This window comes from Microbacterium sp. LjRoot205 (assembly GCF_056175745.1).
In genome coordinates, this window is sequence record NZ_JBGFFH010000002.1 from 172,221 (window position 1) to 286,282 (window position 114,062).

The following is a 114,062-nucleotide window of genomic DNA, read 5'->3' on the forward strand; positions in this document are numbered from 1 at the left end:
TGACTACCGCAACGACCGCCCCGGCCACCAAGCAGGTCGCGATCAATGACATCGGATCTGCTGAAGACTTCCTGGCCGCGGTCGAGAAGACCCTGAAGTTCTTCAACGACGGCGACATCATCGAGGGAACGATCGTCAAGATCGACCGCGATGAGGTCCTCCTCGACGTCGGATACAAGACCGAGGGTGTCATCCCCTCGCGCGAGCTCTCGATCAAGCACGACGTCGACCCCAACGAGGTCGTCAAGGTCGGCGACGAGGTCGAGGCCCTGGTTCTCCAGAAGGAGGACAAGGAAGGCCGTCTGATCCTCTCCAAGAAGCGTGCGCAGTACGAGCGCGCCTGGGGAGACGTCGAGAAGATCAAGGAGAACGACGGCGTCGTCACCGGAACGGTCATCGAGGTCGTCAAGGGTGGACTCATCGTCGACATCGGTCTCCGTGGCTTCCTGCCGGCCTCGCTCATCGAGCTGCGCCGCGTCCGCGACCTCACGCCGTACCTCGGCCAGGAGATCGAGGCCAAGATCCTCGAGCTCGACAAGAACCGCAACAACGTCGTGCTCAGCCGCCGTGCGCTGCTCGAGCAGACGCAGTCGGAGTCGCGCACCACGTTCCTGAACAACCTCCACAAGGGTCAGGTCCGCAAGGGTGTCGTGTCGTCGATCGTCAACTTCGGTGCGTTCGTCGACCTGGGCGGCGTGGACGGCCTCGTGCACGTCTCCGAGCTGTCCTGGAAGCACATCGAGCACGCCTCCGAGGTCGTCGAGGTCGGCCAGGAGGTCACCGTCGAGATCCTCGAGGTCGACCTCGACCGCGAGCGCGTCTCCCTGTCGCTGAAGGCGACGCAGGAGGACCCGTGGCAGGTCTTCGCCCGCACCCACGCGATCGGTCAGGTCACGCCGGGTAAGGTCACCAAGCTCGTTCCGTTCGGTGCGTTCGTTCGCGTCGCAGACGGCATCGAGGGACTCGTCCACATCTCCGAGCTCTCCAGCAAGCACGTCGAGCTGGCCGAGCAGGTCGTGTCGGTCGGCGAAGAGGTCTTCGTCAAGGTCATCGACATCGACCTCGAGCGTCGCCGCATCTCGCTCTCGCTGAAGCAGGCGAACGAGGCCGTCGACGTCAACGGCACCGAGTTCGACCCGGCGCTCTACGGCATGCTCGCCGAGTACGACGAGGCCGGCGAGTACAAGTACCCGGAGGGCTTCGACCCCGAGACCGGTGCGTGGAAGGAAGGCTTCGACACCCAGCGCGAGGCATGGGAGCAGGAGTACGCTGCAGCCCAGGCTCGCTGGGAGGCCCACAAGGCTCAGGTTGCCAAGGCAGCCGAGGCCGAGGCGGCCGCTGGCGACGACTTCGGCGGCCAGGTCTTCTCGAGCGAGGTCGCAGGCGCGGGCACGCTCGCTGACGACGAGGCTCTCGCCGCTCTGCGCGAGAAGCTCTCGGGCGGCAACGCATAAGCATCACGCTCTGAACGGGCCGTCATCCTTCGGGATGGCGGCCCGTTCTGCGTCGTCGTCGCCTGTGGCGGCTACGTGACCGAACATTACGGCGGCATTCGTAACATTGCGCGGGCCCCGCCAGCATGGGAATATGACATCCCTGCTCGCACACCCGCGCGTCGACGCGTCTGTCGACAACCGCACGGCGCAGCCCGTGCGGTTGCGAGAGGTCGGGCGGAGCTTTCCGATCGGGCGAGGACGCCGCGATGTTCTCCGCGGAGTCGACATCGAGGTGGCGGCCGGCGAGATCATCGCCGTCGTCGGACCCTCGGGATGCGGCAAGTCGACTCTCCTGCGCCTCATCGGCGGACTGGACGCGCCCTCCAGCGGCAGCATCCTGCTCGATGACTCGGGTGTCGCGGACGTCGATGAGCGCACCGCTGTCGCTTTCCAGGAGCCACGGCTTCTGCCCTGGCGGACGATCTCGCAGAACGTCGAGCTCGGCCTTCCGCGGGGCACGGCACGCCGAGACGGCCGCGAACGCGTGCGCGAGCTGCTCGAACTGGTCAGCCTCGAACAGGCAGCTGATCAGCGCCCGCGCGAAGTGTCAGGCGGTATGGCGCAGCGTGCCTCGCTCGCACGCGCCCTCGCTCGGAACCCCGGAGTGCTGCTGCTGGATGAGCCGTTCGGCGCACTCGACGCCCTCACCCGCCTGCGGATGCACGATCTGCTGCTGAAGATCCACGCGGCAGAACCCACCACCGTCCTCCTCGTCACGCAYGATGTCGAAGAGGCCCTCTACTTGGCTGACCGCGTGCTGCTGCTGCGCACACTCGACGCCGACGCCGGCACGGATGCGCGCTCGATCGTGCGCACGATCACCGTGCCGGGCATCCGCCCCCGCGACCGCGCCGATCGCGGTCTCGCGGACCTCCGCGCCGAGCTCCTCGAAGGACTCGGCGTCGACACCCACCACCGCACTGCCACCGAGGAGACCCGATGAGCACCATCACCCGCCGAATCATCCCTGCGATCGCTGTCGCCGGGACGATGATGCTCGTCGCCACCGGGTGCGTCGCCGGTGAGAACGCCACGGCCTCCGACGCGTCGAAGGATGACGCCGCCGCGGCCGGCGAATGGTCTTCCGACACCCTGTCGATCGACTTCGCCACCTACAACCCCCTGAGCCTGGTGATCCGCGACCAGGGCATCCTCGAGGAGATCCTGGGTGACGACGTCGACGTCGAGTGGGTGCAGTCCGCCGGCTCCAACAAGGCCAACGAGCTGCTGCGCTCCGGCTCGATCGATGTGGGATCGACCGCGGGTTCCGCCGCGCTCCTCGCCCGTGCGAACGGATCGCCCATTCAGGTCATCGACATCTTCTCGCAGCCGGAGTGGTCGGCGATCGTCGTCGGACCCGACAGCGACATCACCTCGGTCGAGGATCTCGCGGGCAAGTCGGTCGCTGCGACGAAGGGCACGGACCCCTACTTCTTCCTCCTGCAGTCCCTCGAGGAAGCAGGACTCTCGGTCGACGACGTCGAGGTGCAGAACCTCCAGCACGCCGACGGACGTGCAGCGCTCGACGGTGGATCGGTCRACGCCTGGGCCGGACTCGACCCGATCATGGCCGCAGCCGAGGTGGAGTCGGGCGACCAGCTCATCTATCGCAACGTCGACTTCAACACCTACGGATTCCTGAACGCCACCGAGGACTTCATCGAGAACCACGCCGACCTCGCCCAGGCCGTCGTCGACGCGTACGAGCAGGCGCGCGAGTGGGCGCTCGAGAACCCCGACGAGACCGCCGCGCTGCTGGCCGAGGTCGCGGGCATCGACATCGAGGTCGCGAAGCCCGTCATCACCGAGCGCTCGAACCTCGATGTGAGCGGCATCCCAGGAGACGACCAGGTCGCGGTGCTCGAGAAGATCGCTCCCGTGCTCGTCGACTCCGGTGATGTCCAGGGCGGCGAGGACTCGGTCGACAAGGCACTGGACTCGATCGTGAACGCCACCTTCGCAGAGAAGGCGGTCGGAGGCGAGTGACCGACCAGACGGTGGTGGTCCCCGCCGACGCGCGTGAGGCGCTCGACGCCGCTCGAGGTGTCCGTCGGCGGCCCGAGGTGGGCGCGCGGCATGCGTGGGTCCGTCCGGCGGTGCGGATCGCCGGCGGGTTCCTGCTGCCTGTCCTCATCCTCATCGCGTGGCAGGTCGTGACGACCACCGGAGTCGTCGCGCCCTACCTGCTGCCGTCTCCGGAATCCGTCTTCGCTGCCGGTGTCGAGCTGGCCGAGCGGGGGCTGCTGTGGACGCACATCGCGATCTCGGTGCAGCGCGTGCTGCTCGGCTTCGCGATCGGATCAGTGATCGGACTCGCGATCGCGGGGATCGTCGGGCTCTCGAGGATAGGCGACGTGCTGCTCAGCCCGACGCTTTCGGCAGTACGAGCGGTCCCGTCCCTGGCCTGGGTGCCGCTGCTCATCCTCTGGATGCAGATCGGTGAGGAGTCGAAGGTGACGCTGATCGCGATCGGCGCCTTCTTCCCCGTCTACACCACGGTCGCGTCGGCGCTCCGCCATGTCGATCCACTCCTGGTCGAGGCCGGGCGCTCGTTCAGTCTGCGCGGATGGTCGCTGTTCCGCACCGTGCAGTTGCCCGCTGTCGTGCCGTCAGTCGTCGCAGGTCTCCGACTCGCTCTCGCGCAGGCCTGGCTGTTCCTCGTCGCCGCGGAGCTCATCGCCTCGTCGATGGGGCTCGGGTTCCTGCTCACGGACTCGCAGAACAGCGGACGCGTCGACAGGATCATCCTGTCGATCGTCCTGCTCGCACTTCTCGGCACGATCACGAACGCTCTTCTCGTGCTGGTCGAGAAGTACCTGCTCAGACGGTGGGTGTGACCGTGACGGAAGCTCGTCTGCATGAGACCCGCACCTACTCGGCGCCTGCCGGGTTCGCTGCGACGGCGAACGTGACTGCTGAGGCGTACGCGCGGGCGGCGTCCGACCCGACACTGTTCTGGGAGCAGGCGGCCGAGCGGCTCGACTGGGCCGAGCCCTGGCACACGGCTCACGAATGGGATCCGCCCGTGGGGGATGCGGTTCCCGCCGCACGATGGTTCGTCGGCGGACAGCTCAACGTCGCGTACAACTGCGTCGACCGCCACGTCGAGGCCGGGCGCGGCGACAAGGTCGCGCTGCACTTCGAGGGCGAGCCGGGCGACCGCATCGCCGTGACGTACTCCGACCTCCAGGACAGGGTCTCGCGTGCGGCCAACGCGCTCATCGCACTCGGCATCCGACCGGGCGACCGCGTCGTCATCTACCTCCCGGTGCTGATCGAGACGGTCGTGATCACCCTCGCCTGCGCGCGCGTCGGAGCCGTGCACTCACTGGTGTTCGGCGGGTTCTCCGCCGAGGCGGTGCGGTTCCGGCTCGCGGACACCGGCGCAAAGCTGCTCGTGACGAGCGACGGCCAGTTCCGCCAGGGCACCGCCACCGAGGTCAAGTCGACGGCCGACACCGCTGCCGCGGATCTTCCCGACCTCGAGCACGTCCTCGTGCTCCGGCGTACCGGACAGGACGTCCCGTGGACGGAAGGGCGCGACGTGTGGTGGCACGACGTCGTCGACACCGCCTCCTCCCGGCATGAACCCGACGCATTCGATGCCGAGCATCCGCTCTTCATCATCTACACGTCAGGCACCACAGGGAAGCCGAAGGGGCTCGTCCACACCTCGGGCGGGTACCTCACTCACGCGAGTTGGGCGCACTGGGCGCACTTCGACGCGAAACCCGACGACGTGCACTGGTGCACGGCGGATCTCGCGTGGGTGACGGCCCACACATACGAGATCTACGGCCCGCTCTCGAACGGGCTGACGCAGGTCATCTACGAGGGGACGCCGGACGCGCCGAACCGCGAACGCCATCTCGAGATCATCGAGCGCTACGGCGTGACCGTCTACTACACCGCCCCCACGCTCATCCGCACCTTCATGACGTGGTTCGGCGCAGAGCTGCCGCAGGGGCACGACCTCTCGACGCTGCGTCTGCTCGGAACGGTCGGGGAAGCGATCAACCCCGAAGCCTGGATCTGGTTCCGCCGCAACTTCGGGCGCGACGAGCTCCCGGTGGTCGACACCTGGTGGCAGTCCGAGACCGGAGCAGCGATGATCGCGCCTCTTCCGGGAGTGACGACGCTCAAGCCCGGCTCTGCATCCGTGCCGCTGCCCGGGATCGACGCGACCGTCGTCGACGCGAACGGCGATGAGGTCGCGCCCGGAAGATCCGGAACGCTCGTGGTGCGGCGCCCGTGGCCGGGAATGGCGCGGACCGTGTGGGGCAACCCGCAGCGTTACCGCGATGCGTACTGGTCGGCGTATGCCGGACACGGCGAGCACGGCGGATACTATGTCGCCGGTGACGGGGCGACGCGCGATGCCGACGGCTACATCTGGATCCTCGGCCGCCTCGACGACGTCGTGAACGTGTCCGGCCACAGGCTCTCTACGATCGAGATCGAATCCGCGCTCGTGGCCCACGACACGGTGGGGGAGGCCGGTACCGCAGGCGTCTCCGATCCCGTCACCGGGCAGGCCGTGGTCGCGTTCGTCACCGCATCAGGACGCGCGGAGGTCTCGACCTCGCAGCTGCGCGGCCAGGTCGCCACGGCGATCGGCCCCGTCGCCAAGCCGAAGCACATCGTCGTGGTCCCCGACCTCCCCAAGACACGCTCCGGCAAGATCATGCGACGGCTGCTCGCACAGCTGTGGGAAGCCGAGCAGGATCGCCGCGCCGGACGAGCACCCGCCCCGCTCGGGGACACGACATCTCTCCAGAACCCGTGGGCCGTCGACGACATCGCCGCCGTGCTCGAGACCGCTGAACTGAGGACATGATGACGGAAGAACACCGCTTCGGCTTTCGCACGAGGGCTCTCCACGCCGGCGGCACTCCCGATGCTGCGACGGGTGCCCGCGCCGTGCCGATCTACCAGACGACCTCCTTCGTCTTCGAGGATGCGACGGATGCCGGCAACCTCTTCGCGCTGCAGAAGTACGGCAACATCTACTCGCGCATCGGCAACCCCACCGTCGCTGCGCTCGAAGAACGGCTGGCATCGCTCGAGGGCGGGATCGGCGCGGTCGCGACGGCATCCGGCATGAGCGCGGAGTTCATCACGTTCGCCGCGCTCGTCGGAGCCGGTGACCACGTGGTGGCCTCCGCCCAGCTGTACGGAGGCACGGTGACGCAGCTCGACGTGACGCTGCGCCGGTTCGGCGTGCAGACGACCTTCGTCGCATCCACCGACCCCGCCGACTACGCCGCCGCGATCCGCCCCGAGACCAAGGTCGTCTACGTGGAGATGATCGGCAACCCGTCGGGTGAGATCGCCGACATCGAAGGCCTCGCGGAGGTCGCGCATGCCGCCGGTGTGCCGCTCGTCGTCGACGCGACCCTCGCCACTCCGTACCTCGCACGGCCGCTCGAGCACGGCGCCGACATCGTCATCCACTCGGTGACGAAGTTCCTCGGGGGCCACGGCACCACACTCGGCGGCGTCGTGATCGAGAAGGGCACCTTCGACTGGGGCAACGGACGGTTCCCGCAGATGACAGAGCCCGTCGAGTCCTACGGCGGCATCAAATGGTGGGACAACTTCGGCGAGTACGGGTTCCTCACCAAGCTCCGCACCGAGCAGCTTCGCGACATCGGTCCGGCGCTCAGCCCGCAGTCGGCGTTCAACCTCCTGCAGGGAGTCGAGACGCTGCCGCAGCGCATCGACGCGCACCTCGCGAACGCGCGGGTCGTCGCCGAGTGGCTCGACTCGGACCCCCGGGTCGAGTACGTGACCTGGGCGGGCCTGGCTCATCACCCGCACCATGAGCGCGCTGCGAAGTACCTGCCGCTCGGCCCTGGGTCGGTGTTCGCCTTCGGTGTGAAGGCCGATGACGGCCGTGCCGCGGGGGAGACCCTCATCGAGAACCTCCAGCTCGCGTCCCATCTCGCGAACATCGGCGATGCGCGCACGCTCGTGATCCATCCGGCATCCACCACCCATCGTCAGCTCACGGAACAGCAGCTCGTCGCCGCGGGCGTGCGCCCCGACCTCATCCGCATCTCGGTGGGTCTCGAGGACGCCGAAGACATCATCTGGGATCTCGATCAGGCCCTCACGACAGCGACAGGAGCGACCCGATGAGCGGAATCGAGACCACGGACGCCGAGGCCTGCGCGCTTCCGACTGCGCAGGACATCGCATCCTGCGCGCTCCCCGGGTCCTCGCCGGCGCAGCCCGACCGCACCTGGATCGGACCCGGCCAGCAGGAGCGCTTCAGCATCCTCCGGCGCGCGAGATCCGTCGCCATCGTCGGTGCATCGAACAACCCTGCGCGGGCGTCGTACTTCGTGGCGACCTATCTGCTCTCCAGCACCGCGTATGACGTGTACCTCGTCAACCCGCGGGAGGCGGAGATCCTCGGACAGCCGGTCTACGCCTCACTTGCAGACCTGCCTGTGGTGCCCGACATCGTCGACGTGTTCCGCCGGCACGACGACCTGCCGGGGGTGGCCCAGGAGGCGATCGAGGCCGGCGCGCACACGCTCTGGCTGCAGCTGGGTTCATGGAACGAGGATGCCGCCGCGATCGCCGAGGGGGCGGGGCTCTCGGTGGTGATGGATCGGTGCATCAAAATCGAGCATGCCCGGTTCCATGGAGGGCTCCACCTCGCCGGATTCGACACCGGGGTCATCAGCTCGCGTCGGCAGCTGCTGGCGCGATGACCCGAGCTCGCGGTCGAGCCTAGACTGGCGAGATGCCTCTCATCGCTCTCACCGGCGGCATCGCCTCGGGCAAGTCGACCATCGCGCGACGACTCGCAGAACTCGGAGCAGTCGTCGTCGACGCCGATCAGATCGTGCGCGACGTGCAGGCGCCAGGCTCTGCGGTGCTGGCACGGATCGAGGACGTCTTCGGCGCCGATGTCATCGACGCGGACGGCGCACTCGACCGGGCTGCCCTGGGCGCCAAGGTGTTCGGCGATCCCGAGCAGCTGGCGCGGCTGAACGCGATCGTCCACCCCGCGGTGCGTGCCGAGTCGCAGCGTCGATTCGAGGAGGCCGCCTCCGCCGGTCCCGAGACCGTCGTCGTGTACGACGTCCCTCTTCTGGTCGAGGCGCGGGTCGATGACCCGTGGGATCTGATCGTCGTGGCCCATGCACCAGCGGACGAGCGCAGGCGGCGGCTCGTCGAGCTGCGCGGCATGGCGGAGCAGGCGGCCCAGGAACGGATCGACGCGCAGGTGTCCGACGAGCGTCGGCTCGCGATCGCCGACGAGGTCATCGAGACCGCAGGTTCACTGGAGGAGACGATCCGGCAGACCGACGCCCTGTGGGAGCGGATCCGCTCGTCGTGACCTTCACCGGTCACACACCCGGGTCTCCCGCCTATCGGCGTCTCATCGTCGGGCTGTTCTTCGCCGGCATCGCGACGTTCGCGCAGCTGTACTCGCCGCAGGCCGTGCTGCCGCAACTCTCGTCGAACCTGGGGATCACGCCTGCCACCGCGGCGCTCGCGGTGTCGGCTGCGACGCTCGGTCTGGCGGCGGCCGTCGTTCCGTGGTCGATGGTCGCAGACCGCATCGGGCGGGTTCCCGCCATGGGGATCGGCATCCTCACAGCGACGGCGCTGGGGGTTCTCGCGCCCTTCAGCACCGGCATGGAGATGCTGCTGGCACTGCGGCTGCTCGAGGGCGTGGCGCTGGGCGCCGTGCCCGCGGTGGCGCTCGCATATCTCAGCGAGGAGGTGAGCGCACGCGATGCCGCGGCTGCAGCGGGGAGCTACATAGCCGGGACGACCGTGGGCGGCCTGCTCGGTCGTGTCCTGTCGGGATTGGCCGGCGAGCCATGGGGATGGCGCGCGGGCATCTGGACCGTCGCCGGTGTGTGCGCGGTGGCAGCGGTCCTGTTCCTCTGGCTCACTCCGAAGGCTCAGGGGTTCGTGCCCGGTCGATTTCGACACGACGCGTCGCCGCGGATGCTTGCGCGCCTGGCGATGCCGCTGCGCTCCGCGACGCAGCTCGCGCTCTACATGCAGGGCTTTCTTCTCATGGGCGCCTTCGTCGCGGTGTACAACTACCTCGGGTTCCACCTGATCGACGCGCCGTTCGCCCTTCCGGGGTGGGTGGTCACACTGCTGTTCCTGGCCTATCTCGCAGGCACCGTCTCGTCGCCGACAGCAGGTGCGCTCGCATCCCGCTTCGGCCGGTATCCGGTGCTGCTCGCCTCGATCGCCGTGATGGCCGTCGGCGCCCTCGCCATGTTGAGCCAGGTGCTCTTCGCGGTGATCGTCGGGCTGCTGCTCTTCACCGCCGGCTTCTTCGGCGCGCATGCCGTCGCCTCGGGGTGGGCTCCCGCCGCAGCCGCCTCCGACAGCAGGGCGCAGGCATCGTCGCTCTACTATTTCGGCTACTACGCGGGGTCGAGCCTCTTCGGCTGGGCGCTGGGGATCGTGTTCGGCAGGGCTGACTGGGCGTGGTTCGTGGCGGTGATCGTGGCGATGTGCGCGGTGTCCGCGGCGCTGGCGGCACGCGCCCTGCGGCAGGCGTCGACCGGCCGCGTATGATCACGAAGCGGCACCTCATCGCCGTCGCTCACTGCCACTGTCGACCGGGAGGATCGCCTCATGCGCCTGACCTATCTCGCCGCCTACGATCGTGAGCTGCGCACGGACGCCGAGGTGACGCACGCGCTCAGTGTGGCGATGCACGGACCGCTGCGACTCGCCGTCTTCCCCGGCGGGCGCGGGTTCGTGTCGTACTCGGACCTCGATGGCCACGACTCCGGCGGAATCGAAGAGCTCATCGACGTCGCGCTCGCGCACTTCACGACCCTCAGCGGCATCGATTCGATCGAGTGGAAGACGCGAGGGCATGATCGTGCGCCTCGGCTCGGCCGGGCTCTGGAGAGCCGTGGGTTCGTGCCTGAGGACGAGGAGTCGGTGATGATCGGCGAGGCGGCGGCGCTCGCCCAGCCCGTCGACCTTCCCTCGGAGGTGGAGCTCCGGCGGGCGCGCACCGAGGCCGAGGTGTTCGCGATGGAGGAGATGCAGGGGAGGGTCTTCGGCGATCCGCAGTGGCGCGTGCGCGTCGAGACGACGCTGCAGCGCATCCGGGAAGATGACACCGTGGAGCTCTGGACGGCTGTGGCTGATGGAGCGGTGATCAGCGCTGGACGCCTGGAGCCCGTGGCCGGCACCCGCTTCGCCGGTCTGTGGGGCGGAGCGACGCTGCCCGAATGGCGGGGTCGAGGGATCTACAGAGCGCTGACGGCGGAGCGCGCGCGATCCGCCCTCGCGCTCGGCAAGCGGTACCTGCAGTCGGATTGCACCGAGTTCTCGCGGCCGATCCTCGAGCGTGCGGGACTCGTCAAGGTCTCGACCACCACGCCCTACGTGTGGACGCGGCCGGCTGACTGACCGGCACCGCCCTCTCGACGCCTGCGCGCCAGGCGGCGCGCGCCCACGACGACGACGATGACGAGGCCCACCAGCAGCAGGGCGGCCACGACGGGGATGACGATCGCCGTGATCGCGAGCATGAACGATGCCCCGTCCTCAGCCGTGCTCAGGACAGGAGCCGCAAGGCCGCCGGTCACGGTGTTGGCGGCGACACGCGCCGTGGCCTTCGCGATGTGCACGACCAGGGCGATCGCGATGCCGGAGACCACCGGCACCCAGGCGTTGTCGGTGAAGAACGCGGCAGGGTCGTCGACCGCGATCGTCTGAGCGCCCGAGCCGGCGCCGAAGGCGATGCCACCGGATGCCGGACGCAGAATGCTCTGGATCACGTCGTTCAGGGAATCGAGCGCAGGGATCTTGTCGGCCACGACCTCCAGCAGCAGCAGCCCGCCGAGGATCCAGAGCGCGAGATCGCTCGACAGCCACGACCACGAGGCCGGCAGCACCACGGAGGGGAGTAGCCGATCGGCGAGGCCCAGCAGGAACAGCGGCATCCAGGCATTGAGGCCCGCAGACGCGGCGAGACTGGTGCCGATGAGGAACTCGATCACGCCCCCACTCTAGGCGGAGGCCGCTCGTGGCCCCGATGTCGGTGGCCCGGCATACGCTGGAGGTATGCAACCCACGCGCAGTGTTCGTCCCTTCGAGGTCATCAGCGAATATGCGCCTGCCGGCGACCAGCCGAAGGCGATCGCCGAACTCGCATCGCGTATCAACGCCGGCGAGACCGACATCGTGCTGCTCGGCGCCACCGGTACCGGAAAGTCGGCGACGACCGCCTGGCTGGTCGAGCAGGTGCAGCGTCCGACGCTCGTCCTCGCGCACAACAAGACGCTCGCCGCGCAGCTGGCCAACGAGTTCCGCGAGCTGATGCCGAACAACGCCGTCGAGTACTTCGTCTCCTACTACGACTACTACCAGCCAGAGGCGTACGTGCCTCAGACCGACACCTTCATCGAGAAGGACTCCTCGATCAACTCCGAGGTCGAGCGTCTGCGTCACTCGACCACGAACTCGCTGCTCAGCCGCCGCGACGTGATCGTCGTCTCCACCGTCTCCTGCATCTACGGCCTCGGTGCGCCAGAAGAGTACCTCCGCGCCATGGTCGCCCTCCAGGTGGGAGAGCGGTACGACCGCGACGCGCTGATCAGGCAGTTCATCTCGATGCAGTACAACCGCAACGACGTCGACTTCTCCCGGGGCAACTTCCGGGTGCGAGGCGACACCATCGAGATCATCCCGGTGTACGAGGAGCATGCGATCCGCATCGAGCTGTTCGGTGACGAGATCGAAGCGCTCTATTCGTTGCATCCGCTCACCGGAGAGGTCATCGAGAAGCTCGACTCCGTGCCGATCTTCCCCGCCTCGCACTACGTGGCGGGAACCGACGTGATCCAGCGCTCGATCGGCACGATCGAGCACGAGCTCGAGGAGCGGCTCAAGGAGTTCGAGCGTCAGGGGAAGCTGCTCGAGGCCCAGCGGCTGCGGATGCGCACGACCTTCGACCTGGAGATGCTGCAGCAGCTCGGCTTCTGCTCGGGAATCGAGAACTACTCCCGGCACATGGACGGGCGTCAGCCCGGCGAGCCGCCGCACACGCTGCTCGACTTCTTCCCCGACGACTTCATGCTCGTGATCGACGAGTCGCACGTCACGGTGCCGCAGATCGGCGCGATGTACGAGGGAGACGCATCACGCAAGCGCACGCTCGTCGACCATGGCTTCCGGCTGCCGAGCGCGATGGACAACAGGCCGCTGCGGTGGGACGAGTTCAAGAACAGGATCGGGCAGACCGTGTATCTCTCGGCCACTCCCGGCAAGTACGAGATGGGCATCGCCGACGGCGTGGTGGAGCAGATCATCCGCCCGACGGGTCTGGTCGACCCGCACATCATCGTGAAGCCGTCGAAGGGCCAGATCGACGACCTTCTCGAGGAGATCAGGCAGCGTGTCGGGCGTGACGAGCGTGTGCTCGTGACGACGCTCACCAAGAAGATGTCCGAAGAGCTGACGGACTTCCTCGGCGAGCACGGCGTGCGCGTTCGCTACCTCCACTCCGACGTCGACACGCTGCGACGGGTCGAACTGCTCAGCGAGCTGCGGGCGGGCGTCTACGACGTCCTGGTGGGAATCAACCTGCTGCGTGAAGGACTCGATCTGCCCGAGGTGTCGCTGGTTGCGATCCTCGACGCCGACAAAGAGGGCTTCCTGCGATCGGGCACGTCGCTGATCCAGACGATCGGCCGCGCGGCGCGCAACGTCTCGGGCGAAGTGCACATGTACGCCGACAGGATCACCGACTCGATGGCCAAGGCGATCGAAGAGACGGATCGACGTCGCGAGAAGCAGGTCGCCTACAACCTGGAGCACGGGATCGACCCGCAGCCGCTGCGCAAGCGGATCGCCGACATCACCGAGGTGCTCGCCCGCGAAGGCGCCGACACCGCTGCGATGATGTCCGGCCGCGGGCGCGCGACCGGCAAGGGGAAGTCGCCGACGCCCAACCTCCGGCGCACCGGGATCGCCGCCGAAGGCGCTCAGCAGCTCGAAGCCGTGATCCAGGACCTCTCCGACCAGATGCTCGCGGCGGCCGCGGAGCTCAAGTTCGAGCTCGCCGGACGACTGCGTGACGAGGTGCAGGACATGAAGAAGGAGCTGCGTGCCATAGAGAAGGCCGGCCACGCCTGACGACACGGGAGCGACCAGGATGGACGCATCAGGAGAAGAGCTCGCCGATCGCGTGAGAGCGCTTCTCACCCTTGACGGGAACGTCGAGGAGAAGCGGATGTTCGGCACGCGCGCGTTCCTCCTCGACGGTCACATCCTCGTCGGTGCGCGCACCGGCGGGGTGCTGCTCGTGCGCGTCGACGAAGAGCACGGCGCGTCGCTGATCACCCGGCCAGGGGTCGCGTCCGCGGTCATGGGTCCGCGGACCATGGGCACCGGTTGGCTCGACGTATCGCCGAGCGCGCTCATCGACGACGACGACCTCGCGGCCTGGCTCGACATCGCGCGTGAAGACGCGAAGCGAGACGGCTGAGAGCGAGCCTCAGGGGCAGTGGACGAGCGTCTTGGGGCCCGACCGGTCGATCTCATGCTCGCTCATCGGGGAGCCGCACAGCGGACAGGCGCGTTCGGCACGTTCGGACGGGCTCGGCGGGGGCGTCTTCTCGTAGGGGCCGACCGAGGCCGGGCCGGCGAAGCGGATCAGATTCGAGTTGAACCAGGCATACAGGCCTCCGGCTTCGCGGATCCGAGTGCGGAGCGAAGGGCGATCATCAGAACTGGCCATGTTGCTTAGTGTACTAACTATTAGGGTCAATGTATATTCGAATCCGTGACCGCATCGGATGACCTGCTCAAGCTCGACAACCAGCTCTGCTTCGCTCTGGTGACCGCAGCACGCAACGTCGTGGCGATCTACCGGCCGATTCTGGAGCCCCTCGGGCTCACGCATCCGCAGTATCTTGTGATGCTGGCGCTCTGGGAACGTGCTCCGCGCCCACTGAACGATCTCGCGGCCGACCTCGCGCTCGAGCCTGCGACGGCGTCGCCGCTGGTGAAGCGGCTGGAGGCAGACGGTCTTGTGGCGAGGCAGCGCAGCGTCGAGGACGAGCGCCGTCTCGACATCACGCTCACGGACGCCGGTCGGGCTCTGCGTGGCCGAGCCCTCGATGTTCCGCGCCAGGTGATGACCGCTGTGGGAATGGACCTGCAGCAGATCGCGACACTGCGCGATGGTTTGTCGGCATTCGCGGGGCGCCGTTCAGCCCAGGAGTGACCGCGTCATAGGGTGTGGGCATGCCGATCGAACACCAGACGCGTCCTGCGCGCCGGAGTGTCGATCGGATGGTCCTTCCCGTCGTCGTCGTCGTTCTGTTCGGCGCGGCGATGATCGCGTCGGCGATCCAGGGTCAGCCGACGTTCCGCCCCACCGAGCCGATTCCCGAGGGGACGGCAGAGCCGCTGCCCACCGTGTCGCCGGGTGGAACCGGGCTCCCCGAGCCGGTGGAGGTCGAACCCACGAACGCCGCGCTCGCGCAGACTCTCACGGTGATCCTGATGCTCCTGGTCGCGGCCGGGATCGTCGCGCTCCTCGTGATCGCCGCCAGAGCCCTGCTTCGAGCATGGCGAGATCGCCCGCTCCGGCGTCGTGACGCAGCCGTCGTCGCATCCGAGGTCGATCAGCTCGCATCGACCCCGACAGCGGACGTCGCGGTCGGGGTGATGCAACGCGGGATCGCCGGCGCGCTGGCGACGATCGATGAGCGTGCCACGGCCTCGGATGCCATCGTCGCCGCGTGGATCGGTCTCGAAGAGAGCGCGGCGGACGCGGGGGTGAAGCGTGCGGCGAGCGAGACTCCGGGGGAGTTCGTGGTGCGGATCATCACTCTGCGGCCGGGCGCCGCCGACGACGCTGCGGCGTTGCTGCGCCTCTATGAGAGCGTCCGCTTCGGCACGCGGGTGGCCGACGAACATGATCGGGCCTCGGCGCGACAGGCCCTTCGGCGCATCGAGGGGGTGTGGCGATGAGCGCACGGAGAACACTTCTCGCGATCGGTGCGGCGGTCGTCGCTGCTCTCGCCCTCCTCGGCTTCGGCTTCACCTGGCCGTTCGTGATCGGCTGGAGTCTGCTGATCTGCGCGGTCGGTCTGCTCGGACAACTCGTGATGCCGCTCGAGCCCGGCTTCGACGCCCCGCGTATCGACACGGAACGCCATCGTCGGCCGACCGAGATCTCTCGGATGGCGTGGGCCCTGAACACGCACACCGGTATCGCCGGACAGCAGATCACCCGACGCGTCAGCGCGATCCTCCGCCATAGGCTGGTGCGCCAGGGAATCGACCCGGACAACCCGGAGGACAGGGCACGACTCACCGCGGTGATCGGACCCGGGCTCTGGGAACAGCTGACGGGTCCCGCCCCGACGATCGTCGACATCGAACGGGCCCTGGATGCCGTCGATCGACTGAACCCTTCCTCACCCGGCGAGCCGTCGCTCGCGTCGCACGCCCCAGCCACCGGCCAGGCGCGGCCCTCGCTGTTCCGTCGATCAAGGAGATGACATGACGAGCCCCGCAGAGATCGCCGACACCGGAGCCAGGATCCTCGCCGCGGTGAGGACGGTCGTGGTGGGCATGGACGACCCCGTCGAGATCGCGCTCGCGACGATTCTCGCGGGTGGTCACGTGCTGTTCGAGGACGTGCCAGGGCTGGGAAAGACCCTCGCCGCTCGCAGTCTCGCGGCGGCCCTGGGGCTGTCGTTCCGTCGGTTGCAGTGCACCCCCGACATGCTCCCGGGCGACGTGACCGGATCGTACGTGTACGCACCGGACTCGGGCGACTTCGTCTTCCGTCCCGGGCCGATCTTCACCGGTCTGCTGCTCGCCGACGAGGTCAACAGAACCACCCCGAAGACGCAGTCGGCGATGCTCGAGGCGATGGCGGAGCGACAGGTGACGGTCGAGGGCAACAGCTTCGCGCTGCCGGCGCCGTTCCATGTGATCGCGACGTCGAATCCGATCGAGTACGAGGGCACCTACGCGCTTCCCGAGGCGCAGCTCGACAGATTCATGGTGCGGCTGTCCGTGGGCTATCCGGACGCGGACAACGAGGCTCGGATCCTGGAGAACCGGGTGAGCAGGCGAGAGGAGGCGACCCACGTCGCCCCGGTGATCGATGCCGACCAGCTCGTCGCCCTGCAGAACGCGGTCGAAGCCATCCACGTCGATCAGGACATCACCCGCTACTGCGTCGAGATCACCCGCGCCACGCGGAATGCGCCGCACGTCGAGGTCGGGGCCTCGCCGCGAGGTTCGCTCGGTCTGCTGCTGCTCGGACGAGCGCTGGCGGCGCTGGACGGTCGCGACTACGTGCGCCCGGACGACATCAAGCGCATCGCCGTGCCTGTGCTGGCCCATCGACTCACCCTCACTCCACAGGCATGGGCTCAGGGTGCCTCGGCGTCCGATGTGGTTCGATCGGTCGTCGGTCAGGTGGCGGTGCCGCCGACTGTCGGGGCGCTCGGATGACGGATGATCCCGACGCAGGGCGTCGTGGGCCGGTGCTGTCGGTGGCGATCGGCGGCGCGGTGATCCTCGCCGTTGTCGGCCTTCTGTCGGCCCGACCGGACGTCGCGGCCATGGGCCTGCCTCTGGCCCTCTGGAGCGGGTTCGCGATCGCACGAGGCACCGCCGGGGGCGAGGCGAAGGTCAGGATCGATGCGCTGCCGGGACAGGATGGAGAACTGCTCACCGCGATCGCCGTCGAGAGCGACGCGGAAGCCGTCGAGATGGTGATCGTGCAGTCGGAGCGCCGCACCAGGCGAGTGATCGTGCCTGGGGGCGGATCATCCGTCACCGCCCGCAGCACCGTCCTGCATTCCGGGCCGGCGATTCCTGTGCAAGCCGCGGCGAGAGGGTTCTCTCTCGAGGGCGCGGCGCTCTCGAAGACAGCGGGGCCCGTCGCGGCCGGACGCCAGGTGGCACCGCCCCGCCGACCGATCGATGCGCTGCCGTTGCCGCGACGACTGATCGGGTCGCACGGTGCTCACGAGGGGCGCCGTCAGGGCCAGGGCGGTGACTTCAGGGACATCCACGCCTTCGCTCCGGGGGACGAGCTCCGCCGCGTGGACTGGCGGGCCACGGCGCGGATGGCACGCAGGCCGGGGGATCTGCTGGTTCGACGGACGAACACCCTGAGCGACTCCTCCGTCGTGATCGCGATGGACACGTCGGAAGACCTCGGCGAGGTCGTCTCGTCATGGGGGAGCGGCGATCTCGAACGCAGTGGCGTGACGTCGCTCGACCTCGCGCGGGAAGCCGCCCGCGCGATCGCCGACTCGGCCATCGGCGCGGGCGACCGCGTCGCGCTGCACGTGCTCGTGCACGGGGGCCGGTCGCTGCGCAGCGGCAGCGGATCGAGGCACCTCGCGCGCGTGGTGGCGGCCATCGCCGCGACCGGTCAGGCACGAGAGGATGCGTCCTTCCGCCGCACGCCTCCCGTGCCGCACGGCTCGGTCATCTTCGTACTGTCGACGTTCTTCGAGGGCGCGGCGGCACAGACGGCGCTGATGTGGAGGGCGAGCGGTCATCGAGTCGTCGCCGTCGACGTGCTTCCGCCGCTCGATCGCACGCGTCTCACCCGGGCACAGCTCATCGGCCTTCGCACCGTGCTCGCCGAGCGGGAGAACGTGTTCGCCGATCTGCACGGCGCCGGAGTCGATGTGGTCACCTGGGCCGATGATCCGTCATCGGCGCTGCTCGCGATCGCGAGGGCGCGCCGATGAGGGCGAACGACTCGCTGCAGACCGGGCCGGCCGTCTCCTGGCTCGTCGTTCGGGGCGCGCTCGTCGCCGTCGTCGCCGCCGGGGCCGTCGCCCTGTGCCCGCTGATCGGGTGGCAGGTGGCCGCTGTCGTGCTGGCGATCGTCGCCGCCGCCCTCCCGCAGACGTTCGCGGCGTGGGGATCGGTCGGCTGCCTCGTGATCGGGATGCTGATCTCGGAGCCCGATCTCGGGCGCGCGATGATCGCGGTGCTCGTCGTGCAGCTCATCCACGTGCTGATGTCGCTCTCGCTCGTGATCCCCGCGGGTTCCCGAGTGGTGATCGCCGCGCTCCGGCCCAGCGCACTGCGGCTGCTCGTCGTCCAGGCGATCGCCCAGCCGGTGACCGTCGCGGTGATGGTCGTCGGCGGAGCGGCCGCGCAGGGATCGGCGCAGACGGTGCCGTGGGCCGCCGTCGCGGGAGCCGGAGCCGTCGTGGCGCTCGCGGTGACCCTGGTCGTGAGGGCGAACCGCCGAGCACCGTGAGGCGATGCCTTCCCTGTGAGCCCTCACGGAGCCAATGTCTGTGGCCCCTCGTAGACTTGATCAGTGCCTATCGTCCCGGTTGCAACCCCAGGAAAACTCAGCGTTCGCGGTGCCCGCGTACACAATCTGAAGAACGTCGACATCGACATCCCACGCGACTCCCTCGTCGTGTTCACCGGCCTGTCCGGTTCGGGAAAGTCCAGTCTCGCGTTCGACACGATCTTCGCCGAAGGGCAGCGTCGCTACGTCGAGTCGCTGAGCGCGTACGCGCGCCAGTTCCTCGGCCAGGTCGACCGGCCAGACGTCGACTTCATCGAGGGGCTCAGCCCCGCGGTGTCGATCGATCAGAAGTCGACCAACCGCAACCCGCGGTCGACGGTCGGCACGATCACCGAGATCTACGACTACATGCGTCTGCTCTGGGCGCGCATCGGCATTCCGCACTGCCCCGAGTGCGGTGAGCGCATCCAGCGACAGACCGTGCAGCAGATCGCCGACCAGCTGATGGAGCTGCCCGAGCGGACGCGCTACCAGATCGTCGCGCCCATCGTCTCTCAGAAGAAGGGCGAGTTCGTCGATCTGTTCCGCGAGCTGGGCGCCAAGGGATACTCCCGCGCGATCGTCGACGGAGACCTGATCCAGCTCGCCGAGCCGCCCACGCTGAAGAAGAGCTACAAGCACGACATCGCCGTGGTCGTCGATCGTCTGGTCGCGGCCGACGACATCCTCGGTCGTGTCACCGACTCGGTCGAGACCGCACTCGGACTCGCCGGCGGCGTCGTGCAGGTGAACTTCGTCGACGAAGAGGGCGACGACGCCTGGCAGTCGTTCTCCGAGAAGCTCGCGTGCCCGAACGGGCACGCGCTGTCCCTCACCGAGATCGAGCCGCGCACCTTCTCCTTCAACGCGCCGTTCGGCGCATGCCCCGCCTGCTCGGGGCTCGGCACCCGCATGTCGGTGGACATCGACCTGATGCTCGGTGACGAGGAGCTCTCCATCCGCGAGGGCGCGATCATCCCCTGGACCACCCAGGGCAAGGGCCTCTTCCAGTACTACGAGCGCCTGCTCGAGGGCCTGGCCGACGACCTCAACTTCTCGCTCGACACCCCGTGGCAGGACCTCAGGGTCGACGTGCAGGACGCGATCCTCCGCGGAGACAACTACAAGGTCACGGTCAAGTTCAAGAACCGGTACGGGCGCGAGATGCGTTACGCGTCCGGCTTCGAGGGTGTCGTCCCCTACATCGAGCGGCAGTACGCGCAGGCCGAGTCCGACACGCAGCGCTCGCGCTGGGGCGAGTACCTCCGCGAGGTGCCGTGCCCCGTGTGCGACGGCAACCGTCTCAAGCCCGAGGTGCTCGCGGTGCAGGTGCACGGTCACTCGATCGCCGAGGTGTCGCACCTGAGCCTCGCCGATGCGCGCTCGTTCATGGAGACCCTCACTCTCACCGACCGCGAGGCGCAGATCGCGGCGCAGGTGCTGCGTGAGATCCGCTTGCGACTCGACTTCCTGCTGCAGGTCGGGCTCTCGTATCTCAACCTCAGCCGCTCGGCCGGATCGCTCTCGGGCGGCGAAGCACAGCGCATCCGCCTCGCGACACAGATCGGGTCGGGCCTCACCGGTGTGCTCTACGTGCTCGACGAGCCGTCGATCGGTCTGCACCAGCGCGACAACCGTCGACTGATCGACACCCTTCTGAAGCTCCGTGACCTCGGCAACACGCTCATCGTCGTCGAGCACGACGAAGAGACCATCGAGTCGGCTGACTGGGTCGTCGACATCGGGCCGGGCGCGGGAGTGAACGGCGGTGAGGTGGTGCATTCCGGTTCGTACGAGGCACTCCTGAACGAGCCGGACTCGATGACGGGACAGTATCTCTCCGGTCGTCGCGAGATCCCGACCCCTGCGAAGCGCCGCAAGCTCGACAAGAAGCGGATGCTCAGCGTCGTCGGTGCTCGCGAGAACAACCTGAAGAACGTCAGCGTGAACTTCCCGCTGGGTGTTCTGACGGCGGTCACCGGAGTGTCGGGATCGGGCAAGTCGTCGCTCGTCAACGACATCCTCTACCAGGTGCTCGCCTCGCGGCTCAACGGCGCCCGCACGGTTCCCGGAAAGCACACCCGAGTCTCGGGACTCGACAACCTCGACAAGGTCGTGCACGTCGACCAGGCGCCGATCGGCCGCACGCCGCGCTCGAACCCGGCCACCTACACCGGCGTCTTCGATCGCATCCGCTCGCTCTTCAGCGAGACGCCGGAGGCGAAGGTCCGCGGCTACCAGCCGGGGCGCTTCAGCTTCAACGTCAAGGGCGGCCGCTGCGAGGCGTGCTCGGGCGACGGCACGATCAAGATCGAGATGAACTTCCTGCCGGACGTCTACGTCGACTGCGAGGTCTGCCACGGCAAGCGCTACAACCGCGACACGCTGTCGGTGCACTACAAGGGCAAGAACATCGCCGAGGTCCTCGAGATGCCGATCGCCGAGGCGGCGGAGTTCTTCGAGCCCATCCAGGCGATCCACCGTTACATGAAGACCCTCGTCGACGTGGGCCTCGGCTACGTGCGTCTCGGTCAGTCGGCGACGACACTGTCGGGCGGCGAGGCGCAGCGCGTCAAGCTCGCCACCGAGCTCCAGCGTCGCAGCAACGGCCGCAGCATCTATGTGCTCGACGAGCCGACCACGGGGTTGCACTTCGAAGACGTGCGCAAGCTCCTCGAGGTGCTGAACGGGCTCGTCGACAAGGGCAACACGGTGATCGTCATCGAGCACAACCTCGATGTGATCAAGTCCGCCGACTGGGTGATCGACCTCGGACCGGAGGGCGGTTCCGGTGGTGGTGAGATCCTGGCGACGGGCACCCCCGAGCAGATCGCGCGAGTCGAGGACAGTCACACGGGCCAGTTCCTCGCCGAGATCCTGGGTGAGGGGCGTTCTGCGCGGAAGGCCAGCTGATGGCCGACGTCCTGCCGTACAAGCCGCGGGCTGGTGAGATCCCCACCAACCCCGGCGTGTACCGATTCCGCGACGCCGATGGACGCGTGCTCTATGTCGGCAAGGCGAAGAACCTGCGTCAACGTCTGTCGAACTACTTCGCGCCGTTGCGCACGCTCCACGAGCGCACCAGACGGATGGTCACCACGGCGTCCTCCGTCGAATGGACGGTCGTCTCGACCGACGTGGACTCGTTGCAGCTCGAGTACATGTGGATCAAGGAGTTCGATCCGCCCTTCAACGTCCGCTACAAGGACGACAAGTCCTACCCGTTCATGGCCGTGACGCTGGGCGATGAGGCGCCGCGAGTGATCGTCACCCGCAACCGCAAGATCCCCGGTGCGCGCTACTTCGGTCCCTATCCGAAGGTCTGGGCGGTTCACGAGACGATCGACCTGATGGTCAAGGCGTTCCCGATCCGCACCTGCAGCGACTCCAGCTACAAGCGCGCGATGCAGACAGGGCGTCCGTGCTTTCCGGGGCAGATCGGCAAGTGCGGCGGGCCGTGCTCGATGACGGTCACCATCGAGGAGCACCGTGCGATGGTCGACGACTTCGTCGCATTCATGGCCGGAGGCGACGAGCGCTTCACCCGAGAGCTGACGAAGAGGATGCTGGCCGCCTCCGCTGCGATGGACTACGAGGCCGCCGCCAGATTCCGCGACAAGCTCACGGCGATCGAGGCGGTGCTGGGCAAGAGCGCGCTGGTCCTCGCGACCGACGAGGATGCCGACCTGTTCGGAATCGCGGAGGACGAGCTCGCCGCAGCGGTGCAGCACTTCGTGATCCGCGGCGGACGCGTCCGAGGCGTCCGCGCGATGACGATCGAGAAGGAGATCGACATCTCGACGGCCGACCTGGTCGACCAGGTGCTGCAGCGCGCGTACGGGGATGCCCAGGACGTGCCGCGGCGAATCATCGTGCCGACGCTGCCGGACGACGCGGCGGAGCTCGAGGTGTGGCTGCGCGAGCGGCGAGGCAAGAAGGTCGAGATCGCCGTCGCCCAGCGCGGTCAGCGCGCCGACCTCATGCGCACCGCGACACTCAACGCGCAGCAGGCGTTGATCCGCTACAAGACCCGTCGCACGAGCGACTACATYGCGCGCACGCAGGCTCTCACAGATCTTCAGGAGGCGCTGGGGATGTCGGAGGCGCCGTTGCGCATCGAGTGCTTCGACATCTCGCACCTCGGCGGCACGAACGTGGTGGCGTCGATGGTGGTCTTCGAAGACGGGCTGCCGCGAAAAGATCAGTATCGTTCGTTCAACATCGCCGAGACCACGGACGACACCGACTCGATGTACCAGGTGCTGCGACGTCGTCTCGCCTACCTCGATCGTCCCGAGGAAGCCGAAGTGCCCGCCGCAGCCGTGGGGGTCCCTGGAGAGTCGGAGGACGACCTCGACGAGGTCGTCGTCGAGGTCAAGCGCAAGCCCCGCTTCGCCTATCCGCCGCAGCTGCTGCTCGTCGATGGCGGGCAGCCGCAGGTCGAGGCGGCCGCGCGGGCACTCCGAGACGCCGGTCACACCGAGATCGCCGTGTGCGGCATCGCCAAGAGGCTCGAGGAGATCTGGCTCCCCGGGGATGACTTCCCGGTGATCCTGCCTCGCACCAGTGAGTCGCTCTACCTGCTCCAGCGACTGAGGGACGAAGCACACCGATTCGCGATCACGCACCAGCGCAAACGACGCAGGAACGACATCACGTCGATCCTCGCCGAGGTTCCCGGCCTCGGTGCGGCGCGGATAAAGGTCCTACTCAAGCACTTCGGATCCGTCACCGCACTGCGGTCTGCACCGCCCGAGGCGATCCAGGAGGTGCAGGGGATCGGGCCTGTGCTCGCCGAGAACATCCATACGCATCTCTCTTCTCGCTAGGCTGGGGGAGCGGGGGAGAAGGAGTAACCATGACTGACGGGGACAAAGGCGAGTTCCTCATCGTCACGGGCATGTCGGGCGCTGGACGCACGACGGTCGCGAACGCACTCGAGGACCTCGGCTGGTATGTCGTGGACAACCTGCCGCCGCAGATTCTCCGTCCATTGCTGGACCTCACCGACATGGGTGGCAACGCCTTGCCCAAGGTCGCCGCCGTGGTGGATGTCCGAGGACGCAACCTCTTCGACGATTTTCCCGGCGTGGCGCGGGCGTTGCGATCGCGCGGTTCGGTGCGCGTGCTGTTCCTGGATGCGTCCGACGACGTCCTCGTGCGTCGATTCGAGGCCGTCCGCAGGCCGCATCCGCTCCAGGGCGACGGCACCCTGCTCGACGGCATTCGCATCGAGCGCCTCCGCCTCGCGCCGATCCGCGAGTCGGCCGACCTCGTGGTCGACACCTCAGCGCTCAACATCCATCAGCTCGCCACGCAGGTGTCCGACCTGTTCTCCGAAGAGGGTGCAGCGCGGCACCGTGTGACGCTCATGAGCTTCGGGTTCAAGTACGGTCTTCCGACCGATGTCGACATCGTCGCGGACATGCGCTTCCTGCCCAATCCCTTCTGGAACGAAGAGCTCCGCGGCCTGACGGGACAGGACGAAGCGGTGAAGAACTACGTGCTCTCCCGTGAAGGCGCCGCAGAGTTCCTCGATTCCTACACGTCGGCGCTCACCCCGGTGCTCGAGGGGTATCAGCGCGAGAACAAGAGCCACTCGACGATCGCTATCGGCTGCACAGGCGGCAAGCACCGCTCGGTCGCCATGGTGGAGGAGCTTGCTCGTCGGCTCGCGTCCGTGCCCGGAGTGGCCGTCAACGTGCGTCATCGGGACCTCGGCAGGGAATAGCAGGAGCCTCCGTCAGAGTAGGCTGGAGGTTTGCGCCGCGATCCGGCGCGTGAGCGTAGAGGAGTGTCGTGGCACTAACCACCGACGTCAAGGCTGAGCTTGTCAGCATCCGTAATGCACCCCCGACGGTGCGTGTCGCGGAGGTCACCTCTATCCTCCGGTTCGCCGGCGGACTGCACTCCATCGCCGGGCGGGTCGCCGTCGAGGCGGAGGTGGATGCCGAGATCCTCGCGCAGCGTGTCGCGCGCGACCTCGCGGAGATCTACGGTGTTCGGCCCGAGATCGCCCAGGTGCAGTCGAGCACGGCCAACGACGGAGCGCGGTGGGCAGTGAGGGTGATCGCGTCGGGGGAGACCCTCGCACGCCAGACCGGTCTGCTCGACCAGCGCCGTCGCCCGGTCCGCGGACTTCCCAACCGTCTCACCACGGGCTCCCGCGCAGAGGTCGCCGGTCTGTGGCGCGGAGCGTTCCTCGCCGCGGGAACCCTGAGTGAACCAGGCCGCTCTGCCATGCTCGAGGTCGCCTGCCCGTCGTCTGAGGCTGCCATGGCGCTCGTCGGCGCCGCGCACCGCCTCGGAGTGGCTGCGAAAGCTCGCGAGGTGCGCGGCATGCCCCGCGTCGTCGTCCGCGAGGGCGAGGCCATCCGCACGATCCTCAGCGAGATGGGTGCACAGAAGACCGCTGTCGCCTGGGAGGAGATGCGCCAGCGCCGCGAGGTGCGCGCGGGTGTGAACCGTCTCGTGAACTTCGATGACGCCAACCTGCGTCGTTCCGCGCAGGCCGCTGTCGCCGCCTGCGCCCGCGTGGAGCGCGCTCTCGAGATCCTCGCCGACGAGGTGCCCGACCACCTCAAGGTCGCCGGTGAGCTGCGCCTCGCGCACCGAGACGCGAGCCTCGACGAGCTGGGCCACCACGCCGACCCGCCGATGACGAAGGATGCCGTCGCCGGCCGCATCCGCCGTCTTCTGGCCATGGCCGACAAGCGTGCGCAGCAGGAGGGCATCCCGGGCACCGAGGCCGCCGTGYCCGCCGGACTCGACGTCTGAGCCTGTCCATCGACATCAGCGAGGCGATCCCTGTCAAGGGGTCGCCTCGCTTCGTCATATGGGGGAAGGATCAGGGTCGGCGACACGTTGTCGTCACTAGGATGAGTTAAGTCCGCTCTACGCCGCACCTCGGCGGCGCAGAGGATCGGCAAGCGCCGCGGCGCGGCGCGGATTGGATGAAAGCGACATGGCGACCTACACGCTCCCCGACCTTCCCTACGACTTCGCAGCCCTCGAGCCGCACATCAGCGGCAAGATCATGGAGCTGCACCATGACAAGCACCACGCGACCTACGTCGCCGGCGCGAACACCGCCCTCGAGCAGCTCGCCGAGGCCCGTGACAGCGGCAACCTCGCCAACGTGAACAAGCTCGAGAAGGACCTCGCGTTCAACCTCGGCGGTCACGTCAACCACTCGATCTTCTGGACCAACCTCTCGCCGACCGGCGGCGGACAGCCCGAGGGCGAGCTCAAGGCAGCCATCGACGAGTTCTTCGGCTCGTTCGAGAAGTTCCAGGCGCACTTCACCGCGAACGCCCTCGGAATCCAGGGCTCCGGCTGGTCGGTGCTCAGCTGGGACTCGATCGGCCAGCGTCTGATCATCCAGCAGCTGTTCGACCAGCAGTCGAACACGGCGCAGGGCACCGTGCCGCTGTTCCAGCTCGACATGTGGGAGCACGCCTTCTACCTCGACTACCTCAACGTCAAGGCCGACTACGTCAAGGCCGCGTGGAACATCGCCAACTGGGAGAACGTCGCTCAGCGCTTCGAGGTCGCCCGCGAGAAGACGAACGGCCTGCTGGTACTGTCGTAATCGGGTCGCGTCCCGACGGGCCCAGTCTCGTCGGGACGCCATCTCAGCCAAAAACCCCCGCGCATCGCGTAAGCACTTTTGCTGCGCACAGCGCACGAGAAACAGGGAGACCTGAGTGTCTGTCAAGATCGGTATCAACGGCTTCGGCCGCATCGGACGCAACTACTTCCGCGCGGCTCTCGCGCAGGGAGCGGACATCGAGATCGTCGCGGTCAACGACCTCACCGACAACAAGACCCTTGCCCACCTTCTGAAGTACGACTCTGTGGGCGGCGTCCTCGACGCTGACATCAGCTTCGACGACGAGAGCATCACGGTCAACGGCAAGGCGATCAAGGCGTTCGCAGAGCGCGATCCCGCCAACCTTCCGTGGGGTGAGCTGGGCGTCGACATCGTCATCGAGTCGACCGGCTTCTTCACCAAGGCCGAGGCTGCCAAGAAGCACATCGATGCGGGCGCCAAGAAGGTGCTCATCTCAGCTCCCGGCACCGGTGTCGACGGCACCTTCGTCATGGGCGTGAACGAGGACACGTACAACCCGGAGACCGATCACATCATCTCCAACGCCTCCTGCACGACCAACTGCCTCGCGCCGCTGGCCCAGGTCTTCAACGACGCGTTCGGCATCGACCGCGGCTTCATGATGACCGCTCACGCCTACACCGCAGATCAGAACCTGCAGGACGGCCCGCACAGCGACCTGCGTCGTGCACGCGCCGCTGCGATCAACATCACCCCGGCCTCCACCGGTGCAGCCAAGGCGATCGGCGAGGTTCTGCCCGAGCTCCAGGGCAAGCTGAGCGGCTCGTCGTACCGCGTTCCGGTTCCCACCGGCTCGATCGTCGACCTGACGCTGATCACCGACCGCGAGAACCTCACGGTCGAGGAGGTCAACGAGGCCTACAAGAAGGCTGCTGCCGACGGTCGCCTCGCCGGCTTCCTGCAGTACAACGAAGACCAGATCGTCTCGAGCGACATCGTGCACAACCCGCACTCGTCGATCTTCGACGCGACCCTGACCAACGTCAGCGGCAACCTGGTCAAGGTCTCCAGCTGGTACGACAACGAGTGGGGCTACTCCAACCGTCTCGTCGACCTGACCGAGTACGTGGCCGAGCGTCTCTGAGACACCTCCCATGACTCTGCGCACCCTGGATTCACTGGGTTCGCTCGAGGGCAAGCGCGTCATCGTCCGTTGTGATCTCAACGTCCCCCTCCGGGACGGGATCATCACGGACGATGGCCGTGTCCGCGCCTCGTTGCCTACCCTCAACGCACTGATCAACGCGGGCGCCCGCGTCATCGTGTGCTCGCACCTCGGACGCCCCGACGGTGCGCCCGACCCGCAGTACAGCCTCGCGCCGGTCGCCCAGCGACTGTCCGAGCTGCTCGGCAAGCCGGTCGCGTTCGCACGCGACACCGTCGGCGAGTCGGCCCAGGAGGCCGTGGCCTCGCTCGAGGACGGCGACATCGTCGTCATCGAGAACCTGCGGTTCAACCCGGGGGAGACCTCGAAGGACGATGCCGAGCGCGGCGCCTTCGCGGCTCAGCTCGCAGAGCTCGGTGACGTGCTCGTCTCCGATGGATTCGGCGTCGTGCATCGCAAGCAGGCGAGCGTCTACGACCTCGCCGAGCTGCTGCCCTCCGCTGCCGGTCTGCTGATCGCGACAGAGCTCGACGTGCTCGACCGTCTCACCGAGAACCCCGAGCGCCCGTACGCGGTCGTGCTCGGCGGGTCGAAGGTGAGCGACAAGCTCGGCGTCATCTCGCACCTGCTGCCTCGCGTGGATCGCATCCTCGTCGGCGGCGGCATGCTGTTCACCTTCCTGAAGGCGCAGGGCCACGCCGTGGCCTCCAGCCTCCTCGAAGAGGATCAGCTCGAGACGGTGCGCGGCTACATCGCCGAGGCCGAGAAGCGCGGCGTGGAGCTCGTGCTCCCGACCGACGTGGTCGTCGCCTCCTCGTTCTCGGCGGATGCCGACCACGAGGTGACGGCTGCGGACGCGATCGAGGACACGGCGTTCGGTGCTGCCGGAATCGGCCTGGACATCGGTCCCGAGACTGCGGCGCGATTCGCGGAGGTCATCCGCGAATCGAAGACGGTGTTCTGGAACGGTCCGATGGGCGTGTTCGAGTTCCCGGCGTTCGCCGGCGGCACCAAGACCGTCGCGCAGGCGCTCACCGAGGTAGACGGCCTCAGCGTCGTCGGCGGCGGTGACTCGGCCGCGGCCGTGCGTCAGCTCGGCTTCGCCGACGACCAGTTCGGTCACATCTCGACCGGCGGCGGCGCCAGCCTCGAGTTCCTCGAGGGCAAGAAACTACCCGGCCTGGAGGTGCTCGGATGGGCCTAGAAAACAATTCCCGATCGTCGGCTACGCCGAACAGGGCCCGTACCCCGCTGATCGCGGGAAACTGGAAGATGAACCTCGACCACCTGCAGGCGGTCGCGTTCGTGCAGAAGCTGCACTGGACTCTCAAGGATGCCAAGCACGAGGACGGATCGGTCGAGGTCGCGGTTTTCCCGCCCTTCACCGACATCCGCAGCGTGCAGACGCTGATCGACGCAGACAAGATCCCGTTCGCGCTGGGTGCGCAGGACCTCTCGGCACACGACTCCGGTGCGTACACCGGTGAGGTGTCGGGAGCGTTCCTGGCGAAGCTCGACGCGAAGTACGTCATCATCGGTCACTCCGAGCGCCGCGAATACCACGCGGAGTCGGACGACGTCGTGGCGGCCAAGACGAAGGCAGCGCTCAAGCACGGCCTCTCGCCGGTCATCTGCGTCGGCGAGACGGCCGAAGACCTGGAGAAGTTCGGCGCGAGCGCGGTTCCGGCCGGTCAGCTCGAGGTCGCTCTTCAGGGGCTCTCGAAGGATGCCGACATCGTTGTGGCGTACGAGCCCGTCTGGGCCATCGGCTCCGGACAGGCGGCCACGCCGCAGCAGGCACAGGATGTCTGCGCCGCGCTGCGCGCGGTGATCGCCAAGGTCCTCGGTGACGACGCTGCCGCGCGCACCCGGATCCTGTACGGCGGATCGGTCAAGGCGGCCAACATCGCCAGCTTCATGCGTGAGCCCGATGTCGACGGCGCACTGGTCGGAGGCGCGAGCCTCGTGGTCGACGAGTTCGCTGCGATCATCCGCTTCGAGAAGCACGTAGGCGTGTGAGTGTGGCGGGGCTCCGGCCCCGCCGCACCGTATACTTGACCGTTACCGGGGCAATCCTGCCCCAGCGAAAGGCTCTTCCTCGTGGAAATTCTCGAGTTCGTCCTGCAGGTGGTGCTGGGCATAACCAGCGTCCTGCTGACTCTCCTCATCCTCCTCCACAAGGGTCGCGGTGGCGGCCTCTCCGACATGTTCGGTGGCGGAATGACGTCGGCTGTCGGCTCGTCGGGTCTCGCTGAGCGCAATCTCAACCGCTTCACCGTGGTCCTCGCCCTGGCGTGGTTCGTGGCGATCGTGGCGCTCGGCCTCATCACGAAGTTCGAGGTGATCTGATGGCTACCGGCGGCAATGCGATCCGAGGAACCCGTGTCGGTTCCGGCCCCATGGGCGAGCAGGACCACGGCTACCACGCCGACCGCATCGCGGTCTCGTACTGGGACGGCCTCGGCAACGAGACGGTCCGCTACTTCGCCGCGGGACTCCCGGAAGAGGAGATCCCCGAGACGATCGACCACCCCCAGTCAGGTCTGCCGGCCGGACGAGACAAGGCGAACCCGCCCGCACTCGCGAAACCGGAGCCGTACAAGACCCACCTCGCGTATGTGAAGGAGCGTCGCACCGACGCAGAAGCCGTCCAGCTTCTCGAAGACGCGCTCACCCAGCTCCGTGAGCGTCGAGGTCAGTGACCTCGATCTGAACTCATGACAGAAGCCGCCGCGATCCGATCGCGGCGGCTTCTCTCGTATCGAGCGGGCGTGCTCACCGGCATCCATACGCGGCGTCGATGTAGGACTGGGGCGGGTACCCGTAGGCCCAGACGCCGTTGGCGTCGTCGGTGAAGCCCATGCTGATCGCCCAGGCGGTGGCCCACTTCTCGATGCTGTCCTGGGTCGACGAGTCGTACATGTCCTCGCACTTCACGCTGATCGCATGGCCGACCTCGTGGGCGACGAGCGCTTTGCTGCGGTCGGCAGGCCACTGCTCCGCGACCGAGTTCGACAGTTCGATGGCCGCGCGATCGGGGTCGTCCCACCACCAGGTGGTGAGGCCTCCCATGCTGCCGTTGTAGCCGGCGTTGTTGACGATCTGATTCCAGTCGAACTCGAGCAGCACCCCGGGCGCGAGTGAGCGAGCGAAAGCCTCGATCTCCGTCCGTGCGGTCTGCAGGGGCCCGGCCTTCTCGGCGAGCTCGGCCTGTTCGGTCGCAACGACCTGCGCCGCTGCATCCTGCAGTGACACGAGTGTCTCGACGGCTGACGCGTCGAGGCGTTCTGTGCCGGATGCTCGCGATGCCGCGTCGCGCAGTGCGATCACTGCATCGTTCTTCGCCGAGAGATGCGCGGACTCGAATGCCGGTGCGGAATCGGCCGCAGAATGGAGGACGGCCGCGCCGGCCTCGGTCACGGACGTGCCGGCGGTGGTCAGCGGGGGCATCATGCTGTCGAGGTCGGCTGCCAGATCGTCGAGATCGCGCGTCTGCGCGGCCAGTTCGCCGGACGCCGCGAAGAGCTGCCAGAAGATGCCGGGTTTCTCATCTGCGGTCGGCAGGTCGTGGTCGAGAAGATCCTCCGCGGGAGTCACGACCTCGCGGGCATCGGTCGCGGCGGTCGACAGTGTTTCGCGGGCCGCTGGAGCGACGAGCACGCCGGAGTCGGTCTGCACGAGCAGGTCGGCGACGCCGAGGGTCGACGCGAGCGCGTCGAGCTCCTGCTGAAGTGCCTCTCCTGTGCTCGCGGTCGTGGCCAGGCTGGCGTCGAACTCGGTGCGAGCCTCGTCGTAGCCGAGGCTGGCGGTGATCTGGAGAMGCCCCACCGTCACTGCGGCGACCGTCGCCGCGACCGCGCCCAGGATCAGCGTGGGGCGTCGCCTGCGCCTTCTCGGTGCCGCTTCCGGCACGCTGGCGAAGCGCGCAGGGAGCGCGTGGCCTCCGATCGCGGAGGAGGCCACATCGACGGGAGCAGGCATTCTGTGGAGACCTCCGTGGRGAACCGGCGTACCACGACTCTAATGAGTGCGCCGCCTGAGAGGAGAAATCCCGGGGAAGAACGAAGGCCCCCGCTGATCGCGGGGGCCTTCGTGGAATGAGGGGCTGACGAGAATCGAACTCGCATCATCTGTTTGGAAGACAGAGGCTTTACCACTAAGCTACAGCCCCGATGTCGGCGAGGTCCGGGAGGACTGTGCCGACTCATCGATCATAGCGGACTCATGCGGGTGCTCGTGTCCGTTAGACTCGGTGGGGCTGAATCTGCAAGCGGATTCCCCGGGGCGTAGCTCAGTTTGGTAGAGCGCCCGCTTTGGGAGCGGGAGGTCGCAGGTTCAACTCCTGTCGCCCCGACATGGCTTCAACGGCCTGACAGCCGCGATTCAGCGCGGAAATCACAAGGAGAGCACACCAGAATGGCGAACAGCACCGTCGAGAAGCTGACCCCGACCCGGGTCAAGCTCAGCATCACGGTCACCCCCGACGACCTCAAGCCCAGCATCGCGCACGCGTATGAGCACATCGCTCAGGACGTGCAGATCCCCGGCTTCCGCAAGGGCAAGGTCCCCGCTCCGATCATCGATCAGCGCATCGGACGCGGTGCGGTCATCGAGCACGCGGTCAACGAGGGCCTCGACAAGTTCTTCCGCGACGCGACCGTCGAGCACAAGCTCCGCGTCGTCGGGCGTCCGGCCGCCGACATCACGCAGTGGCCCAACGAGAAGGACTTCTCGGGCGACCTGCTCGTCGACATCGAGGTGGACGTCCGTCCCGAGATCGAGCTTCCGTCGTACGACGGCATCACGGTCACCGTCGACGCCGTCGAGGCTGACGACGCGGCGCTCGACGCCGAGCTCGAGAACTTGCGCGCCCGTTTCGGCACGCTCGTTCCCGTCGACCGCCCGGCAGCGAAGGGTGACTTCGTCGAGCTGGACCTCGTCGCGACGATCGACGGCGCCGAGATCGACCGCGCAGAGGGCGTGTCCTACGAGGTCGGCTCGGGCGAGCTGCTCGAGGGCATCGACGACGCGATCGAGTCGCTCACCGCGGGTGAGGACACCACGTTCCGCTCTGCGCTCGTCGGCGGCGACCACGCCGGCTCCGAGGCCGAGGTCGCCGTGACCGTGAAGGCTGTCAAGGAGCGCGAGCTTCCCGAGGCCGACGACGACTTCGCGCAGATCGCCAGCGAGTTCGACACGATCGCCGAGCTCCGTGCGAGCCTCGCCGAGCGGGTCTCGCAGCAGGGCATGTTCGCGCAGGGCTCCGCAGCGCGCGACAAGCTCGTCGAGACGCTCCTCGAGCAGATCGACATCCCGGTGCCGCCGAAGCTCATCGAGGACGAGGTGCACAACCACCTCGAGGGCGAGAACCGCCTCGAAGACGACGTGCACCGCGCCGAGGTGACCGAGGCCAGCGAGAAGCAGTTCCGCACGCAGGTGCTGCTCGACACGATCGCCGAGCAGGCCGACGTGCAGGTCTCGCAGGAGGAGCTCTCGCAGTACCTCATCCAGTCCGCATCGCAGTACGGCATGGCTCCGCAGGAGTTCGTCGAGGCTCTGCAGTCGTCCAACCAGCTTCCCGCGCTCGTCGGTGAGGTCGCCCGCAACAAGGCCCTCGCCATCGCGCTCGGCAAGGTCAAGGTCGTCGACACCAACGGCAAGCCTGTCGACCTGTCTGACTTCGTCGTGACCGACGACGAGGCCGAGGCTGAGGCCGACGCCGCTGCTGACGAGAAGCCGGCCAAGAAGGCTCCTGCGAAGAAGGCCGCTGCGAAGAAGGCAGACGACGCCGACGCCGCTGAGAAGCCGGCTGCGAAGAAGCCCGCTGCGAAGAAGGCTCCCGCGAAGAAGGCCGACGACGCAGAGGCCGCTGAGAAGCCGGCTGCGAAGAAGCCCGCCGCCAAGAAGGCTCCGGCCAAGAAGGCGGCCGACAAGGCTGAGTGATCGAACACGATCTCGATGAAAGGGGCGGATGCTGCGGCATCCGCCCCTTTCTCGTGGAAGACGACACCCCGAGAGCGAGGACATGATGAAGACCTGGGACGAACGCATCGATGAGGTGTGGGACGACGCATCGGGTGAAGAAGTCGGCGAGGAGACGATCGCGCGGATCGACGCGCTGGCCGCCGAACGCGGGCTCAACGACGCGCGAGCGCAGTTCGAACGTGCGGGCGCGAGGGACTCCGCTGGGCGTCCCGCCGAGGCCGTGGAGCTCTACAGGCATGCTCTCGCTCTCGGACTCGACGACGAGCATCGCCCGCAGTGCGTCATCCAGCTCGCGAGCTCGCTGCGCAACCTCTGCGCCTACGACGACGCTCTCGCCGTGATCCTCGCGGAGCAGGAGCGGTCTGCCGACGGGCCCTACCGGGATGCCGTGGCGACAGTGCATGCGCTGATCCTGGCGAGTTCGGGAAAGCCGGCGCAGGGACTTTCGGTGGCGCTGCTGGCACTCGTGCCGCACCTCCCGCGCTACCACCGCTCGATGACCGCGTACGCACACGAGATCGCGGAACTCGACGCCTGATATGCCGACGGCGAACACGGCCTGAGCGCTGCGTTGTCGCCGGTAGATTCGAATCACTGAAACACGGAATCAGGAGCTGACATGGCTGCAGAACCCCTCCTCGCTACGAGCGTCTTCGACCGACTGTTGAAGGACCGCATCATCTGGCTGGGATCGGAGGTGCGCGACGACAATGCGAACGAGATCTGCGCGAAGATCCTCCTTCTCGCCGCAGAGGACTCCGAGAAGGACATCTACCTGTACATCAACTCGCCCGGCGGATCGATCACCGCGGGCATGGCGATCTACGACACGATGCAGTTCGTCCCGAACGACATCGTCACCGTCGGAATCGGCATGGCCGCATCGATGGGTCAGCTGCTGCTGACGGCAGGAACGAAGGGCAAGCGGTACATCACGCCCAATGCCCGCGTGCTGCTGCACCAGCCGCACGGCGGCTTCGGCGGCACGTCGAGCGACATCCAGACGCAGGCGCAGCTCATCACCTCGATGAAGAACCGCCTCGCCGAGATCACGGCGGCACAGACCGGCAAGTCGGTCGAGCAGATCAACGAAGACGGTGACCGCGACCGCTGGTTCACCGCCGATGAGGCGCTCGAATACGGATTCGTCGACCACATCCGCGACTCGGCCACCGACGTCGTCGGCGGCGGCGGAACCGACCAGGACATCAAGTAACGGAAAGCGAAAGGACTCCCATGTACGCACCCACCTTCCGCTCTGCCGGCGACCTGCCCTCCAGCCGCTACGTGCTCCCTCAGTTCGAGGAGCGCACGGCTTACGGCTTCAAGCGCCAGGATCCCTACAACAAGCTGTTCGAAGATCGCGTGATCTTCCTCGGCGTGCAGGTCGACGACGCGTCGGCTGACGACGTGATGGCCCAGCTTCTCGTTCTCGAGAGCCAGGACTCCGAGCGTGACATCACGATGTACATCAACTCGCCCGGTGGTTCCTTCACCGCGATGACGGCCATCTACGACACGATGCAGTACGTCGCGCCGCAGATCCAGACAGTGGTGCTCGGTCAGGCCGCTTCGGCCGCCTCGGTTCTGCTCGCAGGCGGGCACCCGGGCAAGCGTCTCGCCCTGCCCAACGCCCGCGTGCTCATGCACCAGCCGGCGATGGGCGAGGCCGGACACGGCCAGGCATCCGACATCGAGATCCAGGCTGCGGAGATCCTCCGCATGCGTACCTGGCTCGAAGAGACGATGGCTCGCCACACCGGCAAGTCCGTCGAGCAGGTCAACCGCGACATCGATCGCGACAAGATCCTGTCCGCCGCCGAGGCGCTGGACTACGGCATCGTCGACCAGGTGCTCACTTCGCGCAAGCGCATGTAGGCATCCGGCATGGAGAAGGACGTCGACCCCTCGGGGTCGGCGTCCTTTCGTCGTCTCCGGCGAATGTGCGACGATTTCGTCGAAAGTGCTCATATGAGCAGATGGGTGCGCGAACGGTGATGCCGTCGTAAGCTGGGGGAGGAAGGAGGATGCCATGGAAGAGGAACTGATCATGGTCCGCGTCGCCGAGCTGTACTACGACGAGGACAAGACACAGGACGAGATCGGCGCCCTCCTCAAGCTCTCCCGCTGGAAGGTGGGACGGCTTCTCACTCAGGCCCGGGAGCGTGGCATCGTCCGGATCGAGATCGTGCACCCGCGTGCGCGCCGGCTCGGACTCGAACGCCAGCTCGTCGAACGTCACGGACTCGCGGCCGCGGTGGTCGTTCCCTCTCCGGACGGCGATGACGGAACACTCGAGCGCGTCGCTCAGGCCGCAGCCGACTACCTCACCGCGATGCGGCCTGTGCCGCGCACTCTCGGCGTCAGCTGGGGGCGCACTCTGCGTGCCGTGGCCGAATCGCTGCCGGACGGCTGGGCGACAGGCGTGACGGTCGTGCAGCTCAACGGGGGAGTGAGCCTCAACCGKCGCTCCGGTGGAGCCGCGGGCCTCGCCGTCACGATCGCCCAACGGGCATCCGGACACGTGTCCCTCCTGCCGAGCCCGGCGATCCTCGAGCGCGTCGAGACCAAGCAGGCGATCGAAGCGGACCGCACCGTCGCGGCCGTTCTCGTCGAGGCAGCCGAAGCGCAGGCGTTCCTGTTCACCGCGGGCCCGTGCGATGCGTCTTCCGCGCACGTCGAGAACGGCTACCTGTCGGCATCCGATGTCGAGGAGCTCGCGCGTCGAGGTGCCGTGGGCGATGTCCTGGGGCGCTACATCGACGCCGACGGCAACATCGTCGACCCGCAGCTCGACGCCCGTACGGTCGGAGTCGACCTAGGGCGCCTGCGCGCAGCGAAGCGCTCGATCTTCGTCACCGCCGGTGACGCGAAACATGACATCGCGCGCACAGTCGTCACCAGCGGCCTGTGCAGCGTTCTGGTGACAGATGAGACCACAGCACGAGCATTGTTGGAGGAACGATGACGACCCAAGAACTCAGCCGCAGGACGGCGGTGGACGTTCTCGGCGGTGAGCCGGATGACGCCACGCTCCGCCGATTCCTGCACGGACTGCCCGGTGTCGACGCCGTCGGCCTGGAGCAGCGCGCTGCCGGGCTCGGCACGCGGTCGATCAAGACCACCTCGAAGGCCTGGGCTCTCGACACGATCATCAAGCTGATCGACCTCACGACCCTCGAAGGCTCGGACACCCCGGGCAAGGTGCGGTCCCTCGTGGCCAAGGCCAAGAACCCGGATGCCGCAGATCCATCGACTCCGAAGGTCGCCGCCGTGTGCGTGTACGGCGACATGGTGGGCGACGCGGTCGAAGCGCTCGGTGCGCTGCACGGTGACCCCGATGACGGACTGATCTCGGTCGCAGCCGTCGCCACAGCCTTCCCGAGCGGTCGTTCGTCGCTCGCGATCAAGCTCGCCGACACCGCAGAGGCAGTCGCGGCAGGCGCGGACGAGATCGACATGGTGATCGACCGAGGCGCTTTCCTCTCGGGCCGATACGGGCTCGTCTACGACCAGATCGCCCAGGTGAAGGAAGCCTGCCGTCGCGCGGACGGCTCGTATGCCTCGCTCAAGGTGATCCTCGAGACCGGCGAGCTCAACACCTACGACAACATCAAGCGCGCCTCGTGGCTCGGCATCCTCGCCGGTGGCGACTTCATCAAGACGTCCACGGGCAAGGTGCAGCCGGCGGCGACGCTTCCGACCACGCTGCTCATGCTCGAGACGGTGCGCGACTGGCACCGCGGCACGGGCGAGCGCATCGGCGTGAAGCCCGCGGGCGGCATCCGCGCGTCCAAGGACGCGGTGAAGTATCTCGTCACGGTCGCCGAGACCGTGGGCGAGGAGTGGCTCCAGCCGCACCTCTTCCGCTTCGGCGCCTCGAGCCTTCTGAACGACGTGCTTCTGCAGCGTCAGAAGCTCACCACCGGCCACTACTCCGGCCCCGACTACGTCACGATCGACTAGGAGCCCACACATGTCATTCCTGGAATACGCTCCGGCCCCGGAGTCGAAGGCGGTCCTGAACCTCAAGGACAGCTACGGCCTGTTCATCGACGGCGAGTTCGTCGACGGATCAGGAGCGAGCTTCACGACCATCTCTCCCGCCGATGAGAGCCGCATCGCCGAGATCGCCACGGCGAACGATGCGGACATCGACCGTGCGGTCGCCGCCGCGCGTCGTGCCTACGACAAGACCTGGTCGAAGATGAGCGGCCGCGATCGGGGCAAGTACCTGTTCCGCATCGCACGCCTCGTGCAGGAGCGCGCCCGCGAGCTCGCCGTCGCCGAGAGCCTCGACAACGGCAAGCCGATCAAGGAGAGTCGCGACGTCGACGTTCCCCTGGTCGCATCCTGGTTCTTCTACTACGCGGGCTGGGCCGACAAGCTCGACCACGCGGGCCTCGGCGCGAACCCCCGTGCGCTCGGCGTCGCGGGGCAGATCATCCCCTGGAACTTCCCGCTGCTGATGCTCGCGTGGAAGCTCGCTCCCGCTCTGGCAGCCGGCAACACCATCGTGCTCAAGCCCGCCGAGACCACGCCGCTGACGGCGCTGATCTTCGCGGAGATCCTCCAGCAGGCCGACCTTCCCGCCGGCGTCGTCAACATCGTGACGGGCGCAGGTGCGACCGGTGCGACTCTCGTGCGCCACCCCGATGTCGACAAGGTCGCGTTCACCGGTTCGACCGGAGTCGGACGCGACATCGCCCGAGCGGTCGCAGGAACCGACAAGAGGGTCACGCTCGAGCTGGGCGGCAAGGCGGCGAACATCGTGTTCGACGACGCGCCGATCGATCAGGCCATCGAGGGCATCGTCAACGGCATCTTCTTCAACCAGGGCCACGTCTGCTGTGCCGGAAGCCGCCTGCTCGTGCAGGAGTCGATCCACGACGAGGTCATCGACCGACTGAAGAACCGTCTGTCGACGCTGCGACTCGGCGACCCTCTCGACAAGAACACCGACATCGGCGCGATCAACTCGGCGGCGCAGCTCGCGCGCATCCGTGAGCTCAGCGACATCGGCGAGGTCGAGGGAGCGGAGCGCTGGACCGCTGATTGCGCGATCCCCGACAAGGGGTTCTGGTTCGCCCCGACGATCTTCACCGGCGTCGAGGCGTCGCACAGGATCGCCCGTGACGAGGTGTTCGGACCCGTTCTCTCGGTGCTCACGTTCCGCACTCCGGCCGAGGCGATCGCGAAGGCGAACAACACCCCGTACGGTCTGTCCGCGGGCATCTGGTCGGACAAGGGATCCCGCATTCTGGCCGTGGCCGACCGCCTGCGGGCGGGCGTCATCTGGGCGAACACCTTCAACCGATTCGACCCGTCGAGCCCGTTCGGCGGATACAAGGAGTCCGGATACGGCCGCGAAGGCGGACGCCAGGGTCTCACCGCATACCTGAAGGGGGCATCCGCATGAGCAAGCGATTGACCGTTCCGAAGACCTACAAGCTCGCCATCGGCGGGGCTTTCCCCCGCAGCGAGTCCGGCCGCACCTACGAGGTGCTCTCCGCCAAGGGCGCGTTCCTCGCGAACGCGGCGAAGGGCTCTCGCAAGGATGCGCGGGATGCCGTCGTCGCGGCGCGGGCCGCGGTCAAGGGCTGGTCGGGTGCGACCGCGTATAACCGCGGTCAGGTGCTCTACCGGGTCGCCGAGGTGCTGGAAGGGCGCCGTGCGCAGTTCATCGACGAGATCGCCGCGCAGGAGGGCGTCTCGTCATCCGCTGCCGCTGCGCAGGTCGACGAGGCGATCGACCTCTGGGTCTGGTACGCCGGCTGGTGCGACAAGTACTCGCAGGTCGCGGGCAACGCCAACCCCGTATCAGGGCCGTACTTCAACATCTCGGTGCCGGAGCCGACCGGTGTGGTCGCGATCGTCGCGCCTCAGGACTCCGCACTCCTCGGTCTCGTGTCGGTCGTCGCACCCGCACTGGTGGCGGGAAACGCGGTCGTCGTGATCGCGAGCGAGCGGTTCCCGCTCTCCGCCATCAGCCTCGCCGAGGTGCTCGCCACGAGCGATGTGCCCGGAGGGGTCGTCAACGTGCTCACCGGGTCTCCGGCGGAGATGGCGCCGTGGCTCGCCTCGCATCAGGACGTCAACGCGCTCGATCTGGCAGGCGCTGGAGACCTCGAGTGGATCGACATGCAGATCGCCGCGGCCGAGACGCTCAAGCGAGTGCTGGCACCTGGCGCGGTCATCGCATCGCCCGAGCGCATCGGAGCCTTCACCGAGATCAAGACGGTCTGGCACACCAAGAGCATGGTCTGACGTACGTCGGAGTGTGTCTCTCCACGCCCCGGGAAGGCTGAACGCCAGCGCATTGGGCTTCGCGACTGGACGTGAACCTGCTGCATCCGGAAGGACAAGACCTCCGCTGCGAGAGCAGCGGTTTCATCCTCGGTAGCGTTCTTCCGGGGCGGCGGCGAGGTCGGCGATCGTCGAGCTCGCCGCCGTCGTCCGCCTGTCCCCGGGCCGCTGAGCGGAACCGTCGAACGCATGGCGCGCCGTTGCGGGAGTTCCCGCCGCTGTCAGCAGAGCGCCCCGCTCTTCTGACAGCGATCACGACCGCAGCGCGTCTGCGGGAACGATGCGGTTGGCGCGAACTGCTCCGGCGATTGCGCCTAGAGCGGCGATGGCGATTCCAGTTCCGAGAGCGGCAAGGGCGAGGACGGGGTCGAAGACCGGTGTCCATCTCTGGGCAATCGTCACGGCGAGTACAGCGGCCATCCCAGCGACGATGCCGACGAGACTGCCGATCAGGCCGATCAGCAGGGACTCGAGAAGCAGCATCGTCGCGATGTGGCTTTTGCGTGCCCCGATCGCACGCCGTAGTCCGATCTCGTTGCGTCGTTCAGCGACTGCCGACAGGGTGGCGATCGTCACTGAGGCCGCAGCAGCGAGGCCGGTCACGATCGTCAGCAGCGCAAGACTCAGCGCGACGCTCGCTTCCACGTTCGCGCGCAGCGAGTCCGCTGGCGGGGGAGATGCGACATCGACGCGTTCCGGCCGAATCGGGTCAAGCACCAGCGGCGCCTCCTCCGCGACGGTCGCGGCGGCTCCCAGTTCGGTGACGATATACGCCGTCACCGTGCCCATCGGAAGGTTCACGGTCTCAGGGCTCTCTCTGCCTCCGATCACGGCTTTGCCGAGCAGATCGGGTGCGCGAGGAGAATCAGTGATGATTCCTGCGACGACGAGTGTCCGGCCGGCGATCTCGATCGTCGGAGCCAGATCAACGGGCGCCATCCCGATGCCCTCGGCCAGATAGGCACCGACGAGCACCTGGTTCGTATCGAGCGACACTACTGGTGCGTTCGCCCAGTCGATGTCGAGGCGTAGCGCGGTTCTGACGTCTCCGTAGCTCGCGTATGTGGATGTGTCCACTGCATCGCGGGGGCTGCCGACGCGCACGCTCGCCGTGCCGAGATCTTCGAGGATGGCGACGGAAGCTGAGCCATTCAGGTCCGCTAAGGACCGGGCTGCATCCCGGAGCTCGGTGTCGATCGTCGCTGAGACGCCATCGCCGGAGACCGTCGCGGTGACGTCGCGGCTTTTGACGGCATCGAAGCTCTCGGAAACCTGCTGCTGCGCTGTGGCTGAGAGTCCCAAAGTCGCCACGAACAGGGCTGCAGCGACCGCGATCGCTGCGATGAGCGCGGCGGCGCGCCCGGGGCGGCTCAGCATGTTCGCCCCGGCGTCTTTGACTGCAGCCGCCGGCCGCACGGTGGACGCCTTCCCCGGAGTCTTCGGTTCTCTGCGGGGCGTGATGAGAGGAAGCCTCTCGGTGTCGCTGTCTTCGGTGAGCTCCTGAACCTTGCCGTCCACGACATGGATCTGTCTGTCAGCATGCTGGGCGACCTGATCCGAGTGGGTCACGAGGATCAGTGTCGCGCCATGATGACGGAGGTTCTCGAAGCTCCTCATGACGGCTTCAGTGGTGCTCGAGTCAAGGTTGCCTGTGGGCTCATCCGCCACGACGATGGGCGCCCCGGACGCGAGCGCTCTGGCGATCGCCACGCGTTGACGTTGTCCGCCGGACAGCTGGCGCGGCTTCGCATCGGCTAGGTCGGAGATTCCCACGTCATCGAGCGCCGCAAGGGCTCGTGTCCTCATCCTGCGGCGGTCTACACCGCGATAGTGCATCGACAGTTCCACGTTCTCGACGACTGATCGGCGGTCGAGGAGGTGGAAGGCCTGGAAGACGAACGCGAACGTCTCAGAGCGGTGGGCGCAGGCTGCGCGTTCTTTCAGCGCGGCGACGTCCTGTCGGTCGATCAGGTAGTCTCCCGTCGACGGAGCATCGAGCAGCCCCAGGATGTTGAGCAGGGTCGACTTCCCGCTGCCCGATTCACCCTGGATGGCGATGTAGCTGCCTTGCGGGATGTCCAGGTCGACGCCGCGCAGCGCATCTACTGAAGCCAAGCGCGTGCCATAGCGCTTGGTGATGTCCCTGAGGCTGAGTCCAGGCACTACTGGACTCTCACGAGATCGCCTGGCTTCAGCTGCTCTTCGTTCAGGATCTCAATGGCGCTGATGCCGTTCAGCTCGCCGACCTCCTTCACCGGGACCTCCTGGAAATCACTTTCCGCCTCTTGACGCAGAACGTACCGACTCGAGCCGCGGGAGGCGACAGCACGGCTCGGAACGAGGAGTGCATCCTGCGCGACCACGCTGCGGGTCACCACGAGAACGGGCTTCTCTCCGACGGACGAGTCCGCGATGGATACAGTGGCAGATTCGGCTGTCACGAACGTGATCGGGACCAGACCTTCCTCGTCGGCCACACCGATGTTCTGCAAGACGAGCGGGATCTCGGCCCCTGCGATCGTCGCTTTCGCCTCGAAGCCGACTTCGAGCTGGGCTGCGGTGGCTGCGATCACCATAGCCGAGGCGATGGGAGATCCCTTGGCGAAGACGACCGCTGCATCATCGGGCAGCGAACCGACGCCGGGTGCGGCAACGACAGTAGCTGGCAGAACCGAGGTCACCACGAACGAACTCGACGTGGCGACGGCTTGCATCTCCGGCACGGTCGGAGCTACGGGGACCGGCTGCGCCGGCTGGGCTGCGGGGTTTGAGGGGGAAGAGGGGTCTTGCGTGGGCGCCGGGGCATCTTCCGTCGCAGCCGACCTGTCCTCGGCCACGACTTCTTTCGGCACCTGATAGCCATGGTCGGCGTAGAGACTCGTGAGCGAGCGCTCGGTTTCCAGGCCGAAGATCCCATCTGCTGTCGTGGAGTAGCCGGCGGTGTTCAACGCGCGCTGCAGCTGCTCGACGTCGCGGCCGGTGTCGCCGGTGCGCAGATCGCGGAAGAACGGAAACGCACCAGGAAGCGCGAAGACCGGCTGCGCGTTGACCTCGAGGAGCACTTGGCCGGGCGAGACCTGGGAGCCAATCGCAACAGGCGCGTCGGTCACGACTGCAACACCGCCCTCTCCAGCGGCAGTCAGACTGGCCGATGTCTGATCGCCTGCGCGCACCTCGCCCTGCACCGTCAGGGTCTCGGCGAGGACTCCCTGCTCCACGGGTGCTGTGATCACGGAGGGCGGTGGGGCTGCGGCGTCACTGGCGATCTGGCCGGGGGAACGGAACACCGACGCGACTGCCCACCCTCCAGCGAGTAGAGCCACACTGGCAACCGCGCCAGCGATCACCAGCATCGCGCGTCGGCCGGGTGGGTAGCCACCTGGCCGACGAGGAGGGTCTGCTGGGCCCGCAGGGCTGTCGAGATACTGCGAGGATTGGCTCTGACCGACTCGTGTCATCCTGCTCGTGACTCCGCGATGATCTCGTCGATCTTCGTCGTTATCTTCTCGATCTCTGCGCCGGCGTCCACGAGCGCCGCTTCGTTGTCTTCGAGCATCGAGCTCTCCCGGGTCCACAGAGCGTCGTAGAACGATTCGGTGAAGCGCGAGGAGTCTCGGCACTTGGCGTCGGCGGTCGCCAGGTCGATCTCGTCGGCGGTGGGCTCAGTGATGGGGCCGTCGATGCTCCCACCCAGACCCAGGCGCTGACGAACGGACTCAGTGGGCATCTCGATCGGCGTCGGCGGGAGGTCTTCGATGCCCACATCGGCCATGCAGTCGTACCATGCGGCCGCGGACTCGAGAACAGCGGGGTCCTTGCTCGCTCCGGAGTACGCCGCTGCGGCCAGACCCGACGTGAAGTTCATCAGGGTGTTGCTGTATCCAGGGCTGTCGGTGGCAGGGTCGTCTCGACACGCCAGGAACGCCTCGTCCTCGGAGGGCGTCGACGCCTGATGCTGGAAGTCGTCCCACGCCTTGAGGCCGGCGGGGCGCTGCTGCGAAGGGTCGTGGTATCCGTACGTCTGAGCGATCTTCAGATCGAACCATTTACGCACCGTGACGTTGGAGCCGTACGCCGCGTCGATGTCCACGTACGGAACGGGATCATCGATGCCTGTTTCAGCGAGGCAGTCGTTGATCACGATCGCCTCGGCGTATGCCGCCTTCGTCAGCTGCAGATCTGAGAGCAGATAGGGATCCAGGGGGAGCGCCCATCGAGCGATGTCCTTGCCCTGCGTGTCCTGCGCCTCTGTGAGCTGATCCGCGCTTCCGGGCGCGCACGCGGCCGCCACCGCGACGGTGGCGGCCGCGACGATGCTGCCGACGGCCCGGCGAGCGAACATGACCTGCCTGGGTCGCCTCATGATGCTCAGATGAACTTCGCGGCGTTGGGGTCCCAGGCAAGTCCCTGGACGATTCCGGCGCTGTTCTCGATGTTGCCGTCGCCCTGGTTCGTGTTGAGGCAGACCGAGGACCCGCCGTAGCCGTTGGTGGCGGTGTCGTAGAAGCAAGCGACGGAGTACCGACCGTTGTTGAACCAGGAGTCTGCCGTGTTGCCAGCCGTCACCGAGGTGCCGGCGTAGTTGTAGTTCGACATCGGCGTGACGTAGTACTCGAACCACAGCACGCCCGCGTAGCTGCCGTTCGTGTTGAAGTCCGGATCGTCCCAGACGCAGGCCCTGCCGAGGCTGCAGTAGCTCGGAGCGGCGCTGGCAGGTGCCGCGAACCCGAACAGTGCGACCAGCGGAGCTGCCAGTGCGATGAACGTCATGGCGATTCTTCTGCGACCTCTTCTGACCTCAACTGATGTCTTCATTGTCATTCCTTCCGAACCAGAATGCGGAGTTCCCGCTGCATGGGTTGTTTCCGAAGTGATGGCGTTCGTTTCCACGAAACAGATATATTCCTCGCGCCTCAAGATTCGTAACAATGTGTGAAACACATCACTCGTGTGCGGAAATAGTTGGTTCAGGAGAGCTGCGGGAGGGGGCGCGCGGTTGGATCAGTTCCCGGATTTCTATCGGAAGCACTATCGGTTGATCTTGACCGTGGCTCAGCAGCGTCTCGGCACCGCGGCAGATGCCGAAGATGTCACGGCCGAGGTGTTCCGTGTCGCTTGGGCTCGGCATGACGACGGCGCACAGTTGACCCTGCCGTGGCTGTACACGACTCTTCGCAACCTCATCGGCAACGAGTACCGGCGTCAGGGACGACTCGGCTCTTTCGTTTCTGACGCGGGGCCGATCCTCACCTCTGACGACAGTTTCGGCCCTGCGACGGACGACGCGATCGAGGTGCGACGAGCTCTTCGCAGGGTGTCGACGGCCGACCGCGAACTCTTGTACATGGCCTACTGGGAGGAACTCTCGCGAGCCGAGATCGCATCGATTCTCGGCATCAGCGCGATCGCAGTGCGGGTTCGCCTGATGCGCGCTCGTGAGCGATTCAGACACCTGCTTCCACGAGAAGAGGACATTCATCACGAGGAGGTGATCAGCGATGGACGAGCTTGAACGAAGAATTCGTATGGCGCGCCCTGTGAGCGGGTATCGAACCCTGCCGCTCACTGATCGAGCCGAGAAGGAGCTGGCTGGGCTAGTCTCCACGAGACCGCTCACCGCCGCGGATCACCGCCGAGCCAGACGTACCGCACCGAGCAGGCTGATGCCGTTGGCGGTCGCCACTGCTGCTGCGGTGGTCGTCATCGCCCTCGGGCTGACGCTGTTCCTTCCGACTGCTCCGACGTATGCCGCGACTCCGCCTCTGCTCGAAGTATCCCCGGTCCCCCAGCCACGGGAGGAGCTGCTCATGGGCCTGAGCCAGAAAGTGAAGCTCGGTACCGAGACCCCCACGCCCGACCCCGAAGTAACGCAGATTTCGGCTGTGGCGTGGTCGCTCGTCGTGATGTCGGACGGCGAGAACCAGACTGCGAATGTGGTGAACCTGGATTACGACATCACCGTTAAGTCCGACGGCGCCGTGCATCAGATCGTCAAGGCAGGGTCGTCCGTCGACGCCGACGGCCGATCAGTGACCGAGGGGGTCCCTGCTGTCGGTGAGCTCATCTCCGAGGACGAGTGGGCAGTCGGCAGCCCAGAACTTCGGTTCTCCGAACCACTGCCGTCAGAGAGCCACCAGATCCCCGCATACTTTGCCAAGACGTACGAGACCACGGAGCTTCCTGATGCGGCTCTGGTGATCAACTCGGTCGCGGACCTCATGCGCCAGCGTCAGCTCTCATCGACAGAGGAAGCCACGGTGCTGGAGTACTTCGCGCATGAGGCGGGTCTCAAGGTCGTCGGGGCCGTGACTGACCGGCTGGGCCGTGATGCGATCGCGTTCTCGGCTGCACACGAGGATGACCCCTCTTACGAGGAATATCTGCTCGTCGCCCCCGACAGCGGACAGATCCTTGCAGTCGAGACGCATTACATCGCACAGGGGCGCGATGACATCCCCTCGCCGTCGGTGACCGGCTATTTCGCCTGGCGCAGGTGACGCGACCCCTCCGATGCTCTTCGCCGAGCAGGCGCGGACACATGCGGTCGGGCGATGCGGACTCGTGATGCGCGACCCCGCGCCAATGCGTCCCGGTGTCGGATGCAGCGGTTAGGCTCAGTAGACGATCTCAGGATCCCCCTAGGAGGACGCGCATGGCCCGTATCGGCGAAAGCGCTGACCTGTTCAAGTGCTCATTCTGCGGAAAGAGTCAGAAGCAGGTGCAGCAGCTCATCGCAGGACCCGGTGTGTACATCTGCGACGAGTGCGTCGAGCTGTGCAACGAGATCATCGAGGAGCGGATGGCGGAGTCCTCCGCCGACGGCACGGCGGACTTCGAACTGCCCAAGCCGCGTGAGATCTTCTCATTCCTCGAGGAGTACGTCGTCGGGCAGGAGCCCGCGAAGAAGGCTCTGGCCGTCGCGGTGTACAACCACTACAAGCGAATCCGTGCGCACGGCACCCTTCAGACAGCCGAGCAGAAGGCCGAGAGCGTCGAGATCGCGAAGAGCAACATCCTGCTCATCGGCCCGACGGGCTGCGGCAAGACCTACCTGGCGCAGACGCTCGCGAAGCGACTGAACGTGCCCTTCGCCGTCGCAGACGCCACAGCGCTCACCGAAGCCGGCTACGTCGGTGAAGACGTCGAGAACATCCTCCTCAAGCTCATCCAGGCCGCCGACTACGACGTCAAGCGCGCGGAGCAGGGCATCATCTACATCGACGAGGTCGACAAGATCGCCCGCAAGGCCGAGAACCCGTCGATCACCCGCGATGTCTCTGGCGAGGGCGTGCAGCAGGCTCTCCTGAAGATCATCGAGGGCACTGTGGCATCGGTGCCTCCTCAGGGCGGGCGCAAGCACCCCCACCAGGAGTTCCTCCAGATCGACACGTCGAACGTGCTGTTCATCGTCGCGGGCGCGTTCGCCGGCCTCGAGGACATCGTGTCGGCACGCGTCGGCAAGCATGGCATCGGCTTCGGCGCCCCGCTGCACGACAAGGGCAAGGATCTCGATCTCTTCAGCGAGGTACTGCCGGAAGACCTGCACAAGTTCGGTCTGATCCCCGAGTTCATCGGTCGTCTTCCCGTCGTGACCTCGGTCTCGCCGCTCGACCAGAGTGCGCTCATCGACATTCTCACGGGACCTCGCAACGCACTCGTCAAGCAGTACCAGCGCATGTTCGAGCTCGACGGCGTTCAGCTCGAGTTCGAAACAGAGGCGCTGCGCTCGATCGCCGACCTCGCCGTCGAACGCAAGACCGGCGCTCGTGGACTCCGTGCGATCCTCGAAGACGTGCTCGGGCCGATCATGTTCGAGATCCCCTCGGCCGAAGACGTGGCGAAGGTCATCGTCACCCAGGCGGCCGTCGACGAGGGCGCCGCGCCGACGATCGTGATGGAGCGCAAGCGTAAGAGCGCATGAGTTCGGCTCCCTCGCCCTGGCGAGTGGTCGGCAGCGAACTGGTGCATGCCGATCGCTGGATCAGCGTGCGCGCGGACGACTGCGTCGATGAGCGTCAGCGGACCATCGCGCCGTACTACGTGCTTGAATACGGGGACTGGATCTCGGTGCTGGCCCTCGACCGAGAGGGACACGCGATCGTCGTCGAAGAGTACCGACACGGAGCCGGGATCGTCGCGGTCGGCACGATCGGCGGCGGCGTGGAGGCTGGCGAATCGCCGGACGCAGCCGCGGTCAGAGAGCTGCGCGAGGAGACCGGGTACGAGGCCGAGGAGATGATCGGTCTCGGAGCCACCTGGGCCAACTTCGGCAACCACACCAACCGGGTGCATCACTTCCTCGCCCGAGGCTGCGTGCGCGTCGCCGAGCAGTCGCTCGATGACAGCGAGGCGATCGCCGTGCACACAGTCCCTCTCGACACCCTCGGCGAGCATCTCTCGCAGAGCTACCATCAGCTCACCTGGTACAAGGCGATGGAGCGTCTCGACCGCTCGGCGATGGAGCGTCTCGACCGCTCGGCGATGGAGCGTCTCGACCGCTGACGTCAGGAGGCGGCGCGCGACTCTCTCATGCTTCGAGGCCGCGACGCTTCAGCAGCGGCGCGATCTCGGCATCCCGGCCACGGAAGTCGCGGTATGCGTCGAGCGGATCCTTGGAGCCACCCACGCCGAGGAGACGGGCGCGGAACCGGTCGCCGTTCTCGCGCGTGAGTCCGCCGTTCTCGCGGAACCAGTCGACCGTGTCGGCGTCGAGCACCTCGCTCCAGATGTAGGAGTAGTAGCCGGCGCTGTATCCGCCCGAGAAGACATGCGCGAAGTAGGTCGACGAGTAGCGGGTCGGCACGACGGGATCGTCGAGTCCGATGTCGGCGAGCGCGGCCGCCTCGAACTCGGCGACGTCGTCGACGACGGCCCTCGTATCCATGCGATGCCACGCCTGATCGAGCCACGCTGCCGCGAGGTACTCGCTCGTCGCGTGACCCTGATCGAACGTCTCGGTGGCGCGAAGGCGTTCGACGATAGCGGGGTCGAGCGCTCCGCCGGTCTCGTAGTGACGTGCGTAGCTGTCGAGGACTTCGGGCCAGAGGATCCACATCTCGTTGACCTGACTCGGGAACTCGACGAAGTCGCGGAAGACGTTCGTGCCGGCGAAGTGCGGGTAGGTGACGACGGCGAACAGACCGTGCAGTGCGTGCCCGAACTCGTGGAACAGCGTCGTGACCTCGTCGAGCGTCAGCAGGGTCGGCTCACCGTCACCCGGAAGCGGGACATTGAGGTTGTTGACGACGACGGGCAGCGTCCCTCGGAGGCGCGACTGGCTGACGATGGGATTCATCCACGCGCCACCGCGCTTCGAGTCGCGCGTGTAGAGGTCGAGCACGTACAGGCCCACCGCGCTGCCGTCGGCATCGCTGACCTCGAACACGCGAGCACCCGRGTGGTAGGCCCGGAGGTCGTGCCGCTCTGCGAACGTCACCCCGTAGAGCTGTGTGGCCGCGAAGAACACCCCGTCCTGCAGCACCCGTTCGGCCTCGAACCACGGGCGCAGCGCGCTCGTGTCGATCGCATAGCGGGCAGTGCGCACCTTCTCGGTGTAGAACGCCCAGTCGTGCGCCTCGACCGTGAAGGGTGCGGTCTCCGTCTCGTCGACGATCGACTGCAGGGTTTCGCGCTCTGCGCGGGCGTTGCGCGCAGACGGCGCGGCGAGCTCGCGCAGCATCCGCTCTACAGCCGCAGGGCTGCCGGCCGTCTCGTCTGCGGTGACGTAGGCGGCATGCGAGTCGTAGCCCAGCAGCGCTGCGCGCTCGGCGCGCAGGCGGACGATCTCCGTGAGCACCGGCCGGTTGTCGTTCGCGTTGGGGCGGGTCGCCCGCGACCGTGAGGCCGCCATGATGCGGCGGCGGGACTCGCGGTCGCGGAGCTGAGCGAGATACGGATGCCCGGTGAACAACGGGAGAGTGATGACGAACCGTCCGTCGAGGCCTCGATCGCTCGCCGCACGAGCTGCGGCGGAGAGCTCCCCACTGCTGAGACCGTCGAGTTCGTCGGAGGAGTCGAACACCACGGCGAGATCGTTCGTGTCGTTGAGCAGGTTGCGCTCGAAGGTGTTGCTCAGCGTCGACAGCTGCTGATTCAGTGCGGTGAGCCGGCTCTTCGCGTCGTCGTCGAGGGCCGCACCTGCGTGGGTCATCTCGCGATGGTGCCGCTCGACGAGATACCGCTGCTCGTCGTCGAGCTCGAGGTCATCCAGGCGCGCATGCACCTGCTGGACGCGCCAGTACAGCGCCCCGTCGAGAGTGATGGCATCGTGATGCGCCGCCATGAGCGGAGCGAGCTGCTCGTCGATCTTCTGGATCTCGGGCGTCGCGTCGGCCGATGTGACGGTGTAGAAGGTGTGTGCGACGCGGTCGAGCAGTTCTCCGGAGCGCTCCAGCGCCTCGATCGTGTTCTCGAAGGTGGGCATCGATCGCACCATGGTGATCCGAGAGATCTCCTGGAGATGCTCGTCGAACGCCGCCTGGAACGCGGGCAGGTAGTGCTCGGGCGTGATCGCCGCGAAATCGGGCAGCCCGTAGGGGAGTGCAGACGGCTGAAGCAGAGGGTTCGAGGCGTCGGTCATCCTCTGAGCCTAGCCATCACCCGCTGCAGGGCGTCGACGACGACGCGCACGGATTGTCGTCTCAGGTTCTCCGGCCTGGCGAGCACGTCGATCATCCGGTGGGTGCTGACTCCCCGCAGCGGAAGCCGCACGATGTCACGGTCGTCGACGGTGCGGGACGTATAGCGCGGCAGCATCCCGAGGACCCCGCCCGCAGCGATGACCGCCGCGACCGCACCGTAGTCGTTGATCCGGTGGCGGATCTCGACGGGACGCCCGGCGACGGCTGAGACGGCGCGCAGCACATCGTCGGGCGAGTATCCGATGCGACTCGTGACCCAGGGGCTGTCGATGACGTCGAAGGATGTCACCTGCGCACGGGTGGCGAGAGGGTGGGAAGACGAGACGGCGACGTCCAGCGGTTCTCGAACGAGCGCCAGGCTGCGCACCCCGTCTGTCGGCCACGGCGGCGAATGCTCCATGCGGTGCGCGAGCACGAGGTCGTACCGGGCTGTGAGAGCGGGGAACTCGCTCTGCGCCACGTCCTCGTCGGTGAGCTGCACGGTCGGCGGCGCGGGGGAGTCGTCGAGTTCACGGATCAGCGACCCGAAGAGCGCCTGCCCGACGCTGTGGAATCCGCTGATCGTGACCACGCCGGTGCTGTCGTTCTCGAAGTCGTCCAGCGCGCTGCGCGCTGCGGCCATCGCGTCTATCGCCTGGGCGCCCGCTGCCGCAAGGGCCTGCCCGGCTGCGGTCAACGTGAGGCGACGGCCGTCTTTGCGCGTGAGCGGTGTGCGGAAGCTCCGTTGCAGGGCTGCCAGATGCTGTGACACGGCAGACGGGGTGACGTTGAGCGTCTCGGCGACGGCGGTGACGCTCCCCAGAGCGCCGAGCTCTCTCAGGATCTGCAGCTGATGGAGTTCCATCCAGTCAGATTAGTGTTTGCTACAGGGTCTATGCAGAACTTGCCGATTGTTCTACATGGTCGAATGCGATCAGATCGACATATGAAGGCATTGTTCAAAGCCGAACGCGCCGCCGGACTCGAGCTCGTGGATCGTCCCGAGCCCACTGCGGCGCCCGACGAAGTCGTGATCCGCGTGCTGCGCACGGGGATCTGCGGCACCGACCTGCATATCCGTCGCTGGGACGACTGGGCTGCATCCGCCATCGATGCCCCACTCATCCCCGGTCACGAGTTCTACGGCGAGGTCGTCGAGGTCGGTCCGCTCGTCCACGACATCGCTGTGGGCGATCGAGTGTCGGGCGAGGGGCACATCGTGTGCGGCACGTGCCGCAATTGCCGCGCAGGACGCCGCCAGATGTGCATCCGTACGATCGGCCTCGGACTGCAACGCGACGGCGCCTTCGCCGAGTTCCTGGCGTTGCCCGCCGTGAACGTCTGGGTGCATCACGCCGACGTGGCGCCGGAGCTCGGCGCGATCTTCGATCCTCTCGGCAACGCCGTGCACACGGCGCTCACGTTCCCGCTCGTGGGCGAGGATGTGCTCGTGACAGGGTGCGGTCCGATCGGCCTCATGGCGATCGCCGTCGCTCGGCACGCCGGAGCACGCTTCATCGCGGCGACGGATGTGAGCGCGCCTCGCCTCGAGATGGCCCGTCTCATGGGCGCGGACGAGGTCGTCGACGTCTCGGCCCGCGAGATCCGAGATGCCCAGCAGGCGCTCGGTCTGCGCGAGGGATTCGACATCGGCTTCGAGATGAGCGGCGCGGCGTCGGCGCTCCCGGCGATGATCGACAACATGAACCACGGCGGCCGGATCGCGATGCTCGGACTGCCCAGCACCGGATTCGAGATCGACTGGGGCAAACTCGTCACGCACATGCTCACGATCAAGGGGATCTACGGACGCGAGATGTTCGAGACGTGGAACGCGATGGGTGCCATGCTGCAGACGAGTGCGACGCTGCGCGACTCGATCGGACGGGTGATCGCGGATGTGATCCCCGCCAGGAACTGGGAACAGGGCTTTGCCGCGGCCGAGTCCGCCGGCACGGGAAAGATCATCCTCGATTGGACGGAGCTGTGATGTACGGGACATTCCAGAAGCATGTGGCTGACGAGCTCGCCGGGATCGAGGCTGCGGGCCTCACGAAGCGCGAACGAGGCATCCGCGGGCCGCAGAACGCCGAGATCACCGCCGACGGCGCAGAGGTGCTCAATTTCTGCGCGAACAACTACCTCGGTCTCGCCGACGACCCGCGGATCCTGGATGCCGCCACTGCGGCGCTGCAGGAGTGGGGCTACGGGCTCGCCAGCGTCCGCTTCATCTGCGGTACGCAGGAACAGCATCTGGAGCTCGAGCGACGACTCGCGGGGTTCCTCGGCACCGACGACTCGATCCTCTTCTCGTCATGCTTCGACGCGAACGGAGGAGTGTTCGAGACGCTCTTCAGTGCTGAGGACGCGATCATCTCGGACGAACTCAATCACGCGTCGATCATCGACGGGATCCGTCTCTCGAAGGCGCGTCGGCTTCGCTACCGCAATCGTGACATGGCGGATCTGGAAGCGCAGCTGCAGGCGGCATCCGATGCACGCTTCCGGGTGATCGTCACCGACGGCGTGTTCTCGATGGACGGCTACATCGCGCCGCTCGCCGAGATCTGCGACCTCGCGGATCGCCACGACGCCCTGGTGTTCGTCGACGACTCGCACGCGGTCGGCTTCGTAGGGGAGAACGGACGAGGAACGCCGGAACTCTGCGGTGTCGCCGATCGTGTCGACATCTATACGGGCACGTTCGGGAAGGCGCTGGGCGGAGCATCCGGTGGCTACGTCGCCTCGCACGCCGACGTCGTCGCCCTGCTGCGTCAGCGTTCGCGTCCGTATCTGTTCTCGAACACGCTCGCCCCCGCCATCGTCGCCGGAACCCTCACCGCGCTCGATCTCGTCGAGGGTTCGGCCGATCTCCGTGCGCGTCTGCGCGACAACGCGGCACTGTTCCGTGAGCGGATGACGGCGGAGGGTTTCGATCTGCTGCCGGGAGAGCATCCGATCGTCCCCGTGATGTTCGGCGACGCGGCTCTCACAGCGCGCATCGCGACGGAGATGCAGGCGCAGGGCATCTACGTGACCGCGTTCAGCTTCCCCGTCGTTCCTCGCGGGCTGGCGCGGATCCGCGTACAGCTCTCGGCGGCGCATACGCCCGAGCAGATCGAAAGATGCGTGGCTGCCTTCGTCGCCGCGCGAGCCGTCGTGAGCTGAGAGGCGAGCAGACAAAGATTGCTTTGCAAAAGAATGCTTGCAAAGAAGTCTTTGCATGAGTATCTTTGCATGCATGGCAGACGAAGAGCAGTTGCGACGACTCGATTCCGGGGCGCTCAAGGCCCTGGCTCACCCGCTGCGTGTGCGGATTTTCGATCTGCTCAGCGCACATGGGCCGCAGACGGCGAGTTCGCTCGCATCGATGCTGGGGGAGACCTCCGGGTCCACCAGCTACCATCTGCGCACTCTCTCGGCACATGACCTGATCCACGAGGTCGAGGGGCGAGGCACAGCGCGCGAGCGCTGGTGGGAGCTGCCTGAGGGGCGCATCGACATCCCCGGTCCGAGCCAGAGCATGTCGCCCGCCAACCGGGCAGCGGCGCAGATCGTGTCGTCGGAGTTCTTCCGCCTGCGGCACGAGACCCTGATGTCCTACGTCAACCGCCCGGACACAGAGGTGCCGGAAGGCTGGAAGGACGCGGGGCTGATCGCCACAACCCTCCTCGAGATGACCCCCTCGCAGATGGAGGACCTCAAGGACGAGCTCATGGGAGTCATCGAGGGTGCCGTCGGGCGATATCGCGGCCAGACCGGGCCGGACGTGCGCCGGGTGTCGATGCGCACCGAGCTCTTCGACCTTCCGGCGACCGGGCCGGTGCTCGCCGGTGCCGCTGACTCGAACGAGGAAGAATCATGACCAGCGCGACCATCCGCCTCGTCGCCCCGACACAGGCGGAGCGGAAGCTCCTCGGCCTTGCTGATCTCCTCACGGTCTTCGTCGAGCGACGCATCACTCGCCGCGCTCAGAAGCGGGCCCTCGCTCTCGATCTCCTGCGAGAGCAGCAGACCAGGCGACAGGATCCTCGCGCGGTCGAGCACATGCTCGCGCAGATCGGGCTCCCTCGGCGCTGAGGCGTTCTGATCACGGCGAAGCCCCCTGCCGCAGACGCGGACAGGGGGCTTCGTCAGCAGAGACCGCTCAGTCCTCGAAGGGTCGGGCGACCACATCGCCGGACCCGGTCTGGAAGACCTCCCAGCCCGCATCGAGCTCTGCGATCGCGCGGCCTTCGAGCCACGTGAGCGTCCAGTGCCCGGAGAGACCGCGCGATTCGACCTCGGCGATCGCCGGCCGGAGCGCGGCGGGAACGGATGCCGGTGGCTCGGAACCGGTGGCCCACCTCGTGCCCAGCTGCATCAGGCGCCCTCGACCGGCGCGAGCTCGATCGCGGTGACCGCGAACTCGCCGGCCTCGGTGAACTCGAGTTCGGCGATGCGTCCCACTGCCCGGAGGTCGTCGGCCGCGGCGCGGAGCGCCTCGAGCTTGGCGGCGGGAGCGGCGATCGCGGCGCGGGAGACCGGAGTCTTCTGCGATGCCTTGGCCTCGGTCTTGGCGCGGCGGATGCCGATCAGCGCCTCGCTCGCGGCCGACAGCACGGCCGTGTCGCCTTCGATGCCGAGTGTCTCAGGCCAGGCCGCGGTGTGCACCGAGCCTTCTTCGAACCACGACCACACCTCTTCGGTCGCGAACGAGATGATCGGGGCGAGCAGGCGCAGGAGCGTCGACAGTGCCAGACGCAGCGCGAGGGCGGCGGATGCCTGACCCACGTCGTTCTGGTTGTAGGCGCGCTCCTTGACGAGCTCGAGGTAGTCGTCGCAGAACGTCCAGAAGAACGCCTCGGTCACTTCGAGCGCCTTGGCCTGGTCGTAGTTCTCGAACGCCTTCGTCGCCTCCTCGATCACGGCGTCCAGGCCGGTGAGCATCGATGCATCGAGCGCGTGGGTGACCTGAGCGCCCTCCGGTACGGGGAACGACAGCACGAACTTCGCGGCGTTCAGCACCTTGATCGCCAGACGGCGGCCGATCTTGACCTGCGTCGGGTTCTGCGGGTCGAAGGCGGCATCCATGCCCAGGCGGCTCGAAGCGGCCCAATAGCGCACCGCATCCGATCCGTGGGTCTCGAGGATGTCCGCCGGAGTCACCACGTTGCCCTTGGACTTCGACATCTTCTTGCGGTCGGGGTCGACGATGAAGCCCGAGATCGCGGCGTTGCGCCACGGCGATCGGGAGTCCTCGAGAGTCGAGCGCAGCATGGTCGAGAAGAGCCAAGTGCGGATGATGTCCTGCCCCTGGGGGCGCAGGTCGAACGGAGCGGTGAGCTGCCACAGCTCCTCGTCGCGCTGCCATCCGCCGGCGAGCTGCGGAGTGAGCGACGACGTCGCCCAGGTGTCGAGGATGTCGGCTTCGGCCTCGAATCCGCCGGCCGCACCGCGCTGGTCCTCGGTGTAGCCCGCGGGGACGTCGGTCGTCGGGTCGATGGGAAGGCTCGCGTGGTCGGGAGCGATCACCCGGTCGTAGTCGCGCTCGCCGTTCTCATCGAGTCCGTACCAGAGCGGGATCGGCACGCCGAAGAAGCGCTGGCGTGACACGAGCCAGTCGCCGGTCAGGCCGCCGACCCAGTTCTCGTAGCGCACGCGCATGAAGTCCGGGTGCCACGTCAGCTGGGTGCCACGCTCGAGCAGCTCGTCGCGCAGCTTCGCGTCACGCGCGCCGTTGCGGATGTACCACTGGCGGGTCGAGACGATCTCGAGCGGGCGGTCGCCCTTCTCGAAGAACTTCACCGCGTGGTTGAACGGCTTGCCGACCGCCGTCATGTCGCCGGTCTCCTGCAGCTTCTCGACGATGGCCTTGCGGGCCGAGAACACCGTCTTGCCGGCGAGCTCGGCCTGGTACCAGTCGATGGCCTCAGCGTCGGCCACGATCGACGGGGCGGTCGGGAGGAACCGGCCGTCGAGACCGATCGTCGTCATGTTCGGGAGGTGGTCGCCCGCGGCTGTGCGCAGCTCACGCCACCAGATGATGTCGGTCACGTCGCCGAAGGTGCAGACCATCGCGGCTCCCGTGCCCTTGTCGGGCTGTGCGAGGTGGTGTCCGTGGATCTCGATCTCGGCGCCGAAGAACGGCGTGCGCACCTTCGTGCCGATCAGGTGCTTGTGCGGTCCCTCGGGGTGGGTCACGATCGCGATGCACGCCGGCAGCAGCTCGGGGCGGGTGGTCTCGATCGTGATCGAGCCGGATCCGTCAGCGAAGGGGAAATCGATGGTGTGATAGGCGGCCTGCTGGTCGCGATCCTCGAGTTCGGCCTGCGCGATCGCCGAGCGGAAGTCGATGTCCCACAGGGTCGGTGCGAGCGACTGGTAGGCCTCGCCGCGCTCGAGGTTGCGCAGGAACGCGAGCTGGCTCTGGCGGATGGTGTCGTCCGAGATCGTGCGGTACGTCTGGGTCCAGTCGACCGAGAGGCCGAGCTGGCGGAACAGCGCCTCGAACTGCTTCTCGTCTTCGATCGTCAGACGCTCGCAGAGCTCGATGAAGTTGCGTCGGCTGATCGGCACCTGGTCGGCGGCGCGGCTGGACTTGTTGTCGCCGCCCTCGAACGGCGGCATGAAGTCGTCCTGGTAGGGAAGCGAGGGGTCGCAGCGCACGCCGTAGTAGTTCTGCACCCGACGCTCGGTGGGAAGGCCGTTGTCGTCCCAGCCCATCGGGTAGAACACGTTCTTGCCGCGCATGCGCTCGAAGCGCGCCTTGACGTCGGTGTGCGTGTACGAGAACACGTGGCCGATGTGCAGGCTGCCGGATGCGGTCGGCGGGGGAGTGTCGATCGAGTACACACCCTCGCGGCCGGACTGTGCGGCGCGGAGTCGGTCGAACAGGTAGGTGCCCTGCTCGGACCACGACTCACCCCACTTCGCTTCGAGACCTTCGAGTACGGGCTTGTCGGGAATCACGGACATGGAGGTCTCCTCGAGCGATGTATGCGGCACTGTGTGAGCGTGCCTGAGTGTGGGTTGTGCCCCACAGTCTAATCGCCCCGAACCGGAGGGGAGCCCCTCACTCGCCCCAGACGGCCTCGACGATCGCGGCTGCCTGGTCGTTCGTCACCTGGATGTCGCCGTAGGTGCTCGACGCGATCTCCAGGTCGGGCGAGATGCTCCGCACCAACGCCTCGAGGTCGATCGATTCGCCATCACTTCCGTCGACGCCGAGGTCGATCTCGTCGCTGGGCACGTCGTTGTGCTCGAGGACGATCCTCAGGATGCCCGCCAGATCGTCGGCGGAGGCGTCTTCGTGGTCGAGATCGACGCCCACGCTCAGATAGAAGGTGAACCCGGAGATCGTCTTCGCAGCGTAGGCATCGGTGACGCCGATCTCTGAATCCATCAGCGCTGCGGGAATCGTCTCGGCGAAGTCCCCGTCGGAGGTCTCCTTCAGAAGCGGGCCGCACCCGCTCAGTGCGAGCATCATCGCCGCGAGCGCGAGTGCGACGGCTCCCCGAGTGGCTCGCGCACGGCCGGTGATGCTCATATCAGCGTTCCACTCCTTGGTATACCTGGTGATCGACCACTGTGCCGCCGAGACCGGCGAGGTCCCAAGGATCCGTTCCGCCGTTGGCATCGCGATAGGCGGCTTCCCACTCTGCCACGGACGTCGCATACTTCGGGTTGTTGTGTGCTCCGAACCCGTGCGCCCCATCCGGGTCCGGGAGCGTGATCTGGTGGATGTTCGGCGGGAGCACGGTCACCGGGGTATTCGGGATGTCGAACGGGGACTGGCCCGGCAGCCCGGGAACGCCGACGAGGCTCCCATCCAGCATCGGCACGACGTCTGTCGCGTGCTGGAACGCGTAGACCGGCACGTTCGGCGGCACGTGGAAGTTGTCGACGGGGGAGCCGTTGGTCACGACCCCGATCGGGTTGTACGGGAAGGACGAGTCCGCGGCGAGGTTCGCCGCCATGATGCCGCCCTGGCTGAAGCCGGTCAGCACGACGTCGGATCCCGCAGGGATCCCCGCCTGCTGCATCGCATCCAGCACCGCGCGCTCGTACTGAGTGCGGAAGAGCGGGTTGTCGAGCATCAGCGCGAGGTTGTTGTCCCGGTCGTTCATCGCGCCGCTCGAGGGGCCGAACTCCCAGGCCTGTGTCGACGGGAGCGACACGACCCAGTGCGTCGAGCCGTCGGGACCGACGACCTCTTTGATGTCGATCGCCGTGGAGCTCTCCCCGCCCATCGCGTCGGTCGTGCCGTTCACCGACACGAGATCCGACAGCGAGTCGAGCGAGGTGACCTCGTGAGCGTCGTTCCATGCGGCCAGTTGATCCTCGTTCAACGTCGACGGATCGATCTCGCGGACCCGCGCGTCACCGGTCAAGAAGTCGTGGAGGACGTTGCCGAACACCAGTCCGAGCGRCCCGCCGGTGAGTCCGCCGACCAGCGGCAGCATGTCGGCGAGGACATCGCGGAGGGTGGCCAGCGCGTCGCCCACGAGCGGCACGAGCTTGTAGAGAAGCTGTGCAAGAGACACGACGGCGCCGGTGAGACTCTTGACCAGCGCGCCGGCGGTGGTGACGAACTCGGCTGCGGACTCGGCGAACCGCTGGATGTCCTCGAGCTTCTGCAGGGGATTGAGGCTGAAGCGGAACAGATCGTCGGCGAAGCGGCTCAGGCGACCGAGGAAGTCGCAGATCAGCACTCGTGTCGACTCGATGATCTGGCTGACCAGGCGCACCGCGCTCGCCGTGGCTCCGGTCCACTGGGCGGCATCCTCGGCGACGGACAGCAGGTCGCCGTACCGGGCCCGCAGAGCGCGGACCGTGCGGCCGTCGAGCTCGGCCAGCCGGGGTTCGGCATCGCGGAGCGTCTCGACCACACGGCGGAGCGAGCTCTCTGCGCCCTCCCAGCGCGAGGCGAACCCGCCGACGGTGCCGGGGTCGCCGAGGAGATCGTCGAACCACTCCCGCAGCGGGGCGATGTACTGCATGAGCATGCCGGCGATGCCGGGGATGCTCGCACAGTCGGCCTGCGAGGCGCTGTACCCGGGTGCTCCCGCCGCCCACGAACCGGAGCGCACCTGGCTGCTGATGCTTGCGACGGCGCTCACAGCTCTCCCTCGATGGCGCGGAACGAGGTGACGGCGCCGTCTTCGATCGCGCCGAAGGCATCGACGATCCCCTTGAGGCCGGTCGCCGTCGCGTCGGCGAGAGTCGTCGCGGCAGCGAGCGTCGACTCGGAGGCATCCGCGAGCGCGTCGACCGCGGGCCCGAGCAATGGGCCGCACATCGCGCCGAACGCCGACTGCCCCACACCTCCGGCGGCTGTCGTGGCGGCGGAGCCGAGCAGCTCGGCCGCTGCGGTGAGCGCCCGCACGTGCGCGCGGAGCTCGTCCTCGTCGATCACGATCTGCTGATTGGATGCGGTCATGATGATCGGTTCCCCCCGATGATGTGATGTCTGTCCGACGTCAGCTGCCGCCGAGGACGCGCTGACCGGCGAGGTCGGCGTCCGAGTACTGGGTCGCGAGTTCGCCGAGCAGATCGGACACGGCCATGACGAGCCCGGTTCGCTCACGCATGTTGCCGTCGAATCGCTCCTGTGCGGCGTCGAACGCCGATTGCGCGTCTCCCGACCACGAGCGACGCAGAATCGTCGCGTGCGCGGCGAGCTCCTCCAGGGCGGCGTCGATGTTGCGTGACGCGACGCTGATGGCCTTGGCGGCCTTCGCCACCTGCGCCGGATTGACCTCGATGACGCCCATCAGCGGTACTCGATCGTGCTGCCGCCGACCTGCGGGAACGCGGTGTCGACATCCTGGCGCACCGCGGCCACGAGAGGGGAGTCGGCCCCGAGGGTCTGCTCCATCGAGACGAGCACCCTCTCCGCCGCGACCCGCTGCGCCCTCGCGATCGTCTCGGTGATCGTGACGCCGAGGGATGCCAGATCTGCGGCCGCGCCCGACTGCAGTCTCACCGACTCGATGGCCCCGGTCGGCCGCGCGGTGATGGTCACTCGGCCGTCCGCCGACGTGACCGTCGCCATGGTCTGCGACGCCTCCGTCTCGAGTCTGGCCGACTCCTGGGCCAGCTGTCGGGACTGCGCGATCTGGGCATCGATCTTCGCGTTCACTGCGGCGATCGTGTCAGCGAGTTCTTCGGACGACACTGTTCCCCCTCCTCCGGTGTCATCGCAGTATATGAGGGAGCGATGACGGTCTGAAGGTCCCACGACGCCCGCGTCACCGCGGAGGATCTAGAATTGGATCGAGTCCAAGAACTGATGCATCCGCGTCATCTCCCGCATTCCCTCCCGAGGAACAGCATGCCAATCTCCTTCCTGCGCCGTGCCATCCCGCTCGGCGCGACCGTCGCCGTGAGCGCACTCCTGCTCAGCTCCTGCGCTGCGCCCTCGTCCGAGTCCGACGGCGGTGAGCTCGTCTGGTCGATCGAGGGTGCGAACCTCTCAGCGGGGCACATGGACCCGCAGGTGAGTCAGCTCGACGTCTCGGGCATGGTGCAGCGCGCGGTGCTCGACTCCCTGGTCTTCCAGGAGGATGACGGCTCGTTCACCCCCTGGCTGGCCAAGGAGTGGACGGTGTCCGACGACAGCACCGAGTACACCTTCGTCCTGCGTGACGACGTCACCTTCACCGATGGCGAGCCGTTCGACGCCGAGGCCGTCAAGGCGAACTTCGATCGCATCGTCGATCCCGAGACGGAATCCGCGCAGGCGGCCAGCATGATGGGGGCCGACTTCTACGAGGGCACCGAGGTCGTCGACGAGCACACGGTGAAGGTGAGCTTCACCCAGCCGTATGCGCCGTTCCTTCAGGCGACGAGCACGCCGCAGCTCGGCTTCTACTCGCCGGCCGTGCTGGAGGAGTCCGCGGACCAGCTCAAGGCGGGCGGCCCGGGGATCACCGTCGGAACAGGACCGTTCGAACTGACCGAGTACACACCCGATCAGGAGATCGTCTACACGCGCAACGACGACTACGCCTGGGGGCCGCACGGCGAGAAGGCACCGAAGGTCGAGACGCTGCGGGTCGAGATCCAGCCCGAGGCATCCGTGCGCACGGGCGTCATCGAGAGCGGCGAGGCCGACCTCGCGAGCAACATCCCGCCGAACCTCGCGGGTGACCTCGGCGACGGCATCACGGTCGATTCGATCGAATACCCGGGCCTGCCCTACTCCCTGTACCTCAACGAGAAGTACGGCGTCTTCGCCGACGAGAAGGTGCGCCAGGCGTTCGCGTTGGGCATCGATGTCGACGCGGCCGTCGAGGAGATCTTCTTCGGACAGTTCCCCCGCGCCTGGAGCGTGCTGGGCTCCACGACTCCCGGTTACGATGCTTCGCTGGAGGGCGCCCGACCGTTCGACGCGGACGCGGCGAACACGCTTCTCGACGAGGCCGGATGGACGGAGCGCGACTCCGACGGCATCCGCATGAAGGACGGCGAGCGCCTCTCTGCGCGGTGGATCGCATGGACTCCGGTCCCCGACGACCGCGCCGCTCTCGCGAACGCCATCCAGTCGGATCTCAAGACCATCGGCTTCGAGGTCGTCCGCGAGACGCTCGAGCCCGGCGCCTACAACGAGCAGTACGAGCCGAAGACCTTCGACCTCACCGACTGGGGATTCTCGGGCGTGGACCCGGACTTCCTCCGCGCGCACCTGCACACCGAGGGGTTCCAGAACGCCTCGCAGGTCACCGATCCCGAGATCGATGCGCTGCTCGGGCAGGCCGTCGCGTCGAACGATCAGGATCAGCGCAACGAGATCTACACACAGCTGCAGGAGTGGAACGCCGACTACACCGCGATCTTCCCGCTCTACAGCCCGTCGGCGATCACGGCTGTCGGCGAGCGGGTGGACGGGCTCGCGTACGACCTCTACGGTCGTCCGCTGTTCTACGACGTGAGCGTCGGCTGACACCCGAATCATCGAGCGCCCCTCGCTCGCGCACTGCGATATCGTTCGTGAGCGCGCGCCGTGAGCCGAGGGGCGCTCAGGATCCGTCGAGAGGGCGTCAACGGTGAAGGCAGCGCTCACCCGGGTCGCCGGACTCGCGGCATCCGTCGTGATCGTCCTCTGGGGTGCGGCGACGCTGGTGTTCCTCGCGTTCCGGGTGATCCCGGGCGATCCGGTCTCCGTCATGCTCGGGCCCCAGGCGCAGGTGAGCGATGAGGTCAAAGACGGCATCCGCGCGGAACTGGGACTCGACCGCCCCCCACTCGAGCAGTACGTCACGTTCATCGGACAGCTCGCGCGAGGAGACCTCGGCGAGTCGTATCAACTGCGGATGCCGGTGGTCGAGGTCATCGGCCGCCAGCTGGGTTCCACGCTGCAGCTCTCCGCGCTGGCGCTGCTCATGGCGGTGGTGCTCGCCTTCGCCGTCGCGCTGCTCGTGCGAGGGCGTGCCGGGCGCACCGTCGCCGCGGCAGTCGAACTCGTCATCCTCTCTTCACCCGTCTTCTGGATCGGCCTGATCCTGCTCAGCGTCTTCGCGTTCGGACTCGGCTGGTTCCCCGTGTCCGGTGCACGCAACCCGGCGACGATCGTGCTGCCGGCTATCACGCTCGCCCTGCCGGTGGCCGCTCTGCTCAGCCAGGTGCTACGAGACGGCCTCGCACAGGCCGAGCGGATGCCGTTCGCCGAGACCGTGCGTGCGCGGGGTGCGAGCGCGTCCTGGTTCACTCTGCGGCACGGCCTCAGGCACGGCGCGGCGAATGCGGTGACGCTCGCCGCGTACCTGACCGGATCCGTGCTCGGAGGAGCGGTCCTCGTCGAGACGGTGTTCGCCAGAGCAGGTCTCGGTCGGGTGACTCTCGCCGCCATCACCAATCGTGATCTGCCGGTCATCACCGGCATCATCCTGCTCAGTGCCCTCGTCTTCGTGGTCGTGAATCTCGTGGTCGAGCTGCTGCATCCGCTCATCGATCCTCGTCTGCGCATCGACCGAGGAGGCGTGCGGTGAGGCGGGCGCAGGCCGTGCTGCTGTGGGGCGCCGCGGCGGTGCTTCTCGTGCTCGCCTTCGCCGCGGTGTTCCCCGGGGTGCTCGCGACGCACGATCCCCTGCAGACGGACGTGCGGGCTTCGCTGCTGCCGCCGAGCGCAGACCACCTCTTCGGCACCGACCAGAGCGGGCGCGATGTCTTCTCACGGGTGGTCTACGGAGCCGGGCGCTCGATCGGCATCGGACTGCTCGCTACGGGCGTCGCCCTCGCGGTCGGACTCATCGTCGGGTCTCTGGCCGGGCTCGCTCCCCGGGGCGTCGACGCCGCACTCATGCGGGTGAACGACGTGCTGATGGCGTTCCCCGAGTTCCTGGTCGCGCTCGTGGTGGTGGCGGTGCTGGGGCCGGGTCCCATGAACATCGCGATCGCCGTCACCCTCGCCGCCGTACCCGTCTACATCCGCCTCGCGCGCGTGCAGACGCGCACGCTGCGCGGCGCAGAGCATGTCGAGGCCGCCCGCATCCTCGGGGTGCGCCCTGTGCCCGCCTTCGTGAGGCACGTCGTGCCCGGCGTGCTCGGGTCGCTCAGCGTCCTGGCGACGATCGGCATCGGATCGAGCATCCTCGCCGCGGCCGGACTCAGCTTCCTCGGTCTCGGGCCATCGGAGCCGACGCCGGAATGGGGACTGATGCTCGCAGGCGGACGCAACGTGCTCGGTCAGGCCTGGTGGATCGCCGTCTTCCCCGGCATTGCGATCACGATCACCGTCATCTCGGCCACGATCGTCGGTCGTGTGCTGCGAGCCAGAGCAGAGGGGCTGACGCCATGACCGCCGCGCTCGAACTCGTCGGCCTGCGCGTCGACTTCGGAGGGACGCCCGTGGTGAGCGGTGTGTCGCTGTCGGTCGAGCGAGGTGAATGCGTGGCGATCGTCGGAGAGTCCGGGGCCGGCAAGACCCTGACGGCGAGGGCTCTGCTGGGACTCGCTCCGCAGGGTGCTCACGTGGCGTTCGATCGACTCGTCGTCGACGGGACGGACGCCGCCCGTCTCGGCGAGCGCGGGTGGCGGGCCCTCCGCGGCGCCCGCATCGGACTCGTCTCGCAGGATGCGCTGGTGTCTCTCGACCCGCTGCAGCGGGTGGGCTCGGAGATCGCCGAGCCGCTTCGTCTGCACGGACTCGCGACCGGGCGGGCCGCGCTGCGCGAAAAGGTGCAGGACCTGCTGCATCGGGTCTGGATGCCCGACGCTGCCCGGCGGGCACGCCAGTATCCGCATCAGCTCTCCGGAGGGCTCCGGCAGAGAGCGCTGATCGCCTCGGCCATCGCGGCCGAACCCGCAGTCCTCGTCGCCGACGAGCCGACCACCGCGCTCGATGCCACCGTGCAGGCGAGGATCCTCGGGCTGTTGCGAGACATCGCCGATGCGGGCACCGGCATCGTGTTCATCAGTCACGACTTCGCGGCCGTGCGCAGGATCGCGGATCGGGTGCTGGTGATGCGCAACGGCATCGTCGTCGAGTCAGGGCCCGTCGATGAGGTGCTCGAGAAGCCGCAGCACGAGTACACCCGTCAGCTCATCGCCGCCACGATCCACGAGCCACGTGCAGAGCGTGAAGGCGCGGCCGAGCCCGTGCTCGTCGCCGCCGGGGTCACGAAGGCGTTCGGCGATCTCGTCGCGGTGCAGAACGCGTCGTTCTCCGTGGCCGCCGGACGCACGCTCGGCATCGTCGGGGAATCGGGATCGGGCAAGACGACGCTGGCGCGCATGATCGTGGGCGTCGAGGATGCGGACGACGGAGGCCTGCGGTGGATCGGACAGCACCGGGTGCAGCTCGTGCACCAGAATCCTCTCGGTGCCTTCGACCCGCGGTGGACGATCGGGAGATCGCTGGGAGAGGCGCTCGCCGCCGGGGGTGTGCCTCGTCAGCAGCGAGCGGCTCGAGTGGTGGAGCTTCTCGCCGAGGTCGATCTCGACCCGGCGCTCGCGAGCCGCAGACCCATCGCCCTGTCGGGCGGGCAGCGTCAGCGCGCGGCGATCGCGCGGGYGCTCGCCGCAGAGCCCGAGGTGCTGGTTCTCGACGAGCCGGTATCGGCTCTCGACCCTTCGGTGCGTGAAAAGGTGCTGCAGCTCCTGCTGCGCCTCCAGCGCGAACGGGAGCTGACGATGATCTTCGTGTCGCACGACCTCGATGTCGTCGGCGCAGTGGCCGACGAGGTGCTCGTGATGCAGGACGGCGTGATCGTCGAGCAGGGAGCGGTCACCGACGTGTTCGCCGCGCCGCAGCATCCGTTCACCCGGGAGCTGCTCGAGGCGAACCGGCCCGTCAGTCCATGACCTGGATGCCGATCCCCGCCGCGAGCAGCGGCGCGAGCTGCTGCACCTGGAAACCGGTGAGCGTCGTGCCTCGCAGGCTGTTCGCATCGAGGAACGCAGAGGCGTCGAGTCCGCGGAGGTCGACGTGCCTGGCGCGCATCGCCCGGGTGTCGACCTCGTCAGACCGACTGCCGGTGAAGCCCACGCGCGTGAGTTCGGCCTGAGGCATGTCGAGGGTGCGGATGCCGCAGTCGCGGACCTCGATGTCGGTGGCCTTCGCCGCCCCGAGATTGAGATAGTCGATGCGCACGTCGCTGAGCAGCAGCTCGTCGATGCGAGCGCTGCTCAGATCGAGCGTGCCGATGCGGCCCCCACTGATGCGCACGCGGCGGATGCTCGCATCCCGCATCTTGAGCGATGCGATCCGCACGCCGGTGAGGTCGACGTCGATGAGCGTGGCACCTGTCAGGTCGACCGCGTCGGCATCGGCGGCGACCGTGCACTGCTCGAGCGAGGCATGGGCGAGGTCGACCGTGCCCTCGAGATCGAGACTCGCTGCGATCAGATCGGCGCTGCGATGTGCTGCGGCGGGCGTGAACTCCCGCGGAAGGTCGGGCGGCGAGACGCGGGGAGCCACGGGGGATTCGGGGGAGCGGGCCATGCTTCGAGGGTAGGGGGTGGGTGCGACAGCGCCCAGAGTGCTCAGGAGGCGCACCCCCGCCGCCGCGCGTACAATGGAGACACGAGCATCGATCCGGACATCACCGGGGAGCTCTCGGAAGAACGGTCGGGCTCGCACGGGTCGACTCAGTAGAACCGAGCGGGGCAGGCCCGTCACAGCCGCAGTGAGAGTGGCTCCGCCGTGAGGCGCGGCACGCGAGGTGGTACCGCGGTTCCCCGGGATGAGATTCCGGACGGATCGTCCTCGCAGCAGCATCCGCCACGACTCCTGCGAGACGACATGACCTACCCGCGTTCCTCCTTCGGCCCCGCCGCCGACCAGGCTGCCTCCGTCGCACCGAGCCCTCGGTTCCCCCAGATCGAGCGCGAAGTGCTCGACTTCTGGGAGACCGACCAGACCTTCCGCGCCTCGATCGAGCAGCGCGAGGGCAACGACGAGTGGGTCTTCTACGACGGCCCGCCGTTCGCCAACGGCCTGCCGCACTACGGGCACCTGCTCACCGGGTACGCCAAGGATGTGTTCCCCCGCTTCCAGACCATGATCGGCAAGAAGGTCGATCGCGTCTTCGGCTGGGACACGCACGGTCTGCCCGCTGAGCTCGAGGCCATGAAGCAGCTCGGCATCACCGAGAAGAGCCAGATCGAAGAGATGGGCATCGACGTCTTCAACGCGAAAGCGAAGGACTCGGTGCTGAAGTACACGCACGAGTGGCAGGACTACGTCACGCGTCAGGCTCGCTGGGTCGACTTCGAGCGCGGGTACAAGACGCTCGACCTCGGCTACATGGAGAGCGTGCTCTGGGCGTTCAAGACGCTGTTCGACAAGGGGCTCGCCTACGAGGGCTACCGGGTGCTGCCGTACTGCTGGCGCGATGAGACCCCGCTGTCGGCGCACGAGCTGCGCATGGACGACGACGTCTACCAGAACCGTCAGGACCCGTCGGTCACCGTCACGTTCCCGCTGACAGGCGCGAAGGCCGAGGCCCTCGGACTCACCGCCGTGCGCGCGCTCGCCTGGACGACCACGCCCTGGACCCTCCCCACCAACCTCGCGCTCGCCGTGGGACCCGACATCGAGTACGTCGTGCTCCCGGCAGGTCCCGGTGGAGCGGCGGACGTGCACCAGATCGCCGGAACGGCGGATGCCGCAGTCGAGGCGTCCTCTCATCGCTACCTCCTCGCACGCGAGCTGCTCGGCGGCTACGTCAAGGACCTCGGCTACGAGAGCCTCGACGACGCGCTCGCCGCTGTCGACGCGACGGTGCGAGGAGCCGACCTGGAGGACGTCACCTACGACCGACTCTTCGACTACTACGCCGACGCCGAGACCTACGGCACCGAGAACGCCTGGCGCATCCTGGTCGACGACTACGTCACCGTCAGCGACGGCACCGGCATCGTCCACCAGGCTCCGGCCTACGGTGAGGACGACCAGCGGGTCGCCGGTGCCGCCGGCATCCCGACGATCCTGTCGCTCGACGACGGCGGGCGCTTCCTGCCGAACGTCACAGACGTCGCCGGCCAGCTCTGGATGGATGCGAACACGCCGCTCATCCGTCTGCTCCGCGCCGAGGGACGACTGCTGCGCGAGCAGAGCTACGTGCACTCGTACCCGCACTGCTGGCGCTGCCGGAACCCCCTGATCTACAAGGCCGTGTCGAGCTGGTTCATCCGTGTCACCGACATCAAGGACGACCTGCTCGCGAACAACGAGCAGATCACCTGGGTGCCCGAGAACGTCAAGCACGGCCAGTTCGGCAAGTGGCTCGAGGGGGCGCGCGACTGGTCGATCAGCCGCAACCGCTACTGGGGCTCGCCGATCCCGATCTGGAAGAGCGACGACCCGGAGTACCCGCGCATCGACGCATACGGCTCTCTCGAAGAGATGGAGCGCGACTTCGGCACGCTGCCGCGCAACCCCGAGGGCGAGATCGACCTGCACCGCCCCTACATCGACGACCTCACGCGTCCGAACCCCGACGACCCCACCGGCAAGAGCACGATGCGCCGCATCGAGGACGTGTTCGACGTGTGGTTCGACTCGGGTTCGATGCCGTACGCGCAGGTGCACTATCCGTTCGAGAACCAGGAGTGGTTCGACACGCACGCACCCGCCGACTTCATCGTCGAGTACATCGGGCAGACGCGTGGCTGGTTCTACGTCATGCATGTGCTGTCGACCGCGCTCTTCGATCGTCCGGCCTTCACCGGTGTCAGCTGCCACGGCATCGTGCTGGGCAACGACGGCTACAAGATGTCGAAGTCGCTGCGCAACTATCCGGATGTCTCCGAGGTGCTCGACCGCGACGGCTCCGACGCGATGCGCTGGTTCCTCATGTCGAGCTCCGTGCTGCGCGGTGGCAACCTCGCGGTCACCGAAGAGGGCATCCGCTCGGGCGTCCGCGAGTTCCTGCTTCCGCTGTGGAACTCGTGGTACTTCTTCGCGACGTATGCGAACGCGGCCAAGCCGGGCGGCTACGAGGCGACCTGGCGCACGGACTCGACCGACGTGCTCGACAGGTACATCCTGGCTCGGCTCGGCGACCTCGTGCGCGACGTGCGGGCGGACCTCGAGGGACTCGACTCGACGACGGCGTCCGCTCGTCTGCGCGACTTCGCCGAGGTTCTCACCAACTGGTACATCCGCCGCTCGCGCGACCGGTTCTGGGAGGGCTCGAACACCGAGGCCTTCGACACGCTCTACACCGTGCTCGAGACCCTGACCCGCGTCGCGGCTCCGCTCGTGCCGCTCGTCAGCGAGCGCGTCTGGCAGGGGCTCACAGGCGGACGCAGCGTGCACCTGCAGGACTGGCCTGACGCCACCGCATTCCCCGCCGCCGACGAGATCCGGAATGCCATGGATGCCGTCCGCGAGCTCTCGAGCGTCGGCAACGCGTTGCGCAAGAAGGAGAAGCTGCGCGTGCGTCTGCCGCTCGCCCGCCTCACGGTCGTGTCACCGCTGGCAGGGACGCTCGGCCAGTTCGAGGACATCCTCCGCGAGGAGCTCAACGTCAAGTCGGTCGAGCTCGTCCCGCAGTCGGAGACGACTGCTGCGGACTACGGCATCAGCCACCGGCTCAGCGTCAACGCGCGTGCCGCTGGCCCGCGGCTCGGCAAGAACGTGCAGACCGTGATCAAAGCCGCGAAGGCAGGCGACTGGTCGGAGAGCGACGGCGTCGTCACCGCGGGCGGTATCGCTCTCGAGCCGTCGGAGTACGAGCTCGCACTCGAGACCGCCGGTCGTCCGGAGGGCGAGGCTCTCGCCCTCGTGCCGACGGGGGGCGTCGTGCTGCTCGATACGCAGACGACACCCGAGCTCGAGGCGGAGGGACTCGCCCGCGACGCGATCCGCGTCGTGCAGGAGGCCCGCAAGAACGCTGACCTCGACGTGAGCGATCGCATCGTGCTCGCGCTCAACGTGAGCCCGGACGACGCCGAGGCGCTGCAGGCGCATGCGGAGCTGATCGCAGGGGAGACCCTGGCCGTGGCGTTCGCTGTGCAGGCCACCGACGAGATGAACGCTCTCGTGCAGGACGTCACCAGCCCGGGAGGCGGCGTGTTCCGCAGCGGGGCGACCGCGCTGGGCGCCGACAAGCGTCCGATCATCGTCACGATCGACACGAACATCGAGGAGTCGAGCGCATGAGCGCACGTGACAGGGCGGATGCCGTCTACGAGACGCTGCTGAGCCGCGCGGGGGAGCGCTGGGTGCAGCCGCGCAAGGAGCGCACCGCGCGCATCCTCACATACCTCGACGACCCGCAGCGCACCTATCGCGTCGTGCACATCACGGGGACCAACGGCAAGACGTCGACGGCTCGGATGATCGAGACTCTGCTTCGGGCGCACGGGCTGCGCACCGGGCTGTTCACGAGTCCTCATCTCGAGCGCTTCACCGAGCGGATCATGATCGACGGCGAGCCGATCGAGGATGCCGCCGTCGCCGACGCGTGGGATGAGATCGAGCCCTTCGTCGGGATCGTCGACGCCGAGCTCGAGGCCGCAGGGGAGGAGCCGCTCACGTTCTTCGAGCTGCTCACCGTGCTCGCCTTCGTGGCCGTGGCCGATGCCCCTGTCGACGTGCTCGTGCTCGAGGTGGGCATGGGGGGCGAGTGGGACTCGACCAACACGGCGGACGGCGACGTGGCGGTCTTCGCGCCCATCGACATCGACCACGCGGATCGTCTCGGAGGCACGATCGCCGAGATCGCGACGGTCAAGGCGGGGATCATCAAGGAAGGCGCGGCCGTCGTCTCGGCGCAGCAGCCCGCAGAGGCCGCTGAAGTGCTGCGTCGCGTCGCCGCCGAGAAGAACGCCACGATCGCGTTCGAGGGTGAGGAGTTCGGGCTTGCCGACCAGAAGCTCGCCGTCGGTGGACAGCTGTTGACCATCCGCGGACTCGCCGGCGCCTATGTCGAGGAGTATCTGCCGCAGTACGGTGCTCACCAGGGGCACAACGCCGCCCTCGCGGTCGCCGCCGTGGAGTCGCTGATCGGAGGCGCCGAGCAGCCGATCGCCGCCGACATCATCTCCGAGGGGCTCCAGGGAGCGACCTCGCCCGGACGTCTTCAGCTGCTGGGGGTCGCTCCGACGGTGATCGTCGATGCCGCGCACAACCCGCACGGCGCCGCCGCGCTCGTTCTCGCGATGGACGACAGCTTCGACTTCGACGAGTGGGGCGTCGTGCTGGGTGTGCTCGCCGACAAGGACGCCGCCGGCATCGTCGCGAAGCTCGCACCTGCAGCAGCGCGCGTCTTCGCCACCGCGCCGGAGTCCGACCGCGCGAGCGACGCGGATCTCATCGCCGACCTCGTCGAGGCGACGGGACAGCGTGCGACCGTCCATCCGACCCTTGCTGAGGCTGCTGATGCCGCACGGGAATGGGCGGCATCGTCCGATCGCCGAGCCGTCGTGATCGCCGGGTCGGTCGTGCTCGCGGGCGAGGCGATCGCCCTCGCCGAGGCAGAGGACTGGAAGTCCGGGTGGCGCGCATGACCGCCGTCTGCCCGTCTGCGCGTCCTCCGCGTCCGCCCCGCACGCTCGTACAGAAGCTGGCGCCGATCGTGCTCGGGTTCGAGTCGATCGTCGTCTTCCTCGCGGGCCTCACGGTCTTCGGTCTGAAGTCGCTGCCTGCCGGCATCCCGCAGTGGTGGGGGATCGTCGGCGGCGCGGTCGTGGGACTCGCCTGCATCGCCGTCGCCGGGATGATCACGAAGCCCTGGGCGATCACCGCAGGGTGGATCCTGCAGGTCGTCATCGCGCTGGCGGCTATCCTGGTGCCCGCGATCCTGCTCGTCGTCGTGGTTTTCGGCGGCATGTGGGGGTATGCGACGATCATGGGGGCCCGATTGGACGCACGACGTCCTGACGGGCCCACGACCGAGACTCAGACAGAGAGTGAATGACATGGCCACCGAAGAAACCCTCGTCCTCGTAAAGCCCGATGGCGTCGCCCGCGGCCTCACCGGCACGATCCTGGCTCGCATCGAAGCGAAGGGATACTCCCTCGTCGACATCCGCCTGGTCGAGCCCGACCGCGACCTGCTGGCCGAGCACTATGCCGAGCACGAGGGCAAGCCGTTCTACGAGCCGCTCCTCGAGTTCATGCTCTCAGGGCCGTCCGTCGCGATCCGCCTCGCCGGCAACCGCGTGATCGAGGGCTTCCGGTCGCTCGCCGGCACGACCGACCCCACCACCGCCGCACCCGGTACGATCCGTGGCGACTTCGGTCGCGACTGGGGCCTCAAGGTGCAGCAGAACCTCGTGCACGGCTCGGACAGCCCCGAGTCGGCCGCACGCGAGCTCGGCATCTGGTTCGACTGACCGATCCGCTCACGACGAAGCCCGCCGCACGAGATCGTGCGGCGGGCTTCGTCGATTCAGGGGTGAGGAATCAGAAGATGATGCGCGCCATCTCGCCGAGGAAGTCGAGACCCTGCAGCTGAGCCATCACGATGATGATCGCGTACGCCAGGATGGTCGCCAGCGGAACCCAGACCATGAGCTTGTCCGCACGCGCCTGGGCCTTCTCGCCCTTGGTGAACGTGCCGTTCCGGGTGAGATGCAGCATCGTCGCGAAGAACGTCGGGATGGTCACGGCCCAGGTCACCATGCACCACGGGCACAGCACTCCGAGGTTCGATGCATACAGGCTCTGGCCGATCAGCCAGCAGACGAGTCCGAATGCGAACGTGATGCCGGCGCCGAACGCAGCCCAGAACCAGCGGGGAAAGCGGGATCCAGCGAGGATCGCGACCCCGACGACCAACGGCGCCATCCACCCGGTCAGTCCGAGCAGCGGGTTGGGGAAGCCGAAGATCTCGCCCTGCCACGAGCCCAGGTTCTTGCTGCACTGGATGAAGGGGCTGACGTCGCAGGCCAGGGCATCGGTTGGGTTCTCGAGAAGCACGAACTTCTCGACCGTGAGCTGGAAGGCGGCGAACCAGCCGATGACGCTCGCGATGATCAACCACACGGCATAGACGACGGGGCGGGTGCGCTGCTCGCTCATGTCTGGATTCTCTCAGCGATCGCTATGTATCGGGCGTGAGCGCGCCGGAGAAAACGACTCAGTGCCCCGACGATGCCGCGAACCGGCGCACTTGGTGCGATAATGGCCTGTGATGCATCGCTCGACCCTGTCGCGGCGGGCATCGACGCAGACTTCGGGGCCGTATGCCCCTCGTGATCAGAGCCATGAGCCGGTCGCACACCGAATGAGTTCGCGGCACCTGCGGGTGCCGCATGAGAGTTAGCGGAACACGAAGTGTCCGCGCGAGGAGCAAGCCAGAGATGGCCGATGACAACAATGACTACGACGCCCCTACCCTCGACTTCTCTGCGGATGCTGACGCACCCGCAGAGGTAGTCGCCGACGCTCCGGAGGCCGACGGCACGTCCGACGCTTCGGAGGACGGCGCGGGTTCGACCGCTGAGCCCTCTCCGGCGGAGGAGACTCCTGCGGAGCCCTCTCCTGCTGAGGATGCTCCTGCTGAGGATGCTCCTGCTGCGGATGCTCCTGCTGCGGAGGCTCCTGCCGCGGAGGCTCCTGCTGAGGATGCTCCTGCCGAGGCAGCTCCTGCCGCTGAGGCTCCTACTCCTGCCGCTGAGGCGCCTGCCGCTGAGGCTCCTACTCCTGCCGCTGACGCTCCTGCTGCTGACGCTCCTGCTGCTGACGCTCCTGCCGTCGACGCTCCCGCGGCCGAAGCCTCTTCTGAAGAGACCGCTGCTGAGCCTGCCCAGGAGAAGCCCGAGGCGCCCCAGCCCCTCACGGCTGTGTCGCTGGGGCTGCTGCCCGAGGTCTTCGTCTCTCAGGTATCGACGCAGCTGCACTTCTACGCTCCCGAGGTCCTTCCGCTCCCGGCCCGTCCGGGCCGCGAGCGCGTGTTCGACCGCATCGCCGAGCGGGAGCCGGAGGAGCCGGCCGGCCGCCGTGGCCGCCGCCGTCGCGGTGGTTCCGACGATGTCGAGCAGCGCGAGCCGCGTGAGCAGCGTGACGAACCTCGCCAGCCCCGCCAGCGCGTCGTCGAATACATCACCGAGCCCAAGGCGATCAAGGGTTCCACGCGCCTCGAGGCGAAGAAGCAGCGCCGTCGCGACGGACGGGATGCCGGTCGTCGGCGACCGGTCGTCACCGAGGCGGAGTTCCTCGCGCGTCGTGAGTCTGTCGACCGCAAGATGGTCGTCCGTTCCAAGAACGGCCGGACGCAGATCGGCGTCCTCGAAGACGGCGTGCTCGTCGAGCACTATGTCGCGCGCAACCAGGATGCCTCGCTGATCGGCAATGTCTACCTCGGCCGCGTGCAGAACGTGCTGCCGAGCATGGAGGCCGCGTTCGTCGACATCGGCCGTGGCCGCAACGCCGTGCTCTACTCCGGCGAGGTCGACTGGGATGGCGTCGAGACCGGCAACCAGCCGCGTCGTATCGAACTCGCGCTCAAGGCGGGCGACCGCGTCCTGGTGCAGGTCACCAAGGATCCGATCGGCCACAAGGGCGCCCGTCTGACCAGCCAGATCTCGCTTCCGGGTCGCTACCTCGTGTATGTGCCCGGCGGATCGATGAACGGCATCAGCCGCAAGCTGCCCGACAACGAGCGCACGCGCCTGAAGCGCATCCTCAAGGAGGTTCTCCCCGAGTCCTCCGGGGTGATCGTCCGCACGGCGGCCGAAGGTGCCACCGAAGACCAGCTCACTCGCGATGTTCAGCGGCTCACCAGCCAGTGGGAGCACATCCGCAAGCAGGTCGAGAGCCAGCAGGCGCCGGCGCTGCTGCACGCCGAGCCCGACCTTCTGGTCAAGATCGTCCGCGACGTCTTCAACGAGGACTTCACGAAGATGCTGATCCAGGGCGAGGACGCGCAGCGCACCATCCGCGCCTACCTCGAGAGCGTCGCACCCGATCTGCTCGAGCGCGTCGAGTCGTACGAGGACGAGAGCGATCCCTTCGATGTGTTCCGGATCACGGAGCAGATCGAGAAGGCGCTCGACCGCAAGGTCTGGCTGCCGTCCGGTGGCTCGCTGGTCATCGACCGCACCGAGGCCATGACGGTCGTCGACGTCAACACGGGAAAGTTCGTCGGCTCGGGCGGAAACCTCGAAGAGACGGTCACCAAGAACAACCTCGAGGCCGCGGAGGAGATCGTCCGCCAGCTGCGTCTGCGCGACATCGGCGGCATCATCGTCGTCGACTTCATCGACATGGTGCTCGAATCGAACCGCGACCTCGTGCTGCGCCGCCTGATCGAGTGCCTCAGCCGTGACCGGACGAAGCACCAGGTCGCCGAGGTCACTTCGCTCGGCCTCGTGCAGATGACCCGCAAGAAGCTCGGCCTCGGCCTGCTCGAGACGTTCAGCGAGGCGTGCGACGTGTGCGCCGGTCGCGGCGTCATCGTGCACCACGACCCGGTCGTGAAGCACCGCTCGAGCAGCAACGGCAATGGCAACGGCAACTCGCAGTCCAACCGTCGCCAGCGCGGCGGCAACGGCCAGTCGCAGAACTCGGCGCCCGCCGCGGTGACGACGCACAGCATCCCCGAGGGGGCGAAGTCCGCGCTCGCTCAGATCGCGGCCTCGACGCGCGTTCCGAACGCCGACGAGCCGACGGAGGTCGTCGCTCCCGCCGCGGAGACGACGACGGAAGCCCCCGCCACGCAGGAGCGAGCCAAGAAGCCCCGCAAGAAGCGCGGATCCGACCGCAAGTCGCCCAAGTCCCCGGCTGAGGCGCTGCTCGATTCCGTGCTCGATGCGCTTCCCGAGCCGAAGGCTCCGGGACAGGGACGCGGTCGTCGCCGTGTCTCCACCGCCGCGCTCACCGGCACGCCGATCTCCGTGAACTCGGAGCCGTCAGCGCCGGTCGCGGGCGGGGACTCGCAGTCCTGAGGCGATCAGTCGCCTGACCAGCTCCTTGCCGCCGACATGCTGTGCGCCGGCGGCGAGGAGCCGGGGGATGAGCTCTTCGGGGACGTCGTAGTGGTCGAGGTCGAAGGCGCGTGCAGGAACGTCGTGCGACCTCGCGAAGGCGTGCAGCTCCTGCAGGCTGTCGTCGCTCACGAGATGGGCCCACAGGCGCCCGTGTGCGGGCCAGATGGGGTCATCGACGAGAACGGTCATTGGTTCAGCCTATGACCGGACACACCAGGCGGCGCGTTTTGCCACAGTGTCCTGCATCCGGTAAAGTAGTCCCTTGGTGCGTATGCCGCGTCGTCCTGGACGGTCGAAGCGGAGAGTCTTGCGTTCGTGCCCGTCGCCCAGCGTCGCATGCAAGCAACAGTCTTCCCGTGAGATATCGGAGCCGCGAGCTCCCCAACGAAACAGGTATGAAGTGGTTTACGCAGTAGTGCGCGCCGGTGGGCGGCAGGAGAAGGTCGAGGTCGGCACGATCGTTCAGCTCGACCGTGTCAAGGCTGCCCAGGGCGAGAAGATCGAGCTGGCCGCAGTGCTGCTCGTCGACGGCGCCTCGGTGACCACCGACGCCGACTCGCTGGCGAAGGTCAAGGTCACGGCAGAGGTCATCGGCAACCTCCGCGGCCCGAAGATCATCATCCAGAAGTACAAGAACAAGACCGGCTACAAGAAGCGCCAGGGCCACCGTCAGGAGCTCACGCGCGTCAAGATCACCGGCATCAAGTAAGACCGAGGAGACCAGGACATGGCACATAAAAAGGGCGCAAGCTCCACCCGTAACGGTCGTGACTCCAACGCTCAGCGACTTGGCGTCAAGCGCTTCGGTGGACAGCAGGTTCTCGCCGGCGAGATCATCGTCCGTCAGCGCGGCACGCACTTCCACCCCGGCGTGAACGTCGGCCGCGGTGGCGACGACACCCTGTTCGCTCTGGCCGCCGGTGCGGTGCAGTTCGGCGCGAAGGGCGGCCGCAAGGTCGTCAACATCGTCGCCGCTGCTGAGTGATCACAGCACGACAGTAGTCATGCGATTCGGGGCGGGCTTCGGCCCGTCCCGAATTTGCGTTTTCGGCGGGACATGTGTTCCCAGCCGAATCGCCGGCCGAACTCTCGGTTCCGGCCGAGTTCTTTATTGAGGAGAGAGACATGGTCAGTTTCGTCGACACCGTGACGCTTCACCTGCGTGCGGGCAAGGGCGGCAACGGCTGTGTCTCGGTGCACCGCGAGAAGTTCAAGCCGCTCGGCGGCCCCGATGGAGGCAACGGCGGTGACGGCGGCGACATCGTTCTCATCGCCGACACGCAGACGGGCACGCTTCTCTCGTACCACCACTCGCCCCACCGCAGCTCCGGCAACGGCGGACCCGGCATGGGCGACCACCGTGCAGGGTTCATGGGTGAGGACCTCGAGCTTCCCGTTCCCGTCGGCACCGTGGTCAGGAACGCCGCCGGTGAGGTTCTGATCGACATGATCGAGCCCGGCGAGCGATTCGTCGTCGCGAAGGGCGGCCATGGAGGACTCGGCAACGCCGCACTGGCGACGCCGAAGCGCAAGGCGCCCGGATTCGCGCTTCTGGGCACCCCGGGAGACGAGGGCGATGTCGTCCTCGAGCTCAAGACCGTCGCAGACGTGGCTCTCGTCGGCTATCCCTCTGCAGGCAAGTCCAGCCTGATCGGTGCGATCTCGGCGGCCCGCCCCAAGATCGCCGACTACCCGTTCACCACGCTCCACCCGAACCTCGGTGTCGTGCAGGCGGGGGAGTCGCGCTACACCGTCGCCGATGTCCCCGGACTCATCGAGGGAGCGAGCGAGGGGCGTGGTCTCGGACTGGAGTTCCTCCGCCACGTCGAACGCTGCACCGCACTGCTGCACGTGCTCGACTGCGCGACGCTGGAGCCCGGTCGTGACCCGATCTCCGACCTCGACGTCATCCTCGGCGAACTGGCCGCGTACGAGGTCCCCGAGGGACAGACTCCGCTGCTCGAGCGACCCCAGCTCATCGCGCTGAACAAGATCGATGTGCCGGAGGCCCGCGACCTCGCCGATCTCGTGCGTCCGGACCTTGAGGCTCGCGGATTCCGCGTCTTCGACATCTCCACCATCTCGCACGAGGGCCTGCGCCAGTTGACCTATGCGCTCGGCGATATCGTCGACGCACACCGCGCAGAGCTCGCCGCGACCGAGGTCCCGCGTGAGCGCGTCGTCCTTCGCCCGCGCGGCCCCAAGAAGGGCTTCGAGATCCGGGTCGAGGGTGGCAGCTACGGCAACATCTATCGCATCCTGGGCGAGAAGCCCGTCCGATGGGTTCAGCAGACCGACTTCCAGAACGAGGAGGCCGTGGGTTATCTCGCGGATCGCCTCGAGAAGCTGGGCGTCGAAGACGAGCTCTTCCGCCTCGGTGCAGTGCAGGGATCCACGGTCGTCATCGGCGAAGGCGAGAGCATCGTCTTCGACTGGGAGCCCACCATGACGTCTGCGGCCGAACTCATGACGGCGCCCCGCGGAACCGATCCGCGCCTGGCGCCCAACGCCCGTCGCACCACCTCCGAGCGTCGTGAGAACTACTACGAGCGCATGGATGCCAAGGCCGAGGCTCGCGCCGAGGTCGAGGCTCAGCGGCTCGCGGCCTACCGCGAGGACGGGGAGTGACCGCTCGCACGAGGGCGGATCTCGCCACAGCCTCGAGGATCGTCGTCAAAGTCGGGTCCTCATCGATCAGCGGTGAGTCGTCATGGCGGATCCCCGTGCTGGTCGAGGCGCTGGCCGCAGCGCACGCGCGCGGAGCAGAGGTGATCCTCGTCTCCTCCGGAGCGATCGCCACAGGCATTCCGTTCCTGCGTCTCGACGCCCGCCCGACCGACCTGGCCACGCAGCAGGCCGCGGCCGCGGTCGGACAGAACATCCTGGTCTACCGCTATCAGGAGTCTCTGCGTCGCTTCGACATCGTCGCGGGGCAGGTGCTGCTCACGACGGGCGACCTCGAGAACCCGACCTCGCGCAGTAATGCTCGGCGGGCCATGGAGCGACTTCTCGGTCTGCGCATCCTGCCGATCGTGAACGAGAACGACACGGTCGCGACGCAGGAGATCCGCTTCGGCGACAACGACCGACTCGGAGCGCTCGTCGCGCAGCTGATCGAGGCCGACGCTCTGGTCCTGCTGAGCGACATCGAGTCGCTCTACACCAAGCCGCCGTCCGACCCGACAGCCGAGCCCATCGACATCGTCGCCCCCGATGCCGATCTGTCGGGACTCGAGTTCGGATCGACCGTCGTCAACAGCGTCGGCACCGGAGGAGCCGCGACCAAGGTCTCGGCCGCTCGCCTGGCTGCCGCGTCCGGGATCGGCGTGCTCGTGACGAGTGCCGACCTGGTCGACAGGGCCCTCTCCGGGGCCGACATAGGGACCTGGTTCGAACCCGCGCTCTCTTAGACTGGGCGGATGACCGACCAGACCCCCCAGACGCGCCTGGAGCTCGCCAAAGAGGCGTCCCGCGCTACGGCCAGGCTGACCAGCGATGATAAGGCCCGGGCTCTCGAGGCCATCGCGGTGGCTCTCGAGCAGAATGCTGCCGCGATCATCGCGGCCAACGGTCGAGACATCGAGCGAGGTCGGTCCGACGGCATCGGAGAATCGCTGATCGACCGGCTGCGCCTCGACGAGAAGCGCGTCGCCGCTCTCGCCGCGGCAGTCCGCCAGGTCGCGGCCCTGCCCGACCCCGTCGGTCGCGTCGTCGGAGGGCATCGGATGCCCAACGGCGTGGCACTGGAGCAGGTGCGGGTGCCCTTCGGAGTGGTCGGCGCGATCTACGAGGCGCGTCCGAACGTCACCGTCGACATCGCCGCGCTCGCGCTGCGCTCGGGCAACTCCGTGGTCCTGCGCGGTGGCAGCGCCGCACGAGAGTCGAACACCGTGCTCGTCGAGATCATGCGCGGCGCGCTGCAGGCTGCGGGCGTCACGCCGGAAGCGGTGCAGACGGTCGACGACTTCGGTCGCGACGGCGCCACGGCATTGATGCACGGACGCGGGTTCATCGACGTGCTCGTGCCCCGGGGCAGCGCGGGCCTGATCGAGACCGTCGTGACCGAGGCCACCGTCCCCGTGATCGAGACAGGCGCAGGCAACGTGCACATCGTGCTCGACGAGAGCGCTCCTGACGACTGGGCGCAGGACATCGTGGTGAACGCGAAAGTGCAGCGTCCCAGTGTCTGCAACGCCGTCGAGACGGTGCTCGTGCTCCGTCAAGCCGCACCGCGGCTCGTGCCGCTCGTCGCGAGCGCACTGCAGAGCGAGGGAGTCGCGATCCACGGTGACGACATGGTGGCGGGGCTCGTCTCGAACGTGATCCCGGCGACGGAAGACGACTGGGCGACGGAGTACCTCAGTCTCGACATCGCGATCAAGGTCGTCGACACCCTCGACGATGCGCTCGACCACATCCGTCGCTACAGCACCGGGCACACGGAGTCGATCATCACCACCGATTCGCGCAACGCGGAGCGATTCCTGGCCGAGGTCGACTCGGCAGTCGTGATGGTGAACACGTCCACTCGGTTCACTGACGGGGGAGAGTTCGGGTTCGGCGCCGAGGTCGGCATCTCGACGCAGAAGCTGCACGCGCGAGGACCGATGGGGCTTTCCGAGCTGACCAGCACGAAATGGCTGGCGCGTGGGGCAGGGCAGACGCGCGGCTGAGGGCTAGACTAGGGGGCGCTGTGGCTCTTCGTGAGTCATGCCCGCCAGCCACGAAACGGAGTCAGGATGAATCTCGTCGCACAGATCGCGATGGTCGCTGCCGAAACCGAGCACCACGGCAATGTGCAGCTCGAGACGCTGATCTTCGGCGTGATCGCCATCATCGTCTTCGCCTTCCTCGGCCTGGTCACGCTGTCGTACAAGAACGTCGCCAACCGCCACTCCGCCAAGGCCGACGCCTGGGCGGCGAAGCACGGCAAGGACGGCCACGAGGCAGGGCACGGCCACTAGGCCCGTATGAACGACACGACCTCGCGTCCTGCGCGCATCGGTGTGATGGGCGGCACCTTCGACCCCATCCACCATGGCCACCTGGTCGCCGCGAGCGAGGTCGCCCACTCCTTCGATCTCGACGAGGTCGTCTTCGTCCCCACCGGACACCCATGGCAGAAGTCGGATGTCACCCCCAGCGAGCACCGCTACCTGATGACGGTGATCGCCACTGCATCCAACCCGCAGTTCACGGTGAGCAGGGTGGACATCGACCGTGAGGGGCCGACCTATACGATCGACACCCTTCGCGACCTGAAGGAGAAGCGCCCCGACGCGGAGCTCTTCTTCATCACCGGTGCCGACGCCGTGGCGCAAATTCTCAGTTGGAGGGACCATGATGAACTGTGGGAGTTGGCCCACTTCGTCGCGGTCTCGCGTCCAGGACACGTTCTGAGCACTGACGGCCTCCCCAGCGACAACGTCAGCCAACTGGAGGTGCCGGCGCTGTCCATCTCGTCGACGGCCTGCCGCGTGCGGGTCCGCGACGACGAGCCGGTCTGGTACCTCGTCCCCGACGGAGTCGTTCAATACATCGCGAAGCATCATCTGTATCGGAGCAAGGCATGAGTACATCGGATCAGCAGGGTCACGGTCCGCTGACGCGAAAGCAGCTGCGTGAGATCCGGCTGACGGGTTCCACGCCGGTCATCTCGGTGGAGGAGGCTGCAGCTGCCGCTGCCGTCGCGGCTCCACCCGTGCCGCCGAAGCCAGAGGCGCCCGAGTCGACCACGGTCGAGCCCACCCTGCCGGCCCGGTCAGGCGCGAGCGACACCGAGGGGGAGACCTCCCACGGGCCTGTGGGGCTGACACGTCGACAGGTTCGCGAGCGCGAGCGCGCCGCGACGGGATCGGTTCCTGTCGACGAGTCCGATGCTCCTGAGGGATCGGCCCCCGAGAATGCGGCCGAAGAGACGCAGCCCGTCGAGCCCGCATCCGAGCCGAAGAGCGAGACTCCTGCGTCCTCTGCATCCGATGATGATGACGAAGACGATGACGACACTGCTGTCGAGGGCCTCCCCGCTCCCGTCAGTGCTTCGACGTCCGTCGAGGCCACGGATGACGACGCTCAGACCGCTCCCGAAGCGGGCGACACCTCTGCGGCCGTGGCCGAACTCGGCATCGACGCAGATCCGGTCGATGCGAACGACGACGTCCTGGCCGATGTGGCCGAGTCCGATGACGTCGACATCGCCGAAGGGGAACGCCCCACGGTGAACTCCGCCTTCGGGCAGGAGCTGCTCACCGACGGCGCGGAGACCCGCAAACCCTTCTCACCGTCGTTCGACGAGCTTCTGACCGTCGGTGACTCGACCGGATCGCAGCATCTGGCTCCGAACACGCTCATCTTCAACCCCTCCCCGGGAGACGGGTCGCTGTCTGGCCCGGTCGCCTCCACGGGGGAGATCCTCGTGACCGGCTCGTACGAACTGCCCAAGGGCCTCGGTTCGCAGGGTCACGCGCACGGCACCACAGACGGCAAGGATGTGGACGCCGTGCTGATCGACGGCGAGCTGCCTCCGGCATCGTCGCCCACGCCGATCGCCGCCAGTGCGGCCGTCAGCACCATCAAGCCCGCCGGTGAGGTCATCCGCCCACCCGCCCCCGAAAAGGGCAACAAACTCATGCTCATCCTCGCGATCGTGGCGGGTGGTCTTGCGCTCGCGCTGGGCGTTTCCCTGATCGTCGCCTTCAACTCGAATGTGTTCTAATGCAGTCACCTGAAACCGCCGAAGAGATGCTCCAGCTCGCGGCCGACGCCGCCGTCTCGAAGGGCGGTGAAGATCTCGTCGCCCTCAACGTGTCGGAGCCTCTTCCGCTCGTCGACATCTTCCTGCTCGTCACCGGAAACAGCGAGCGGAACGTCGCCGCCATCGCCGATGAGATCGAGGACAAACTCATCGAAGCCGGCCACAAGCGGGTCCGCCGTGAGGGTCGTGCGGAGGCCCGCTGGGTGCTCCTCGACTTCGGCGACCTGATCGTGCACGTCTTCCACCAGGAGGAGCGGGTCTACTACGGCCTCGAGCGCCTGTGGAAGGACTGCCCTGTGGTGCCGTTCGAGCTCGCAGACTCCGCTGCAGCAGACCGCGACTGACATGAGCGTCCACCTGATCACCGGTGCCGGTTCCGGCATCGGCTCCGTCGTCGCGCGCCGACTGCTCGATCGGGGCGATCAGGTCGTCGTGCTGGCCCGTGATGCGGGGCGCGCCAAGGAGATCACCGCGGCGCTTCCGGGCGCATCGGCGATCGTCGGTGACCTGGCACAGCCCGGAAGACTGTCATGGGCGCTGTCGAAGCAGGCGCTTCCCGAACGAATCGACTCGCTGATCCATGCAGCGGGGGTCGTCGACCTCGGGCCGGTGGCCGACCTGGCGGCGAACCTGTGGGAGCGTCAGCTCGCCGTGAACCTCGTGGGGCCCGCAGAGCTGACACGCCTGCTGCTGCCGCTGCTGCGTGTCTCCGGTGCTCGGGTGGTGTTCGTCAACTCCGGCGCGGGGCTTCACGCGCACGCAGGCTGGTCGGCGTACGCCGCGTCGAAGCACGGGCTCAAGGCTCTCGCCGACTCCCTGCGGGCCGAGGAGGCCGAGCACGGGGTGCGGGTCACCTCGATCCATCCCGGTCGCACAGCGACGCCCATGCAGGAGCGCGTGCACCAGCAGGAGGGGCGCGACTACGATCCGGAGCGCTTCATCACGGCTGACTCGGTCGCGACGACGATCCTCACCGCACTCGACCTCCCGGACGACGCCGCTCTCACCGACCTGACGATTCGCCCTCGCGGCTGATCCCCTTCCCTGCAGTCTCTCTCGCAGCTGTCAAGCCCCTGTGGGCCTGGGGCGGCACCGTGGATGATGTGCAGTGGGGGAGAAAGTCGTGGAGGGAATCACATGTCCGGAGATCCAGATCCTAGATACGTACTGCATCGTGTCACGCCATCGGAATGGGTGATCAACGACCGACGGTACGAGTCGCACGATCCGCGGCACGTGGTGGCGAGTGTGTACGAATACGCCGACACCGAGGTCGAGGTCGTGTGGCTTCGTGATCTTCCTCTGGCAGTGCGATACGCCACCGCCACCGAAGTCCTCGAAGAGGTCACTCGGGTGCAGGATTCGAGTCGGGCGACGAGGCCCATCGCGATCCCGCACCTGCCACCCCTTCTCTCGAACTGAACAGAGTGCGCGGCAGGACCCGGGGAGGGACCTGCCGCGCACTTCTGCGCCAAGGGGACTCAGGAGTCCTCGCCGAGCGGTCTTTCTGCGGCCAGGCGGTCCGCGGCAGCACCGTCGACCTGGTCGGCATCGGCGTCCGTGTCGAGCACGGGCTCCCCATCGACTTCGCGGTGGGGGACACCGTCGATCTCTCCGTCATCGTCCGGCCGCGGGACGAGCGGGGGTATCGGATTGTTCGTCATCATCGACTCCTCTCGTGGGATGTGAGGGCCACGGTAGGGCGGCTCATCGTCTGAGAGGGAGCGGGTTGACGGATGCAGTCCCGGGGGAGTACCGGGCGCCGCTTCCGACTTCAGGCGGACTCAGACCGTCTCGGGGCGCTTCTTGCGGAACGGCTTCGCGGGCGTGTGCGGTCCGTCCCACACGGTGATGATGCCCCAGGCGACGGCGGCGATGGGCACCGAGAGGACCGCTCCCACGATCCCACCCAGGATCGTCCCGGTGGTCAGAGCGAGCAGGATCACGAGGGCGTGCAGCTTGAGTGAGCGAGCCATCACGACCGGTTGCAGGAAGTTGCCCTCGAGCTGGTTCACGAGCACGACGATGCCGACCACGATGAGGGCAGCCACCGGTCCGTGTGTGACGAGTGCCACGAGTGCCGCGAGGATCCCCGCCGCGGTCGCGCCGACGAGCGGGATGAACGCCGTGAGGAAGACGATCACGGCGAGGGGCAGGGCGAGCGGGATCTGGAGGATCGCCAGGCCGATGCCGATGCCGAGCGCGTCGGCCGCCGCGACGATCGAGGTCCCGCGGATGTAGCCCCCGAACACATCGACCGTCTTGTCGCCGATGCGGCGGGCGCGGTCGTAGCTGGCTCCGGTGAAGGGACGCAGCAGGAACTCCCAGATGCGCGGTCCGTCCTTGAGGAAGAAGAACAGCACGACGATCATCAGCGCGAGGCCGGTGAAGAAGCTCGCGGTGGCTGAGACGCCGGCCAGCGCTCCGCGTCCGAACGATGCGCTCGTCAGGAAGTCTCCGACGCCGGCCCACACCTCATCGAGGTCGAACGACGCGAGGTTGAACGGCAGGGTGTCGAGCCAGGCCGTCACCTGGGTGATGCCGTCGGTGGCCGAGTCGATGAGGTCGTCCCACTGCGAGCGGACCGTCAGGACGATCACCCAGACGATTCCGCCGAGAATCGCGAGGATCCCGATCAGTGCGATCCACGTCGCCAGGATCGACGGCACCCCGCGACGGCGCATGAGAGCGACGAGCGGGTGGATGGCCGAGGCGAGGATCAGCGCGATCGTCACCGGGATGAACACCAGCGAGAGCTGCGTGATCACCAGGACGCCGACGGCGACCAGGGCGAGCACCGACAGCGTCTGCAGGCTTCGGGTGGCGGCGAGTCCGACACCGCGTGACCAGAGGCCGGGTTCTGCGATCGGCCGCGGGCCGTCTGATGGCGGGGACGACATGATCCCCTGTCGTCGGAACAGTCCCAGCACGTGCGTCCTCCACCTCGTCGAAGACCGTCTCACTGACGAGGACGGCCTGGCCTTTCTATCCGGAGCAGCAGGCGATGGCAAGTCCCTGGCGCTCCGCCGCGTGATGACCCGTCTATGACACGCGTTCGCCGAGCCTCCACCGACGCTGAGCAGGGGCAGACGAAAAGAAGGCCCCGCGATCTCTCGCGGGGCCTTCTGTATGTGGACCTGGGGGGACTCGAACCCCCGACCCCCTGCATGCCATGCAGGTGCGCTACCAGCTGCGCCACAGGCCCAGAACTGCTTCCTCAGTGCTCGAAGCAACTTGAACAGAGTACTACACGGATCGCGCGCAACACCAATCGACGAGGGCCTCCCGGGCGCGTCGCGTTAGGCTCGACGGCATGACGACGATCAACGCGATCACACAGGCGGACTTCGACGAATGGTCGGGTCTGTGGCGCGGATATCTGACGTTCTACGGCACCCAGCTCTCGGACGAGATCACGGCTGACACGTTCCGGCGGCTCGTCGAGGATGGGGAGCTGCACGGCGCCGTCGCCCGCGACGACGCCGGACGCGCTATCGGCATCGTGCACTGGCTCACCCACCCGGCGACGTGGAGCAGATCTGCCTACTGTTACCTCGAGGATCTCTATGTCGATACGGCATCGCGAGGCTCCGGAACGGGGCGGCTGCTGATCGCGCACGTGCGGGGCTGGGCCGCGGAGCACGGATGCGAGAAGGTCTACTGGCTGACTCAGGAGACCAACATGACGGCGCGCGCGCTCTACGACAGCGTGGCGACGCACACGGGGTACACCCACTACCAGATCGCACTCTGAGGCCTGCGGAACAACGGCGCGATCGCGGGTGTTGTCACCAGCGTGAGCATCCTGGACAGCGTCGTGATCGGCGCCGGTCAGGCCGGTCTGTCGGCCTCTTTCCATTTGACCCGTCTGGGCATCTCCCATGTCGTGCTCGACTCGGATTCCGAGCCAGGGGGCGCGTGGCGACACCGGTGGGATGCGTTGACGATGCGCGACGTGCATGGAGTGGCCGAGCTGCCGGGGGAGTCACCTCCTCCGCGGGACGGACAACGCGCCAACGTCGCCGTCCCGGCATACTTCGCCGCCTACGAGCATGCTCACGGTCTGCCGGTGATCCGACCTGTCCGCGTCGACCGGGTGATGGACGACGACGGGTTCCTGGTGGTCCACGCCGGGGACCGGCAGTGGCGCACCCGCACCCTCGTCAACGCCACCGGCACCTGGACGCATCCGTTCCTGCCGCACTACCCGGGCATGGAGACGTTCCTCGGCGAGCAGCTGCACACGGTCGACTATCCAGGACCGGAGCACTTCGTGGGCAAGCGGGTCCTGGTCGTGGGCGGAGGTGCGTCGGCCGTCCAGTTCCTCGGAGCCCTCGCACCCCTCACCGACACGCTCTGGGTCACGCGTCGCGAGCCGGTGTGGCGCGACGATGACTTCACTCCCGAGGCCGGGGCAGCGGCGGTCGCTCTCGTCGAACAGCGAGTCGCACAGGGGCTGCCTCCGCAGAGCGTCGTGAGCGTGACCGGACTCATGCTGCGACCGCAGGAGCGCGAGGCCGAGCGTCTCGGGGCGTACGCCGCACGCCGTCCGATGTTCGCTCGCATCGAACCGGACGGCGTCCGCTGGGCCGACGGCTCGTTCGAGCTCGTCGACGTGATCCTGTGGGCGACAGGATTCCGACCCGCCATCGCGCACCTCGCCCCGCTGCATCTGCGCAGTGCGGCCGGCGGCATCCAACTCGACCGTGGAGGCCGCGGCACGACGGCGGTGCAGGATCCGCGGGTCCAACTCGTCGGCTATGGCCCGTCGGCGAGCACGATCGGTGCGAACCGGGCGGGGCGCTCGGCGGCGAAGGGCGTGCAACGCGCGCTGGCGAGGGAATCCCTGAGCACCTCGTAGAACGGCCGGGACGGGACCGTCTCCCGGGCGCGTGATCGAGCGACACCCCGTCGCTACGCTGAGGGCATGATCCGCATCGTGCTCCTCGTCGTCTGGCTGCTGTTGTCGGCCTGGCTCGTCATCTGGACCGGAGAGGGTCTCTTCGGCGTGAACCAGCGGGAGTCGATCCTTCCGTTCTCGGGAGAGGACACCCTCGGAGGGCCGATCTTCATCGGGGTCGTGTGGGGACTGCTCGTCACCTTCGGAGGCACGATGTCGGGCTTCGGTCGCCGCCGGAAGGTGAGGGGCGAGTCTCAGATCGGCGTGGGCCGCCTCGTCGAGATCTCCAGAACCGGTCTGACGGTGAACGATGTGCCCCAGTACGACCTGTTCATCCGAGTCACTCCAGGAGTGGGCGAGGACTTCGTCGGGCAGCTGCGGATGCTGGTCGATCACAGCGAGATCGGGGCCCTGCAGGTCGGGCAGCCGATCCCGGTCCGATACAGCCTCAGCGATCAGGACACGGTCGAGCTCGCCGACATCACCGACCCCGCGGTGCGGGACGCGATGCTGCAGTGGCGGATCGAACGGGGTCTGATCGACCCTCGTCTGGTGAGAGCGCGAACGAGTGGCACGCAGGTGCCGGCATCCGTGCTCGAGGTGCGCCCCACCGGACGCCGCCTCGAGGGGCAGAGCGAGCTGGCGCTCAAGGTGCTCATGGCTCCGGAGGGCGCCGCGACCTGGGAGGCCGACACGACGGTGTTCGCCTTTCCCGAGGCGATCTCGCGATTCCAGGTCGGCGCGCCGATCTGGGCCTTCTATCGACGCGAGGATCCGCACACCGTGGCCGTGACGGTCGAGAAGGAGGCCGGACGATGAACGTTCTCGACACTCTGATCTGGCTGATCAACTTCCCAGCCTCGCACGGATACGCGATGGTGTTCATCGCCGGGTTCTCGATCCTCGGACTGTTCGCGGTGTCCGCACCCGGTGCAGCGCCCGGCGTCGCGCTCCGACGCCTCCGCGAGCGTGAGGGGCTGCTGCACGGTGAGAACGCGGCGCGGGGGAGGGCAGTTGGCACGGCCCTGCGGATCGTGTTCCGGATCCTCGCGTTCGTGATGGTCGCGAACCTCGTGATCGGCATCCTGAGCCTCACCGGCGTCCCCATCACGCGTGCGTACATCCATGAGCACGGTCAGCCGACCACCGGGACCATCGATGGCGACTGGGTCACCTTCACGACCTCCTCGGGCATCGAGTACACGATCGAGAGCAACTTCTTCACTCCTGCGGTCTATCCTGATCGCGACGCGTACCTGCCCTCCGGCGAGCCGGTCGTCGTCCGGTATCTTCCCGGGCACCCTCAGGCGTTCGTCATCGACAGCTCGCAGGGGCCGCGCTGAGCGCATGCCCGAGCCGACGTCGGCGCAGGCGCGTAGGGTGAAGACATGTCGCGAATCATCGTCTTCGGCGGCCACGGCCGCATCGCACTCCTCCTCGCCCCGATCCTCGTCGCCCGCGGCGACGAGGTGACCTCGGTCATCCGCAATCCCGACCATGTCTCAGAGGTCGAAGCGACGGGGGCGCACGCGCTCGTGGCGGACGTCGAGACCCTCGACACCGATGCGCTCGCGGAGATCATCCGCGGACACGACGCCGTGGTCTGGTCGGCGGGGGCCGGTGGCGGCTCTCCTGAGCGCACCTACGCCGTCGACCGCGACGCCGCGATCCGAACCATGGATGCCGCCGAGGCGGCCGGTGTGAAGCGCTATGTCATGGTCTCCTGGCTCGGCTCCAAGGCCGACCACGGAGTGCCCGAGAGCGACGGCTTCTTCGCCTACGCCGATGCGAAGTGGGCGGCAGACGAGCACCTGCGATCGACAGACCTCGACGGCACGATCCTCGGCCCTGGCACGCTCACGTTCGACGAGCCCACGGGTCGCATCGTCCTCGATCCCGAGGGCAAGGGGGAGGTCGCCCGCGCCGATGTGGCAGCCGTGATCGCCGAGGTCGTCGGCAACCCGTCGACCTTCGGCCGCACCATCAGATTCGGAAACGGCACGGACGACACGGCGGTGCCCATCGTCGACGCCCTCAGCGCCTGAGGCCATGCGGCGGCGTCGCTTCGGGGCGGTCGGAGCGGCGGTGATCGCCGGCCTGGCTCTGGCATCCGCACCCGCGTCCGCATCGACGCACGACACAGTACGTGTCGGCGACGTCCGGTCGGCTGCCTCCTCTTCGGGGACGATTGACCACGCAGCGGCCCTCGTCTCGGAGATGACGACGGCCGAACAGGCGGCGAGCATCGTGATGGGGCACATTCCTACGACGGATGCCGCAGCCCTCCACGCGTACATGCAGCAGGGCCTCGGCGGATTCATCCTGATGGGAGCGAACATCCCCGCGACGGATGACGAGCTGCGAGCTCTCACGGCCGCTCTCACCGTCGATCCTGCACTGCCGCCGCTCGTCGCGATCGATCAGGAGGGCGGGATCGTGTCGCGCCTCGGCAGCGACGTGTTCCCGGCCTCGACCGGTCTCAAGTCGCAGCCGGTCGCGGACGCAGAGGCGGCCTTCTCCGCACGGGCCGCGCTGGTGGCGAAGGCCGGGATCACCGTGAACTTCGGCACGGTCGCAGACATCACGGCCGATTCGACCTCGTTCATCTACGGTCGCGCACTCGGAACCGATCCTCAGACTGCCGCAGAGCGGGTCGTGGCCGCCACGGAGGCGCAGGAGCAGGTCATCGCATCCACGCTGAAGCACTTCCCCGGTCACGGTGCGGCGCCGGGCGACTCCCATCAGGCGATCCCGACGACCGGTGAGACCCTTGACGAATGGCGTGCGACCGATGCGGTGCCGTTCGTCGCCGGTGTGGACGCCGGTGCCTCACTGCTCATGTTCGGTCACCTTGCCTATACCTCGGTGGATCCGGCCCCTGCGTCCCTCTCGGCGCGCTGGCACGAGATCGCCCGGGAGGAACTGGGCTTCGACGGAGTGATCGTGACAGACGACCTCGGGATGCTGCAGTCATCGGGGATTCCGGAGTACGCCGATCCGGTGCGCAACGCGGTGTCGGCGGTCGTCGCCGGAACCGATCTCGTGCTCATGATCGCGGGCTCCACGCCCGACACCGCCGGCCAGATCGTGCAGGGGCTCACTGCGGCGGTCGATGCAGGCTCGCTCCCCGCCGATCGCCTGGCCGAGGCGGCGACACGGGTGATGTCGCTGCGCCTGCAGTCGATGTCGGCGACGACGGACTGGGCGCTGTGCCCGGAGTGCGAGCCGGTGGGCTGATGCGTCAGCTCGCGGCTGCGGCGGGCTCAGTCGAGCCGAGCCACGCGTGCAGGAGTTCGCTGCGAAGCCGCGTGCCTCGCTCGGCGAAGACGCGCTGCTGACGCACGTAGTCCGCTTTGCCCTCGGCGGTCTCGATCGGCACGGGCACGATGCCCCACGGTGCCAGATCATAAGGAGCGGCCTGCATGTCGAGAAGGCGGATGTCCCTCGCGAGCTCGAACGCATCGAGCAGCAGATCGCCCGGCGCCAGAGGGCCGAGCTTGACCGCCCATTTGTACAGGTCCATGCCGGCGTGCAGACAACCCGGCTGCTCGAACAGAGGCTGATCGTCGCGGGTCAGCTCTGTGCGGTTGCGCGGCACCGCTTCGGGCGTGAAGAACCGGAAGGCATCGAAATGCGTGCACCTGAGGTCGTGACTCTCGACGACGAGATCGGTGCCTGCCTGTCCGAGACGCAAGGGCACCGGATGCCTATGTTCGTCGGCACGGTAGACCATCGCCCACTCGTGCAGCCCGAAGCATCCGAACTGACCGGGGCGCGAGGCGGTGCGGCGCAGCATCCGCTCTACCAGACCGGCGAGGTCTGCCTTCTCGCGCGCGAACACGGCGGCATCCGGGATCGCACCGTCTTCGGTCCTGCCGGGGGAGTACCAGCGCCACGTCAGCCGCTCCGGGGCCTGCTCCACCTCGATCCCCGCGCCCGGGTGCCACCGACGCAGCTGCGCAGGCTTGTAGCTGTAATAGGTGAAGAGGAAGTCCCACACCGGGTGCTTCTCGCCTCGGGCAGCCCGCTCCCTGTGCTCTGCCGTGAGCGCGTCGGCTCTCGCCTGGTGCGCTCGCTCGCGCTCCAGCCAGTCGGTCCGCGGAAGCGACGTGATCATGTCAGCGGAGGATGCCGGCTTTGCCGAGCAGGTCACGGAGTCCCGCGCCGTCTTCGGCGCTGACCCAGGGGGCGACGCCTTCGGCATGCTGCTCGTGACCGGCGCGTCCACCCGCGAGAACCGCCTCGGCCGGCAGCAGCCGACGGATGGCGACGCCGGCGATCGAATCGGGGTGCTCGTCCATGAACTCCGAATAGATGGACTCGTCGTGCTGGCCGTCGTCGCCGATCAGCAGCCACTTCACGTGCGGGAACTCGGTGGCCAGGCGACGCAGGTTGGTGAGCTTGTGCTCTCGGCCGCTGCGGAACCAACGGTCGTGCGTGGGACCCCAGTCGGTGAGGAGCATGGAGCCTGCAGGAAAGAGGTGGCGCCCGAGGAAGCGCCGGAGGGTGGGGGCGACATTCCAGGCACCGGTCGACAGGTAGACCATCGGGGCGCCTGGGTACTCGCGCAGCACCTGATCGAGAAGCACGGCCATACCCGGGACGGGGATGCGCGCGTGCTCGTCGACGACGAAGGAGTTCCAGGCGGCGATGAACGGACGGGGGAGAGCCGTCACCATCACGGTGTCGTCGACGTCGGAGACCACGCCGAAGTGCGTCGACTCGGCGACGATGAACGCGGTCGTCTCGACCGGATCCTGTCCCTCGACGGAGAACGTGAACGTCTGCCACCCGGGCTCGAGGTCGGCGTGCACGACCGAGTCGATCACCCCGCCTCGGTCAGCGACGACGTAGTGCGTCGAGTCGCCGATCTGCACGGCGACCTTCGCGAAGCTCACCGGGATTCCGACGAAGCTCCGCCAGCCGCGGACGCTCGCCGGCTCGCCGTCTTTCGTGCTCCGCGCGGGCGGGACGATGAGCACGCGTCCGACGACTCGTACCCACCCGGGCCCGCCGTAACCGGGGAAGGGGAGGATGGTCGCGGTACGACCGCGACGGCGCGCTCGTCCCTCGCGCCACACGTGGAGGCGGTGTTCGAGGCGTGCGAACCAGTGGATCCGGGGCGCCGGAGGTGACGAAGCCATCGCTTCAGTCTTTCACGTCGGTCGAGTCCTTCGTGTCGGAGATGTCGAGGTGACGCGACTCGAGGCGCGAGATCACCTTCTTGCCGACGAATACAGCGATGAGGAAGAGTGCGATGATGCCGACGAAGATGTACCCCGCGTAGTGCACCCGGTCGGCGAGCTCATCGAAGCTGCCGGCGGCGAGCGATGTGATGCTCACGTAGGCCGTCGCCCAGAGCAGGCAGGCGGGCGCCGTCCACGCGAGGAACCGGCGGTACGAGTAGTGACTCATGCCCACTGTCAGGGGCACGAGAGAATGCAGCACGGGCAGGAAGCGCGAGAGGAAGATCGCGATGCCCCCGCGGCGCGCGAGGTATCGCTCGGCTCGCACCCAGTTCTCCTCGCCGACCCGACGACCGACCCAGGAGGCGCGGATGTGGGGGCCGATCCATCGCCCCAGCCAGAAACCGATGCTCTCGCCGATCAACGCGCCGAGCACGACGGAGACGACCATCGCCACGGCCTGAGGGAGGCTGGTGATGCCGATGGATGCGACGAGCACGACCGTGTCGCCGGGGAAGACGAGACCGATCAGAACGCTGGTCTCGAGCATCACGGCGAGCCCCGCGACGAGCGTGCGGGCGACCGGGTCGATGGACCGCATGAAGTCGATCAGCCACGGCACGAACTCGTCCACTCCTTGAGAATACGGGACTCGCCGCGGCCTAGGCTGAGAACGTGCCCGAACCTCTGAGCGCCCGCGTCCTCGGCGACCGGGTGGCGCCCGAAGCGCTCTTCCTCGCGCTCGAGCGTGAGTGCGCAGACGTGTTCTGGCTCGACGCCGGGGCCGATGCGTCCGAAGGATGGAGCTTCATCGGAACCGGCCTTGCGTCGTCATTCCCCGGGGACGTCCGACTGGACGTCGGCACTGCTGCTTCCGACGCGGGCCCGCTGCTGCGGGGAGGGTGGGTCGGGTGGTGCGATTACGAGAGCGGCGCCCGAGCAGCGGGAGCCCCCGTTTCGGAGGCGGCCGACGTGCCGGGCGGGGCCTGGCTGCGTATCTCCCGGCTGGCCGCCTTCGACCACGCGACCGGTGACGTCTGGGTGGCCGCGGCCGAGACGGATCTCGAGGAGTGGGGCGTCTTCGTGACGCACGCCGCGGCGATGACGGCACTCGACGGCGAGTCGGCCCTGCATGATGGCGCGTCGAGTCGCGTCGAGGCGCGGCACACTCCGACCGAGTACGCCGCACTCATCGAGCGCTGCCGTGAGCTGATCCGGGCGGGAATCGCCTACCAGCTGTGCCTGACCACGCGCTTCACCGTCCCCGGGGTGCACGACGGCGTCGCGGTCTATCGACGACTCCGCGCGGCCACCCCGGCGCATCACGGCGGTTTCATCCGCATCGGCGGTCGGTCGTTGCTCAGTGCCAGCCCTGAGCAGTTCCTCCATGCGGAAGACGGAGTCATCCGCACGCGTCCGATCAAGGGGACGCGACCCCGTGGCCGCGACGACGCGCACGATGCCRCACTCGCGTCCGAGCTCGCCGTCGATGCGAAGGAGCGCGCCGAGAACGTCATGATCGTCGACCTGATGCGCAACGACCTGTCGAGGGTCTGCGAGCCGGGGTCGATCCGTGTCGACGCGCTGTGGGCGGTCGAGACCTATCCGGCGGTGCATCAGCTCGTCAGCACTGTCAGCGGCACGGCGGCCGCAGGCACGACGGTGAGTGCCCTTCTCGAGGCATCCTTTCCTGCCGGCAGCATGACAGGCGCGCCGAAGCTCTCGGCGATGACGCGTCTGCATGACCTGGAGGGCGCGCCGCGGGGTGTGTACGCCGGATGCTTCGGGTATATCGGCGACGACGGGGCACTCGATCTCGCGATGGTCATCCGCAGCATCGTCCTCGACGGTGCAGAGGCGGTCGTCGGTGCGGGCGGCGGGATCACGTGGCGATCGGTCGCCGCATCCGAGGTCGCAGAGGTCGCGACGAAGGCGCGCGCACCCCTCGCGGCGCTGGGAGCGGAAATGCCCGCGGCCTGGGCTTCCGATATCCTGAACTGATCCCCTTTTCCTTTCAGATTGGTCGTGCGTTCGTTGTCTGAGAACCTGTCCACCTCTCCCGTCGACGAGGAGACCTCCTCGGCGCACGCTATCCAGGCCAAGTGGCAGAAGTACTGGGCGGAGAACGAGACGTTCCTCACCGGCGGCGACGACGACAAGCGGCCCCGCCGCTACGTGCTGGCGATGTTCCCGTACCCCTCGGGTGACCTGCACATGGGTCACGCCGAGAACTACCTCTACTCCGACATCGTGGCCCGGTTCTGGCGCCACCGCGGGCACAACGTGCTCAACCCGATCGGCTGGGACTCCTTCGGTCTGCCAGCCGAGAACGCGGCGATCCGCCAGGGAGCCGACCCGCGCGAGTGGACGTACCAGAACATCGCCCAGCAGAAGCAGGCGTTCCAGAACTACGGCGTCTCGTTCGACTGGTCGCGCGTGCTGCACACCTCTGACCCCGAGTACTACCGCTGGAACCAGTGGTTGTTCCTGAAGCTGCACGAGCGTGGCCTGGCCTATCGCAAGAAGAGCGCCGTCAACTGGTGCCCGAACGACCAGACGGTTCTCGCGAACGAGCAGGTCGTCGACGGGCGCTGCGACCGCTGCGGCGCCGAGGTCGTGAAGAAGAAGCTCACCCAGTGGTACTTCAAGATCACGGACTACGCCGACCGACTGCTCGACGACCTGAACCAGCTCGAGGGCTTCTGGCCGCACAAGGTGCTGCAGATGCAGCGCAACTGGATCGGTCGCTCGATCGGCGCCGACGTCGATTTCCGTATCGAGGGACGCGAGGAGCCGGTCACGGTGTTCTCGACGCGGCCTGACACGCTGCACGGCGCGACCTTCTTCGTGGTGGCACCCGACTCCGACCTGGCGTCCGAGCTGGCGGCGGATGCTCCTGTCGAGGTGCGCGAGCGCTTCCAGAAGTATCTGGCCGATGTGCAGAAGACCACCGATGTCGACCGTCAGGCGACGGATCGCCCGAAGACCGGCGTCTTCCTCGAGCGGTACGCGATCAACCCTGTCAGCGGCGAGAAGCTGCCGGTCTGGGCGGCCGACTACGTGCTGGCCGACTACGGCCACGGAGCAGTGATGGCCGTGCCTGCGCACGACCAGCGCGACCTCGACTTCGCGCGTGCCTTCGACCTGCCGGTCAAGGTCGTCGTCGACACGACGGCTCCCATCACCGGCGCAATGCCGGTCATCGAGGTCGACGAGGAGGGCGTGCCGATCGACACCGGCGCGGCACTCGACGAGCAGAACCCCGCGACCACGGGCATCGCTCTGACCGGCGAGGGACGGATGATCAACTCCGGCCCCCTCAACGGTCTGTCGAAGCGCAACGCGATCGCCCGCGCGATCGAGCAGCTCGAGGCCTCGGGAACGGGTCGTGCGGCGAAGAACTACCGGCTGCGCGACTGGCTGATCTCTCGCCAGCGCTTCTGGGGAACGCCGATCCCGATGCTGCACGCCGAGGACGGCCGGATCATCCCCGTGCCTGAAGACCAGCTGCCGGTGAAGCTGCCCAGCGTCGAGGGACTCGACCTGAAGCCCAAGGGATCCTCGCCTCTCGGCGCGGCCGAGAGCTGGGTGCGCACGGTGGACGCCGCCAGCGGCGACCCCGTGCTGCGCGACCCCGACACGATGGACACGTTCGTCGACAGCTCGTGGTACTTCCTGCGCTTCCTCTCGCCGAACAGCGACACCGTGGCATTCGATCCGGCTCAGGCCGCCCGCTGGTCGCCGGTCGACTCGTACATCGGCGGCGTCGAGCACGCCATTCTGCACCTGCTCTACGCGCGCTTCATCACCAAGGTGCTGTTCGACATGGGGCTGATCGACTTCACCGAGCCGTTCTCGAACCTGATCAACCAGGGCATGGTCCTGCTCGACGGCGCGAAGATGTCGAAGAGCAAGGGCAACCTGGTGCTCTTCGAAGAGGAGCTCGACGCCTACGGTGCCGATGCACTGCGTGTCGGCCTCGCGTTCGCCGGCCCGGTCGAGGACGACAAGGACTGGGCAGACGTCTCGACCACGGGCGCCCAGAAGTTCCTGGCGCGTGCGCTGCGGATCGCCCGCGAGGTGTCGTCCCCGGTCGACGTGGTGTTCGCCGGAGGCGACTCGGCGCTGCGCCGTGCGACGCACAAGCTCCTCGCCGATGCTCCGGCCCTCGTCGAGCAGACGAAGTTCAACGTCCTCGTCGCGCGTCTGATGGAGCTGGTCAACATCACGCGCAAGACCATCGACGGGGCTGCAGGTGCGGCTGATCCGGCTGTCCGCGAAGCCGCCGAGACGGTCGCGGTGATGCTCGACCTGATCGCCCCGCACACCGCGGAGGAGATCTGGGAGATCCTCGGTCACGAGCCCTCCGTCGGTCTCGTGACGTGGCGGTCCGCCGACCCGGCTCTCCTCGTCGAAGACACGGTGACCGCTGTCGTGCAGGTGGGCGGCAAGGTCCGCGCCCAGCTCGAGGTGCCGGCGCGCATCGGCGAGGCCGAGCTCGAAGCACTGGCTCGCGCCGATGAGCGGGTCATCCGTTCGATCGGCGACCGCGAGATCATCAAGGTCGTCGTGCGCGCTCCGAAGATCGTCAGCATCGTCGTCAAGGGCTGATCCCGCGGTTCATCACCGCCGACTCATCCGCTCTGCACATCCGGCCGCCCGCGGGGGTTCTCCCCGATGGGCGGCCGGACGTCTTTCCTCCCTCGGCGGGCCCCTTAGCGTTGTCGGATGCCCGAGTCCCCGTCTGCGTCGACACCCCCGCGACGGCTGAGGCTGGGCGTCGGCGCAGCGATCGTGCTTGCGCTCGTCGTGCTCTCGGCCGCAGTCGGGCTCGGGTTGATGCGGGGCCAGGCCGCACCCACGGAGTCCGTGCCGCTGTCGACCGGAGGTGAGAGGACCGCAGGCTCATCGGGCGAGCTGTACGTCCATGTGCTCGGAGCCGTCGCGAATCCTGGGCTCTACGTCCTCGACCTCGATGCGCGGTTGGTCGACGCGGTGGCTGCTGCCGGGGGAACGACCGAAGACGCCGACCTTGCCGCGATCAATCTCGCCCGCGTGCTCTCGGACGGCGAGCAGATCATCGTGCCGGTGGTCGGAGCAGCTGCTGCAGACACAGGAGGATCCACGCCTGGCGATGACCGAGTCGATCTCAACACGGCTGATCAGGCAGCGCTCGAGACTCTGCCGCGTATCGGTCCTGCGCTGGCCGAGCGCATCATCGCTTGGCGAGAGGAGAACGGGCGGTTCGCCTCGGTCGATGATCTGCTCGCCGTGCCGGGCATCGGAGAGAAGCTGCTCGCCGGCATCCGTGACGGGGTGCGCGTGTGACGCGCGAGCGATCGCCCCCGGAGCTGGTCGGGGTGCCGCACAGCTCGATCGTCCCGTCGTCGTCCTCGCACGTGGGAATGACAGACTGAGCAGCCGGAGGGGGAGTCATCATGGCTGCGAAGAACGGGACGAAGAAGAAGGCACCCGCGAGGAAGTCCTCCGCGGGGATCGCCTCCCCGATGGATGCGGAGTCGGTCGAGCTGATCCCGCGCCGCTGGTGGTGGGTGCTTCTCTGCGTCGGGGGGCTCTCGATCGCGCTCGGCCTCGTCATGGCGGCCGTCTACAGCATCCCCTACGCGATCGATGAGCCCGGACGCATGAATCTGCCCTTCGTGGACGAGTACCCCACTGTCGTCGAGATCCTGCTCCCGCCGTTCTTCGCGTTCTTCATCGGAGGAATCCTCACGTTCCTGGGCGAGCTCCTTCGTCGCGGGACGATGATCAAGAACGAGGTCACCAATGTCGCCGTCTTCCGACCGCTCCCTGTCGTCGTCCACGCTGCGTGGATCCTCCCGCCGTTCGTCGCGTGGCTGATCGCGATGCCCTGGGTGCTCTCTCTGCTGGTCCGGCACGCGGATGCGGGGCAGGACGCGATGATCCTCGACGCGGAATCGGATGCCGTGTTCCTCATCGGCGTCTACGGAGGCCTTGCCGCGCTGATGACCGGAGCGGTTGTGGGATCGCTGTTCAAGAAGCTCTGGTTCCTCGCCGTGGTGCGGCGATTCGGTGTTCCCGATTCGTCGTCGGCTTTCTGGTGGAGCTTCTCGTTCTACTGGCGGCTCGATGTATGGCTCGTCGCGCTGGGTGTCCTCCTGCTCGGTCTGGCGCCCCTGCCGTGGCAGCTCACCAGCGCCGGAGGCATAGCAGTGACGTTGGGTGGCGGAGCGGCGCTCTTGACGCTCGGCCTGCTGACATGCACGCAGTTCTTCAGAGCGGGTATGCCGTTGGGCGTCGGCGTGTCCGTCACCGGAGGTTACCGATCGCTGCTGACGCCTCGTCGGCCGTGACCGCGCGCCGCGACGTCATCGCACGTCAGCCGTGAAGCGCTGCGGTGCTCCCCGAATACCCCGCGTCAGACAGCACCGCACGCGCGGCACGCTCGCCAGACGCGAGGGCGCCTTGAATCGACGCGGTGTCTCGATGGTCCCCTGCGACGTACAGGCGCTCGGCGTAGCGCGGCGGTCGCGCTGCTCCGAGGGGTGCCGGTTGGGCCGGGAGCGCGTCTTCGATGTCGTCTCGCCGTATCAACTCCCATGTGCTGGTGTCTGCACCCCAGATCTCACTCAGGTGGCGGCGGACTTCGTGCTCTTCGGCCGGATCGCCGCCGCGTGGCAGCAGGCATGTCGCGGCGATGAGGTGACGTCCGGCCGGCGCGTACGAGGGCACTGTGTGCGTCATCACGACGGTGTTGACGACGGGGCCGCGGTCTCGGCGTCCATCGACGGTGAGCAACGCGGACCCGGTCGGTGGTTCGGCGGCGGCGAACCACCATGTCTGCAGGCCGTTCGTGACGGGAGCGAGAAGTCCGGTGAGACCGGCGACGTCGTCGGGACCGACCGCGACGACCACCCGAGCGGCCCCGACGGAGTCGCCGTCGGCCAGTGCCACCCGGACGCCATCGCCGCGCGCCGATATCCGCTCCGCACGGGAATCGAGACGGATGTCGGCGCCCGCCGTGCGTGCGCGGGCGGCGAGCTGCTCCGGGACCGCAGCTATCCCTTGTGCGGGTAGGCCAGGGCGGCCGAGCGCGAAGTACCGCACGAGCAGCCGGGCGAACGCGTTCGACGTCTCGAACTGGCTCTCCGCCAGTACCCCGGCGAGGAACGGCTCGAGCACGGCGGTGCGGAGCGGGCCGCGGAGCCCCACGGCATCCCAGCCCTCGCGCACCCTGACATCGTTCCGGGCGAGCCGAGAGAGCGGACGCACCAGAGCCGGCGCGGCCCAGCGTGCCAGCGCGACGGCATCCCGACCGTTCACCAGGCCGCTGCGCAACGACGTGCCGATCGACAGCGGGTGCCGCAACGGATGCCGCAGCTCGGCCATCCCATCCGCGGTTCGCACCCCCACACCGACCGGGAAGGTCCCCAGTGCGAGCGCGTCGAGATCGACGCTGCGGCGGAGCGCCGGGTAGGCCGGATTGAGCACCTGGAAGCCGCGATCCAGCCGGAACCCGTCGATGATGTCGGTGCGCTGGCGTCCCCCCACAGCGTCCGCGGCGTCGAGGACGACGACATCGAGTCCCCGTGTGGAGAGCAGCCCGGCGCATCGGAGCCCCGCGAGTCCTGCGCCGATCACGATCACATCATGCATTCGTGACTTCCTTCCCTCGGCGGATCGTCGCCGCGCGCCGGCCGATCGCCGCGCGCCCGTCGTCGTCGATTCGATCCAGCGTCCGTTCCATGGCACCAGCGTACGGGGACGCCCAGGCGGGCAGCGTGGTTCGGCGTCTTCCGCACATCTGTCCACCGAACGGCCGATACCGGAGGCTGCGGACGTGCGAGAGGATGAGATCTTCTGAGGATTGCGAGCGACAGGTGGGGCGCGATGAGGGTCACTCGATGACGGCACCCGAGCAGCCGGTGGATGGGCTGTCCGATTTCGCGGAGCTCATGGCGCACGAGCAGGAGTTCAGCGGCGATCGGATCGACCCGGCGGTGCGCAGAAGACGCAGACGACGAGGGCTCATCATCACCGCCGTCTGCCTCGTCGCGCTGCTGGCCGTGACCGGAGGCTACGTCGGGTGGGCACTCACTGCGCCGGTGAATCCGCCGGCGGTGACCACTCGCGCACCGCAGGTCCCGGTCGGGGAGGCTGCTGCCATCGCCACGCATACGGCCGCGGCATCGGCGATCAGCATCGCCGGCGCCGATGCCTATCTGGGCGAGGGGGCAAGCGGGACCTGGTCGGCGACAGGGACGGGCGAACCGCTTCCGATCGCGAGCATCACCAAGCTCATCACCGCCCTGGTCATCCTCGACGCGGCGCCGCTCACCTCGGCGGATGACGCAGGGCCCACCATCACGTTCGGCAAGGCAGACCACGATCTCTACGACGTGTACTACGTGCAGGGAGCGACCATCGCTCCGATGCCCACCGGCACCTCGATGTCGCTGCACGATGCCCTGGCCGTCATGCTCATCCCCTCGGCGAGCAACTACGCCGAGGCGCTGTCATCGCAGATCTTCGGCTCGCAGAACGCGTTCCTCGCCGCGACGCGCGACTGGCTCGCAGCGCACGGACTCTCTGGAACGACGGTCGCGGAGCCCACGGGCATCAGTCCACGCAACACGAGCACGCCCGCCGACCTGCTGGCCATCGCGAAGCTCGCTGCCGCGCATCCGGCGATCGCGAAGATCGTCGCGACATCGTCGGTCTCGATCCCCGGCGCCGGTCCGCTGCACAACACCAACGATCTCCTCGGCACCGCGGGGATCACGGGTCTGAAGACCGGGAACCTGGGCGAGGGCACGCACAACCTGCTGTACACGGCGACACTCGACGTGGGCGCGGCCGATCCGCTGGCGGTCACCGGCGTCGTCCTCGGGGGATCATCGCACGCAGCGGTGAACGCCACGGTGATCGCCGTGCTCGAGAGCATCCGCTCCGGCTTCCACCAGGTGCCCGTCGCGACCGAGCGCCAGGAGGTCGGATCGATCTCGACGCCCTGGGGGTCTGCCGCCAAGATGGTCATCGCCGAAAGTGCGTCGATCTTCACCTGGTCGGACACGCCGATCGAGCTGACGATGGACATCGACACCCCACCCACGTACCGCGACGGCACGGTCGTGGGCAGTGTCACCTGGACAGCCGGACCGAATACCGTCACCGCTCCCGTGGAGATCGCGGGGAGCATCGACCAGCCCACCGAGTGGTGGCGGCTCACTCACCCGTCCGAGCTCGGCTCCCTGATGGATGCCGGGGACTGAAGCTGTTCAGCAACACGGGGACTGCAACCATGGCGATCTCGCACCCGATCCTCGTGCTGGGACATTGACAGCAGTGCTGGCTGTGCCGCCTCCCCTCAGTTAGCGCCAAGTGTGGCCGCGCGCACTCCTCGAGGTCGTGCAGGAGCCGCCATGGAGTCGCTCGATGCTTCTGCACACTGCGGCGTCGTCGACGCTTGTGCACAGTGCTCGGGTCCATGTCGGCGAGGCTGCTTCGGGGGATCCTAGGTTCTTCTGATGGGAGCATCCGCGAAGAGGGTGAGCAGCCGAGGGATGCTCACTGTGATCCGCGACGTCGTGCTCGCGTGAGGCGGGATCTGCGGATGCTGCCCATCGCGGTGGCTGTGTGGACGGTCGCGCTCCTCTGCGTGTTCGTCCCTGCTGCGGCAGGATGGTGCGCGCTGGGGAGCGGATGCGGCGCGATCGTGGTGCTGGGAATCGTGCTGAAGCTCCGGGCACATGCTGCGTCGCGGGCAGGACTGATCGTGGTGCTCCTTGCCGCCGCTGCGGCCGTCTCCATCGCAGTCATGACCGCGATGCCGGCTCGCGACAGCGCCGCGTCGTGGGATGGGCGGGTGGTCGAGGCGACGGGGGAGGTCACGTCGTCGGCATCGGTGGGTCGGGACGGGCGACTGTGGATGGAAGTGCAGCTCACCGGCATCGGGTCACCGGGGTCGGTGCGTGGGGCATCAGCTCCGGTGCGGGTCGGCATCGATCCGGCCGACGGGTTCGATCTCGGCGCGACGCTCAGGGTGACGGGCGAGGCAGCGGCGACGGATCCGGGGGAGAGGGCGGCGCTCGTGGTGTTCGCGAGCACCGCGTCGGTCGAGGTTGCGGCGTCGGGCGCGTTCGCGGTGGCGGCCGATGCCCGGAGCGCCTTCATCGAGCGGTCCACACGCCTTCCCGAACCGGGAGCCGGCCTGCTCCCTGGCCTCGCGGTCGGCGACACCCGCGCCGTGTCGACCGAGCTGAACGACGACATGCGCACGAGCGGGCTGAGTCATTTGACGGCGGTCTCCGGAGCGAACTGCGCGATCGTCGTCGGGGCCGTCTTCTGGCTGGCCGCGCTGTGCGGGGCCGGACGTGAGACCCGGGTCATCGCAGCCGCCATCGCGCTCGCGGGATTCGTCGTGCTCGTGACACCGGAACCCAGCGTGATCAGGGCGGCGGTCATGGCCGGCGTCGCGATGCTGTCATTGATGCTCGGTCGGCCGAGCGCGGGGGCCGGAATGCTGGCGCTCAGCGCGAGCGGCATCCTCATCGCCGACCCGTGGCTGGCCTCCACTGCGGGGTTCGCGCTGTCGGTCGCCGCATCGGGCGCGCTGATCATGCTCTCGCCGTCGCTCACCCGAGGGCTCGCACGGTGGATGCCGCAGCCTCTCGCTCTCGCGATCGCCGTGCCGACGGCAGCGCAGCTGGTGTGCGGTCCCGTCATCGCCCTGTTCGCCGAGCAGCAGTCGCTCGTCGGTCTGGCGGCCAACCTGCTGGCCGCGCCCGCAGCACCCATCGCCACGATCATCGGTCTGCTCGCATGCCTGGCGGCTCCGCTACCGTTGCTCGCAGACCTTCTGGCCGCCTCCGCGTGGTTGCCGGCCGCCTGGATCGCGCACACGGCAGGCATCACCGCGCGACTTCCGTACGCGCAGGTCGCGGTGGTTCCCGGCATAGCGAGTGCAGCGCTCGTCGGCATCGTGAGCGCGGCGTTCGGGGTGATTCTGACCGGCGCATACCGGACTATCCCGGTCGTCAGAGGCGCTTCAGCATCCGTCATCGCAGTGATGCTCGCTCTGGGCGGCGCCCACGTCGCCCTGAATGGGCCTCTCGCGAGCGCCACCAGCCCGGATGGCTGGTCGATCGCCGCCTGCGACGTCGGCCAGGGTGATGCGCTGCTCGTCAGGTCGGACAGCCGGATCGCGCTGATCGACACGGGCCCGGAGCCCGAACCCCTGGCAGCGTGCCTGCGCAGTCTCGGCATCGAGCACATCGACCTGCTCGTCCTCACACACTTCGACCTCGATCACGTGGGCGGCGTCGACGCCGTGCAGGGGAGAGTCGGGGCGGTGCTGCACGGACCACCGGGGGAGAGCGGCGATGACCGGATGCTGCAGCGGTTGGCTGACGGCGGTGCGGCGGTCACCCTCGCGACGGCGGGGATGCAGGGCGAGCTGGGCACCGCATCGTGGCAGGTGCTGTGGCCGCAGCGCGGATCCGAGGTGTTCCCGCCAGGAAACGATCAGAGCGTGGTCCTCGAGGTCGAAGGCGGCGGTGTGCCGCGGGCTCTCTTCCTCGGTGACCTGTCGGCAGAGGCTCAGCGGATGCTGGCGCGCACGGCGCATCTCAGGGGCAGCTACGCCGTGGTCAAGGTGGCGCACCACGGCAGCGCCGACCAGGACTTCGCGCTCTATCAAGACCTGCGTCCGGTCGTCGCCCTGTTCAGCGCCGGCATCGACAACGACTACGGGCATCCGCGCGCAGAGTCGCTCGCGTCGCTTGAGGCGGCGGGAGCGCGCGTGCTGCGCACCGATCAGCAGGGCCGACTCCTCGTCGGTCTCGATGGGGACGAGCTCCAGCTCTGGACGGAGAGGCAGCCGCCCTGACCACGAGGGCGACGTCTGCGGCCCCCGGTAGTCTTGAGGCATGGCTGCTTCTCGTACCCCCTCCCGCGGCGGAGCGAAGGCAGCCAAGATCGCGCAGGTCTCCTGGCGCGAGCCGCGCCCCGCTCCCGTGGTGCTCGTGTTCGGCCCCGAAGAGGTCTGCGCAGAACGTGCGATCGCCGGGGTCCGCGACTACCTCCGCACCGAAGACCCTGCGCTCGAGGTGACCGATGTCCGCGCTGACGACTACGCGCCCGGCACCCTCCTCTCGTTGACGTCGCCGTCGCTGTTCGGCGAGCCCCGTCTCGTGCGCGTGTCGGGTGTCGAGAAGTGCTCGGATGCCTTCCTGCAGGAGGCTGTCTCCTACCTGGATCACCCCCAGGAGGGAGCGACGGTCGTCCTCCGGCACACGGGCGCGAGCGTTCGAGGCAAGAAGCTGCTCGACGCTGTGCGCGCCGGCACGGGCGACGGCATCGAGATCCCGTGCCCCGCGGTCAAGCGCGACAGCGATCGCGTCGACTTCGCCGCGGGGGAGTTCAAGGCGGCCAAGAAGCGGATCGCACCGCCTGCGCTGCGGGCCCTGGTCTCGGCGTTCGCCGATGACCTCACTGAGCTTGCGGCGGCATGTCAGCAACTGATCGTCGACGTCGAGGGCGACATCACTGAGGACGTCGTCACGAAGTACTACGGCGGGCGCGTCGAGGTGTCGGCCTTCGTCGTCGCCGACACGGCGATCGCCGGACGCTACGGCGAAGCCCTGGTCGCGCTGCGCCATGCGCTCGCATCCGGCGCCGACCCGGTGCCGATGGTCGCCGCCTTCGCGATGAAGCTGCGTACGATGGCACGCGTCGCCGGCAACCGCGAACCCAGCCGTCAGCTCGCCCAGCGGCTCGGCATGAAGGACTGGCAGGTCGACCGCGCGCGGCGCGACCTCGCCGGGTGGAACGAGCGATCACTCGGCATGGCCATCCAGGCGACGGCGCGCGCCGATGCCGAGGTCAAAGGCGCGGCGCGCGACCCGATCTTCGCGCTGGAGCGCATGCTCACCGTCATCGCGACACGTCAGCCGTTCGGCGAGTGAGCGTCATCGCGGCGGCGCGGCACCGTCGCTGACATCTGCACTCCGCGCGACGTCGAACGAGCGCTGTCGCGCCTGCCCGACGTGTCGCGTGGGTACCAGCGCACGCGAAAGAGCCCGCCCCGCGAACGGGACGGGCTCTTGTCACACCGTCAGGCGTGGAATCAGCTCAGAGAGCGGAGACCTGCTTGGCGATGGAGGACTTGCGGTTCGCAGCCTGGTTCTGGTGGATGACACCCTTGCTGACGGCCTTGTCGAGCTTGCGGGAGGCGGCCTTCAGAGCCTTCTCGGCTGCAGCCTTGTCACCGGAGATGACAGCAGCGCGCGTCGCGCGGATGTGCGTCTTCAGCTCGCTCTTCACGGCCTTGTTGCGCTCGTGAGCCTTGTCGTTGGTCTTGTTGCGCTTGATCTGCGACTTGATGTTTGCCACGTGTGGACGCTTTCTGTACGGAGTTGTTAGGAAATGCCGGCAGAAGAAGAGGGCTTCCACTCGGCGGTCGTGAGGGAAGAACCCACACGCAAGCCAAGAACCAACTCTACCAGCATCGGGGCGGTTCGCCCTAAACGGGGGCAGCGTCCTCTCGTGCAGGATGCGGCATCGGGGCGTGCGGGTGCACAATCATCAGTATCCCGACACTCGCGTCGCGAGATCGACGTCAAGGAGCGACATGAGCCCCGCCCTCCCCGCTGTCTCGCCGATGCCCAGCTTCCGCAGGGTCGGGCCGCAATGGATGACCGTGTTCACCCTCGCCTGGCTGGCCATCTGGACCGTGCAGCTCACGCCCGTTCAGCTTCTGCTGCCACTCCAACTCGACACCGCGGAAAACGATTGGATCAGCGGTGTCATCTCCTCGGGGTTCGTGCTCGGCATCGGCGGTCTCGCCGGCATCGTCGCAGGCCCGGTGGCCGGCGCTCTGTCAGACCGAGCACGAGTCGGACGCCGACGCCGGCGCCCCTGGGCGATCGGGGGCGTGCTCGTCACCGCGGTCTTCCTCATCGTCACCGGCTTCAGCGAAGGTCCCTGGGCCGTGGGCGCCGCGTGGGTCGGGGTGTCTATCGGCGTCTCGGTGTCGTCGGCCGCCTTCACCGCACTCATCGCCGATCAGCTCCCGACGACGCAACGGGGCGCGGCAGCCGCGGCCGTGGGATCGAGTCAGGCGGTGGGGATCGTCCTGGGGGTGGGTCTCGTGGTGCTCCTCGGCCTCGGCATCCGCGACGGCTACCTTCTGCTCGCCGCGGTGATCGCGGTCGTGGGAACGGCCGCGGCGCTGCTTCTGCCCGACCCGCCGCCGCTCGTCCGCACCCAGCCCGGCAAGAGCGATCGTCGTCTGCTGGCATCGCTGCGCGATCGGGACTTCGCCTGGATGCTGTCAGGCCGCCTCGTGACCAACATCGGCAACGCGCTGGGCACCGCGCTGTTCCTCTTCTTCCTGCTTCACGGCCTGCACCAGGAGACGACGGTGGCGCAGGACAACCTGCTGCTCCTGATCGTGGTCTACACGCTGTTCGTGGTGCTCGCGTCGGTCTTCACCGGCGTGCTGTCCGACCGCACCGGCAACAGACGCCCCCTCACAATCCTGGCCACGTTCGTGCAGGCGGCCTCGGGCATCGTGATCGCCCTGGTCCCGACGTTCGAGGCGACGATGGTCGCGGCGGCGCTCATGGGGCTCGGCTACGGCGCGTTCTCCACCGTCGGACTCGCCTTCGCTGCCGATCTGCTTCCCGACGAGACGGACCACGCCCGCGACCTCGGCATCGTGTACGTCACCGCCGCCCTCGGCCAGCTGATCGGCCCTGTGCTCGGCGCAGGCCTCGTGGCGCTCGTCGGCGGGTTCTGGCTCGTGTTCGTCGTCGCCGCCGTGCTGTCGCTCGTCGGCGGCGGGCTCACCGCTCTCGCGAGGCAGCCTGCGCGGGATCCGCTGCCGAAGCAGTAGCTTCGGACTCGATGGTCGCGACGGCCAGTCGCAGGACGATGTTGAAGATCTGCGGACGCATCGCGGTGACGAGGTGGGTGGTGCGAGGCACGACGATCAGCTCGGCGTGCGGCGCGAGCCGTCGGAACAGGGCTTCGTTGACCCGCAGCTGATCCCACTGCCCGTTCACGAACCACAGCGGCACCTCGATGCGAGAGACGGCGGTCGCGAGGTCGAGGGTGGCGAGGTTCCGAAGAGCGGTGTCCTGCGTATCCAGGGCGTAGCCTCCCGCGGCGAAGTCTCCGCGCGTCTCGATCGGGATCGTCGCGGCGAGGAACCGCCTCGTGAGCCACATCCCTCGATCCGGCAGACGGTCGACGGCCCGGGCGATCGCACGATACGCCGCAAGCCCCGCGCCGCGGGGGAGCGACGTGCAGGACGCGGCCACCAGTCCCGCGACTCGCGGTGTCTCGGCGCCTCCGACATAGGCGAGCGACAGCAGGCCGCCCATCGAGTGTCCGACGAGCAGCACGGGCCCTCGACTGGCGGCGTCGCGCACCGCGACGTCGATCGTGTGGAGCGCCTCGTGCAGGGTGAAGTCCTCGTTCATCCGCGTGCCGTGGCCGGGAAGATCGACAGCGACGGCAGGGATGCCCTGGTCGGCGAGGAACTCGAGTTGCGAGCGCCACATCGTCGCGGACGTGCGGATGCCGTGCACGAAGACGATCTGGACGCTCACGCCTTCAGCATAGAGAAAGGCGGGGCCGGTGGATGAACCACCGACCCCGCCGCGAAGCCCTGACGAGTCAGGCTCCGAATGGATTACTTCTCGTATCCCACGTTCTCCACCGGCGTGATGCCGAAGAGGTCGAGGCCCACGTAGGGCTCGGGCGTGAGGTTGGCGAGCCCCTCCTTGACGGTCCAGATCTCCGGGCCGTTGAGAACCGGGATGACGCCCCAGGTCTTCGCGAAGATCTCGGACTCCATCTCCATGGCCTTCTTGGTCTGCTCGACCGGGTCGGAGATCGTCTCGAGCTCATCGTGGATCATCTTGTCGATCTCCTCGGTGCCGGTGCCCGAGAGGTTCAGGCCGCTGTCCGAGCAGTACAGCTGGCAGAACCAGGCAGCACCGAACGGGTCGGACGACGTGAAGTTGAGGAAGAAGATGTCACCGTTCTGCGTGGTGTAGTCCTCTGCGAAGTCCGCCGACGGACGCTGGTCGATGACGACCTCGACACCGACCTCCTTCAGCTGAGCCTGAACCGCGAGCGTGCGGGCACGAGCGGTCTCGGTGTCGGAGTGGTTCGGGAAGACGAGCGACAGGCGCTGGCCGTCCTTCTCGCGGATGCCGTCGGCACCGGCGACCCAGCCGGCCTCATCGAGGAGCTTGTTGGCGCCCTCGGTGTCGCCGTCCTTGCGGCCGGCCTCTTCCAGCGCGTTGATGTAGTTCGGCTGGAAGGAGAACAGCGTGAGGGAACCGGCGGGCTCCTCCGTGTAGTTCAGACCGTTGAAGACGATGTCCTTGACCTGCTCGATGCTGATGGCCTCGAACACGGCCTTGCGGACCTCGAGGTCGGCCAGCACGGGGTTGGTCGAGTTCAGCGTGAAGATCGCGTTCGCGGTGGCCTGACCCTTGTAGGTCTTGACGCCTTCGAGGCCCTCGACCTGTGCGAGCAGCTCGGCGCTGCCGGTCTCGGCCATGTCGACCTCGCCGTTGCGCAGTGCGTTGACCGCCGCGGTCGGCTCCATCTGGATGAAGGAGACCTTGTCGAGCAGCGGAGCGTTGCCCCACCACTTCTCGTTCGGGACGAGGGTGACGACGCCGCCGGTCTTGTCGAAGTTCTCGACCGTGTAGGGGCCAGCGCCCCACTCCGGGTGCCAGTCGCCGAGGAAGGCGGTGTTGAAGAGTTCAGGCGTGTTGACCGCCGGGTGCAGCAGCTGCGAGTAGACCATCTCGGGCCAGGCGAACTCGCCCTTGAAGGTGACGATGACGTCGCGGTCGTTCTCGCCGGCCTCGACGGACTCGATCTCCTTCCAGCCGTCGGTCGCGTTCGGCTGGTATTCCTCGTTCTCGCCGTTCTGGGCTTCCCAGGTGGCCTTGAACGCGGTGACGTCGATCGGCGTGCCGTCGTTCCAGACCGCCTTCTCGTTGACCTTGAAGTGCAGGACGGTCTTGCCGTCCTCGACACCGAAGGAGTAGTCGTCGAGGTACGCGTCGTTCTTCTTGACGGTGCCGTCAGGATCCATGAGCAGGATCTGCGGGCGGAACCACGTGCCGACCTGCGTGACGCGCGCGTCGCCGTCGCTGTGGAAGTAGTTCAGCTGCTCGGCGATGTTCGAGATCGGGATGCGGAGCTCGCCACCCTCTGCGAGGTTCTCGCGGGGCTGCGGGTTGTAGTCCGCGCCCTCGACCGTCTGAGCTTCGCCTTCGCCGCTGTTGCCGCCGCCGTTGCCTGCCGGTGCACACCCGCTCATGACGAGTGCGAAGGCGGCGCCGAGAGCAGCGATGCCCATCAGCTTCTGATGCCGTTTCATGGTACTCCTTAGTGCCTGTCGGCCTTACTTGGGATAGGGGCAGACTAACCCCGCAACTCGCGGGCGAAACCCCAGGGACACGGAACCGTTACCGGACTGTGCACATCGGTAAACAGGTCAGCTGGCGGCGATCGCCTCGGCGTCGAAGCCTTCGACCGGGAGGATGATCCGCTCGCGGGTGCGCTCGATGTCAGGGTCGGGAATCGGGATCGCCGACAGCAGCGCCTTCGTGTACGGATGCTGCGGATCGTCGAACACCTGATCGACATCACCGTGCTCGACGAACGATCCCTTGTACATCACGGCGACCCGGTCGGCGATGTGCCGCACGACCGCGAGGTCATGGGCGACGAACAGATACGACAGGCCGAGCTTGGCCTTCAGCTCGTCGAGCAGGTTGATCACGCCGGCCTGGATCGAGACGTCGAGCGCCGAGACGGGCTCGTCGAGCACGACGATCTTGGGGTTCGTCGACAGTGCTCGTGCGATGCCGATGCGCTGACGCTGGCCGCCCGAGAACGCCTGGGGGAATCGATCGCTGTGCGCGGGGTCGAGACCGACGAGCCCCATGAGCTCTTCGACACGATCGAACACGTCGTCCTTGCTCATGCCGATTGCCAACATCGGCTCGGCGATGATGTCCCAGACGGTCATTCGAGGGTCGAGTGCCCCCATCGGATCCTGGAACACGATCTGCAGGTCGCGGCGGAGCTTGCGCTCCTCTGCACGGTTCTTGATGTCGGCGACGCTGGTGCCGCCGATCCGGATGTCGCCGTCCTCCTGCTCGACCAAGTCCATGATCTGCAGCAGCGTCGTGGTCTTGCCGCTGCCGGACTCGCCGACGATCGCGAGGGTCTCACCCTGGCGGATGTCGAAGCTGATGCCCTTGACAGCGTGCACCTCGCCGACCTTGCGCTTGAAGAAGGCACCCTTCATCAGCGGGAAGATCTTGTTGAGGTTGACCGCCTCCAGCGTGATCGGGCGATCCTCGCGCGGCACCTTGGCGAGCGTGCTCTCGGGGATCTCGGGGATCGGGAACACCGGCAGCCCGCCGATCTTCCCGTCGTCGTCGATGTCGTTCGCGCGGATGCAGGCGACCGAGTGATCGGTGTGCCCGCTCGTGGTGATCGGCAGCAGGTCGGGCTCACGCTCACGGCACGCATCGATCGCGATCGGGCAGCGCGCCGCGAATGGGCACGCATCCGGCAGGTCGATCAGCAGCGGAGGGTTGCCCTTGATCGGGATCAGCGGCACCTTCTCGGTCTTGTCGACGCGGGGGATGGCTCCGAGCAGGCCGATCGAGTACGGCATCCGGGTGCGGTAGAACAGTTCGCGCACCGGTGCGTGCTCGACGGGCTTTCCCGCGTACATCACGAGCACGTCGTCGGCGGTCTTCGCGACGACTCCCATGTCGTGGGTGATGATGATCATCGCGGCGCCGGTCTCCTCCTGCGCCTTCTCCATGAGCTCGAGGATCTGCGCCTGGATGGTGACGTCGAGCGCGGTGGTCGGCTCGTCGGCGATGATCAGCTTCGGATTGTTGGCCATCGCGATGGCGATCACGACGCGCTGGCGCATGCCGCCGGAGAACTCGTGCGGGAATGCCTTCATCCGGCGCTCCGCCTCGGGGATCCCCACGAGCTTCAGCAGCTCGACCGAGCGGTCCCAGGCATCCTTCTTCGACAGTCGACGGTGCACGGTGAGCGCCTCGATCAGCTGGTCGCCGATCGTGAAGACCGGAGTGAGCGACGTCAGCGGGTCCTGGAAGACCATGGCCATGCCGTTGCCGCGGATCACCGAGAGCTGCTTGTCGGACTTGCCGAGAAGCTCCTGGCCGTCGTAGATGATGGAGCCGCTGACCTTGGCATTGTCGTCGAGCAGGCCCATGATCGCGAGCGAGGTGACGGACTTGCCTGAGCCGGATTCGCCGACGATGCCGAGCGTCTTGCCCGCTTCGAGATCGAAGGAGACGCCACGCACGGCGTCCACGCGACCAGCTTCGGACGGGAAGCTGACCTTGAGGTCGCGGACGGAAAGAACAGTACTCATGCGCGACCTCCAGCCGCCGAGGTCGGATCGAGGGCGTCACGCAGACCGTCGGCGATGAGTGCCATCGAGACGGTGAGCAGCGTCAGCGCCGCAGCGGGGAAGTAGAACAGCCACGGCGCACTCACGAGCGTGCTCGAGCCGTAGCCGATGAGCGCACCGAGCGAGACGTCGGGCAGCTTCACACCGAACCCGAGGAACGACAGGGCGGTCTCGGTGAGCACCGCCGAGACGACGCCGAGGGTGAAGTTGATCACCAGCAGCGAGCCGATGTTCGGCAGCATGTGGCGGATCACGATCCGCATGCCCGACAGACCGGCGTAGCGGGCGGCGTGGACGTACTCGCGCTCGCGGATCGACAGCGACAGCGTCCAGATGACGCGCGCGGGGAAGAACCATCCGACGATGAAGATCATCACGAGTGAGATCACGAGCCAGTTTCCGCCGGCGTCGTTCGAGATCATCGCGAGGATGAGGAAGTTCGGCACGACCATCATGAAGTGGATGATGGCGAGCATGATGCGCTCGTAGCGTCCGCCGAAGTACGCGGCCGTCGCACCGACGATGGCCGAGACCACGGTCGTGCCGATCGCTACCAGCGCAGCGATCATCATCGAGCGCTGGAGGCCTACGGCRACCTGCGCGAAGTTGTCGTTGCCCGATCCGTTCGTCCCGAACCAGTGCTCGGCCGACGGCCCCGTGCGCAGCGCGAGGAAGTCGAGGTCGGTGTGCGAATAGGGCGAGATCAGCGGACCGACGATCGCGAAGACCACCAGCAGGGCGAGGATGACGACGCCGATCAGCGCGCCGCGGTTGCGCATGAAGCGACGCGTGTACAGCGTCAGCATCGAAGTGCGCTTGCGGTTCTTCGGCTTGTCTGCGATTTCGGGGGAGACCCCGATGCTTTCCAGAGCCATCAGCTCACCCGCACTCTCGGATCGAGGACGACGACGGCGATGTCGGCGAGGATCGCGCCGATCGCGGTCATCAGGGCGCCGAATGCCGCGACCGCGACGACGCCGTGGATGTCGTTGTTGTTGAGGGTCTGGATGAAGTAGCGCCCCATCCCGTTCCAGTTGAAGATCGTCTCGGTCAGCACCGCACCCGTGAAGACGGCCGGGATGGTGAACGCGACCTGCGTCGTGACGGGGATCAGCGACGTTCGCAGAGCGTGCTTGCGGATCGCCTGCTGCTTGGTCAGCCCCTTCGCCCGCGCGGTGCGCACGTAGTCGGCCTTGATGTTGTCGAGCAGCAGCGAGCGCTGGAGGAAGTGGATGCCGGCATACCCCGTGAGTACGAGGGCCAGCGTGGGGAGGGTCAGATGCTGCAGCACATCGACGAGCACGGGGAAGAAGCCCTCCACCCCCTGACTGGACGAACCCACCACGTAGAAGACGGTCGTGCCGACCGCGTTGTTGAAGTTGATCGCCAGAAGGACCAGAGCGAAGCCGGCGACGACGGTGGGGATGTTCATCGTGATGATGCTCGTGCCCTGACCGATGCGGTCAGCGAGCTTGTACTGCCGCGAGGCGGTGTACACGCCGAGGGCGATGCCGAGGATCGTCGTGATGATCGTCGCACCGAGCACGAGCTCGGCACTGATCCAGACGCGGTAGGCGACCTGCTCGTTGATCGACTCGCCCGTCGGGCTGAGGCCCCAGTTCCAGTGGAAGAGGATGTTCGAGAACCAGGTCCACCATCGCTCGATGAGAGGCACCGACTCGCTGAGGTTGCGAGGACCCAGCAGATTGTCGATCTGGTCGGCGGAGAGAGGAGGACGCCGTCCGACGTAGTTGTTCTCAGGGTCGAGGTACAGCCACGCGAGGAAGTACGTGATGTTCGTCGCGATGACGATCATCAGCACCCAACCCAGCAGGCGGCGCAACAGATACTTGATCAAGGTGATGATTCTTTCTCTTTTACAGACGCACGCGGGATCCGCCGACGCAACGCTGAGCCGGGAAGACAGT

General features: G+C 67.4%; 108 protein-coding genes, 3 tRNA genes and 1 pseudogene (1 of these 112 only partly in view). 79 read left to right on the forward strand and 33 right to left on the reverse strand.

The genetic code is table 11. The features are described 5' to 3' along the window. The 10 genes from rpsA to AC04ME_RS06645 form a co-directional block, all read left to right on the forward strand. Positions 1–1,454, forward strand: the 3' portion of a protein-coding gene (gene rpsA / locus AC04ME_RS06600) for a 30S ribosomal protein S1 (protein ID WP_056377208.1). 1 nt of this gene lie to the left of the window's left edge; 1,454 of the gene's 1,455 nt are visible here — the last part of the coding sequence; only part of the start codon is in view: it crosses the left edge, with 2 bases visible at positions 1–2; its stop codon occupies positions 1,452–1,454. Between the two features lie 133 nt (positions 1,455–1,587). After that, positions 1,588–2,439: an ABC transporter ATP-binding protein gene (locus AC04ME_RS06605; RefSeq protein WP_475434195.1), complete on the forward strand. Its 852-nt coding sequence runs from the start codon at positions 1,588–1,590 to the stop codon at positions 2,437–2,439. Then, positions 2,436–3,482 (forward strand): aliphatic sulfonate ABC transporter substrate-binding protein, encoded by a 1,047-nt coding sequence (locus AC04ME_RS06610; RefSeq protein ID WP_475434197.1) that lies wholly within the window; start codon positions 2,436–2,438, stop codon positions 3,480–3,482. The genes AC04ME_RS06605 and AC04ME_RS06610 overlap by 4 nt, the downstream gene beginning before the upstream one ends. Further along, on the forward strand, positions 3,479–4,333 hold the full coding sequence (locus AC04ME_RS06615; protein WP_475434199.1) for an ABC transporter permease: 855 nt from the start codon (positions 3,479–3,481) through the stop codon (positions 4,331–4,333). Before AC04ME_RS06610 ends, AC04ME_RS06615 begins: the two co-directional genes overlap by 4 nt. A gap of 2 nt (positions 4,334–4,335) precedes the next feature. Continuing rightward, positions 4,336–6,333: an acetate--CoA ligase gene (gene acs / locus AC04ME_RS06620; RefSeq protein WP_475434201.1), complete on the forward strand. Its 1,998-nt coding sequence runs from the start codon at positions 4,336–4,338 to the stop codon at positions 6,331–6,333. Next, entirely contained in the window at positions 6,333–7,637 is a 1,305-nt protein-coding gene (locus AC04ME_RS06625; protein WP_309694319.1) for an O-acetylhomoserine aminocarboxypropyltransferase/cysteine synthase family protein, read from the forward strand. Before acs ends, AC04ME_RS06625 begins: the two co-directional genes overlap by 1 nt. After that, positions 7,634–8,218 carry a CoA-binding protein gene (locus tag AC04ME_RS06630; protein ID WP_475434203.1) on the forward strand — a complete coding sequence of 195 codons (585 nt, stop codon included), beginning with the start codon at positions 7,634–7,636 and terminating at the stop codon, positions 8,216–8,218. The genes AC04ME_RS06625 and AC04ME_RS06630 overlap by 4 nt, the downstream gene beginning before the upstream one ends. Before the next feature lie 32 nt (positions 8,219–8,250). Beyond that, positions 8,251–8,850: a dephospho-CoA kinase gene (coaE, locus tag AC04ME_RS06635; RefSeq protein ID WP_475434205.1), complete on the forward strand. Its 600-nt coding sequence runs from the start codon at positions 8,251–8,253 to the stop codon at positions 8,848–8,850. After that, positions 8,826–10,058, forward strand: coding sequence for an MFS transporter (locus AC04ME_RS06640; protein ID WP_475434206.1), 1,233 nt, complete (start codon positions 8,826–8,828; stop codon positions 10,056–10,058). The genes coaE and AC04ME_RS06640 overlap by 25 nt, the downstream gene beginning before the upstream one ends. A 60-nt stretch (positions 10,059–10,118) precedes the next feature. Then, on the forward strand, positions 10,119–10,910 hold the full coding sequence (locus tag AC04ME_RS06645; RefSeq protein WP_475434209.1) for a GNAT family N-acetyltransferase: 792 nt from the start codon (positions 10,119–10,121) through the stop codon (positions 10,908–10,910). Here the strand turns inward: AC04ME_RS06645 and AC04ME_RS06650 are convergent. Next, positions 10,883–11,503: a DUF4126 domain-containing protein gene (locus tag AC04ME_RS06650; RefSeq protein WP_042541609.1), complete on the reverse strand. Its 621-nt coding sequence runs from the start codon at positions 11,501–11,503 to the stop codon at positions 10,883–10,885. The genes AC04ME_RS06645 and AC04ME_RS06650 overlap by 28 nt on opposite strands. Before the next feature lie 64 nt (positions 11,504–11,567). Between AC04ME_RS06650 and uvrB the strand changes: the two genes are divergently transcribed. Together uvrB and AC04ME_RS06660 are read left to right on the forward strand one after the other, a co-directional pair. Next, positions 11,568–13,640 carry an excinuclease ABC subunit UvrB gene (uvrB, locus tag AC04ME_RS06655; RefSeq protein WP_475434211.1) on the forward strand — a complete coding sequence of 691 codons (2,073 nt, stop codon included), beginning with the start codon at positions 11,568–11,570 and terminating at the stop codon, positions 13,638–13,640. Positions 13,641–13,659: 19 nt separating this feature from the next. Further along, complete coding sequence (locus AC04ME_RS06660) at positions 13,660–13,992, forward strand: TfoX/Sxy family protein (RefSeq protein WP_079113068.1); 333 nt, start codon at positions 13,660–13,662, stop codon at positions 13,990–13,992. Positions 13,993–14,001: 9 nt separating this feature from the next. On the opposite strand, the gene AC04ME_RS06665 is transcribed toward AC04ME_RS06660, so the two are convergent. Next, on the reverse strand, positions 14,002–14,244 hold the full coding sequence (locus tag AC04ME_RS06665; RefSeq protein WP_042541606.1) for a hypothetical protein: 243 nt from the start codon (positions 14,242–14,244) through the stop codon (positions 14,002–14,004). A 45-nt stretch (positions 14,245–14,289) separates the two neighbouring features. On the opposite strand from AC04ME_RS06665, the gene AC04ME_RS06670 reads away from it, so the two are divergent. From AC04ME_RS06670 to AC04ME_RS06745, 16 genes are all read left to right on the forward strand, one after another. Further along, positions 14,290–14,733, forward strand: a complete 444-nt coding sequence (locus AC04ME_RS06670; RefSeq protein WP_042541605.1) for a MarR family winged helix-turn-helix transcriptional regulator — start codon at positions 14,290–14,292, stop codon at positions 14,731–14,733. Positions 14,734–14,753: 20 nt separating this feature from the next. After that, positions 14,754–15,485, forward strand: a complete 732-nt coding sequence (locus AC04ME_RS06675) for a DUF4129 domain-containing protein (RefSeq protein ID WP_079113067.1) — start codon at positions 14,754–14,756, stop codon at positions 15,483–15,485. Then, positions 15,482–16,018 (forward strand): hypothetical protein, encoded by a 537-nt coding sequence (locus tag AC04ME_RS06680; RefSeq protein WP_367819700.1) that lies wholly within the window; start codon positions 15,482–15,484, stop codon positions 16,016–16,018. Before AC04ME_RS06675 ends, AC04ME_RS06680 begins: the two co-directional genes overlap by 4 nt. Position 16,019: 1 nt before the next feature. Next, complete coding sequence (locus AC04ME_RS06685; RefSeq protein ID WP_475434213.1) at positions 16,020–16,985, forward strand: AAA family ATPase; 966 nt, start codon at positions 16,020–16,022, stop codon at positions 16,983–16,985. Continuing rightward, on the forward strand, positions 16,982–18,241 hold the full coding sequence (locus AC04ME_RS06690) for a DUF58 domain-containing protein (protein WP_475434215.1): 1,260 nt from the start codon (positions 16,982–16,984) through the stop codon (positions 18,239–18,241). Before AC04ME_RS06685 ends, AC04ME_RS06690 begins: the two co-directional genes overlap by 4 nt. After that, a complete protein-coding gene (locus tag AC04ME_RS06695; RefSeq protein WP_042541601.1) occupies positions 18,238–18,762 on the forward strand; it encodes a hypothetical protein in 525 nt (174 codons plus the stop codon). The genes AC04ME_RS06690 and AC04ME_RS06695 overlap by 4 nt, the downstream gene beginning before the upstream one ends. Before the next feature lie 63 nt (positions 18,763–18,825). Next, the gene (gene uvrA, locus AC04ME_RS06700) at positions 18,826–21,714 is read left to right on the forward strand and encodes an excinuclease ABC subunit UvrA (RefSeq protein ID WP_475434217.1); all 2,889 of its coding nucleotides are present in this window, start codon (positions 18,826–18,828) and stop codon (positions 21,712–21,714) included. Continuing rightward, positions 21,714–23,630 carry an excinuclease ABC subunit UvrC gene (gene uvrC / locus AC04ME_RS06705; RefSeq protein ID WP_079113061.1) on the forward strand — a complete coding sequence of 639 codons (1,917 nt, stop codon included), beginning with the start codon at positions 21,714–21,716 and terminating at the stop codon, positions 23,628–23,630. The genes uvrA and uvrC overlap by 1 nt, the downstream gene beginning before the upstream one ends. A 29-nt stretch (positions 23,631–23,659) precedes the next feature. Continuing rightward, a complete protein-coding gene (rapZ, locus tag AC04ME_RS06710; protein WP_056377245.1) occupies positions 23,660–24,532 on the forward strand; it encodes an RNase adapter RapZ in 873 nt (290 codons plus the stop codon). 68 nt (positions 24,533–24,600) lie between these two features. After that, entirely contained in the window at positions 24,601–25,578 is a 978-nt protein-coding gene (gene whiA, locus AC04ME_RS06715; protein ID WP_475434220.1) for a DNA-binding protein WhiA, read from the forward strand. Positions 25,579–25,765: 187 nt separating this feature from the next. Next, complete coding sequence (locus AC04ME_RS06720) at positions 25,766–26,392, forward strand: superoxide dismutase (RefSeq protein ID WP_042540783.1); 627 nt, start codon at positions 25,766–25,768, stop codon at positions 26,390–26,392. A gap of 115 nt (positions 26,393–26,507) precedes the next feature. After that, positions 26,508–27,518: a type I glyceraldehyde-3-phosphate dehydrogenase gene (gap, locus tag AC04ME_RS06725; protein WP_042540782.1), complete on the forward strand. Its 1,011-nt coding sequence runs from the start codon at positions 26,508–26,510 to the stop codon at positions 27,516–27,518. Positions 27,519–27,528: 10 nt separating this feature from the next. Further along, entirely contained in the window at positions 27,529–28,743 is a 1,215-nt protein-coding gene (locus tag AC04ME_RS06730) for a phosphoglycerate kinase (protein WP_042540781.1), read from the forward strand. After that, complete coding sequence (gene tpiA / locus AC04ME_RS06735; protein WP_042540780.1) at positions 28,734–29,558, forward strand: triose-phosphate isomerase; 825 nt, start codon at positions 28,734–28,736, stop codon at positions 29,556–29,558. Before AC04ME_RS06730 ends, tpiA begins: the two co-directional genes overlap by 10 nt. Positions 29,559–29,639: 81 nt before the next feature. Beyond that, a complete protein-coding gene (gene secG / locus AC04ME_RS06740; protein WP_042540779.1) occupies positions 29,640–29,888 on the forward strand; it encodes a preprotein translocase subunit SecG in 249 nt (82 codons plus the stop codon). Beyond that, complete coding sequence (locus tag AC04ME_RS06745) at positions 29,888–30,241, forward strand: RNA polymerase-binding protein RbpA (protein WP_042540778.1); 354 nt, start codon at positions 29,888–29,890, stop codon at positions 30,239–30,241. The genes secG and AC04ME_RS06745 overlap by 1 nt, the downstream gene beginning before the upstream one ends. A 73-nt stretch (positions 30,242–30,314) precedes the next feature. On the opposite strand, the gene AC04ME_RS06750 is transcribed toward AC04ME_RS06745, so the two are convergent. Both AC04ME_RS06750 and AC04ME_RS06755 read right to left on the reverse strand, forming a co-directional pair. Then, on the reverse strand, positions 30,315–31,520 hold the full coding sequence (locus AC04ME_RS06750) for a hypothetical protein (protein WP_475434224.1): 1,206 nt from the start codon (positions 31,518–31,520) through the stop codon (positions 30,315–30,317). 119 nt (positions 31,521–31,639) lie between these two features. Further along, positions 31,640–31,710, reverse strand: a tRNA-Gly gene (locus AC04ME_RS06755). 109 nt (positions 31,711–31,819) lie between these two features. Here AC04ME_RS06755 and AC04ME_RS06760 point away from each other — a divergent pair. The 9 genes from AC04ME_RS06760 (at position 31,820) to AC04ME_RS06800 (ending at position 39,791) form a co-directional block, all read left to right on the forward strand. Beyond that, positions 31,820–31,893: transfer RNA gene (locus tag AC04ME_RS06760), tRNA-Pro, on the forward strand. 62 nt (positions 31,894–31,955) lie between these two features. Further along, positions 31,956–33,482, forward strand: coding sequence for a trigger factor (tig, locus tag AC04ME_RS06765; protein ID WP_475434226.1), 1,527 nt, complete (start codon positions 31,956–31,958; stop codon positions 33,480–33,482). 82 nt (positions 33,483–33,564) lie between these two features. Continuing rightward, entirely contained in the window at positions 33,565–34,062 is a 498-nt protein-coding gene (locus AC04ME_RS06770; protein WP_475434228.1) for a tetratricopeptide repeat protein, read from the forward strand. 81 nt (positions 34,063–34,143) lie between these two features. After that, complete coding sequence (locus AC04ME_RS06775) at positions 34,144–34,740, forward strand: ATP-dependent Clp protease proteolytic subunit (protein WP_042540775.1); 597 nt, start codon at positions 34,144–34,146, stop codon at positions 34,738–34,740. A 20-nt stretch (positions 34,741–34,760) separates the two neighbouring features. After that, positions 34,761–35,402: an ATP-dependent Clp protease proteolytic subunit gene (locus tag AC04ME_RS06780; RefSeq protein ID WP_042540774.1), complete on the forward strand. Its 642-nt coding sequence runs from the start codon at positions 34,761–34,763 to the stop codon at positions 35,400–35,402. Between the two features lie 154 nt (positions 35,403–35,556). Continuing rightward, positions 35,557–36,492, forward strand: coding sequence for a sugar-binding transcriptional regulator (locus AC04ME_RS06785; RefSeq protein WP_042540773.1), 936 nt, complete (start codon positions 35,557–35,559; stop codon positions 36,490–36,492). Beyond that, entirely contained in the window at positions 36,489–37,490 is a 1,002-nt protein-coding gene (gene deoC / locus AC04ME_RS06790; protein WP_079113056.1) for a deoxyribose-phosphate aldolase, read from the forward strand. The genes AC04ME_RS06785 and deoC overlap by 4 nt, the downstream gene beginning before the upstream one ends. A 10-nt stretch (positions 37,491–37,500) precedes the next feature. After that, positions 37,501–38,943: an aldehyde dehydrogenase family protein gene (locus AC04ME_RS06795; protein ID WP_079113055.1), complete on the forward strand. Its 1,443-nt coding sequence runs from the start codon at positions 37,501–37,503 to the stop codon at positions 38,941–38,943. After that, positions 38,940–39,791 carry an aldehyde dehydrogenase family protein gene (locus tag AC04ME_RS06800; protein ID WP_042540771.1) on the forward strand — a complete coding sequence of 284 codons (852 nt, stop codon included), beginning with the start codon at positions 38,940–38,942 and terminating at the stop codon, positions 39,789–39,791. The genes AC04ME_RS06795 and AC04ME_RS06800 overlap by 4 nt, the downstream gene beginning before the upstream one ends. 291 nt (positions 39,792–40,082) lie before the next feature. Here the strand turns inward: AC04ME_RS06800 and AC04ME_RS06805 are convergent, their stop codons facing one another. The 4 genes from AC04ME_RS06805 to AC04ME_RS06820 form a co-directional block, all read right to left on the reverse strand. Further along, a complete protein-coding gene (locus AC04ME_RS06805; protein WP_475434229.1) occupies positions 40,083–41,993 on the reverse strand; it encodes an ABC transporter ATP-binding protein/permease in 1,911 nt (636 codons plus the stop codon). Further along, positions 41,993–42,940, reverse strand: coding sequence for a peptidoglycan-binding domain-containing protein (locus tag AC04ME_RS06810; protein ID WP_475434230.1), 948 nt, complete (start codon positions 42,938–42,940; stop codon positions 41,993–41,995). The genes AC04ME_RS06805 and AC04ME_RS06810 overlap by 1 nt, the downstream gene beginning before the upstream one ends. 344 nt (positions 42,941–43,284) lie before the next feature. Beyond that, positions 43,285–44,193 (reverse strand): hypothetical protein, encoded by a 909-nt coding sequence (locus AC04ME_RS06815; protein WP_475434231.1) that lies wholly within the window; start codon positions 44,191–44,193, stop codon positions 43,285–43,287. Between the two features lie 5 nt (positions 44,194–44,198). Then, complete coding sequence (locus AC04ME_RS06820) at positions 44,199–44,600, reverse strand: hypothetical protein (RefSeq protein ID WP_042540768.1); 402 nt, start codon at positions 44,598–44,600, stop codon at positions 44,199–44,201. A 178-nt stretch (positions 44,601–44,778) separates the two neighbouring features. Between AC04ME_RS06820 and AC04ME_RS06825 the strand changes: the two genes are divergently transcribed. From AC04ME_RS06825 to AC04ME_RS06840, 4 genes are all read left to right on the forward strand, one after another. Continuing rightward, positions 44,779–45,342 (forward strand): RNA polymerase sigma factor, encoded by a 564-nt coding sequence (locus AC04ME_RS06825; protein ID WP_475434232.1) that lies wholly within the window; start codon positions 44,779–44,781, stop codon positions 45,340–45,342. Positions 45,343–45,493: 151 nt separating this feature from the next. Continuing rightward, positions 45,494–46,327, forward strand: coding sequence for a hypothetical protein (locus tag AC04ME_RS06830; RefSeq protein ID WP_079113048.1), 834 nt, complete (start codon positions 45,494–45,496; stop codon positions 46,325–46,327). A gap of 155 nt (positions 46,328–46,482) precedes the next feature. After that, a complete protein-coding gene (gene clpX / locus AC04ME_RS06835; protein WP_042540765.1) occupies positions 46,483–47,751 on the forward strand; it encodes an ATP-dependent Clp protease ATP-binding subunit ClpX in 1,269 nt (422 codons plus the stop codon). Beyond that, entirely contained in the window at positions 47,748–48,332 is a 585-nt protein-coding gene (locus AC04ME_RS06840; RefSeq protein ID WP_475434235.1) for an NUDIX hydrolase, read from the forward strand. Before clpX ends, AC04ME_RS06840 begins: the two co-directional genes overlap by 4 nt. A 25-nt stretch (positions 48,333–48,357) precedes the next feature. Here AC04ME_RS06840 and AC04ME_RS06845 read toward each other — a convergent pair whose 3' ends face one another. Continuing rightward, complete coding sequence (locus tag AC04ME_RS06845; protein ID WP_475434237.1) at positions 48,358–50,409, reverse strand: M3 family metallopeptidase; 2,052 nt, start codon at positions 50,407–50,409, stop codon at positions 48,358–48,360. After that, positions 50,406–51,314, reverse strand: coding sequence for a LysR family transcriptional regulator (locus AC04ME_RS06850; protein ID WP_475434239.1), 909 nt, complete (start codon positions 51,312–51,314; stop codon positions 50,406–50,408). The genes AC04ME_RS06845 and AC04ME_RS06850 overlap by 4 nt, the downstream gene beginning before the upstream one ends. Positions 51,315–51,395: 81 nt before the next feature. Between AC04ME_RS06850 and tdh the strand changes: the two genes are divergently transcribed. Genes tdh through AC04ME_RS06870 form a run of 4 tightly spaced genes read left to right on the forward strand, consistent with a single transcriptional unit; the run spans position 51,396 to position 54,529 of the window. Beyond that, entirely contained in the window at positions 51,396–52,439 is a 1,044-nt protein-coding gene (gene tdh, locus AC04ME_RS06855) for an L-threonine 3-dehydrogenase (RefSeq protein ID WP_455905113.1), read from the forward strand. Then, positions 52,439–53,617: a glycine C-acetyltransferase gene (locus AC04ME_RS06860; protein WP_475434241.1), complete on the forward strand. Its 1,179-nt coding sequence runs from the start codon at positions 52,439–52,441 to the stop codon at positions 53,615–53,617. The genes tdh and AC04ME_RS06860 overlap by 1 nt, the downstream gene beginning before the upstream one ends. A gap of 55 nt (positions 53,618–53,672) precedes the next feature. Then, on the forward strand, positions 53,673–54,314 hold the full coding sequence (locus tag AC04ME_RS06865) for an ArsR/SmtB family transcription factor (protein ID WP_475434243.1): 642 nt from the start codon (positions 53,673–53,675) through the stop codon (positions 54,312–54,314). Continuing rightward, positions 54,311–54,529, forward strand: coding sequence for a hypothetical protein (locus AC04ME_RS06870; protein WP_042540759.1), 219 nt, complete (start codon positions 54,311–54,313; stop codon positions 54,527–54,529). Before AC04ME_RS06865 ends, AC04ME_RS06870 begins: the two co-directional genes overlap by 4 nt. A gap of 67 nt (positions 54,530–54,596) precedes the next feature. On the opposite strand, the gene AC04ME_RS06875 is transcribed toward AC04ME_RS06870, so the two are convergent. The 7 genes from AC04ME_RS06875 to AC04ME_RS06905 all read right to left on the reverse strand — a co-directional run bounded on the left by AC04ME_RS06875 (position 54,597) and on the right by AC04ME_RS06905 (position 60,608). After that, a complete protein-coding gene (locus AC04ME_RS06875; RefSeq protein WP_042540758.1) occupies positions 54,597–54,812 on the reverse strand; it encodes a hypothetical protein in 216 nt (71 codons plus the stop codon). Next, on the reverse strand, positions 54,812–57,406 hold the full coding sequence (valS, locus tag AC04ME_RS06880) for a valine--tRNA ligase (RefSeq protein ID WP_475434246.1): 2,595 nt from the start codon (positions 57,404–57,406) through the stop codon (positions 54,812–54,814). Before valS ends, AC04ME_RS06875 begins: the two co-directional genes overlap by 1 nt. Positions 57,407–57,503: 97 nt before the next feature. Continuing rightward, positions 57,504–57,977 (reverse strand): hypothetical protein, encoded by a 474-nt coding sequence (locus AC04ME_RS06885; protein WP_079113043.1) that lies wholly within the window; start codon positions 57,975–57,977, stop codon positions 57,504–57,506. Position 57,978: 1 nt separating this feature from the next. Continuing rightward, positions 57,979–59,550: a hypothetical protein gene (locus tag AC04ME_RS06890; RefSeq protein WP_475434248.1), complete on the reverse strand. Its 1,572-nt coding sequence runs from the start codon at positions 59,548–59,550 to the stop codon at positions 57,979–57,981. After that, the gene (locus tag AC04ME_RS06895; protein ID WP_056377287.1) at positions 59,547–59,870 is read right to left on the reverse strand and encodes a hypothetical protein; all 324 of its coding nucleotides are present in this window, start codon (positions 59,868–59,870) and stop codon (positions 59,547–59,549) included. The genes AC04ME_RS06890 and AC04ME_RS06895 overlap by 4 nt, the downstream gene beginning before the upstream one ends. A 40-nt stretch (positions 59,871–59,910) precedes the next feature. Further along, on the reverse strand, positions 59,911–60,204 hold the full coding sequence (locus tag AC04ME_RS06900; RefSeq protein WP_042540614.1) for a WXG100 family type VII secretion target: 294 nt from the start codon (positions 60,202–60,204) through the stop codon (positions 59,911–59,913). Continuing rightward, entirely contained in the window at positions 60,204–60,608 is a 405-nt protein-coding gene (locus AC04ME_RS06905; protein WP_042540612.1) for a YbaB/EbfC family nucleoid-associated protein, read from the reverse strand. Before AC04ME_RS06905 ends, AC04ME_RS06900 begins: the two co-directional genes overlap by 1 nt. 156 nt (positions 60,609–60,764) lie before the next feature. Between AC04ME_RS06905 and AC04ME_RS06910 the strand changes: the two genes are divergently transcribed. The 4 genes from AC04ME_RS06910 to AC04ME_RS06925 all read left to right on the forward strand — a co-directional run bounded on the left by AC04ME_RS06910 (position 60,765) and on the right by AC04ME_RS06925 (position 65,734). Beyond that, a complete protein-coding gene (locus tag AC04ME_RS06910; RefSeq protein ID WP_475434252.1) occupies positions 60,765–62,375 on the forward strand; it encodes an ABC transporter substrate-binding protein in 1,611 nt (536 codons plus the stop codon). A 103-nt stretch (positions 62,376–62,478) separates the two neighbouring features. After that, positions 62,479–63,420, forward strand: coding sequence for an ABC transporter permease (locus AC04ME_RS06915; RefSeq protein WP_042540608.1), 942 nt, complete (start codon positions 62,479–62,481; stop codon positions 63,418–63,420). Beyond that, positions 63,417–64,229 carry an ABC transporter permease gene (locus tag AC04ME_RS06920; RefSeq protein ID WP_079113037.1) on the forward strand — a complete coding sequence of 271 codons (813 nt, stop codon included), beginning with the start codon at positions 63,417–63,419 and terminating at the stop codon, positions 64,227–64,229. Before AC04ME_RS06915 ends, AC04ME_RS06920 begins: the two co-directional genes overlap by 4 nt. Beyond that, positions 64,226–65,734: an ATP-binding cassette domain-containing protein gene (locus AC04ME_RS06925; RefSeq protein ID WP_475434255.1), complete on the forward strand. Its 1,509-nt coding sequence runs from the start codon at positions 64,226–64,228 to the stop codon at positions 65,732–65,734. The genes AC04ME_RS06920 and AC04ME_RS06925 overlap by 4 nt, the downstream gene beginning before the upstream one ends. Here the strand turns inward: AC04ME_RS06925 and AC04ME_RS06930 are convergent. Then, positions 65,724–66,374 (reverse strand): pentapeptide repeat-containing protein, encoded by a 651-nt coding sequence (locus AC04ME_RS06930; protein WP_475434257.1) that lies wholly within the window; start codon positions 66,372–66,374, stop codon positions 65,724–65,726. The genes AC04ME_RS06925 and AC04ME_RS06930 overlap by 11 nt on opposite strands. 300 nt (positions 66,375–66,674) lie before the next feature. Between AC04ME_RS06930 and ileS the strand changes: the two genes are divergently transcribed. Genes ileS through ndk form a run of 4 tightly spaced genes read left to right on the forward strand, consistent with a single transcriptional unit; the run spans position 66,675 to position 72,217 of the window. Next, complete coding sequence (gene ileS / locus AC04ME_RS06935) at positions 66,675–70,040, forward strand: isoleucine--tRNA ligase (RefSeq protein ID WP_475434259.1); 3,366 nt, start codon at positions 66,675–66,677, stop codon at positions 70,038–70,040. Beyond that, complete coding sequence (locus tag AC04ME_RS06940; RefSeq protein ID WP_475434260.1) at positions 70,037–71,389, forward strand: bifunctional folylpolyglutamate synthase/dihydrofolate synthase; 1,353 nt, start codon at positions 70,037–70,039, stop codon at positions 71,387–71,389. The genes ileS and AC04ME_RS06940 overlap by 4 nt, the downstream gene beginning before the upstream one ends. After that, a complete protein-coding gene (locus AC04ME_RS06945; protein ID WP_475434261.1) occupies positions 71,386–71,799 on the forward strand; it encodes a DUF4233 domain-containing protein in 414 nt (137 codons plus the stop codon). Before AC04ME_RS06940 ends, AC04ME_RS06945 begins: the two co-directional genes overlap by 4 nt. A gap of 1 nt (position 71,800) precedes the next feature. Next, on the forward strand, positions 71,801–72,217 hold the full coding sequence (gene ndk, locus AC04ME_RS06950) for a nucleoside-diphosphate kinase (RefSeq protein ID WP_042537730.1): 417 nt from the start codon (positions 71,801–71,803) through the stop codon (positions 72,215–72,217). Between the two features lie 70 nt (positions 72,218–72,287). On the opposite strand, the gene AC04ME_RS06955 is transcribed toward ndk, so the two are convergent. Continuing rightward, positions 72,288–72,905, reverse strand: coding sequence for a vitamin K epoxide reductase family protein (locus AC04ME_RS06955; protein ID WP_475434263.1), 618 nt, complete (start codon positions 72,903–72,905; stop codon positions 72,288–72,290). Between the two features lie 281 nt (positions 72,906–73,186). Here AC04ME_RS06955 and AC04ME_RS06960 point away from each other — a divergent pair, with 281 nt between their 5' ends. Then, positions 73,187–75,772: an Rne/Rng family ribonuclease gene (locus AC04ME_RS06960; RefSeq protein ID WP_475434265.1), complete on the forward strand. Its 2,586-nt coding sequence runs from the start codon at positions 73,187–73,189 to the stop codon at positions 75,770–75,772. Here AC04ME_RS06960 and AC04ME_RS06965 read toward each other — a convergent pair. Then, complete coding sequence (locus tag AC04ME_RS06965; protein ID WP_079113029.1) at positions 75,737–76,003, reverse strand: DUF4031 domain-containing protein; 267 nt, start codon at positions 76,001–76,003, stop codon at positions 75,737–75,739. The genes AC04ME_RS06960 and AC04ME_RS06965 overlap by 36 nt on opposite strands. A 211-nt stretch (positions 76,004–76,214) precedes the next feature. Here AC04ME_RS06965 and rplU point away from each other — a divergent pair, with 211 nt between their 5' ends. From rplU to AC04ME_RS07020, 11 genes are all read left to right on the forward strand, one after another. Continuing rightward, complete coding sequence (gene rplU, locus AC04ME_RS06970) at positions 76,215–76,523, forward strand: 50S ribosomal protein L21 (protein ID WP_072591411.1); 309 nt, start codon at positions 76,215–76,217, stop codon at positions 76,521–76,523. 18 nt (positions 76,524–76,541) lie between these two features. Next, positions 76,542–76,799, forward strand: coding sequence for a 50S ribosomal protein L27 (gene rpmA / locus AC04ME_RS06975; RefSeq protein WP_028501603.1), 258 nt, complete (start codon positions 76,542–76,544; stop codon positions 76,797–76,799). Between the two features lie 140 nt (positions 76,800–76,939). Further along, on the forward strand, positions 76,940–78,442 hold the full coding sequence (obgE, locus tag AC04ME_RS06980) for a GTPase ObgE (RefSeq protein ID WP_309689279.1): 1,503 nt from the start codon (positions 76,940–76,942) through the stop codon (positions 78,440–78,442). Beyond that, positions 78,439–79,224: a glutamate 5-kinase gene (proB, locus tag AC04ME_RS06985; RefSeq protein ID WP_475434268.1), complete on the forward strand. Its 786-nt coding sequence runs from the start codon at positions 78,439–78,441 to the stop codon at positions 79,222–79,224. The genes obgE and proB overlap by 4 nt, the downstream gene beginning before the upstream one ends. Positions 79,225–79,233: 9 nt before the next feature. Then, positions 79,234–80,487 carry a glutamate-5-semialdehyde dehydrogenase gene (locus tag AC04ME_RS06990; protein WP_042537711.1) on the forward strand — a complete coding sequence of 418 codons (1,254 nt, stop codon included), beginning with the start codon at positions 79,234–79,236 and terminating at the stop codon, positions 80,485–80,487. A 66-nt stretch (positions 80,488–80,553) separates the two neighbouring features. After that, the gene (locus AC04ME_RS06995) at positions 80,554–80,778 is read left to right on the forward strand and encodes a hypothetical protein (RefSeq protein ID WP_042537709.1); all 225 of its coding nucleotides are present in this window, start codon (positions 80,554–80,556) and stop codon (positions 80,776–80,778) included. Between the two features lie 6 nt (positions 80,779–80,784). Further along, positions 80,785–81,387 (forward strand): nicotinate-nucleotide adenylyltransferase, encoded by a 603-nt coding sequence (nadD, locus tag AC04ME_RS07000; protein ID WP_042537707.1) that lies wholly within the window; start codon positions 80,785–80,787, stop codon positions 81,385–81,387. After that, complete coding sequence (locus AC04ME_RS07005; protein ID WP_475434270.1) at positions 81,384–82,529, forward strand: hypothetical protein; 1,146 nt, start codon at positions 81,384–81,386, stop codon at positions 82,527–82,529. Before nadD ends, AC04ME_RS07005 begins: the two co-directional genes overlap by 4 nt. Further along, on the forward strand, positions 82,529–82,912 hold the full coding sequence (gene rsfS, locus AC04ME_RS07010) for a ribosome silencing factor (protein WP_042537705.1): 384 nt from the start codon (positions 82,529–82,531) through the stop codon (positions 82,910–82,912). The genes AC04ME_RS07005 and rsfS overlap by 1 nt, the downstream gene beginning before the upstream one ends. Before the next feature lies 1 nt (position 82,913). Further along, on the forward strand, positions 82,914–83,603 hold the full coding sequence (locus tag AC04ME_RS07015) for an SDR family oxidoreductase (protein WP_475434272.1): 690 nt from the start codon (positions 82,914–82,916) through the stop codon (positions 83,601–83,603). Positions 83,604–83,804: 201 nt separating this feature from the next. Next, positions 83,805–83,990, forward strand: a complete 186-nt coding sequence (locus AC04ME_RS07020; protein WP_228385526.1) for a hypothetical protein — start codon at positions 83,805–83,807, stop codon at positions 83,988–83,990. A 59-nt stretch (positions 83,991–84,049) separates the two neighbouring features. Here the strand turns inward: AC04ME_RS07020 and AC04ME_RS07025 are convergent, their stop codons facing one another. The 3 genes from AC04ME_RS07025 to AC04ME_RS07035 all read right to left on the reverse strand — a co-directional run bounded on the left by AC04ME_RS07025 (position 84,050) and on the right by AC04ME_RS07035 (position 85,773). After that, the gene (locus tag AC04ME_RS07025; protein WP_042537784.1) at positions 84,050–84,232 is read right to left on the reverse strand and encodes a hypothetical protein; all 183 of its coding nucleotides are present in this window, start codon (positions 84,230–84,232) and stop codon (positions 84,050–84,052) included. Between the two features lie 120 nt (positions 84,233–84,352). Next, positions 84,353–85,468 carry an AI-2E family transporter gene (locus tag AC04ME_RS07030; RefSeq protein ID WP_153302212.1) on the reverse strand — a complete coding sequence of 372 codons (1,116 nt, stop codon included), beginning with the start codon at positions 85,466–85,468 and terminating at the stop codon, positions 84,353–84,355. A 232-nt stretch (positions 85,469–85,700) separates the two neighbouring features. After that, positions 85,701–85,773 (reverse strand) — tRNA-Ala (locus AC04ME_RS07035). Between the two features lie 93 nt (positions 85,774–85,866). On the opposite strand from AC04ME_RS07035, the pseudogene AC04ME_RS07040 reads away from it, so the two are divergent. The 6 genes and pseudogenes from AC04ME_RS07040 to AC04ME_RS07065 form a co-directional block, all read left to right on the forward strand. Next, positions 85,867–86,322: pseudogene (locus AC04ME_RS07040) on the forward strand (N-acetyltransferase family protein); the annotation flags it as partial. Positions 86,323–86,364: 42 nt separating this feature from the next. After that, positions 86,365–87,429, forward strand: a complete 1,065-nt coding sequence (locus AC04ME_RS07045) for an NAD(P)-binding domain-containing protein (protein WP_475434275.1) — start codon at positions 86,365–86,367, stop codon at positions 87,427–87,429. A 66-nt stretch (positions 87,430–87,495) separates the two neighbouring features. Continuing rightward, on the forward strand, positions 87,496–88,287 hold the full coding sequence (locus AC04ME_RS07050) for a hypothetical protein (protein ID WP_475434277.1): 792 nt from the start codon (positions 87,496–87,498) through the stop codon (positions 88,285–88,287). Beyond that, positions 88,284–88,811 carry a hypothetical protein gene (locus AC04ME_RS07055; RefSeq protein ID WP_475434279.1) on the forward strand — a complete coding sequence of 176 codons (528 nt, stop codon included), beginning with the start codon at positions 88,284–88,286 and terminating at the stop codon, positions 88,809–88,811. The genes AC04ME_RS07050 and AC04ME_RS07055 overlap by 4 nt, the downstream gene beginning before the upstream one ends. A 45-nt stretch (positions 88,812–88,856) precedes the next feature. Then, complete coding sequence (locus AC04ME_RS07060; RefSeq protein WP_309689246.1) at positions 88,857–89,513, forward strand: SDR family oxidoreductase; 657 nt, start codon at positions 88,857–88,859, stop codon at positions 89,511–89,513. Between the two features lie 172 nt (positions 89,514–89,685). After that, positions 89,686–90,705 carry a glycoside hydrolase family 3 N-terminal domain-containing protein gene (locus AC04ME_RS07065; protein WP_475434281.1) on the forward strand — a complete coding sequence of 340 codons (1,020 nt, stop codon included), beginning with the start codon at positions 89,686–89,688 and terminating at the stop codon, positions 90,703–90,705. Between the two features lie 4 nt (positions 90,706–90,709). Here the strand turns inward: AC04ME_RS07065 and AC04ME_RS07070 are convergent, their stop codons facing one another. Genes AC04ME_RS07070 through AC04ME_RS07080 form a run of 3 tightly spaced genes read right to left on the reverse strand, consistent with a single transcriptional unit; the run spans position 90,710 to position 93,288 of the window. Next, the gene (locus AC04ME_RS07070) at positions 90,710–91,585 is read right to left on the reverse strand and encodes a 3-methyladenine DNA glycosylase (protein ID WP_475434282.1); all 876 of its coding nucleotides are present in this window, start codon (positions 91,583–91,585) and stop codon (positions 90,710–90,712) included. Position 91,586: 1 nt separating this feature from the next. Continuing rightward, a complete protein-coding gene (locus AC04ME_RS07075; protein ID WP_042537681.1) occupies positions 91,587–92,612 on the reverse strand; it encodes an App1 family protein in 1,026 nt (341 codons plus the stop codon). Between the two features lie 4 nt (positions 92,613–92,616). Next, positions 92,617–93,288 (reverse strand): DedA family protein, encoded by a 672-nt coding sequence (locus AC04ME_RS07080; RefSeq protein ID WP_042537680.1) that lies wholly within the window; start codon positions 93,286–93,288, stop codon positions 92,617–92,619. Positions 93,289–93,329: 41 nt separating this feature from the next. Here AC04ME_RS07080 and AC04ME_RS07085 point away from each other — a divergent pair, with 41 nt between their 5' ends. From AC04ME_RS07085 to AC04ME_RS07100, 4 genes are all read left to right on the forward strand, one after another. Continuing rightward, on the forward strand, positions 93,330–94,655 hold the full coding sequence (locus AC04ME_RS07085) for an anthranilate synthase component I family protein (protein WP_475434284.1): 1,326 nt from the start codon (positions 93,330–93,332) through the stop codon (positions 94,653–94,655). 33 nt (positions 94,656–94,688) lie between these two features. Beyond that, positions 94,689–97,265: a leucine--tRNA ligase gene (gene leuS, locus AC04ME_RS07090; protein WP_042537777.1), complete on the forward strand. Its 2,577-nt coding sequence runs from the start codon at positions 94,689–94,691 to the stop codon at positions 97,263–97,265. Positions 97,266–97,382: 117 nt separating this feature from the next. Then, the gene (locus tag AC04ME_RS07095; protein WP_309689232.1) at positions 97,383–97,982 is read left to right on the forward strand and encodes a helix-hairpin-helix domain-containing protein; all 600 of its coding nucleotides are present in this window, start codon (positions 97,383–97,385) and stop codon (positions 97,980–97,982) included. Positions 97,983–98,092: 110 nt separating this feature from the next. Beyond that, positions 98,093–98,989, forward strand: coding sequence for a hypothetical protein (locus tag AC04ME_RS07100; RefSeq protein ID WP_475434285.1), 897 nt, complete (start codon positions 98,093–98,095; stop codon positions 98,987–98,989). Between the two features lie 25 nt (positions 98,990–99,014). Here AC04ME_RS07100 and AC04ME_RS07105 read toward each other — a convergent pair whose 3' ends face one another. Next, entirely contained in the window at positions 99,015–100,292 is a 1,278-nt protein-coding gene (locus AC04ME_RS07105) for an FAD-dependent oxidoreductase (RefSeq protein WP_475434286.1), read from the reverse strand. A 248-nt stretch (positions 100,293–100,540) separates the two neighbouring features. Here AC04ME_RS07105 and AC04ME_RS07110 point away from each other — a divergent pair, with 248 nt between their 5' ends. From AC04ME_RS07110 to holA, 3 genes are all read left to right on the forward strand, one after another. Further along, entirely contained in the window at positions 100,541–101,908 is a 1,368-nt protein-coding gene (locus tag AC04ME_RS07110) for a D-alanyl-D-alanine carboxypeptidase family protein (RefSeq protein WP_475434287.1), read from the forward strand. A gap of 341 nt (positions 101,909–102,249) precedes the next feature. Beyond that, complete coding sequence (locus AC04ME_RS07115; protein WP_475434288.1) at positions 102,250–104,523, forward strand: ComEC/Rec2 family competence protein; 2,274 nt, start codon at positions 102,250–102,252, stop codon at positions 104,521–104,523. Between the two features lie 40 nt (positions 104,524–104,563). Beyond that, positions 104,564–105,601, forward strand: coding sequence for a DNA polymerase III subunit delta (holA, locus tag AC04ME_RS07120; RefSeq protein WP_309689222.1), 1,038 nt, complete (start codon positions 104,564–104,566; stop codon positions 105,599–105,601). A 166-nt stretch (positions 105,602–105,767) separates the two neighbouring features. Here holA and rpsT read toward each other — a convergent pair whose 3' ends face one another. Then, positions 105,768–106,028, reverse strand: coding sequence for a 30S ribosomal protein S20 (gene rpsT / locus AC04ME_RS07125; protein WP_042537672.1), 261 nt, complete (start codon positions 106,026–106,028; stop codon positions 105,768–105,770). Between the two features lie 238 nt (positions 106,029–106,266). Here rpsT and AC04ME_RS07130 point away from each other — a divergent pair, with 238 nt between their 5' ends. After that, the gene (locus AC04ME_RS07130) at positions 106,267–107,532 is read left to right on the forward strand and encodes an MFS transporter (protein WP_475434290.1); all 1,266 of its coding nucleotides are present in this window, start codon (positions 106,267–106,269) and stop codon (positions 107,530–107,532) included. Here AC04ME_RS07130 and AC04ME_RS07135 read toward each other — a convergent pair. From AC04ME_RS07135 to AC04ME_RS07155, 5 genes are all read right to left on the reverse strand, one after another. Then, the gene (locus AC04ME_RS07135) at positions 107,483–108,250 is read right to left on the reverse strand and encodes an alpha/beta fold hydrolase (protein WP_475434292.1); all 768 of its coding nucleotides are present in this window, start codon (positions 108,248–108,250) and stop codon (positions 107,483–107,485) included. The genes AC04ME_RS07130 and AC04ME_RS07135 overlap by 50 nt on opposite strands. An 83-nt stretch (positions 108,251–108,333) precedes the next feature. Then, on the reverse strand, positions 108,334–110,046 hold the full coding sequence (locus tag AC04ME_RS07140) for an ABC transporter family substrate-binding protein (RefSeq protein ID WP_042537665.1): 1,713 nt from the start codon (positions 110,044–110,046) through the stop codon (positions 108,334–108,336). Between the two features lie 117 nt (positions 110,047–110,163). After that, positions 110,164–112,095, reverse strand: coding sequence for an ABC transporter ATP-binding protein (locus tag AC04ME_RS07145; protein ID WP_475434295.1), 1,932 nt, complete (start codon positions 112,093–112,095; stop codon positions 110,164–110,166). Beyond that, positions 112,092–113,009, reverse strand: coding sequence for an ABC transporter permease (locus AC04ME_RS07150; RefSeq protein ID WP_042537660.1), 918 nt, complete (start codon positions 113,007–113,009; stop codon positions 112,092–112,094). The genes AC04ME_RS07145 and AC04ME_RS07150 overlap by 4 nt, the downstream gene beginning before the upstream one ends. Further along, on the reverse strand, positions 113,009–113,992 hold the full coding sequence (locus AC04ME_RS07155; protein ID WP_042537659.1) for an ABC transporter permease: 984 nt from the start codon (positions 113,990–113,992) through the stop codon (positions 113,009–113,011). The genes AC04ME_RS07150 and AC04ME_RS07155 overlap by 1 nt, the downstream gene beginning before the upstream one ends. Between the last annotated feature and the right edge of the window lie 70 nt (positions 113,993–114,062).

Excerpts from the sequence above, each read along its gene's own strand:
- AC04ME_RS07060 (WP_309689246.1), top strand. The coding sequence starts at position 88,857 with ATGTCGCGAATCATCGTCTTCGGCGGCCACGGCCGCATCGCACTCCTC.
- AC04ME_RS06955 (WP_475434263.1), bottom strand. The coding sequence starts at position 72,905 with ATGAGCGAGCAGCGCACCCGCCCCGTCGTCTATGCCGTGTGGTTGATC.
- AC04ME_RS06840 (WP_475434235.1), top strand. The coding sequence starts at position 47,748 with ATGAGTTCGGCTCCCTCGCCCTGGCGAGTGGTCGGCAGCGAACTGGTG.
- AC04ME_RS06940 (WP_475434260.1), top strand. The coding sequence starts at position 70,037 with ATGAGCGCACGTGACAGGGCGGATGCCGTCTACGAGACGCTGCTGAGC.
- AC04ME_RS06660 (WP_079113068.1), top strand. The coding sequence starts at position 13,660 with ATGGACGCATCAGGAGAAGAGCTCGCCGATCGCGTGAGAGCGCTTCTC.
- AC04ME_RS06730 (WP_042540781.1), top strand. The coding sequence starts at position 27,529 with ATGACTCTGCGCACCCTGGATTCACTGGGTTCGCTCGAGGGCAAGCGC.
- AC04ME_RS06795 (WP_079113055.1), top strand. The coding sequence starts at position 37,501 with ATGTCATTCCTGGAATACGCTCCGGCCCCGGAGTCGAAGGCGGTCCTG.
- rpmA (WP_028501603.1), top strand. The coding sequence starts at position 76,542 with ATGGCACATAAAAAGGGCGCAAGCTCCACCCGTAACGGTCGTGACTCC.
- nadD (WP_042537707.1), top strand. The coding sequence starts at position 80,785 with ATGAACGACACGACCTCGCGTCCTGCGCGCATCGGTGTGATGGGCGGC.
- AC04ME_RS06685 (WP_475434213.1), top strand. The coding sequence starts at position 16,020 with ATGACGAGCCCCGCAGAGATCGCCGACACCGGAGCCAGGATCCTCGCC.
- clpX (WP_042540765.1), top strand. The coding sequence starts at position 46,483 with ATGGCCCGTATCGGCGAAAGCGCTGACCTGTTCAAGTGCTCATTCTGC.
- AC04ME_RS06775 (WP_042540775.1), top strand. The coding sequence starts at position 34,144 with ATGGCTGCAGAACCCCTCCTCGCTACGAGCGTCTTCGACCGACTGTTG.
- AC04ME_RS06680 (WP_367819700.1), top strand. The coding sequence starts at position 15,482 with ATGAGCGCACGGAGAACACTTCTCGCGATCGGTGCGGCGGTCGTCGCT.
- AC04ME_RS07065 (WP_475434281.1), top strand. The coding sequence starts at position 89,686 with ATGACGACGGCCGAACAGGCGGCGAGCATCGTGATGGGGCACATTCCT.
- AC04ME_RS07115 (WP_475434288.1), top strand. The coding sequence starts at position 102,250 with ATGCTGCCCATCGCGGTGGCTGTGTGGACGGTCGCGCTCCTCTGCGTG.
- AC04ME_RS06990 (WP_042537711.1), top strand. The coding sequence starts at position 79,234 with ATGACCGACCAGACCCCCCAGACGCGCCTGGAGCTCGCCAAAGAGGCG.
- AC04ME_RS07025 (WP_042537784.1), bottom strand. The coding sequence starts at position 84,232 with ATGACGAACAATCCGATACCCCCGCTCGTCCCGCGGCCGGACGATGAC.
- AC04ME_RS06960 (WP_475434265.1), top strand. The coding sequence starts at position 73,187 with ATGGCCGATGACAACAATGACTACGACGCCCCTACCCTCGACTTCTCT.
- AC04ME_RS06690 (WP_475434215.1), top strand. The coding sequence starts at position 16,982 with ATGACGGATGATCCCGACGCAGGGCGTCGTGGGCCGGTGCTGTCGGTG.
- AC04ME_RS07140 (WP_042537665.1), bottom strand. The coding sequence starts at position 110,046 with ATGAAACGGCATCAGAAGCTGATGGGCATCGCTGCTCTCGGCGCCGCC.
- AC04ME_RS06665 (WP_042541606.1), bottom strand. The coding sequence starts at position 14,244 with ATGGCCAGTTCTGATGATCGCCCTTCGCTCCGCACTCGGATCCGCGAA.
- AC04ME_RS06945 (WP_475434261.1), top strand. The coding sequence starts at position 71,386 with ATGACCGCCGTCTGCCCGTCTGCGCGTCCTCCGCGTCCGCCCCGCACG.
- AC04ME_RS06995 (WP_042537709.1), top strand. The coding sequence starts at position 80,554 with ATGAATCTCGTCGCACAGATCGCGATGGTCGCTGCCGAAACCGAGCAC.
- AC04ME_RS07015 (WP_475434272.1), top strand. The coding sequence starts at position 82,914 with ATGAGCGTCCACCTGATCACCGGTGCCGGTTCCGGCATCGGCTCCGTC.
- AC04ME_RS06770 (WP_475434228.1), top strand. The coding sequence starts at position 33,565 with ATGATGAAGACCTGGGACGAACGCATCGATGAGGTGTGGGACGACGCA.
- AC04ME_RS07055 (WP_475434279.1), top strand. The coding sequence starts at position 88,284 with ATGAACGTTCTCGACACTCTGATCTGGCTGATCAACTTCCCAGCCTCG.
- AC04ME_RS07075 (WP_042537681.1), bottom strand. The coding sequence starts at position 92,612 with ATGGCTTCGTCACCTCCGGCGCCCCGGATCCACTGGTTCGCACGCCTC.
- tpiA (WP_042540780.1), top strand. The coding sequence starts at position 28,734 with ATGGGCCTAGAAAACAATTCCCGATCGTCGGCTACGCCGAACAGGGCC.
- AC04ME_RS06885 (WP_079113043.1), bottom strand. The coding sequence starts at position 57,977 with ATGAGCATCACCGGCCGTGCGCGAGCCACTCGGGGAGCCGTCGCACTC.
- AC04ME_RS06850 (WP_475434239.1), bottom strand. The coding sequence starts at position 51,314 with ATGGAACTCCATCAGCTGCAGATCCTGAGAGAGCTCGGCGCTCTGGGG.
- AC04ME_RS07110 (WP_475434287.1), top strand. The coding sequence starts at position 100,541 with ATGACGGCACCCGAGCAGCCGGTGGATGGGCTGTCCGATTTCGCGGAG.
- holA (WP_309689222.1), top strand. The coding sequence starts at position 104,564 with ATGGCTGCTTCTCGTACCCCCTCCCGCGGCGGAGCGAAGGCAGCCAAG.
- AC04ME_RS06645 (WP_475434209.1), top strand. The coding sequence starts at position 10,119 with ATGCGCCTGACCTATCTCGCCGCCTACGATCGTGAGCTGCGCACGGAC.
- rsfS (WP_042537705.1), top strand. The coding sequence starts at position 82,529 with ATGCAGTCACCTGAAACCGCCGAAGAGATGCTCCAGCTCGCGGCCGAC.
- AC04ME_RS06630 (WP_475434203.1), top strand. The coding sequence starts at position 7,634 with ATGAGCGGAATCGAGACCACGGACGCCGAGGCCTGCGCGCTTCCGACT.
- AC04ME_RS07030 (WP_153302212.1), bottom strand. The coding sequence starts at position 85,468 with ATGTCGTCCCCGCCATCAGACGGCCCGCGGCCGATCGCAGAACCCGGC.
- AC04ME_RS06870 (WP_042540759.1), top strand. The coding sequence starts at position 54,311 with ATGACCAGCGCGACCATCCGCCTCGTCGCCCCGACACAGGCGGAGCGG.
- AC04ME_RS06815 (WP_475434231.1), bottom strand. The coding sequence starts at position 44,193 with ATGAGGCGACCCAGGCAGGTCATGTTCGCTCGCCGGGCCGTCGGCAGC.
- AC04ME_RS06910 (WP_475434252.1), top strand. The coding sequence starts at position 60,765 with ATGCCAATCTCCTTCCTGCGCCGTGCCATCCCGCTCGGCGCGACCGTC.
- AC04ME_RS06675 (WP_079113067.1), top strand. The coding sequence starts at position 14,754 with ATGCCGATCGAACACCAGACGCGTCCTGCGCGCCGGAGTGTCGATCGG.
- AC04ME_RS07095 (WP_309689232.1), top strand. The coding sequence starts at position 97,383 with ATGCCCGAGTCCCCGTCTGCGTCGACACCCCCGCGACGGCTGAGGCTG.
- uvrB (WP_475434211.1), top strand. The coding sequence starts at position 11,568 with ATGCAACCCACGCGCAGTGTTCGTCCCTTCGAGGTCATCAGCGAATAT.
- AC04ME_RS06965 (WP_079113029.1), bottom strand. The coding sequence starts at position 76,003 with ATGACCGTTCTCGTCGATGACCCCATCTGGCCCGCACACGGGCGCCTG.
- AC04ME_RS07145 (WP_475434295.1), bottom strand. The coding sequence starts at position 112,095 with ATGAGTACTGTTCTTTCCGTCCGCGACCTCAAGGTCAGCTTCCCGTCC.
- AC04ME_RS07100 (WP_475434285.1), top strand. The coding sequence starts at position 98,093 with ATGGCTGCGAAGAACGGGACGAAGAAGAAGGCACCCGCGAGGAAGTCC.
- AC04ME_RS06865 (WP_475434243.1), top strand. The coding sequence starts at position 53,673 with ATGAGTATCTTTGCATGCATGGCAGACGAAGAGCAGTTGCGACGACTC.
- valS (WP_475434246.1), bottom strand. The coding sequence starts at position 57,406 with ATGTCCGTGATTCCCGACAAGCCCGTACTCGAAGGTCTCGAAGCGAAG.
- AC04ME_RS06780 (WP_042540774.1), top strand. The coding sequence starts at position 34,761 with ATGTACGCACCCACCTTCCGCTCTGCCGGCGACCTGCCCTCCAGCCGC.
- AC04ME_RS07105 (WP_475434286.1), bottom strand. The coding sequence starts at position 100,292 with ATGCATGATGTGATCGTGATCGGCGCAGGACTCGCGGGGCTCCGATGC.
- AC04ME_RS06860 (WP_475434241.1), top strand. The coding sequence starts at position 52,439 with ATGTACGGGACATTCCAGAAGCATGTGGCTGACGAGCTCGCCGGGATC.
- AC04ME_RS07130 (WP_475434290.1), top strand. The coding sequence starts at position 106,267 with ATGAGCCCCGCCCTCCCCGCTGTCTCGCCGATGCCCAGCTTCCGCAGG.
- AC04ME_RS07070 (WP_475434282.1), bottom strand. The coding sequence starts at position 91,585 with ATGATCACGTCGCTTCCGCGGACCGACTGGCTGGAGCGCGAGCGAGCG.
- tig (WP_475434226.1), top strand. The coding sequence starts at position 31,956 with ATGGCGAACAGCACCGTCGAGAAGCTGACCCCGACCCGGGTCAAGCTC.
- rapZ (WP_056377245.1), top strand. The coding sequence starts at position 23,660 with ATGACTGACGGGGACAAAGGCGAGTTCCTCATCGTCACGGGCATGTCG.
- AC04ME_RS07050 (WP_475434277.1), top strand. The coding sequence starts at position 87,496 with ATGATCCGCATCGTGCTCCTCGTCGTCTGGCTGCTGTTGTCGGCCTGG.
- AC04ME_RS06820 (WP_042540768.1), bottom strand. The coding sequence starts at position 44,600 with ATGACGTTCATCGCACTGGCAGCTCCGCTGGTCGCACTGTTCGGGTTC.
- AC04ME_RS06900 (WP_042540614.1), bottom strand. The coding sequence starts at position 60,204 with ATGGGCGTCATCGAGGTCAATCCGGCGCAGGTGGCGAAGGCCGCCAAG.
- ileS (WP_475434259.1), top strand. The coding sequence starts at position 66,675 with ATGACCTACCCGCGTTCCTCCTTCGGCCCCGCCGCCGACCAGGCTGCC.
- deoC (WP_079113056.1), top strand. The coding sequence starts at position 36,489 with ATGACGACCCAAGAACTCAGCCGCAGGACGGCGGTGGACGTTCTCGGC.
- coaE (WP_475434205.1), top strand. The coding sequence starts at position 8,251 with ATGCCTCTCATCGCTCTCACCGGCGGCATCGCCTCGGGCAAGTCGACC.
- ndk (WP_042537730.1), top strand. The coding sequence starts at position 71,801 with ATGGCCACCGAAGAAACCCTCGTCCTCGTAAAGCCCGATGGCGTCGCC.
- AC04ME_RS06930 (WP_475434257.1), bottom strand. The coding sequence starts at position 66,374 with ATGGCCCGCTCCCCCGAATCCCCCGTGGCTCCCCGCGTCTCGCCGCCC.
- AC04ME_RS06875 (WP_042540758.1), bottom strand. The coding sequence starts at position 54,812 with ATGCAGCTGGGCACGAGGTGGGCCACCGGTTCCGAGCCACCGGCATCC.
- AC04ME_RS06720 (WP_042540783.1), top strand. The coding sequence starts at position 25,766 with ATGGCGACCTACACGCTCCCCGACCTTCCCTACGACTTCGCAGCCCTC.
- AC04ME_RS06800 (WP_042540771.1), top strand. The coding sequence starts at position 38,940 with ATGAGCAAGCGATTGACCGTTCCGAAGACCTACAAGCTCGCCATCGGC.
- tdh (WP_455905113.1), top strand. The coding sequence starts at position 51,396 with ATGAAGGCATTGTTCAAAGCCGAACGCGCCGCCGGACTCGAGCTCGTG.
- AC04ME_RS06625 (WP_309694319.1), top strand. The coding sequence starts at position 6,333 with ATGACGGAAGAACACCGCTTCGGCTTTCGCACGAGGGCTCTCCACGCC.
- AC04ME_RS06895 (WP_056377287.1), bottom strand. The coding sequence starts at position 59,870 with ATGACCGCATCCAATCAGCAGATCGTGATCGACGAGGACGAGCTCCGC.
- AC04ME_RS07005 (WP_475434270.1), top strand. The coding sequence starts at position 81,384 with ATGAGTACATCGGATCAGCAGGGTCACGGTCCGCTGACGCGAAAGCAG.
- obgE (WP_309689279.1), top strand. The coding sequence starts at position 76,940 with ATGGTCAGTTTCGTCGACACCGTGACGCTTCACCTGCGTGCGGGCAAG.
- AC04ME_RS06830 (WP_079113048.1), top strand. The coding sequence starts at position 45,494 with ATGCCGTTGGCGGTCGCCACTGCTGCTGCGGTGGTCGTCATCGCCCTC.
- AC04ME_RS06745 (WP_042540778.1), top strand. The coding sequence starts at position 29,888 with ATGGCTACCGGCGGCAATGCGATCCGAGGAACCCGTGTCGGTTCCGGC.
- AC04ME_RS06695 (WP_042541601.1), top strand. The coding sequence starts at position 18,238 with ATGAGGGCGAACGACTCGCTGCAGACCGGGCCGGCCGTCTCCTGGCTC.